The sequence below is a fragment of the Paraburkholderia gardini genome (genome assembly GCF_907164575.1).
GTDB classification, from domain to species: domain Bacteria; phylum Pseudomonadota; class Gammaproteobacteria; order Burkholderiales; family Burkholderiaceae; genus Paraburkholderia; species Paraburkholderia gardini.
The window spans coordinates 1-97703 of record NZ_CAJQYY010000029.1; the positions used below are offsets into that span (position 1 = coordinate 1).

At 62.6% G+C, this 97703-nt stretch carries 98 protein-coding genes and 1 pseudogene; 58 read left to right on the forward strand and 41 right to left on the reverse strand.

Going from position 1 to position 97703, the window contains the following annotated elements:
- The 3 genes from LPA34_RS21665 to LPA34_RS21675 form a co-directional block, all read right to left on the reverse strand.
- Positions 1-1360 (reverse strand): cation:proton antiporter (locus tag LPA34_RS21665; protein WP_228982088.1); only part of this gene is annotated, 1360 nt, incomplete at its 3' end.
- A gap of 102 nt (positions 1361-1462) precedes the next feature.
- Entirely contained in the window at positions 1463-1864 is a 402-nt protein-coding gene (locus LPA34_RS21670) for a DUF3175 domain-containing protein (RefSeq protein WP_228982089.1), read from the reverse strand.
- 25 nt (positions 1865-1889) lie between these two features.
- Entirely contained in the window at positions 1890-2420 is a 531-nt protein-coding gene (locus LPA34_RS21675; RefSeq protein WP_228982090.1) for a PRC-barrel domain-containing protein, read from the reverse strand.
- Between the two features lie 394 nt (positions 2421-2814).
- On the opposite strand from LPA34_RS21675, the gene LPA34_RS21680 reads away from it, so the two are divergent.
- From LPA34_RS21680 to LPA34_RS21690, 3 genes are all read left to right on the forward strand, one after another.
- Positions 2815-3366, forward strand: coding sequence for a DUF4142 domain-containing protein (locus tag LPA34_RS21680; protein ID WP_228982091.1), 552 nt, complete (start codon positions 2815-2817; stop codon positions 3364-3366).
- Positions 3363-3707, forward strand: a complete 345-nt coding sequence (locus LPA34_RS21685) for a DUF1488 family protein (protein WP_228982093.1) — start codon at positions 3363-3365, stop codon at positions 3705-3707. Before LPA34_RS21680 ends, LPA34_RS21685 begins: the two co-directional genes overlap by 4 nt.
- A gap of 62 nt (positions 3708-3769) precedes the next feature.
- Positions 3770-4345 carry a hypothetical protein gene (locus LPA34_RS21690; RefSeq protein ID WP_228982095.1) on the forward strand — a complete coding sequence of 192 codons (576 nt, stop codon included), beginning with the start codon at positions 3770-3772 and terminating at the stop codon, positions 4343-4345.
- A 124-nt stretch (positions 4346-4469) separates the two neighbouring features.
- On the opposite strand, the gene LPA34_RS21695 is transcribed toward LPA34_RS21690, so the two are convergent.
- The gene (locus tag LPA34_RS21695; RefSeq protein ID WP_228982097.1) at positions 4470-4706 is read right to left on the reverse strand and encodes a hypothetical protein; all 237 of its coding nucleotides are present in this window, start codon (positions 4704-4706) and stop codon (positions 4470-4472) included.
- 335 nt (positions 4707-5041) lie between these two features.
- Here LPA34_RS21695 and LPA34_RS21700 point away from each other — a divergent pair, with 335 nt between their 5' ends.
- Positions 5042-5491 carry a ferritin-like domain-containing protein gene (locus LPA34_RS21700; protein ID WP_228982099.1) on the forward strand — a complete coding sequence of 150 codons (450 nt, stop codon included), beginning with the start codon at positions 5042-5044 and terminating at the stop codon, positions 5489-5491.
- Positions 5492-5688: 197 nt separating this feature from the next.
- Here the strand turns inward: LPA34_RS21700 and LPA34_RS21705 are convergent, their stop codons facing one another.
- Positions 5689-6027, reverse strand: coding sequence for a BON domain-containing protein (locus tag LPA34_RS21705; RefSeq protein WP_228982101.1), 339 nt, complete (start codon positions 6025-6027; stop codon positions 5689-5691).
- A 496-nt stretch (positions 6028-6523) separates the two neighbouring features.
- On the opposite strand from LPA34_RS21705, the gene LPA34_RS21710 reads away from it, so the two are divergent.
- Positions 6524-8008 (forward strand): RNA polymerase factor sigma-54, encoded by a 1485-nt coding sequence (locus tag LPA34_RS21710; RefSeq protein WP_228982102.1) that lies wholly within the window; start codon positions 6524-6526, stop codon positions 8006-8008.
- Positions 8009-8247: 239 nt separating this feature from the next.
- Entirely contained in the window at positions 8248-8970 is a 723-nt protein-coding gene (cuyB, locus tag LPA34_RS21715) for a cysteate racemase (protein WP_228982104.1), read from the forward strand.
- Between the two features lie 56 nt (positions 8971-9026).
- Here cuyB and LPA34_RS21720 read toward each other — a convergent pair whose 3' ends face one another.
- A complete protein-coding gene (locus tag LPA34_RS21720) occupies positions 9027-9407 on the reverse strand; it encodes a DUF2917 domain-containing protein (protein ID WP_228982105.1) in 381 nt (126 codons plus the stop codon).
- 275 nt (positions 9408-9682) lie between these two features.
- A complete protein-coding gene (locus tag LPA34_RS21725; RefSeq protein WP_228934886.1) occupies positions 9683-10357 on the reverse strand; it encodes an HAD family hydrolase in 675 nt (224 codons plus the stop codon).
- Positions 10358-11156: 799 nt separating this feature from the next.
- Between LPA34_RS21725 and LPA34_RS21730 the strand changes: the two genes are divergently transcribed.
- The 6 genes from LPA34_RS21730 (at position 11157) to LPA34_RS21755 (ending at position 17618) form a co-directional block, all read left to right on the forward strand.
- The gene (locus LPA34_RS21730) at positions 11157-12065 is read left to right on the forward strand and encodes an STAS domain-containing protein (protein ID WP_228982107.1); all 909 of its coding nucleotides are present in this window, start codon (positions 11157-11159) and stop codon (positions 12063-12065) included.
- 5 nt (positions 12066-12070) lie between these two features.
- Positions 12071-12430, forward strand: coding sequence for an STAS domain-containing protein (locus LPA34_RS21735; RefSeq protein WP_228982109.1), 360 nt, complete (start codon positions 12071-12073; stop codon positions 12428-12430).
- 73 nt (positions 12431-12503) lie between these two features.
- Complete coding sequence (locus tag LPA34_RS21740; protein ID WP_228982255.1) at positions 12504-12935, forward strand: anti-sigma regulatory factor; 432 nt, start codon at positions 12504-12506, stop codon at positions 12933-12935.
- Positions 12920-13987, forward strand: coding sequence for a SpoIIE family protein phosphatase (locus tag LPA34_RS21745; RefSeq protein ID WP_228982111.1), 1068 nt, complete (start codon positions 12920-12922; stop codon positions 13985-13987). The genes LPA34_RS21740 and LPA34_RS21745 overlap by 16 nt, the downstream gene beginning before the upstream one ends.
- Positions 13984-15720, forward strand: a complete 1737-nt coding sequence (locus tag LPA34_RS21750) for an ATP-binding protein (RefSeq protein ID WP_228982113.1) — start codon at positions 13984-13986, stop codon at positions 15718-15720. The genes LPA34_RS21745 and LPA34_RS21750 overlap by 4 nt, the downstream gene beginning before the upstream one ends.
- Entirely contained in the window at positions 15717-17618 is a 1902-nt protein-coding gene (locus tag LPA34_RS21755) for a hybrid sensor histidine kinase/response regulator (protein ID WP_228982115.1), read from the forward strand. Before LPA34_RS21750 ends, LPA34_RS21755 begins: the two co-directional genes overlap by 4 nt.
- 30 nt (positions 17619-17648) lie before the next feature.
- Here the strand turns inward: LPA34_RS21755 and LPA34_RS21760 are convergent, their stop codons facing one another.
- The gene (locus LPA34_RS21760) at positions 17649-17948 is read right to left on the reverse strand and encodes a hypothetical protein (RefSeq protein ID WP_228982117.1); all 300 of its coding nucleotides are present in this window, start codon (positions 17946-17948) and stop codon (positions 17649-17651) included.
- A gap of 373 nt (positions 17949-18321) precedes the next feature.
- Between LPA34_RS21760 and LPA34_RS21765 the strand changes: the two genes are divergently transcribed.
- From LPA34_RS21765 to LPA34_RS21805, 9 genes are all read left to right on the forward strand, one after another.
- Positions 18322-18633 (forward strand): hypothetical protein, encoded by a 312-nt coding sequence (locus tag LPA34_RS21765; RefSeq protein WP_228982118.1) that lies wholly within the window; start codon positions 18322-18324, stop codon positions 18631-18633.
- 147 nt (positions 18634-18780) lie between these two features.
- Positions 18781-20589, forward strand: a complete 1809-nt coding sequence (locus LPA34_RS21770) for an ATP-binding protein (RefSeq protein WP_228982120.1) — start codon at positions 18781-18783, stop codon at positions 20587-20589.
- A 144-nt stretch (positions 20590-20733) separates the two neighbouring features.
- Positions 20734-21822: an acyl-CoA dehydrogenase family protein gene (locus LPA34_RS21775; protein WP_228982122.1), complete on the forward strand. Its 1089-nt coding sequence runs from the start codon at positions 20734-20736 to the stop codon at positions 21820-21822.
- Positions 21823-21854: 32 nt separating this feature from the next.
- Positions 21855-22454: a class I SAM-dependent methyltransferase gene (locus LPA34_RS21780; RefSeq protein ID WP_228982125.1), complete on the forward strand. Its 600-nt coding sequence runs from the start codon at positions 21855-21857 to the stop codon at positions 22452-22454.
- The gene (locus LPA34_RS21785; protein WP_228982127.1) at positions 22451-23104 is read left to right on the forward strand and encodes a glycosyltransferase family 2 protein; all 654 of its coding nucleotides are present in this window, start codon (positions 22451-22453) and stop codon (positions 23102-23104) included. Before LPA34_RS21780 ends, LPA34_RS21785 begins: the two co-directional genes overlap by 4 nt.
- Positions 23105-23363: 259 nt before the next feature.
- The gene (locus tag LPA34_RS21790; RefSeq protein ID WP_228982131.1) at positions 23364-23819 is read left to right on the forward strand and encodes a response regulator; all 456 of its coding nucleotides are present in this window, start codon (positions 23364-23366) and stop codon (positions 23817-23819) included.
- Positions 23820-24139: 320 nt separating this feature from the next.
- On the forward strand, positions 24140-24334 hold the full coding sequence (locus tag LPA34_RS21795) for a hypothetical protein (RefSeq protein ID WP_228982133.1): 195 nt from the start codon (positions 24140-24142) through the stop codon (positions 24332-24334).
- Between the two features lie 20 nt (positions 24335-24354).
- The gene (locus LPA34_RS21800) at positions 24355-24651 is read left to right on the forward strand and encodes a hypothetical protein (protein ID WP_228982134.1); all 297 of its coding nucleotides are present in this window, start codon (positions 24355-24357) and stop codon (positions 24649-24651) included.
- A gap of 119 nt (positions 24652-24770) precedes the next feature.
- Complete coding sequence (locus tag LPA34_RS21805; protein ID WP_267478877.1) at positions 24771-26729, forward strand: PAS domain-containing hybrid sensor histidine kinase/response regulator; 1959 nt, start codon at positions 24771-24773, stop codon at positions 26727-26729.
- A gap of 151 nt (positions 26730-26880) precedes the next feature.
- Here LPA34_RS21805 and LPA34_RS21810 read toward each other — a convergent pair whose 3' ends face one another.
- From LPA34_RS21810 to hmpA, 3 genes are all read right to left on the reverse strand, one after another.
- Entirely contained in the window at positions 26881-27825 is a 945-nt protein-coding gene (locus LPA34_RS21810) for a LysR family transcriptional regulator (protein WP_228982135.1), read from the reverse strand.
- An 84-nt stretch (positions 27826-27909) separates the two neighbouring features.
- The gene (locus tag LPA34_RS21815; RefSeq protein WP_228982136.1) at positions 27910-28296 is read right to left on the reverse strand and encodes a hemerythrin domain-containing protein; all 387 of its coding nucleotides are present in this window, start codon (positions 28294-28296) and stop codon (positions 27910-27912) included.
- 29 nt (positions 28297-28325) lie between these two features.
- Positions 28326-29507 carry an NO-inducible flavohemoprotein gene (hmpA, locus tag LPA34_RS21820; protein WP_228982137.1) on the reverse strand — a complete coding sequence of 394 codons (1182 nt, stop codon included), beginning with the start codon at positions 29505-29507 and terminating at the stop codon, positions 28326-28328.
- 138 nt (positions 29508-29645) lie between these two features.
- On the opposite strand from hmpA, the gene norR reads away from it, so the two are divergent.
- On the forward strand, positions 29646-31235 hold the full coding sequence (gene norR, locus LPA34_RS21825) for a nitric oxide reductase transcriptional regulator NorR (RefSeq protein WP_228982139.1): 1590 nt from the start codon (positions 29646-29648) through the stop codon (positions 31233-31235).
- A 57-nt stretch (positions 31236-31292) separates the two neighbouring features.
- Here norR and LPA34_RS21830 read toward each other — a convergent pair whose 3' ends face one another.
- On the reverse strand, positions 31293-31730 hold the full coding sequence (locus LPA34_RS21830) for a carboxymuconolactone decarboxylase family protein (protein WP_228982140.1): 438 nt from the start codon (positions 31728-31730) through the stop codon (positions 31293-31295).
- Positions 31731-32352: 622 nt separating this feature from the next.
- Here LPA34_RS21830 and LPA34_RS21835 point away from each other — a divergent pair.
- The 6 genes from LPA34_RS21835 (at position 32353) to LPA34_RS21860 (ending at position 37486) form a co-directional block, all read left to right on the forward strand.
- Positions 32353-32964: a c-type cytochrome gene (locus LPA34_RS21835; protein WP_228982260.1), complete on the forward strand. Its 612-nt coding sequence runs from the start codon at positions 32353-32355 to the stop codon at positions 32962-32964.
- Between the two features lie 88 nt (positions 32965-33052).
- On the forward strand, positions 33053-34267 hold the full coding sequence (locus tag LPA34_RS21840; protein WP_228982262.1) for a c-type cytochrome: 1215 nt from the start codon (positions 33053-33055) through the stop codon (positions 34265-34267).
- 38 nt (positions 34268-34305) lie between these two features.
- Positions 34306-34482 (forward strand): hypothetical protein, encoded by a 177-nt coding sequence (locus LPA34_RS21845; RefSeq protein WP_228982143.1) that lies wholly within the window; start codon positions 34306-34308, stop codon positions 34480-34482.
- 16 nt (positions 34483-34498) lie between these two features.
- On the forward strand, positions 34499-35062 hold the full coding sequence (locus LPA34_RS21850) for a cupredoxin domain-containing protein (protein WP_407672483.1): 564 nt from the start codon (positions 34499-34501) through the stop codon (positions 35060-35062).
- Positions 35052-36677, forward strand: a complete 1626-nt coding sequence (locus LPA34_RS21855) for a b(o/a)3-type cytochrome-c oxidase subunit 1 (RefSeq protein WP_228982146.1) — start codon at positions 35052-35054, stop codon at positions 36675-36677. The genes LPA34_RS21850 and LPA34_RS21855 overlap by 11 nt, the downstream gene beginning before the upstream one ends.
- Positions 36674-37486, forward strand: a complete 813-nt coding sequence (locus LPA34_RS21860) for a c-type cytochrome (protein ID WP_228982149.1) — start codon at positions 36674-36676, stop codon at positions 37484-37486. Before LPA34_RS21855 ends, LPA34_RS21860 begins: the two co-directional genes overlap by 4 nt.
- Before the next feature lie 115 nt (positions 37487-37601).
- Here LPA34_RS21860 and LPA34_RS21865 read toward each other — a convergent pair whose 3' ends face one another.
- Together LPA34_RS21865 and LPA34_RS21870 are read right to left on the reverse strand one after the other, a co-directional pair.
- Positions 37602-40067, reverse strand: a complete 2466-nt coding sequence (locus LPA34_RS21865; protein WP_228982151.1) for a mechanosensitive ion channel family protein — start codon at positions 40065-40067, stop codon at positions 37602-37604.
- Between the two features lie 126 nt (positions 40068-40193).
- The gene (locus LPA34_RS21870; RefSeq protein WP_228982152.1) at positions 40194-41063 is read right to left on the reverse strand and encodes a LysR substrate-binding domain-containing protein; all 870 of its coding nucleotides are present in this window, start codon (positions 41061-41063) and stop codon (positions 40194-40196) included.
- Positions 41064-41168: 105 nt separating this feature from the next.
- On the opposite strand from LPA34_RS21870, the gene LPA34_RS21875 reads away from it, so the two are divergent.
- Together LPA34_RS21875 and LPA34_RS21880 are read left to right on the forward strand one after the other, a co-directional pair.
- Complete coding sequence (locus tag LPA34_RS21875; protein ID WP_228982154.1) at positions 41169-41771, forward strand: LysE family translocator; 603 nt, start codon at positions 41169-41171, stop codon at positions 41769-41771.
- A complete protein-coding gene (locus tag LPA34_RS21880; RefSeq protein ID WP_228982156.1) occupies positions 41768-42154 on the forward strand; it encodes a cupin domain-containing protein in 387 nt (128 codons plus the stop codon). The genes LPA34_RS21875 and LPA34_RS21880 overlap by 4 nt, the downstream gene beginning before the upstream one ends.
- 182 nt (positions 42155-42336) lie before the next feature.
- Here LPA34_RS21880 and LPA34_RS21885 read toward each other — a convergent pair whose 3' ends face one another.
- The 4 genes from LPA34_RS21885 to LPA34_RS21900 all read right to left on the reverse strand — a co-directional run bounded on the left by LPA34_RS21885 (position 42337) and on the right by LPA34_RS21900 (position 47011).
- Positions 42337-43695: an LLM class flavin-dependent oxidoreductase gene (locus tag LPA34_RS21885; protein WP_228982158.1), complete on the reverse strand. Its 1359-nt coding sequence runs from the start codon at positions 43693-43695 to the stop codon at positions 42337-42339.
- Between the two features lie 117 nt (positions 43696-43812).
- On the reverse strand, positions 43813-44622 hold the full coding sequence (locus LPA34_RS21890; protein WP_228982161.1) for a class I SAM-dependent methyltransferase: 810 nt from the start codon (positions 44620-44622) through the stop codon (positions 43813-43815).
- 157 nt (positions 44623-44779) lie between these two features.
- On the reverse strand, positions 44780-45121 hold the full coding sequence (locus tag LPA34_RS21895; protein ID WP_228982164.1) for an NIPSNAP family protein: 342 nt from the start codon (positions 45119-45121) through the stop codon (positions 44780-44782).
- A gap of 252 nt (positions 45122-45373) precedes the next feature.
- Positions 45374-47011 (reverse strand): MFS transporter, encoded by a 1638-nt coding sequence (locus LPA34_RS21900; RefSeq protein WP_228982166.1) that lies wholly within the window; start codon positions 47009-47011, stop codon positions 45374-45376.
- Positions 47012-47126: 115 nt separating this feature from the next.
- On the opposite strand from LPA34_RS21900, the gene LPA34_RS21905 reads away from it, so the two are divergent.
- From LPA34_RS21905 to LPA34_RS21920, 4 genes are all read left to right on the forward strand, one after another.
- On the forward strand, positions 47127-48062 hold the full coding sequence (locus tag LPA34_RS21905) for a LysR family transcriptional regulator (protein ID WP_228982167.1): 936 nt from the start codon (positions 47127-47129) through the stop codon (positions 48060-48062).
- Between the two features lie 120 nt (positions 48063-48182).
- Positions 48183-49376, forward strand: a complete 1194-nt coding sequence (locus tag LPA34_RS21910) for a CaiB/BaiF CoA transferase family protein (RefSeq protein WP_228982169.1) — start codon at positions 48183-48185, stop codon at positions 49374-49376.
- Positions 49373-50326: a hydroxymethylglutaryl-CoA lyase gene (locus LPA34_RS21915; protein ID WP_228982170.1), complete on the forward strand. Its 954-nt coding sequence runs from the start codon at positions 49373-49375 to the stop codon at positions 50324-50326. The genes LPA34_RS21910 and LPA34_RS21915 overlap by 4 nt, the downstream gene beginning before the upstream one ends.
- 68 nt (positions 50327-50394) lie before the next feature.
- Positions 50395-51750: an MFS transporter gene (locus tag LPA34_RS21920; RefSeq protein WP_228982171.1), complete on the forward strand. Its 1356-nt coding sequence runs from the start codon at positions 50395-50397 to the stop codon at positions 51748-51750.
- 70 nt (positions 51751-51820) lie between these two features.
- Here LPA34_RS21920 and LPA34_RS21925 read toward each other — a convergent pair whose 3' ends face one another.
- Positions 51821-53515, reverse strand: coding sequence for a methyl-accepting chemotaxis protein (locus LPA34_RS21925; RefSeq protein ID WP_228982172.1), 1695 nt, complete (start codon positions 53513-53515; stop codon positions 51821-51823).
- A gap of 197 nt (positions 53516-53712) precedes the next feature.
- Complete coding sequence (locus LPA34_RS21930; protein ID WP_228982173.1) at positions 53713-54462, reverse strand: SDR family oxidoreductase; 750 nt, start codon at positions 54460-54462, stop codon at positions 53713-53715.
- On the opposite strand from LPA34_RS21930, the gene LPA34_RS21935 reads away from it, so the two are divergent.
- Together LPA34_RS21935 and LPA34_RS21940 are read left to right on the forward strand one after the other, a co-directional pair.
- Complete coding sequence (locus LPA34_RS21935; RefSeq protein WP_228982175.1) at positions 54461-54811, forward strand: hypothetical protein; 351 nt, start codon at positions 54461-54463, stop codon at positions 54809-54811. The two genes, LPA34_RS21930 and LPA34_RS21935, sit on opposite strands and share 2 nt — an antisense overlap.
- Positions 54808-55284: a VOC family protein gene (locus LPA34_RS21940; RefSeq protein WP_228982177.1), complete on the forward strand. Its 477-nt coding sequence runs from the start codon at positions 54808-54810 to the stop codon at positions 55282-55284. Before LPA34_RS21935 ends, LPA34_RS21940 begins: the two co-directional genes overlap by 4 nt.
- Before the next feature lie 23 nt (positions 55285-55307).
- On the opposite strand, the gene LPA34_RS21945 is transcribed toward LPA34_RS21940, so the two are convergent.
- The 3 genes from LPA34_RS21945 to LPA34_RS21955 all read right to left on the reverse strand — a co-directional run bounded on the left by LPA34_RS21945 (position 55308) and on the right by LPA34_RS21955 (position 59443).
- Entirely contained in the window at positions 55308-58130 is a 2823-nt protein-coding gene (locus tag LPA34_RS21945) for a bifunctional diguanylate cyclase/phosphodiesterase (RefSeq protein WP_228982179.1), read from the reverse strand.
- A 340-nt stretch (positions 58131-58470) separates the two neighbouring features.
- Positions 58471-58677 (reverse strand): hypothetical protein, encoded by a 207-nt coding sequence (locus LPA34_RS21950; RefSeq protein WP_228982181.1) that lies wholly within the window; start codon positions 58675-58677, stop codon positions 58471-58473.
- Between the two features lie 199 nt (positions 58678-58876).
- Positions 58877-59443: a YbhB/YbcL family Raf kinase inhibitor-like protein gene (locus tag LPA34_RS21955; RefSeq protein WP_228982183.1), complete on the reverse strand. Its 567-nt coding sequence runs from the start codon at positions 59441-59443 to the stop codon at positions 58877-58879.
- 199 nt (positions 59444-59642) lie between these two features.
- Here LPA34_RS21955 and LPA34_RS21960 point away from each other — a divergent pair, with 199 nt between their 5' ends.
- Complete coding sequence (locus LPA34_RS21960) at positions 59643-60638, forward strand: aldo/keto reductase (RefSeq protein ID WP_228982187.1); 996 nt, start codon at positions 59643-59645, stop codon at positions 60636-60638.
- A gap of 81 nt (positions 60639-60719) precedes the next feature.
- On the opposite strand, the gene LPA34_RS27010 is transcribed toward LPA34_RS21960, so the two are convergent.
- Entirely contained in the window at positions 60720-61130 is a 411-nt protein-coding gene (locus LPA34_RS27010; RefSeq protein WP_228982188.1) for a rubredoxin, read from the reverse strand.
- A 15-nt stretch (positions 61131-61145) separates the two neighbouring features.
- The gene (locus LPA34_RS26900; protein ID WP_267478097.1) at positions 61146-61271 is read right to left on the reverse strand and encodes a hypothetical protein; all 126 of its coding nucleotides are present in this window, start codon (positions 61269-61271) and stop codon (positions 61146-61148) included.
- A 209-nt stretch (positions 61272-61480) separates the two neighbouring features.
- Between LPA34_RS26900 and LPA34_RS21970 the strand changes: the two genes are divergently transcribed.
- From LPA34_RS21970 to LPA34_RS21995, 6 genes are all read left to right on the forward strand, one after another.
- Positions 61481-62536, forward strand: coding sequence for an NAD(P)/FAD-dependent oxidoreductase (locus LPA34_RS21970; RefSeq protein WP_228982189.1), 1056 nt, complete (start codon positions 61481-61483; stop codon positions 62534-62536).
- 99 nt (positions 62537-62635) lie between these two features.
- On the forward strand, positions 62636-63073 hold the full coding sequence (locus LPA34_RS21975) for a MarR family winged helix-turn-helix transcriptional regulator (RefSeq protein WP_228982194.1): 438 nt from the start codon (positions 62636-62638) through the stop codon (positions 63071-63073).
- Positions 63074-63112: 39 nt separating this feature from the next.
- Entirely contained in the window at positions 63113-64648 is a 1536-nt protein-coding gene (locus LPA34_RS21980; protein ID WP_228982196.1) for an efflux transporter outer membrane subunit, read from the forward strand.
- Positions 64649-64693: 45 nt separating this feature from the next.
- Positions 64694-65944, forward strand: coding sequence for an HlyD family secretion protein (locus LPA34_RS21985; RefSeq protein WP_228982198.1), 1251 nt, complete (start codon positions 64694-64696; stop codon positions 65942-65944).
- Between the two features lie 91 nt (positions 65945-66035).
- Positions 66036-67598 (forward strand): DHA2 family efflux MFS transporter permease subunit, encoded by a 1563-nt coding sequence (locus LPA34_RS21990; protein ID WP_228982200.1) that lies wholly within the window; start codon positions 66036-66038, stop codon positions 67596-67598.
- Between the two features lie 132 nt (positions 67599-67730).
- Positions 67731-69335 carry a Fic family protein gene (locus LPA34_RS21995; RefSeq protein ID WP_228982203.1) on the forward strand — a complete coding sequence of 535 codons (1605 nt, stop codon included), beginning with the start codon at positions 67731-67733 and terminating at the stop codon, positions 69333-69335.
- 37 nt (positions 69336-69372) lie between these two features.
- Here LPA34_RS21995 and LPA34_RS22000 read toward each other — a convergent pair whose 3' ends face one another.
- The 3 genes from LPA34_RS22000 to LPA34_RS22010 all read right to left on the reverse strand — a co-directional run bounded on the left by LPA34_RS22000 (position 69373) and on the right by LPA34_RS22010 (position 71186).
- Positions 69373-69723, reverse strand: a complete 351-nt coding sequence (locus tag LPA34_RS22000; protein ID WP_228982204.1) for a hypothetical protein — start codon at positions 69721-69723, stop codon at positions 69373-69375.
- A 415-nt stretch (positions 69724-70138) separates the two neighbouring features.
- Complete coding sequence (locus LPA34_RS22005; RefSeq protein ID WP_228982206.1) at positions 70139-70435, reverse strand: hypothetical protein; 297 nt, start codon at positions 70433-70435, stop codon at positions 70139-70141.
- Between the two features lie 442 nt (positions 70436-70877).
- A complete protein-coding gene (locus tag LPA34_RS22010; protein ID WP_228982267.1) occupies positions 70878-71186 on the reverse strand; it encodes a hypothetical protein in 309 nt (102 codons plus the stop codon).
- A gap of 594 nt (positions 71187-71780) precedes the next feature.
- Between LPA34_RS22010 and LPA34_RS22015 the strand changes: the two genes are divergently transcribed.
- From LPA34_RS22015 to LPA34_RS22035, 6 genes are all read left to right on the forward strand, one after another.
- Positions 71781-72926 carry a porin gene (locus tag LPA34_RS22015; RefSeq protein WP_228982207.1) on the forward strand — a complete coding sequence of 382 codons (1146 nt, stop codon included), beginning with the start codon at positions 71781-71783 and terminating at the stop codon, positions 72924-72926.
- A 178-nt stretch (positions 72927-73104) separates the two neighbouring features.
- Positions 73105-74037, forward strand: a complete 933-nt coding sequence (locus LPA34_RS22020) for a YncE family protein (RefSeq protein WP_228982209.1) — start codon at positions 73105-73107, stop codon at positions 74035-74037.
- Between the two features lie 592 nt (positions 74038-74629).
- Positions 74630-74764, forward strand: coding sequence for a hypothetical protein (locus LPA34_RS26905; RefSeq protein WP_267478878.1), 135 nt, complete (start codon positions 74630-74632; stop codon positions 74762-74764).
- 374 nt (positions 74765-75138) lie between these two features.
- Entirely contained in the window at positions 75139-76020 is an 882-nt protein-coding gene (locus LPA34_RS22025; protein WP_407672481.1) for a MipA/OmpV family protein, read from the forward strand.
- A 187-nt stretch (positions 76021-76207) separates the two neighbouring features.
- The gene (locus tag LPA34_RS22030; RefSeq protein ID WP_228982210.1) at positions 76208-77470 is read left to right on the forward strand and encodes an MFS transporter; all 1263 of its coding nucleotides are present in this window, start codon (positions 76208-76210) and stop codon (positions 77468-77470) included.
- A gap of 129 nt (positions 77471-77599) precedes the next feature.
- Entirely contained in the window at positions 77600-77737 is a 138-nt protein-coding gene (locus tag LPA34_RS22035) for a hypothetical protein (RefSeq protein WP_228982213.1), read from the forward strand.
- A 166-nt stretch (positions 77738-77903) separates the two neighbouring features.
- Here LPA34_RS22035 and LPA34_RS22040 read toward each other — a convergent pair whose 3' ends face one another.
- The 3 genes from LPA34_RS22040 to LPA34_RS22050 all read right to left on the reverse strand — a co-directional run bounded on the left by LPA34_RS22040 (position 77904) and on the right by LPA34_RS22050 (position 80070).
- Entirely contained in the window at positions 77904-78257 is a 354-nt protein-coding gene (locus LPA34_RS22040; RefSeq protein WP_228982215.1) for a thioredoxin family protein, read from the reverse strand.
- Positions 78258-78430: 173 nt separating this feature from the next.
- Positions 78431-79153, reverse strand: a complete 723-nt coding sequence (locus LPA34_RS22045; RefSeq protein ID WP_228982217.1) for a HisA/HisF-related TIM barrel protein — start codon at positions 79151-79153, stop codon at positions 78431-78433.
- On the reverse strand, positions 79150-80070 hold the full coding sequence (locus tag LPA34_RS22050; RefSeq protein WP_228982219.1) for a LysR family transcriptional regulator: 921 nt from the start codon (positions 80068-80070) through the stop codon (positions 79150-79152). The genes LPA34_RS22045 and LPA34_RS22050 overlap by 4 nt, the downstream gene beginning before the upstream one ends.
- Positions 80071-80180: 110 nt before the next feature.
- Here LPA34_RS22050 and LPA34_RS22055 point away from each other — a divergent pair, with 110 nt between their 5' ends.
- The 5 genes from LPA34_RS22055 (at position 80181) to LPA34_RS22075 (ending at position 86412) form a co-directional block, all read left to right on the forward strand.
- A complete protein-coding gene (locus LPA34_RS22055; protein WP_228982221.1) occupies positions 80181-81887 on the forward strand; it encodes an FAD-dependent monooxygenase in 1707 nt (568 codons plus the stop codon).
- A gap of 145 nt (positions 81888-82032) precedes the next feature.
- Positions 82033-83340, forward strand: coding sequence for an MFS transporter (locus LPA34_RS22060; RefSeq protein ID WP_228982223.1), 1308 nt, complete (start codon positions 82033-82035; stop codon positions 83338-83340).
- A gap of 55 nt (positions 83341-83395) precedes the next feature.
- On the forward strand, positions 83396-84238 hold the full coding sequence (locus LPA34_RS22065; RefSeq protein ID WP_228982225.1) for a fumarylacetoacetate hydrolase family protein: 843 nt from the start codon (positions 83396-83398) through the stop codon (positions 84236-84238).
- Positions 84239-84274: 36 nt separating this feature from the next.
- The gene (locus LPA34_RS22070) at positions 84275-85216 is read left to right on the forward strand and encodes a VOC family protein (protein ID WP_228982227.1); all 942 of its coding nucleotides are present in this window, start codon (positions 84275-84277) and stop codon (positions 85214-85216) included.
- 59 nt (positions 85217-85275) lie between these two features.
- On the forward strand, positions 85276-86412 hold the full coding sequence (locus LPA34_RS22075) for a porin (protein WP_228982229.1): 1137 nt from the start codon (positions 85276-85278) through the stop codon (positions 86410-86412).
- A gap of 128 nt (positions 86413-86540) precedes the next feature.
- Here the strand turns inward: LPA34_RS22075 and LPA34_RS22080 are convergent, their stop codons facing one another.
- Positions 86541-87416 (reverse strand): GlxA family transcriptional regulator, encoded by an 876-nt coding sequence (locus tag LPA34_RS22080; protein WP_228982231.1) that lies wholly within the window; start codon positions 87414-87416, stop codon positions 86541-86543.
- Positions 87417-87735: 319 nt separating this feature from the next.
- On the opposite strand from LPA34_RS22080, the gene LPA34_RS22085 reads away from it, so the two are divergent.
- Together LPA34_RS22085 and LPA34_RS22090 are read left to right on the forward strand one after the other, a co-directional pair.
- Positions 87736-88593 carry an alpha/beta fold hydrolase gene (locus tag LPA34_RS22085; protein ID WP_228982233.1) on the forward strand — a complete coding sequence of 286 codons (858 nt, stop codon included), beginning with the start codon at positions 87736-87738 and terminating at the stop codon, positions 88591-88593.
- A gap of 94 nt (positions 88594-88687) precedes the next feature.
- Positions 88688-89389 carry a dienelactone hydrolase family protein gene (locus LPA34_RS22090; protein WP_228982235.1) on the forward strand — a complete coding sequence of 234 codons (702 nt, stop codon included), beginning with the start codon at positions 88688-88690 and terminating at the stop codon, positions 89387-89389.
- Between the two features lie 118 nt (positions 89390-89507).
- On the opposite strand, the gene LPA34_RS22095 is transcribed toward LPA34_RS22090, so the two are convergent.
- Positions 89508-90647, reverse strand: coding sequence for a succinylglutamate desuccinylase/aspartoacylase family protein (locus LPA34_RS22095; protein WP_324251769.1), 1140 nt, complete (start codon positions 90645-90647; stop codon positions 89508-89510).
- 54 nt (positions 90648-90701) lie between these two features.
- Positions 90702-91349, reverse strand: coding sequence for a hypothetical protein (locus tag LPA34_RS22100; RefSeq protein WP_228982239.1), 648 nt, complete (start codon positions 91347-91349; stop codon positions 90702-90704).
- A gap of 366 nt (positions 91350-91715) precedes the next feature.
- Here LPA34_RS22100 and LPA34_RS22105 point away from each other — a divergent pair, with 366 nt between their 5' ends.
- A complete protein-coding gene (locus LPA34_RS22105; RefSeq protein WP_228982242.1) occupies positions 91716-92024 on the forward strand; it encodes a DUF4148 domain-containing protein in 309 nt (102 codons plus the stop codon).
- Positions 92025-92114: 90 nt separating this feature from the next.
- Here LPA34_RS22105 and LPA34_RS22110 read toward each other — a convergent pair.
- The 5 genes and pseudogenes from LPA34_RS22110 to LPA34_RS22130 all read right to left on the reverse strand — a co-directional run.
- Positions 92115-92630 (reverse strand): annotated as a pseudogene (locus LPA34_RS22110) (LysR family transcriptional regulator substrate-binding protein); the annotation flags it as partial.
- Positions 92631-93011, reverse strand: a complete 381-nt coding sequence (locus LPA34_RS22115) for a type II toxin-antitoxin system VapC family toxin (RefSeq protein WP_228982243.1) — start codon at positions 93009-93011, stop codon at positions 92631-92633.
- On the reverse strand, positions 93008-93214 hold the full coding sequence (locus tag LPA34_RS22120) for a type II toxin-antitoxin system VapB family antitoxin (protein ID WP_228982245.1): 207 nt from the start codon (positions 93212-93214) through the stop codon (positions 93008-93010). Before LPA34_RS22120 ends, LPA34_RS22115 begins: the two co-directional genes overlap by 4 nt.
- 250 nt (positions 93215-93464) lie before the next feature.
- Positions 93465-93869 carry a lipocalin-like domain-containing protein gene (locus LPA34_RS22125; RefSeq protein ID WP_228982248.1) on the reverse strand — a complete coding sequence of 135 codons (405 nt, stop codon included), beginning with the start codon at positions 93867-93869 and terminating at the stop codon, positions 93465-93467.
- A gap of 532 nt (positions 93870-94401) precedes the next feature.
- Positions 94402-95220 carry an alpha/beta fold hydrolase gene (locus tag LPA34_RS22130; protein ID WP_228982249.1) on the reverse strand — a complete coding sequence of 273 codons (819 nt, stop codon included), beginning with the start codon at positions 95218-95220 and terminating at the stop codon, positions 94402-94404.
- Between the two features lie 374 nt (positions 95221-95594).
- Here LPA34_RS22130 and LPA34_RS22135 point away from each other — a divergent pair, with 374 nt between their 5' ends.
- Positions 95595-96512, forward strand: coding sequence for a LysR substrate-binding domain-containing protein (locus LPA34_RS22135; RefSeq protein WP_228982251.1), 918 nt, complete (start codon positions 95595-95597; stop codon positions 96510-96512).
- A 236-nt stretch (positions 96513-96748) separates the two neighbouring features.
- Here the strand turns inward: LPA34_RS22135 and LPA34_RS22140 are convergent, their stop codons facing one another.
- The gene (locus LPA34_RS22140; protein ID WP_228982252.1) at positions 96749-97123 is read right to left on the reverse strand and encodes a hypothetical protein; all 375 of its coding nucleotides are present in this window, start codon (positions 97121-97123) and stop codon (positions 96749-96751) included.
- Between the two features lie 14 nt (positions 97124-97137).
- Complete coding sequence (locus LPA34_RS22145; protein ID WP_228982254.1) at positions 97138-97371, reverse strand: hypothetical protein; 234 nt, start codon at positions 97369-97371, stop codon at positions 97138-97140.
- Positions 97372-97703 lie beyond the last annotated feature (332 nt).

The window sequence follows — 97703 nt, forward strand, 5'->3', positions numbered from 1 at the left end:
AAAAAAAATCTGGGGCGTGCGGGGCGGGTTGGGGCGGCGGCTCGCGGGGGGGGCGCGGCGCACGGCGATACCAGCTCATCAGCGGCGTGGCCGACATGCCGTGCACGACCACCGACGCCGTCACGACAGCCAGCGCGAACGGTATGAGCGGCACCACGTCGTTCGCGCGACCTTCCTGCAGCGCCAGGGTCAGGTAATAGAACGAGCCGATGCCGCGAATGCCGAACCAGCTCATCAATCGTCGCTGCGGGTGGGATGCGCCCGATCCCACCAGCGACACTTCGACCGCCAGCGGCCGCACGACCAGGAAGAGCGCCGCGATCAGCGCGGCGCTCTGCCACGTGAAAAGCGGCCCATGCAGCGTCGCGAGGACGTTGCCGATGATCAGCATCATCGCGAGTTCGGCGATACGTTCCAGCTCGATCGTGAAGCCGAGCACGGATTCCGCCATAAACGCATGGGCCTTCTGCGGATCGGCGGCGGTCGCGGTGACATCGCCCGCCTCGACGGCGCCGATGGTTTCCCGTGGCGATTGTCCGCCGCTCGCTCGATGCTCGACGCGACGCATCGAGACGCCCGCTGCAAAAACGGCGAGAAAGCCGAACGTATGTGCCAGTTGCGCGATGCCGTACGACAGCTCGATCAGCCCGAGCGCGAAAAAGGCTTCGAGGCCGAGGGCCTGCGCGTGACGCGTTCTTAACCACGTCACGCCGTGAGTGGTTACCCAGCCCAGCACGCCGCCCGTCGCGATCGCGCCGAAGATACCCCAAAGTGTGCTGCCGATGAACGTCCACGTGAACACGTCGGCGAAATTCGCGTTGTGGTTGGCGCATAACGCAAGGCCGAGCAGCGCGAACGGCAACGCGATGCCGTCGTTGAGGCCGCCTTCGCCCGAGAGCGAAAAACGCATGAGATCGACGTCGGCCGAGTCCTGGACCTGCACGTCGTGGGCGAGAACCGGATCGGTTGGCGCGAGAATCGCCGCGAGCAGCAGCGCCGGTCCCCAGCCGAGATGCAGTGCGTGGACGCCGAATAGCGTCAGGAGCGGCACCGTCACGAGCATGGCGACGAAGCCGAGCCGCAGCGGTATGGCCCACAACGCGTCGAAAAGCGGAACGCGCAGACGCAGGCCGATCGCGAACAGTGAAACCAGCAGCGCGACTTCGGTGATGATGCGCAGCACGCCGGCATCGACGATCACGTCCAGATGCAGCAGGCCGATCCCGGGCGGCCCGAGCCCGAGGCCGATCGCGAGATAGAACATCGCGGCGCTGCACGGCAGACGCTCGAACGTGGCTGCCGCGATGCCCATGAAGGCGAACACACCGCCGACGACAAGAAACCAGATCGTTTCGTGCATGAGGTATCCGGTGAGGCAGCCTGACAACGCTGCCGTGCGGTTTTGCCTGGTGCGGGCCTGGCGGTATGGATCGCCGTATCGCGTGCATCGCGCGCGATGCAGTCAGGGCGCGCGGCCAAATGCCTCGCGTAGTTTGCGCTTTGCCGTCTGAAGCGTTGCGCGACGCGATTTCGGCAGATTACGCCCTGCGCGGTTGATATAGAAATTCAGCATCGACATCGCCGACTGGAACGGTGTGCCTTTGCGTCGTTTGCTACGTGTAGACGAGCGTTTTAGCGAGTCGGCAATCTCCTGCGCGCTGCCGGACCTGAAGATATCGTGCTCGATATCCATGGCGTCACTGGTTTCCATGACGTGATGCGACCAGCGTTTGCCGACCTTGCCATTCCTGTGCGACGCAGCTTGCTTCGCACGATGCGCGGCGTGGGCCTGCGCATGGCGTTGCCTCGGTGGACGGCCCGAGCGGCTGCGTTTTGCCGGATGCCCTTTCTTTCTGGTGACCATGGAATGCCTCGTCGTAGTTTGACGATCAAAGCTTCACGCCACCCGCTTCCGGCGCGTTTGACGAGCCGGCCGGAATGTCGCCCACACCCACATCGTCGCGCGCACCGGGGTCGCCGCTAGCGCCGCGTTCATCGCTCCAGTATGGCGCGCGGCCATAGTACTGGTGAACGCTCGTGGCCCACGTGCGGTCCGCCATCGCGGGCCAGTGGTCCTTGTCGAAGCCCGGCGCATTCCTGACCTGCCCGGATGTGAGATTCAGCACGAAGCATTTGCGGTCGGTATCGAGCGTCAGTGCATTCCATGGAATCGCCAGCAGCTTGTCGCCGACGCCGAGAAAGCCGCCGCTCGACAGTACGGCATAAGCAATGCGTCCTCCCTGCACGTCGAGCATGATGTCCTTGATCTTGCCGACGTCGTCGCCATCGGCGCTGAGCACGGTGTTGCCGTCGAGCGTACCGGCGGCCATTACGTCGGGGCCCGGGCCGTCCGCGGTTTTGCGTCCACTGCCGACGATGCGTGCTCCGGCGCCGGTGCCGGGCTGATTGCGCGTATTCATGAAGCGTCTCCCTGAAAAGCAAAGATTGGATCGCGAGGCGGAACCCCGGTCGAACGGCGCCATGGCCGCATCAATGTTCAGCAAGGGATGTACCCATCAAACACTTTCGACACGCATCGATTGAATTTCCCCATACCTGTGAGGACATTGCGCCGGCCTGAACGTGCTCTCAGGAGCATCGCAACAATTGCATTGCCATGCGCACAAGTTGCAAGCGCTGGACGTGATGCGTCGCCGCAAAGCGTATCCACGCGCTTTTACTTGCCGGGCACACCTTTTGCGGGTTCCGTGCTGAGGCTGCAGGACGATCAGCCGGCATTCGACAAAACGCGGATTGCGCAGTCAAGCCGGCGCACGGCAGCGTGACGGAACGATCTGGAACAGGAGAAATCGCATGACATTCCAGCATTCAATGCGCGCGATGGTGGCGGCAACCGGGATCGCGATGACGATGCCTGCTGGCGTCGTTCACGCGCAGACGAGCGAACCGGCGGCGGCACAGACGAAATTATCGGCGGCCGATCAGCAGTTCGTGCAGGACGCTTCGCAGGCCGGTGCCACGGAAATCGCCGCCAGCAAGCTGGCGTTGAAAAATTCGAACGACCCGCAGGTCAGGAAATTCGCTTCGCAGATGATCGTCGATCACACGAAACTGGCCCGGAACCTTGACATCGTTGCCGAGAAAAAAGGCCTGAAATCGCCACCTTCGGCGGATTCGGCAGTCATAGGGAAGTTGCAGAGGCTCAAGGGAGCCGGTTTCGATCAGGCCTATATCGCCGACGTGGCCGTGGGCGGCCATCAGAAGGCGGTCGAACTGTTCCGGAAGGAAAGCGAAAGCGGCGCCGATCCGCAATTGAAGGCGGCTGCCACGAAGGCGCTGCCGGTGATCCAGCACCATCTTGCGATGGCGCAGCAACTGGGCAATGCGAAGAAGAGCACATCATGAGTGTGATTTTGTCGAGGGCCGCCTGGGAGGACGCGAACATGACCATCACTTTTTCCGATGATCCGCCGGTCTTCGACGGTGCAAACCTCGCGGTGCGCTTTACCGCGGCCGTCGACGGGCAACCCGTTGCGTGCGTTATCACGGCGGAAGCACTTGAAGACCATTTTGGCGCAGACTCTCCTCTGGAAGACTCGCTTTTGAAGGCATTCCAGCGCGGACGCGCGCGGATCCGTTCCGTGTGCGCCGAGGCGCTCGATCAGAACGGCGGCGAAAGCGTCGTTTTGCACAGCGGGCTTTTCCGGGTCGAGGGAATGGAGCCGGATCGCGGGCTGAAGGCATAGCACCCTGTGTGAACCCGCGACGGCAACTGCGCACACCATCTGCAAAGATGAAAGGAGGCGTCATGTCACTCATTGTCGCAGGACGTTTTACGACTTTTCCGGCCGCCGAGGCGGCCGCGCAACGGCTCTTCGCGAACGGCTTCGTCGAGGAGGACGTCACGCTGTTTTTCGTGAACCCGCGCGGGCAGCATGCGCGCTATCCGATTGGCGGCGATCAGGACGATGATCCGGGCGCGCGCGATGCGCCGAAGGGCGCAAGCAAGGGTGTAATGATCGGGGCCGTCGTCGGTGCGATTGTCGGAGCCGGGCTTTTCGCGGTGTTTCATGCGCCGCTGCTTGTCTCCGTGATTGCAGCGGGCGTGGGAGCGTATATCGGTTCGCTCATTGGCGCCATGTCGCATACACGGGAAGGCGACAGGCACGGCCACCAGTCGCATCACGAAGAACGCGATTCCGGCGTGCTGCTGGCGGTGCACGTATCGCCGGATACGCAACTGCAGGCGGCGCGCGTACTGCGCGAATGCGGCGGCAGTACGATCGAACGCGCGACAGGCCGCTGGCAGCAGGGCCGTTGGGCCGACTTCGATCCGACAAGGACGCCAACACCGGTCAGCGAGTTGAACGAGCGGGGCGCGTGAGCATGGATCTAGCCGCTTCGATGCTTAAGCGTAAAGGCGTCAGAAAAGAAACGGCCTGGAAATTTTCCAGGCCGTTTTTCAGGCGCTTTCATCGATAGTCACACACGTTCCTGTCTCGATCCGTCTAGACCCAGAGCGCCGACCCGCGACGCGGTTGCGGCGTAGTCCCTTCCACGCGCTGTTCGTTCTGCGTCGACTCGCACGCAGCGGGCACAATGCCCGATTGCTGGATTGCGTTACAGCTCATCGCCTGCGTGGCGGGTTGCGGGGCGGTGTCGAATGTATTGAGCCGAAGCTCCATGACAGCCGCTGACGTCACGAGCGCGGTGAACACCAGAAACGCCGCACGTTTGCTTCTCATGTTTTTCTCCCTGACCTGTCGATCCTGCATGCCGTTGTTTTTATCGGTTGATGTTCCGTCGTCGATGCAGGACGGAACATGCGGATACGTTGGATTAAGCAAACACCGCGCCATCCGGCTGATTCACGGATGAATGGCGGAAAACGCCCTGTTTACGTGGGTTTTCGCGTTACAGGAAGACATGGACGCGGCCTGAGCGCCGGCTCGTCCGGCAACTTTTACGCGGCTGGATGACGTTCCGCGCCGGTCGCCGGGCGGGTACGCCACATGCGTCTCCATAAGTGACCGCAAGTACATCGCGGCAACTGTTTTCAACCAGACTTAAGGAGCGTTACATGGCTACGAACGTTGTTTCCGAACTGAATGATCTGGTCGAGACTTCGAAGGACGGCGAGAAGGGCTTTCGCAAGGCTGCGGAAGACGCCCACGATTCGCAGCTGAAATCGCTGTTCGCCAGTCGCGCCGATGACTGCGCACGCGGCGCACGCGAATTGCAGGACACGATCCAGCAGCTCGGCGGCAAGCCGGATACTGGCGGTTCGGTGACAGGTGCGCTGCATCGGGGCTGGGTCGATCTGAAGTCGGCGGTAAGCAGCCGTGGCGATCATCAGATTCTGGCCGATTGCGAAAAGGGCGAGGACGCCGCGAAGAAGTCTTACCACGACGCCCTCGAAAAAGATCTGCCGGCTGATGTTCGCGCAATCGTGGAGCGGCAATATCAGGGTGTAGTGCAAAATCACGATCGTATCCGCGATCTGCGCGATCAGTATGCGGCGCGCAAGTAGCCACTTGAAGTGAAGCGGACTAAACGGGGGCGAAGGATGTCGGGTAGCGGGAGCTTTCCTGCTGCCCGATTTAATTTGTGCGGGTGCGTGTTGCATGCGCATGCCCTTCATGCATTGACGAAAACGCCTTGCCGTAAACGCAAGAAGCCGTCCGCGATTTTTCGCGGACGGCTTCTTCGGCCGAACCTCGACGCGGCTTATTCGGCCGCGACCTTCAGATGGTTCTTGACGCCCTTGACGCCGTCGACCTGATTCACGACATCTTCAGCGGCGGTCTTGTCTGCTGCCGAGGGCACCGTTCCCGTCAGCCACACGACGCTCTTTTGCGTCTTCACATGGATGTGGGTCGACTTGACGTTCTTGCTCGCGAGCAGATCCGCCTTGACCTTGGTGGTGATCGTCGTGTCATCGACGTGGGCTCCCATCGATTCCGACACGCCGGCCGGTGCCGACGCAGTCGACTGTGCATTCGCGTTCAGGGCAAATGCGATACAGGCGACGCTGCCTGCGGTCTTGAGGAACTGGATCGTTTTCATGGATTTCTCCTTTCGGGTGGTTGAAGAGTGCTGCGGTCTTGTTGCCTGTGCGGTCGATCGCGGCCATTGCCGTTGATGACACGCCTGGGGAGAGTGGCCGCATGACGGTTCCGTCAGCCCCGTGGTCGACATCGAATGCGCTGCTGGCATCCGTCCACCATCAGGGAAGCGCAAGCCGTGTGCCACACCGCGTCATCCCGCGGCGTGTCGGGCTACAGGCGCGACTGGACGGGGGTGCGACATGAAATGAACCGGGCAGGATGCGTGCTGAAACAGACTTGCCCGCCGGCCCGGATTTTTCCGGCCGCTTGTAAAAATGGCGTGCGAGGGAGTCTGACAACACCCGAAAAACATCGCTCGCGAGGATCAAATCGCTGTAAAAACAGCGCCCTGTGAAATCTGGTACGGCGATTGCTCTATTCAGACCAACGATAGTGCCCGAATGCGATCTGCTTCGGGTATTCGAACCAGAATCTTCAAAAGGGATCGCACTACAATGCCGCCTTCAATCGAGCTACGCACACGACAGTCACTTGCGCTGACCCCTCGCCTTCAGCAGTCGGTCAGGCTCCTGCAACTGTCCTCGCTCGAGTTCCAGCAGGAGTTGCGCACGGCACTCGATACCAATCCGTTCCTTGAATACGACGCATCGCAAACGGAAGATGTCGCGCTTGCCGCAGAAAGCACGGGCGAGGCAACGCAAGCTTCCGGCGAGCCGGTATCGGCCGGCGCGGAAACCGCCGCCGATGCGCCGGTGTCAGGCAGCGCGGATGCGTCATTGCACGACGAGCCGGCGGGTGAGTACAGCGGCGACTACAGCGCCGATTCATTCGGCCGGGGCTCGTCGCGTTACAACGGCGACAGCGAAGGTAGCGATCCCGCCGACTGGGCACGTTCACAGCCCTCGTTGCACGAACAGCTTCACGATGCGCTGCGTCTCTATCCGCTGAACGAACGCGATCGCGAAGTCGCGCGCCTGATCATCGAGTCGCTCGATGACGACGGCTATCTGCGTCAGGATCTCGCCGATCTTGCCGACGTGTTCGATGTCGAACCGGAACTGACCGAGCACGAACTGCTCGTCGCGCTGCGGCTCGTGCAATCGCTGGACCGGCCGGGCGTCGGTGCACGTTCGCTGTCGGAATGTCTGAAGCTGCAACTCGATTGCATGGATAACGACACGCCGGGCCGCGACGCCGCGATTCAGATCGTCGAGCATCATCTTGAGCGGCTCGCGCGCCGTGAGCAGGCCGAGTTGCAAAAGCAGACCGGCTGCAGCGCCGACGAACTGCGCATCGCGTGTGCGCTCGTGCGCAAGCTCGATCCGAAGCCCGGCAACTACTATGGCAACGCGGAAGACAACTACGTCGTACCAGACGTAATCGTGCGTCAGGTTCGCAGCAAGTGGGTCGTGTCGATCAATCCGGCCGTGATGCCGCGCGCGCGGATTCATCGCCGGTACGCGGAGCTCTTTGCACAATCGGCCGGCACGAGCCGCTCGCCGCTCGCGCAGCAGTTGCAGGAAGCGCGCTGGCTGATCCGGAATGCGCAGCAGCGCTTCGATACGATCCAGCGCGTCGCCGAGTGCATCGTGGCCCATCAGCGCGCGTTCTTCCAGTACGGCGAGATTGCGCTCAAGCCGCTCGTCCTGCGCGACGTCGCCGATGAACTCGGTCTGCATGAATCGACGATCTCCCGCGCGACGGGTAACAAATATATGGCGACGCCGCGCGGTATTTTCGAGTTCAAGCACTTCTTCCCGCGCGAACTCGGCACGGAAAGCGGCGGGACCTGTTCGGCCGCGGCAGTACGCGCGCTGCTCAAGGAAATGATCGCCGCGGAAAATACCCACGATCCGCTTTCGGACGTCACGCTCGCGCGGATGCTGGCCGACCAGGGCGTGCTCGTCGCGCGCCGGACGGTGGCGAAATACCGGCATCTGATGAAGCTGCCGCCCGCGGAATTGCGTCGACAGATGTGAGACTGCCGCAAGGCCACGCTGGACGCTGGAAAGGTCTCTTCGCGAGACCTTTTTTCATGGGCCGCGCCGCCTCATGGTTTAGCCTGGCCCCAGCTTCTTCCATGCCCTCCGGCTGTGTTAAACCGACGGTTCTGCGTTATGCTGCGCACGCCTGTCACGCTGCTGTGCGGGCGATGCCGCGGCTGTTCCCGGTTCCTTGCATCTGGGCCGCGTCCATTGAAGTCACTGGAGACTCAGGGATGGCACTCATCGGCGTTCTCGGCGGGATGGGCCCGCTTGCGACGGTCGACTTCATGGAGAAGGTCGTGCGCCTGACGCGCGCCGCCGGCGATCAGGAGCATCTGCCGCTGCTGGTCGCCAGCCTGCCGCACATTCCCGACCGTTCGCTCGCGATTCTCGATGGCGGCGAAGACCCGCTGCCTGCCATGCTCTCGGGTATCGACCTGCTCAACCGCAATGACGTTGGCGTGATCGCGATTCCGTGTAATTCGGCGCACTACTGGTATGCGCAACTGCAGGCGCGCAGCGCCGCGCCGATCCTGCATATCGGCGAAATCTGCGTCAACGCGATTCAGGATCCCGCGCAGCGCGTCGCCATCCTGGGCACAAGCGGCACGATCGCGGCGGGTTTCTATCAGGAAGCGCTCGCCGCTCGCGGAATTACACCGGTTGTCCCGGACGAAGTCGCGCAGGCGCGCCTCGACGCGAGCGTCAGGGCCGCAAAGGCAAACGACATCGATGAAGCCACGGTCCAGCTTTCCGCCGCGCTCGCGATCCTGATTGCGCAGGGCGTGCGTGCAGCCGTCATGGCCTGCACTGAAATTCCGCTGGCCGCGCGCAATCTGTCCGCGCCGCCGGTCACACTGATCGACAGCACACTCGAACTCGCACGGGCCACCGTTGCGTTCGCGGTTGCACGCGGCTGGAATGCGCCCCGGCAGACTGTGCCGGATCGCATTTAAGCGGTGTGCAATCCGCTGGCGAATGCCGCTCCTGAGGCACATCCCCGCGTGCTTCGTCACCAGAGCGCGAACATCGGCTGCCGCGCCCACTTCCAGCGGATGTGCCGGCGCCGGGCGAGATGCATCGTCAGCACCACATCGGCGTCGGGCCGCACGCCGGTCGTTGCGTGCGCATCGATATCGCCGGTCACCCACACGCGCTCGCCGCGCGACAGACGCAAGGTCTCGCCTGGCTTGAGCCAGTAGTCCCACTGGTCGCCGGCACGCGTCACCCACAGCCGTGCGCCAGCCGAAGACACGACCGCATCGCGGCGAATCTTCAACGTCACCGTCTCGCCTGCCGCGACTGCAAACTGAACCACATAGCGGCGCTGCTCCTGCATATCGTCCGTGCCACGCGCTAAAGCGCGCCGTTGCTGGCTGCTCTCGTCCATCATCGTCTCCGTCTGAATGCCGGCGCAACGGGGACGTATACAAAGGAAAAGGCCCCGTCGTTTCCGGCGGGGCCCTGGGGATTCTGCGTGTATCGATGAATCTAGCGCACGCGTCCTGACCAAAGCCCGCCGTTGATGGCGTGAATTGGGTGATTAATCGCGTTTGCGATACACAGGAACATAGGCATGTCGATGAGTGTCTTCGGAGGCGAATGTCCTGTCAAGAAATTATTGAGACGAAGTCATTGAAACGAGATGACGCATGCGGTGCATGCCCCTCACGGACGCGCGGCAACTTCATCCAGATGCAGCAGCAGGTCGCGCGGATCTTCATAGACGCGCAACGCGCCCGAGCGTTCGAGCTCATCGAGCCCGTAGCCGCCTGACAGCAGGCCGACGCCAAGCGCGCGACAGCGACGCGCGGCGAGCATGTCCCAGATGCTGTCGCCGACCACGACGGATTGTTCAACCGGCACGCCCAAGCGCGCGGCTGCCGCGATGAACAGATCGGGATCGGGTTTCGCGTACTTGACGTCGTCGCGCGTGACGACCACTTCCTTTGACGGATCGACGCCCAGCGCTTCGAGATTGACGGCCGCTGTTTCCATGCGGCCGCTTGTGGCGATTGCCCAGCGCGTGCCGGTCTGCGTCAACGTCGCGAGCAGTTCGCGTGCGCCTGGCAGCGGGCAGACCTGGGCGCGTAGCCGCTTGTACGCTTCCGCATGCGTGCGGCGCAGGCGGTCGACACGTTCCTGACTGATATCGCCGCCGGTTTCGCGCAGCAACTGGTTGGTGAATAGGCCGCCGCTCATGCCGATCTTGCGATGGATGCGCCACACCGACAGTTCGATGCCTTCGGCGTCGAGTGCTTCTTTCCACGCAAGGACATGCTGATACACGCTGTCGACCAGTGTGCCGTCGAGGTCGAACAGGAAGGCCGTTTCCATTCGCATGGGGCGTCTCCAGGGGCAGATGGGAAATGCGTTCAACGATGTGCACACGCAGCGCGTCGTTTGACGCGCGGTCCAGTATCGAACGGATTGTGCGGCACGGCAAGAAGCGAAAGACGCCATGTAACGCGCGCCTGCCGTGTGAGGCATGCATCAAGCGGGTAAGCGCCGGACGCGCACGTGGAAGTCTTGCCGGCAACAGGTAAAAGAGACGCGCCCGCGCCAGAAAAATACCCCAGGGAGCCCTGTTTTCCCATGCGCATGAGCGCCGGAACGTCTTGCTACAAGGGACCAGGCAATAAAGGCACATTTCTTGCTGAACGTAGGAGACGGGCTTTCTCCACGATATCGGGGAAGCAAGCCGAAAACAGTAAAGAAGGGAGGAGAGATCATGCCTTACATCCTTGGCTGGTTCCTTGGTGTACCGGTTGTCGTTCTGCTTGTGCTCTATCTGATTTTTCACTAGGCGTTTTTCTTTACTTGCGCATCGACAGTCCTGGCAGCTTTAGCCGGTTGCAGGTTCACTCTGACATAACCACTAGCGGTCGTCCGGGAACCTGAGCGTGCAATCCGGTTTCCGCCCCGATCGTGGCTAACCTGCCGCGCTTGACTTCGTTCGTCACGCGCGGCGATTTCGCGCATGCCCACGCACGCAGGAAAGACTCCGCACAAGCGCTGGCGCATGTTCAATGCAGAACCGCTGTGCTATTGTCGGCGGCAGTGAAGCATGTCAATCAGATCGGGCCCTGCGGTGCGCAAAGGTGCTCATGCATGGTCCATACAAGGACTAAAGGATTGCCTCATGAACACAATCGACGGCTCGCGACTGGCTGGAATTTTCTCCGACAATCACGCCAGGTTGCTGTCGGAGTGGATGAGTCAGCACTATGCGTCGGTGGCGCGCCGTGGGCTTGTTGACGAAGCGCAGTTGCGCAACCAGTTTTCCCGGTTCGTTTCGCTTCTCGCGCCGGCCTTTGCCGCGTCGACGTCCACTGAAATCCAGCAGCCCGCATGGGCCGAAGTCCGCGGTTTCCTCGCCGATTTTTCCGCACAGCGCGCCCGCCAGGGCTTCACACCCGCGGAGACCGCGCGCTTCGTCTTCTCGTTGAAACAGCCGCTTTTCGCGGTGCTGCGCGAGAACCTGATGAGCGAACCCGCTGCGCTGGTCGATCTCACATGGTCGATCAGCACACTGTTCGATGAACTGGGTCTCTATACCACCGAGGTGTTCCAGGCGAGCCGCGAGCAGATCATCGTGCGCCAGCAGCAGGAACTGCTCGAACTGTCGACACCGGTCGTGCAACTGTGGGAAGGCATCGTCGCGCTGCCGCTGATCGGCACGCTCGATTCGGCGCGAACCCAGGTCGTGATGGAAAGTCTCCTGCAGAAAATCGTGGATACCGGCGCGGCCATCGCCATCATCGATATCACCGGTGTGCCGACCGTCGATACGCTCGTTGCGCAGCATCTGCTGCGCACCGTCGCCGCCGCGCGGCTGATGGGGGCGGACTGCATCATCAGTGGCATTCGTCCGCAGATTGCGCAGACCATCGTGCATCTCGGCGTAAACCTCTCCAACGTGGTGACCAAGGCCACGCTCGCCGATGCGTTCGTGATCGCGCTGAAACGTTCGGGCAAGTCGGTGGCGACACCCGCGGACCTCGCTGCCGAACCGTCGAACGGGACGGCCGGCATGCAGTCCCTCCGGTAGCCGCGATGGAGCGCATTCCGATTCTGCGCATGGGTAACAACCTGATCGTGACGATTCAGGTGGACATGCATGACAGCCTTGCGATGACGTTGCAGGACGATCTGATGAACCGCATCGTCAAGGATCGCGCGAGGGGCGTGCTGATCGACATTTCCGGCCTCGACGTGGTCGACTCGTTCATCGGCCGGATGATCAGCAACACCGCGGCGATGGCGAGCGTGCTCGACGCACGCACCGTGGTGGTCGGCATGCAGCCGGCTGTCGCCATTACCCTGGTCGAACTGGGGTTGACGCTCACCGGCGTGCGCACGGCATTGAATGTGGAAAGAGGCATGGCGCTTCTCGCGGACGGGGAGTGGACATGACCATCGGGAACAGTGCGTGCCTACCCTCCACGATGCGGCGTAGCGATTCATGAATCACGTCGACACGGGGGCAATGAGTGGCGACACCGCGCGCGAAGCCAGCGCGCCACAGCAGATCCTGCCGATCACCAACGACGGGCAGATCGTACGTCTGCGTCAGTATGTGCGTGAACGGGCCGTCGAGCAGGGTCTTTCGCTGGTCGACCAGACGAAGCTCGTGACCGCCGCGAGCGAACTCGCACGCAACACGCTGATGCATGGCGGCGGCGGCGAGGCGCAGTGCGATGTGCTCGAACGCAACGGACGCCGTGGTGTGCGCCTCGTGTTCGTCGACCGGGGGCCGGGCATTGCCGACATTTCCCGCGCGCTGACCGATGGCTTTACGTCGGGCAACGGTCTCGGTCTCGGGCTCGGCGGCGCAAGACGACTGTGCGATGAGTTCGATATCCGTTCCACGCCCGGCGAGGGAACGACAGTGACGATCACGAAATGGAAGCCCTGGTGAACGACAGCACGACGGCGCAGCAGCAGTTTCTGGTCGCCGATACCAGCCAGATCGCCCACGTGCGACGCAGCGTGGGCGATCTCGCGCGGGGGCTGGGCTTTGCCGAAACGGCGGCCGGGCGTGTGGCGATTGTGGTCACGGAATGTGCAACGAACATTCTCAAGCATGCGGGTCATGGTGAACTGCTGGTGCGACGCCTCGCGCTCGCTCAACCGCATTCGACGCAGGTTCGCTTCGGCATCGAAATTCTCGCGCTCGACAAAGGTCCCGGCATTCATGATCTGCACGCGTGTTTCGAAGACGGCTACACGACAGCCGGCAGCGCAGGCAGTGGCATGGGCGCGATCCAGCGGCAGTCCGACGAGCTCGATATCTGGAGCCAGCCCGGCCACGGCGTGGCGATGCGCGCCGTACTATGGGGCGACGATGCCCGGTCTGCGCAACCGGCTGGCCTGTTCGAATACGGCGTCGTGAATCTGCCTGTCGCCGGTGAAACGTTGTGCGGCGACGCGTGGGGCGTGGCGTCGACCGACGAAGGTGTGATTATCATGGTGGCCGACGGCCTCGGTCACGGTCCGCAGGCGAATGCGGCTTCGATGGCGGCGGTGCGGACGCTGAACAGCTACGCGCGCCTGCCGGTCGTCGAGATCATGGACCGCGCGCATGACGCGCTTCGGTCCACACGTGGCGCGGCAATCGGCATCGCGCGCTTCGACGGCGTGGGGGGCAAGCTGCATTTCGCGGGCGTCGGCAACGTCTCGGCGATCGTGAAGCAGAACGACGGCACCCAACGGCAGATGATGTCGCACAACGGCATCGTCGGCCACAATATGCGCCGCGCGCAGGAAGTCGACGCGCCGTGGTCCGCGCACTCGCAACTCGTGATGCACTCGGATGGTCTGCTCACGCGGTGGGATATCGATCACTACCCGGGGCTTGCGTTGCACCATCCTTCGCTGATCGCGGGCGTGCTGTATCGCGACTGCACGCGCGGTCGCGACGACGTCACGGTTCTGGTGGCGCGTTCGCGCGCGCGGGCGGCGCTGTCATGACGCTGCCGATCCTCACGCTGCCCGTCGACACCGGACAGGATCTGGTCGCGGTGCGCCGGCGTGCGCACGAGATCAGTTCAGCGCTCGGTTTCGGACAGCAGGACTGCGTGCGTGTCGCAACCGCCGTGCTCGAAATTGCCCGCAATGCGCTCGCGCACGCGAACGGCGGGCGCGTGTCGTTCGAAGTCGAAGGCGACGCGCTTCCGCAACTGTTGACGGTGCGTGTGGTGGATGCCGGGCGGGGTATGCCGGACCCGGCGAGCCAGCCGGCGGGCGAAGGCCTCGTTGCCGCGCGGCGTCTGATGGACCAGTGCGTGGTTGACTCGACACCGGGCGCCGGCACGACCGTGATCCTCAAGAAAACGATGCCGGAGCGCGCACCGGTTGTCACGGTCGAAACAATCAAGGCGCTCACCGCGCGCTTCGGCGAACTCGAAGGCAAGTACACGTACGAAGAATTGCAGCGGCAAAACCGCGAACTGCTCGCAGCGCTTACTGATCTTCATGAGCGTCAGGACGAGCTCACGCGGCTCACGCGCGAACTCGCGGATACGAATCGGGGCGTCGTGGCGCTCTATGCGGAACTCGACGAGCGAGCCGATCACCTGCGTCGCGCGGACAACATGAAGTCGCGCTTCCTCTCGAACATGAGCCATGAGTTTCGTACGCCGCTTTCGTCGATCCGCGCGCTGTCGAAACTGCTGCTCGAGCGTATCGACGGCGAACTGACAATCGAGCAGGAAAAGCAGGTGCGTTTTATCCGCAAGGCCGCGGATGATCTCTCCGAAATCGTCAACGACCTGCTCGATCTCGCGAAGATCGAGTCGGGCAAGATCGAGATTCGCGCCGCGGAATTCGAAATCGACGCGCTGTTTTCCGCGTTGCGCGGCATGATGCGACCGCTTCTCACCGAGGCGCCGGTTGAACTGATCTTCGACCCGTGCCCCGACTTCCCGCCGCTTTACACCGACGAAGCAAAAGTCGCGCAGATCCTGCGCAACTTCATTTCGAACGCGCTGAAATTCACGGAGCAGGGCGAAGTGCGTGTCAGTGCCGTGTATCACGGCGACAGCAAGATGGTCACGTTCTGCGTGGCCGATACCGGCATCGGTGTCGCATCGGAACACCTGCAGCTGATTTTCGAAGAGTTCGGCCAGGTGGAGAACCGTCTGCAATATGCGGTGAAGGGCACGGGCCTGGGTCTGCCGCTATGCGGGAAACTGTGCGCGCTGCTGGGCGGCTCGATCGGCGTCGACAGCACCGAAGGGCGTGGCTCGGTCTTTTCGGCCACCCTGCCAATGTACTTCGGCGGCGCGGCGCAGGACGCCGTCGAACGCGAAACGACGACGATCGAACCGGGCAGGCGGCCGGTGCTCGTTATCGAAGACGAACCGGAAGTGCGTCTTCTGTATGAAAGCTGGCTGCGCAATACGGATTACCAGGCGATCTCCGTGAAGAACCTGCGTGAGGCAGACCAGATGATGAAGGTCGTCACGCCGCACGCGATCGTGCTCGATCTGCTGCTGGGCGAAGACGATACGTGGCACTGGCTCGCGGAACTGAAAGCAGGAGAATACGGGCAGCGTATTCCGATCATCATCGCGACGGCGGTCAACGAGAGCGCGAAAGGCAAGTCGCTTGGCGCCGATGCCTATCTTTTGAAGCCGGTTACGCGTAGCGAACTGGTGTCGTCCATCGACCGCCTTGTCGACCCGCAAGAGGAGGACGTATGAGCGATCCACGCCCGAGCGTCATCCTCAATGTCGATGATAACGAAGGTGCGCGTTACGCGAAAACGCGCATCCTGCAGCGCGCGGGCTTCGCCGTGCTCGAAGCGGCGACGGGTCACGAGGCGCTCAGCAAGGTGCGCGACGCGTCTCCCGAACTCGTGCTGCTTGATGTGAAACTGCCGGACATCAACGGGCTCGAAGTGTGCCGGCGCATCAAGACCGACCCGGAAACGGCGTCGACGCTCGTGCTGCAGACCTCGGCCGCGGCCGTGCACAGCATCGACAAGGTGCGCGCGCTCGATGGCGGTGCCGACAGCTATCTGACGGAACCGATCGAGCCACCCGAACTGATCGCGAACGTGCGCGCGCTGCTACGCGTCAGGCACGCGGAAAACGCACTGCGCGAAAGCGAGGAGCGCTTTCGCCAGATGGCGGAAAACATCGAAGACGTCTTCTGGATGCTCGACCCGATGACCGACGAGCTGCTCTATGTGAGCCCGTCGTATCACCGTGTGTGGGGCCACGACGCGGTGATACCGAAAGCGGGCGCGAAGCACTGGTCCGACGACGTGCATCCAGGCGACGCAGTGCGCATTGCGGCAGCGTACCGCGCGCTTCTCGCCGAAGGCACGTTCGAGGAGGAGTACCGCATCGTGCGTCCCGACGGCGCTGTGTGCTGGGTGAGCGAACGGGGTTTTCCGGTACGCGACGCGCATGGCCGTATCTATCGTCTTGCGGGCATCGCCAGCGACATTTCGGAGCGCAAGCGCAACGAACTGCTGTTGCGCGACGCCGATCAGCGCAAGGACCAGTTCCTCGCGATGCTGGCGCATGAACTGCGCAATCCGCTTGCGCCGATCCGCAACGCGATCGAACTGATGCAGGTCGACCGTCTGCGTTCGGCGGAGACCTTCGACAGTGCACGCGCCATCATTTCGCGTCAGGTGACTCATTTGAGCCGGCTTGTCGACGATCTGCTCGACGTATCGCGTATCACGCAGGGCAAGATCACGCTCAAGCGTGAGCCTGTCGAAATGACGGCGGCCGTTTCGGCGGCGCTCGAAACGGTGCAGCCCGCGATCGCGAAGAAGCAGCACGACATTTCGATCCATCTGCCGGATGCACCGCTTTATGTATCCGGCGATGCCGTGCGGATCTCACAGGTGATTGCCAACGTGCTGTCGAATGCGTGCAAGTACACGCCGGAACACGGCGAACTTTCCTTGACGGTGACGCATGTGGACGGCAACGTGAAGATCACGGTCAGGGACAATGGCGTCGGTATTCTGCCGGACATGCTCTCGCGTGCGTTCGAACTGTTCGTGCAATCCGAAAACTCGCTTGAGCGCTCCGAAGGCGGGCTCGGCATCGGTCTGCCGCTCGCGCGAACACTGGTCGACCTGCATGGCGGCACCATCGAAGCGTTTTCGGCGGGGCTTGGGCAGGGCAGCGAATTCGTCATGATGTTGCCGCTGCTGCCCGCCGATCAGGTCCCCATGGTTTCGGTACCCGCGGAGATCCGTGAGGCGCCGCATGCGCGCCGCCTGCTGCTGGTCGACGACAGCGTCGATGCAGCGGAGGCATTGTCGCTGTTGCTCGGAACGCTTGGGCACGACGTGCGGACCGCGAACGATCCATGGACCGCGCTCGAACTCACCGATACGTTCGATCCGCAGGTGATCATTCTCGATATCGGATTGCCCGGCATGGACGGCTTCGAGCTTGCCCGCACGATGCGCGGCAAGCCCGGGACGGCAGGCGCGCTGCTGATTGCGCTCACGGGTTACGGCCAGGAGCGTGATCGCCAGCTCTCACGCGAGGCCGGTTTCGACCATCACTTCGTGAAGCCCGTGTCGGTCAACGAAATCCAGGAAGTGATCGAGCGTGCGGCTAACAGCTAACAGCGTCTGACCGCTCACCGCGTTCCCGCTTCACAGCAAGATCGACAGCGTGATGGCGAACCAGACGGCCGTCATGCCCGCGACGAACATCTTGCGCGCGACGCGTATTTTCACGTCGCTGGTCTCGGGTTCCACCGGGCTCGTCGCCATCCACGGAACGAGGCCGAGGCACGCGAAACCCGCCAGCGCGAAGCCGACCACGAAGACGTGTGAGACCGCCCAGCGCGAGTCCTCATGGACGCCCCAGTAGCCTAGAAACACGATGCCGATGGAGAACACGGTCGAGGCCGCTGAACTGAGTGCCACGACCGATCCGGTTGGGCTTGGCATGCGCTACCTCCTTCGTCGGGGCATCCGGGTCCAGCGATTCTACGTCATGGACGGCTTCGCGCTTCGCGCTGCCCGACGAAAGACGGGTTGCACGGACGTCGTTCCTGCAACCCGTTGCACTACGAAAAGGCTCTTCGGGATCGCGCGGACCCGCGGGCGTGAACGATCCCGCCCGGAAGCGGGCTCATGATCGAAATGCATGATCTTTTCGGTTCCCGCAATCCGGGCTGGCAAGGCAACCGCCGCTGTTGCATCAGCCCATCAGATTTTTATGTACCGTTTGCGCGAGTGCCTGTATGAATGTACAGTGTTGCGATCCTTTAGCCGGCACCGCATCAGTCAGGGCGCGGCCGGTCCCCGCTGGAGAGCTTTCTTGCGCACATTCATCTTGCCGGTAGCGTTGTTGGGCATCGCGTCGAGCGCGTATGCCGCGGAGCGGTACGTCGAGGTCTGGAACCCGCCTGAAGCGCAGACCGCGCCCGCGAAACCCGGCACGCGGAAAAAGACCGGCCACCGGTCCGCAGCCAGAAAGCCGTCGCCGACCATCGCGAAGAAAGTCACCGATCCGGCCGCGAGCAATGCGGGCGCGGCTTCCGCCGCACCGCGCGTGAAGGTTCGCCCGATCGATCCGAACACGGATATTCCTCGCAAGATCGGGCCCGACGGGCACGTGCTGCGCGTCTGATTTCACGGCAATTCGCGTTGCAAAAAAGCCGGGGCGACAACCGGTTTCACTGGGTAGGTAAAAATGCGGCGGGTCGCGCGACAGGTGTCGGTGCGGCACGGGGATTGCTGAATTCTGGCCACACTTCGTCACCGATCTGGGGCCCGGATGAATCCCGCCAATTCCCTGGTAAATCAGCGCATCGAGCACGCTCGCGTCGCTGGCGTGCTGGCAACCGGCGCGTTCCTGCAACGCCCCGCGCGAGTTGCCGACCATCTCGCCGAAAACAACCTGCTGATCACGCTCATTCGCGCGCTAACTGGCTCGCCGGATGTGTTGCTGCCATCGTTCGCGCAATCCGCGCTCAGGTCGTGCAGGGCTGGCAGCGCCGGCATCAGTCTGCTGGAAGACACGTCCGCACCCGATGCCGCGTTCAGATGGGTCGCGCTCGCCGGTCAGTGCGATGTCCTTGCCGGCAGCCGCACGCGGCGCGACGAATGTCCATGCGGCATCACCCTCGATCTGGATACGCCGCAGCTATTTGTGCGTCCGCAGCATTTCTTCGCGTGCCTGCGCGACGCACAACCGGAAATCGTCGAAATGCTGGTCGTGCCGATTCCGGCCGGTGAGGGTCCGCATGGCGCGATGTGGGTGATCTCTCATGATCCGGGCCGCACATTCGATCCGGAAGATGCGCGTCTGCTCACGGATGTCGCGACGCTCGCGGGCGCGGCGCTGACGCATCTGAACGCACGGCGCGTCGCCGCGGACGAAGCCGCCGAAGCGCAAGCCGCGCGTGCGCAGCTGGAGGAAGCCGAGATGCGGCGCGAAGAATTCATCGCGATGCTCGGACATGAACTGCGCAATCCGATGTCGCCGATCGAAAGCGCCATCGGCGCATCGAAACATTTGTGCGCGAGTAACGATGAAGCGCTGGGCGTGCTGAACGTCGCCCAGCGGCAGATGCGCCACCTGCGCACACTCGTCGACGATCTGCTCGACGCGGCGCGCCTGAAGCACGGCAAGATGGCGATCCGGCACAGCAACACATCGCTCAATGAAATCGTCTTCGATGCGGTGACGGCTGTGAGTCATCACGTCGAGGCACGCAAGCACGTGCTGACGCTACATGGTATGGACGAACCCGTTTATGTCCGCGCGGACCATGTGCGCATAAGCCAGGTACTCGGCAATCTGCTTTCGAACGCGGCGAAATACACGCCGGTGGGCGGCCATATCGAACTCACGGTGGAGCCTTTGCCCGAGGAGCCTTCCCCGGGTGGCGGCGCCAGGCAGGATCAGTACGGCGTCGTGGTGATCACGGTGACGGACGACGGCATCGGCATCAGTCGCGAGATGTTGCCGCATATGTTCGATCTTTTTGCGCAGTCGCCGTCGAGCAGTGCGCGCGCGGAGGGCGGACTTGGCATTGGGCTCGCGGTGGCGAAGCGGATGGTCGAACTGCATGCCGGCACGATCGCGATCAGCAGCACGCGCGGGAAAGGCACGACCGTGACGCTTCGTCTGCCGATCCTCGATCGCACGCGTTCCGCGCTGGAGCCTTCGCGATCCGAAACGACGCCGATGCCGGCACCCGCCCGGCTCCTGCTCGTGGATGACAACCGCGACGCGCTCGAAGCACTGAAAACGCTGCTGGAGGTACAGGGCCACGAAGTGGTCGCGGTCGACAACGGGCAGGAAGCCGTCGAATTGATGCGCTCATGGCGACCGGAAGTAGCGGTGGTCGATGTCGGCATGCCGGGGATGGACGGCTTCGAAGTGGCGCGCGCGATCCGCTCACATGTGGAACTGGCCGGCATCATGATCGTCGCGTTGACAGGCTACGCATCGGAGTCGGACAAATCGCGCGCGCTCGCAGCCGGTTTTCACTACCACCTGACGAAACCGCTGTCGATGGACAAGCTGAATTACCTTCTGTCGCATCGAAGCGGCGGCATGATCCAGGGGCTCGTCTAGTCGGTCTCTTTTACACCCGGAGATCACGACAGGCGCATATCCGGGCGGGCACGCGGTTTGCCTCTCAGGCATGAGCGCCGTTGCGACATCGCTGTCCAGACGTACAGGCGCATTGTCCTAACCGCCCGTTGCCCGGAGAGCGAAATGTCTGATATGCCAGTAGCGCCCGCCGCGCACGACACACTTCACACGGGCCTTCCCGATTTCGAAAACGAGCCAGCTGCCAGATTTGCTTCGCTCGAACGCTTCCTTGCCGATGTCCGGTTCGATGCGGGCTCTGCCACCGACCTCGGCGATGTGTTGTGCGCGATGATCGAGCGCGGACTCGACCGGTTGCCGCTACCCGGGCAAGGTGCGACGCTGATGCGCTGGCGCGCGCTCGCGGCTGTCGCGGCGCGCGATCTCGGACTTGTCAAATTCTACGAAGGGCATACCGACGCGTTCGCGATACTGGCCGAACTGCACGGCCCGGCTGCGCGGTCCCGGAGCCTTTGGGGCACGTGGGCTGCGGAGCCACCCGATGCGAAAGTCGTGGCGAGCGCGGTGAGCGAAGGCGTGCTGCATCTGCATGGCACGAAGGCGTGGTGTTCCGGCGCCGAGGTCGTCAGCCACGCGCTGGTCACGGCGTGGCTCGACGATGCGCCGGTGCTTGCCGCAGTCGATCTGCAGCAACCGTCGATATCGATGTCTTGCGAAAACTGGCATGCCGTGGGCATGCAGGCAAGCGCGAGTGGCGACGTGCGCTTTGAAGGCGCCCGTGCGATGCAGGTGGGCGGCGCACACGACTACGTCGTGCGCCCGGGTTTCTGGCACGGTGGCGGGGGCGTCGCCGCATGCTGGTACGGCGCCGCATGCGGCATTGCCAATGTGCTGGGCGAAGCCGTGATCAGGCGATCCGATCCTCACGCGCTTGCGCATCTCGGCGCGGTCGATGCTTCGCTTGCCGGTGCCGGCGCGGTGCTGCGCGAAACCGCAAACTTCATCGACGCCCATCCCGAAGCGAACGCGATGCGCGTTGTGCTGCGCGCGCGGCTCGCTGTCGAGCGCGCGGCTTCTACCGTGATGACGCATGCCAGTCGCGCCCTCGGTGCGGGGCCGTTGTGTCGCGACGCGCGCCTGGCCCGCCTGATGGCGGACCTTCCTGTCTTCCTGCGCCAGAGTCACGCGGAGCGCGATCTCGCGTCGCTTGGCAATACGTATGTCGACGATCCCGGCCATGCGTGGCTGCTTTGAACCGTTCCCGCAGGGAACATCGGACGGACATCATGGCTTCGCCCGCGACTTACTTCGATGCGTTGTACCTCCACAGCGACGACCCGTGGAGCGTGCGCACGCGCTGGTACGAGCGCCGCAAGCGCCAACTCACGATGGCCTCGCTGCCGCGCGAGCGTTACCGGTGTGCGTTCGAGCCGGGTTGTTCCAACGGCGAGCTGAGCGCGTTGCTTGCCAGACGGTGCGACGCGCTGCTCGTTGTCGATCTCAGCGAATCCGCCATAGAGCTGGCGCGCGCACGGCTTGCCGATATGCCGACCGTACACGTCGAACAACGCAGCGTGCCGCGGGAATGGCCCGATCGTGAGTTCGACCTGATCGTCCTTGGCGAAATCGCTTACTACTTCGATGCAGGCGAACTCGAAACGCTCGCGCGGAAAATCCGCGCGACGTTGTCATCCGACGGAACGTTGATCGCCTGTCACTGGCGGCATCGATATGACGAAGCGCTGCAAACGGCGGAAGCGGCGCACGCATCGCTGCATGCGCTTTGCGCGATGCCACGCATCGTCCATCACGAAGAGCGCGATCTGATCCTCGACGTATGGACGACACACGGACGCTCGGTCGCAGAAGAGGAGGGCATCGCATGATCGGCGTTGTCATTCCCGCGCACAATGAAGAGGCGCTGCTCGCCGCGTGTCTCTCGACTGTCAGGGAAGCGGCCATGCATCCGGGACTCGCGGGGGAAGAGGTCCGCGTCGTGGTCGTGCTCGATGGATGCACCGATTTTTCGGGCGTCATTGCGCATGGTTTCGGCGTCGATACGCTCGCGGTGAACGCGTACAATGTCGGCATCGCGCGCGCGAGTGGCGCGTCGCATCTGCTCGATGCAGGCGCGCGCTGGCTGTCGTTCACCGATGCGGACAGCCGCGTTTCGTCTGCATGGCTCGTCGCGCAGTTGTCGCTGGGCGCGGACGCGGTATGTGGATCGATCAGCGTCGACGACTGGTCCACGCATCCGCCGTGCGTGCGCGAGTATTTTCGCAGTCGCTATATGGATGCCGACGGCCATCGTCACGTGCATGGCGCGAACCTGGGCGTCTCAGCAGACGCGTACCTGCGCGCAGGCGGCTTTCCGCCGCGCAAATGCAGCGAAGACGTGGTGCTCGTGGACCGGTTGATCGCAACGGGCGCCCGCATTGCATGGAGCGCCGCGCCGCGTGTGGTGACAAGCGCACGTATCGAAGCCCGTGCGCGGGGTGGGTTCGGCGACACGCTCACTCAATGGGCTGCGGGTTGAACGCACGTCATCGAAGATATTTTCATCTGACTGTCGTGCCGCAACGGTCTCGCACCGGCCCAACGAAGGGTTTTCCCTGAAGTGCTTTTTTGACACTTTATCGGGGTTCTCCCGATCCCCGTCAATGTTCATCCCTGTTGTGTTCGTTCTTTTGTCGCCTTACGCTGGTTTGAAGGGCTGATCAGCGTATGGGGCGTGGCCGGGTGCGTATCTTGCGCACGCAGCGTCAGCGCATTTTTGGCGTAGAGGGGAGAACAGGATGGTCGATCCGGGCGAGAGCGACGGAGACGATGTGGTGTTGTGGCGATCGTTCACGCGAGCGATGGCCGACCATCGTCGCGTGCTTGTCGTCGACGACTATCACGACGCCGCGGACGCCCTGCAGATGCTGCTCGACGCCGATGGGTTCGAGTGTCGCGCGGTTCACGATTCGCTCGACGTCTGCAGGATCGCGGGCGAATGGCAGCCATTCGCGGTGGTGCTCGATATCGCGATGCCCGGGCTCGACGGTCTCGAACTCGCACGCAGGCTGCGCGGCGACCCGCGGACTTCGCATATGCTGCTGATCGCATGTACCGCGTTTGCATCGACCGAAGACAAGGCACGGGCCCGCGCCGCGGGGTTCGACGCGCATTGCGCGAAGCCGCTCACACCCGGGCGCATCATTCGCGTTCTTGAGACGGCGGCGTCGAGTTTTTCACCAGACAGTCCCTGATGGATCCCCTCTTGCGAGGCACCGCAGGAAAAATTTGCGAGCGGCTTGTAATTTCCTCAGGGAATTTTTTCGTGCGCGACACCGGCATGTTTCGTCATGAATCCGTTGACCGCGTTGGCGCCCCTGGCCCGTACACGCGCTGCGCGCGCTATCGGCAGCCACGTTCGCGCGGTTAGCCCGGTGCCTGAAAACGGCCCGGGAAGGCACGTCCCTTGCTGTACTTCGTGTGTGCCTGCTTCATGTCCTTCAGGAGAAGGTCCGCCGGGCATTTCAGCCGGTCATACGGCACTCCTGCTCCTCAACGAATTCAGGAGAATCACATGAAACCCACTCCGGGAAATGTTTTGATCATCGCATCTCTATTCGCGCTGATGGTCGGTGCAAGCGGCTGCAAGCGTGCCGACACCAGCAGCGATACCGGCGCCACCGGTATGAGCAATTCCGCCAGCACGCCTGCGGCGGCAGGGGCTATGGGTGCGTCGGGGGCATTGGGAGCATCGGGTGCAAGCCAGTAATGCACCGCGCGGAGCAGATTATGGAATCGACCACGAAGGTCCACTACGAGACCAGTGTTTGCGGTGGCGACTTCAAGAACGTTCTCGAATGCTTTAAACGCTGGAAGCGCGAGCCCCTCGTATTTCGTCCCGGCCAGAACATGTTTGAAGGCAAGGAGGAAGTGCGCCGCGTATCGGAACGCGTATTTGGGAACGGCGAACTCGCGCAGAACACGCTCATGGAAATGTGCGATCCGTGCGCGCCCTACGCGCTGGCCGCCGAAATCCGCGACGACGAACGGGATATGTGGCTCGTCATGGCCGCTTACGCGGATTAGCGGCATACTGACACCTGAAGTTTTGCCCAGGGTCCGTCCGGAATTACCCCAGCGCGGGGCGCTATCCGCCGCGTGAGGTATATCCCTTGCCGCGTCAATAAACATACACCTCACGCGCCATGATTTCGTCCAATACGCGGCTCCCTCCCGAAACCATCGCATCCGGCGAGCCGCCAGGCGCCTCCGCTATCGGGCCGTCCGTCCAGGAAGCGAGCTTCCGCGCACTGGTGCAAGGCATCGAGGACTACGCGATGTTCCTGCTTGACCCGACGGGCCATGTCATTACCTGGAACACCGGCGCCGAGCGCATCAAGGGCTACCGGGCAGACGAGATCATCGGCATACATTTTTCGCGTTTTTACACAGAAGAAGCTGTCGCCCGCGGCTGGCCGGACCATGAACTGGTTCAGGCCACGCTTCATGGCCGGTTCGAGGACGCAGGCTGGCGCGTGCGCAAGGACGGCACGCAATTCTGGGCAAACGTCGTGATTACGGCACTGCGCGACGCTCAAGGCCGCTTGAGCGGCTTCGCGAAGATCACCCGCGACCTCACCATCCAGCGCGCCCAGATGGAGGCGCTGCATCAGAGCGAGGAGCGGTTCCGGCTGCTCGTCGAAAACGTCAAGGACCATGCGATCTTCATGCTTGACCCGACCGGGTGCGTGATCAGCTGGAATACGGGTGCGCGCAACCTCAAGGGCTACACCCACGACGAGATCATCGGCCAGCACTTCTCCGTGTTCTATCCGGCAGAAGACATCGCAAACGGCAAGCCCGAGCGTGAACTCGTGACCGCGAAACTGACCGGCCACGTCGAGGACGAAGGCTGGCGAGTGCGCAAGGACGGCACGATGTTCTGGGCCAACGTCACGATCACGGCGGTCTACGACGAATCGAATTTGCTGCACGGCTTCGCCAAGGTGACGCGCGATATGACCGAGCGGCGTCATCGCGAGGAACTCGAACTGTCCAGCGAGCGCATGCAGCGCTTTCTCGCGATCCTCGCGCACGAACTGCGCAATCCGCTCGCACCGCTGCGCAATGCGGTCGGCGTGATGCGGCTCGAAACCGGCTTGAGCCCTTCGCTGGAACATACGCGCGACGTGATCGACCGGCAGGTGACGCACGTCACTCGCCTTGTCGACGATCTGCTGGACGTGGGCCGCATCACATCGGGCAAGATCGAAATCCGGCTTGAGGACGTCGAGCTGGGCGAGATCATGGCGCGCGCGGTCGAGGTGTCGAAACCCTTTACAGAGTCGCGCAACCAGCGGGTCGAGATCGTGACGCCGGATGAACCGGTGCATGTCACCGCCGACCCGACACGTCTCGTGCAGGTATTGCAAAACCTGCTGCACAACGCCTCGAAATTTTCGCCGGAAGCGAGCACGATCACGATCAGCGCGCGGGCAGTGGGCGGTCATGCGTTGCTGGAAGTCCGCGATTCAGGCTGCGGGATCGGCACGGACCTGCTCGAAGCGGTTTTCGATCTGTTCGTGCAGGAGCAGCAGTGGCCGTTGCCGTTGCAAGGTGGCCTCGGCATCGGACTCACGCTGTGCCGCTCGCTGGTCGAACTGCATGGCGGAACGATCACCGCGTCGAGCGAGGGCACGGGCAAGGGCACGACGCTGAGCGTCCGCTTGCCGCTGCGAACGGTGCAGGCTGCCGCGGCATCGCCCGATGCCGCGGACGCGCAGGCGCCCGCCGCCGCGCCGCTGCGCGTGCTGATCGTCGACGACAACCGCGATTCCGCAGACAGCCTCGGCATGCTGTTCGAACTGATGGGCCATGACGTGCGCATCGCGTATGACGGACCCCATGCGCTCGAAATCGCGCGCGACTTCACGGCCCAGGCCGCGCTGATCGATCTGGCGATGCCGAAAATGGATGGCTACGCAGTGCTGGCAGCGCTGCGCGTACTGCCGGGATTCGGCAACACGCTGTACGCGGCGATGACGGGCTTCGGCCACGCGCGCGATTTCGCGCAGACCCGCAGCGCAGGTTTCGAGGCACATCTGGTGAAACCCGTCGAACTAAAGAAGTTCGAGGCGCTGCTGCTGCGCGCGCAGAACCGGTAAGCGCGGCCGCGCCGCGCGCGGGCTCCTGCAAGGATGAATCCGGGTGCGGCGCGCACGCCGCGCATGACTGGAATCGCTCCATGAAACAGGCAAAAAAGCGCCGGCTCCAGAATGGAGGCCGGCTAACGGAGTGACACAAACGCGGCAAGGATCAGGCACGCAACGCGGTCACGGTTGCGACCCTGGAGGCTTCGGCCAGGATGGATTCCTCGCGCCGTGCAGCCCCTTCAAAATGAATCTTCAGATGATCGAGCCATGTGCGCACTTTCGCGTCGAGGAACTGACGCGACGGAAAGAGCGCATACAGTGTGAGCGGCTGCAGGCGGTAGTGCGGCAACACGCGCACGAGACGTCCGGCACCGATCGCTTCGACCGCCACATGCAGCGGCAGCGCGCCGATACCCATGCCGAGTTCGAGTGCCGAAGCGGCCGATTCGAGCGTGTTCACGCAAAACGCCGGTTTCGTCGTCACGATCACGGATGCGTCGTTTGCATCGACGAGCGCGAGATCGACGGATTCCGTGAACGCCGGCGTGAAGCTCACGAACGGATGGGCTTCGAGATCGAACGGCGTCTCGACGGTTGTATCGCGTCGTAGATAACCCGGTGCCGCGCACAGCACGCTGTACGTCTCGCGAAGATTCACGCCGATAAACGACGAGTCGCGCAACGCGGGCATCGCGACGATCGCGGTGTCAAAGCCGTCTTCGAGCAGGTCCATGTTTTCGTCGGATAACGACAATGCAACATGAACGTGCGGATACTGCTGCTGGTATTGCCCGATCGCCGGCACCAGATAATGCCGGCCAATCGAGGGTGACGCATGAACGTGCAGCCGGCCGGCCGGCTGAAGATGCACCGCGCGCGCTTCGGCCTCGGCTTCGTCGACTGAAGCGAGGATCGCGCGGCAGCGGCCCAGATAGCGCCTGCCCGCCTGGGTCAGCGCGATCTGGCGCGTCGTGCGATGCAGCAGACGCGTTTCCAGATGCTGCTCCAGCTCGGTGATGAGCCGTGAAGCAACGCCGATACTCATCGTCAGTGAACGTGCGGCGGACGTGAAGCTCAGGTCCTCCGCGACGCGCACGAACAGTCGCATGTTCCGGTATAGATCCATGGGTTTGAGGGCCGCCAGGGAAAGCGTGCGGGAGCAAAAGTGCGCCCGCACGGTTGCTGCTTGCTACTACTCGCAATAATTCGCGAACGCGGGATAAAGACGTACTTCTTCGCGGGTCATACGCTGGCGGAGCTGGGAAATGGTGCGTCCCAGATGCCGTGCGTAATCGAGGCCGGATCCGCCGTTCGCATAGGCATCGAAGAATCCGTTCACGTCGGCGGTGATGTTTTGCATCTCCGCCGAATACGTCGCGCCGAGTTCGCGCGTCTCCTCATGTCGCTGCATGACGGGGTACAGCTGGGTATCTTCCCGTTTCAGATGCGCCTGTACGAGGGCACGGGCCTGAACCAGTTTCTTTTTGCCTTCTTCGCTGGAAATGCCCAGTTTCTGGCATTCGTCCAGCAGCTTGAAGATTGCTTCGTGATCGTGCCGCAGGGTGTCGGTGAAGGACATGTTTCTTGAACGTTGTGAGTGGACAGGGTTTAGTCGAGTACCGATGCCGGGCCGAAGAATTCGTAACGGCTCTGCGTTTCGGGCACGCCCAGTTCCTTCAGGTGTTTCTTGATCGCCTTCATGAAACTGACGGGGCCGAGGAAGTACGCATCCACGTCACGCGTTTCCGGTAGCCATTCGTTCAGGCGCTCCTGATCGAGCAGCCCGTATGCGTGTGCTTCGGCATCGCCCTGGCGTTGATGCTCGTAGCAGTAGAACGCATTCAGCTGCGGATGGCGCCCGGCGAGATCGTCGATCCAGTCGCGGAACGCATGCACGCCGCCGTGACGCGCCGCGTGAATGAAGTGCACCGGCCGGTCCGTTTCGAGCGCGGCTTCGAGCATGGCGAGCGTCGGCGTAATGCCCACGCCGCCGCTGATCAGCACAAGCGGCTTCTCGTTGTGTTCGAGCCGGAAATCGCCGGAGGGCGCGAACAGTTCGATCGTGTCGCCTTCGTGGACACTGTCGTGCAGATAGTTCGACACGCGGCCGCCCGGCTCGCGCTTCACGCTGATACGGTATTCGTCCGTGCCCGCTGCAGCGGACAGCGAATAGTTGCGGCGCAGTTCCTCGCCGTCGATGAACACCTGCATGCCGATGTACTGACCCGGATGAAACTCGAGCAGCTCGCCGCCGTCGGCCGGGCGGAAATGGAACGACGTGATTTCGTCGCTTTCCTGCACCTTGCGCGCGATGCGGAACGTGCGCGCACCACGCCAGCCGCCACGCGCGTTTTCTTTTTCGGCGTAAATGTTTTCTTCGAGACCGATTAGCAGATCGGCCAGTTGCTGATAGGCTGCTCCCCATGCCTCGATCACAGCGTCGGTTGCGATCTCAGGTCCGAGCACTTCGCGAATCGCGCGCAGCAGGCAGCCGCCAACGATCGGATAATGCTCAGGCAGGATCTGCAGCGCGACATGCTTGTTGATGATCGTGGCGACGAGGCCGCCAAGCTGCTCCAGTTCGTCGATGTGGCGCGCATACATCAGCACGCCGTTCGCCAGCGCGCGGGGCTGCGCGCCGCTTGCCTGGTGAGCCTGGTTGAAGAGCGGGCGCACCGAGGGGTTCTCGTCCAGCAGCGTGTTGTAGAAGTGCGTGATCAGCGCTTCGCCGCCGCTTTCGAGAAGCGGGACGGTTGCCTTGACGATGGCGCGGTGTTCGGTTGAAAGCATCTGCGGATTCCTTTTCATGGCAGTTGGAAGAGGGGAATCGCCTTCAAGGCGGGTTCCTCGTTCGAGGTTTTATATACACGTTTCATGCCAGCTAAAAATTCCTTTAGAATCAGATGCCTTTGAATTGGTGTGGTTGATATGACACGAGTCGAAAAGACTACTGATGTAGTCACTCTGACTGTTCATGCAGTATTGGATGCGCTGATTCCACTCGTCGAGGACCTGTCGCGCGAGCTGCCTCCCGCCGAGCGTTTCCGGCGTCTGCTCGACACCTTGCGCACGCTCTTTCCCGGCGACGCCGCCGCGCTGTTGCGGCTCGAAGGCGACACGCTGGTGCCGCTCGCGATCAACGGTTTGAGCAGCGACACGCTGGGCCGGCGTTTTCGCGTGAGCGACCATCCGCGCTTTGCGCAACTGCTTTCGCAGCGCGAGCCCACCCGCTTTGCCGCCGATTCCGGTCTGCCCGATCCGTACGACGGTCTGGTGCAGGCCATCGAAGGCCATCTGGAAGTACACGACTGCCTCGGTTGCCCGCTGTATATCGACGGACGGCTTTGGGGCCTGCTGACGCTCGACGCGCTCGATCCTTCCCAGTTCGACGCACTCGATCTGCCTTCGCTGCAGGCGTTCCTGAGTCTCGCGGCGGCGACGGTCAGCGTGGTCGATCGCATCGATACGCTCGCGCGCAGCTCGGAGGAAGAGCGGGCGCGTGCCGAGGCATACCGGCTGGCGAGCAGCGCGACGCGTCGCGAGATGATCGGCAGCAGCGCGCAGCATAAGCGCCTGATGGACGAGATCGCCGTGGTCGCCAACAGCGACCTGACGGTGCTGGTGACGGGCGAGACGGGCGTCGGCAAGGAACTCGTCGCGAACGCCATTCACGGGCTGTCGCCGCGGGCCGGCAAGCCGATGATCAGCCTGAACTGCGCGGCGTTGCCCGACACGCTTGTCGAAAGCGAACTGTTCGGCCATGTGCGCGGTGCGTTTTCGGGGGCGTCGGCGGACCGTCGCGGCAAATTCGAACTCGCGGACGGAGGCACGCTCTTTCTCGACGAAGTGGGCGAACTGCCGCTCGGCGTGCAGGCGAAGCTGCTGCGCGTACTGCAGAACGGGCAGATCCAGCGCATCGGGTCGGACAACGAACACAAGGTCGACGTGCGGCTGATCGCCGCGACCAACCGCGATCTTGCCGAGGAAGTGCGCGAAGGCCGCTTTCGCGCGGATTTCTATCATCGTTTGAGCGTGTATCCGTTATGGGCGCCGCCGCTGCGCGAACGCGGGCGCGACGTACTGCTGATCGCCGGTTTCTTTCTCGAAGAGAACCGTTCGCGGCTCGGGCTCTTGAGTCTGCGGCTTTCGAACGAGGCGCAGGCGGCGCTGCTCGCGTACACGTGGCCGGGCAACGTGCGCGAACTGGAGCATCTGATCGGGCGCAGCGCGCTGAAGGCGCTCGCGCGCCACGGACACCGTCCGCGCATTCTCACGCTGACGCAGGACGATCTGGCGCTGTCCGACGCGCGGCGCGCGCTGGCTTCGGCGGCGGGTGCCGCGAACGGCGACGCCGTGGACGCGCCGGCAGACTTCCGCTCGGCCATCGAAGGCTACGAGCGCACGCTCATCAGCGAGGCGCTCGCGCGCAACGATCGCAACTGGGCGTCGGCGGCGCGTGAGCTTGGCATGGATCGCGCGAACCTGAACCGGCTCGCAAAACGTCTCGGATTGAAGTGAAGGGCGTGCGTGGCAGCACCGCTTCGCCGATGACGGCGGGCATCTGCCCGCGCTGCTTCAGGCCGGCATTTTGCGGAATGCGATTGCAAAGCGGTTCCACGTATTGATCGCATTGACGAGCAGCGTCAGGTCGACGATTTCCTCGTCGCTGAAGTGCGGGCGAACCGCTTCCCAGACGGCGTCCGGCACATGATCGTGCGACACGAGCGTGAGCGCTTCGGTCCATTCGAGCGCGGCACGTTCGCGGTCCGTGAAGAACGGCGTTTCGCGCCACACGACGACCGTCGCGAGGCGGCGTTCGGTTTCGCCGCCCTTGCGTGCGTCGGTGACGTGCATGTCGACGCAGAAGGCGCAGCCGTTGATCTGGGACGCGCGCAGCCGGACCAGCTCGGCAAGCGATTTTTCGAGGCCCGATTTGCCGATGCGTTCTTCGAGCGCGAGGACGGCCTTGATGGCATTCGGGTTGGCGGAGTAGAAGTCGAGACGTGAAGTCATGGCAGTTTCCCTGATCGGTTGAGGCGCGCGAAGCAGCGCGACAGGACCAAGATTAGGCGATGATGTGGTTCGTGAAAATTACCAGTTTTTAATTTTTTCAGGTAACCAGTTCACCAGGGCATCGCGGCATGTAACGACGCGGGAAAGACGTCAGTGGTCATGCCGATGCAATAGTTAAGGCCCATACCATATTCAATGGAAAGCGGCTTGCAGGCGACCATGACTGTTGTTTTTTGCCTTACCACTTTTCCCCGTCTCAAAAAAGATACGAAGATTGTTCTTGCTCAAACCGATATGTATTTGAATACGCACGCCTGAAAGCGGTATGGTAATTTCCGCTTCAGTTTTCTATAACTCGTATAGCCGTACAGCAGCCTTAGAATGCGCCGGACCTTGATGATCGCCACGGGCGACACATCTTCCGGAGAAAAAAATTTGCGCATGACGGTATTAAAAGCCTCGCCGGGTTGCCGGCTGCCGTTTGCGCGACAGACCAATGCATCAGCAACCTGAGAGGGTCGAGGTGGTAAAACGGCGGACACTCATTGCGATCGCGCTTCTTGCGTGTTCGAGCCTGACGGCATTCGCCGCGGACCCGGCTTCTGATCAGGCGCCCGACACGATGCATGCCCGGGTGCTCGCCTGCGCGGCCTGTCACGGCCAGCGCGGCGAGGGCACCGATAACGACTACTTCCCGCGTCTGTCCGGCAAGCCCGCCGGGTATCTGTACAACCAGCTGCTCGCGTTCCGTGATGGCCGGCGCAAATATCCGCCGATGAACTATCTGCTCGCGTATCTCCCCGACCCGTACCTGCACAAGATCGCCGATTACTTCGCGGCTGAACGTCCGCCGTTCCCGCCGCCTTCCACGCCCACGGTCGACGCGGCAACGCTCGCGCTTGGGCAGACGCTCGTCACGCATGGAGATGCATCGCGTCAGATTCCTGCCTGCGTGGCGTGCCATGGCGGCGCGCTGACCGGCATGGAGCCGGCCATTCCGGGTCTGCTCGGGCTGCACGCGGATTACCTGAGCGCGCAGCTTGGCGCATGGCGTTACGGCACGCGTGGTACGGCCGCGCCCGATTGCATGAAGGTCGTCGCAACACACCTGAACGAGCGGGACATCACCGCCGTGGCCGCGTGGCTCGCGTCGCAGAAAGCGCCGGCCGATCCGTCTCCGGTCGCCGCCGGTTCGCTCAAGATGCCGCTCGCCTGCGGCAGCGTCCCTCACTAACCGGAGAACTGAATTGCACGCTCTCCGATACGTCAGAACGCTCAAGACTTTCACCCGCCGCGCGGCATGCGCCGTCGCGCTGTCCTCTCTGGCCGTGACGGGTGCGCATGCGCAGACCGCCGCCTCGAAAGACAACGCCAGTGTCGTGGCGCGCGGCGAATATCTCGCTCGCGCGAGCGATTGCATCGCGTGCCACACGATGCCGGCCGGCAAGCTGTTCGCCGGCACGCGCCCGATGGATACGCCGTTCGGCACGCTCTACACGCCGAACATCACGCCCGACAGGGAAACCGGCATCGGCTCATGGAGCGCCGACGATTTCTACCGGATGCTGCACGAAGGCAAGTCGAAGGACGGCACGATCCTCTATCCCGCGATGCCCTACGCGTCGTACACGCGCATGACGCGTGAGGATTCGGACGCGATGTATGCATATCTGATGTCCGTGCCTGCCGTCCATCAGCCGAACCGTCCGCACACGCTGCGTTTTCCGTTCAACAAGCGCGAACTGCTGCTGGGCTGGCGCACGCTGTATTTCCGTCAGGGCGAATACAAGGCCGATCCCACGCAGTCCGTCGAATGGAACCGGGGCGCGTATCTCGTCGAAGGTCCGGGACACTGCGCGATGTGCCACACGGCGATCAATGCGCTCGGCGGCAGCTCGGCATCGAAGGCATTCGAAGGCGGCCTGATTCCGATGCAGAACTGGTATGCGCCGTCGCTCACGTCGAACCGGGAAGCGGGTCTCGGCGACTGGAGCATCGAGGAGATTTCCGATCTGCTGCAGACGGGCGTCTCGAAGCGCGGTGCGGTGTACGGTCCGATGGCCGAAGTCGTTTACGACAGCCTGCAATACATGTCGGACGAAGATATCCGCGCGATGGCTGTCTATCTGAAGAGCCTGCCGGCACGTAGCGGCCAGCGCGCGAGCCCGCCGACGGCGGCCGTCACCGAGGAAAAGAACCGCCTGTATCCGCTCGGCAAGAAGATCTACGACGCGCAGTGCGCGGTCTGTCACGGTATCGACGGCAAGGGCAAGGTGCCGCATTTCCCGCCGCTGGCGCAAAACCAGTCGATTTTGATGACCTCGGCGGTGAACCCGGTTCGCATGGTGCTCAACGGCGGCTATCCGCCGGGCACGACGAAGAATCCGTCGCCGTATGGCATGCCGCCGTTCGCGCATACGCTTTCGGATGAAGAGGTGGCGGCTGTCGTCACGTATATCCGCACCGCGTGGGGCAATCACGGTACGCCGGTCAGCGGCAGGGAAGCGAACGAGTTGCGCACCGCGCCGCTTTATTGAGCGCACCGTCACAGCATTTTGAGCATATCGAGGAAAGCATGAGCGATTCCCCTTCCGGCCACGCGCATAGCGCGGAAGATGAAGCCGTGGACGAAATCGTCAGCCGCGGCCCAGGCGGCGCGATTGCACTCGCGGGCATTGCCACGGCCATCGTCATCGGCCTGTGGTTTGCGTTCTATTTCATCGTGTTCCTGCCTCGCGGCGTGATCCAGTGAGGCACCTTGCATGGCAATGACTCCCGCTCCTCATCATTCGTCATCGGAACAGGTCGCCGCGCGCGTCGAGCGGCGCTGGGCGATGCTCGTGGTCGGCATCGTCACGGTGCTGGTCGCGGTGATGGTCTATACCGGCCTGCACTGGGCGATGATGCCGCCTTCGCGCGTCGAGATAGTCGATCCGCTTTCGCTGCACGTATCTGGCGAATTCATCGAGAGCAATCTCGGTACCGCGAGCGAAAGCGACGGCTCGGTCACGGTGCGCCTCGTCGCGCAGCAGTATTCGTTCACGCCGCAATGTCTCGTGGTGCCGGCAAACACGCCCGTCACGTTCCGCGCCACCAGCGCGGACGTCATACACGGCCTCCTGATCACCCATACCAACATCAACTCGATGCTCGAACCCGGCTACGTCTCGACCTTCAGGACGACATTCGATCAACCTGGCGACCATCTGATGCCGTGTCATGAATACTGCGGCGTCGGCCACCAGGGCATGTGGGCGCACGTCAAGGTCGTGGACAAGGCAACGTTCGCGCAGATGGCGGCCGGTTCGCGGAGGGTCAGCTGTGTTCAATAGCAAACGGCTCGTTCTCGCGCATTTCTGGCTGGCGTTCGCCGCGTTCGGGCTCGCGCTCCTGCTGGGCGCGTGGCAGATGTATGTGCGCAGCCCGCTGCATCCGTGGCTGCAGAATCCAGAGCATTACTACCGTTCGGTGACGGCCCACGGCTCGGCCATGGGTTATGTATTCCCAACGCTGATCGCGATGGGCTTCGGCTATGCCGTCTCCGAACTCGCGCTCAAGCGTCCGCTCATCGGCCTGCGCTGGGCGTGGGCCGGTTTCTGGCTGGTGCTGGCCGGCACCGTCACGGCGATGGTGCCGGTCGCGATGGGCCTCGCTTCGGTGCTGTACACGTTCTATCCGCCGATGATCGGCAACGCGTTCTACTACATCGGCATCGTGCTCGTGGTGGTCGGCTCGTGGATCTGGGTCGCGCTGATGGGCATCAACATGCGCGCGTGGAAACGCGGGAACCCGGGCAAGCCGGTGCCGCTCGCGATGTTCGCCACCGTGGCCGGCGCGTACCTGTGGGGCTGGACCGCGGTGGGTGCCGCGCTCGAACTGCTGTTCCAGATCCTGCCGGTCGCACTCGGCTTCAAGCACACGATCGACGCGGGTCTCGCGCGCGTGTTTTTCTCGTGGACGCTGCACGCGATCGTCTACTTCTGGCTGATGCCGGCCTATATCGCGTACTACACGATCATCCCGCGCGCGATCGGCGGGCGGCTCTACAGCGACTCGATGGCGCGCATCTCGTTCATCCTGTTCCTCGTGGTGTCGATGCCGATCGGCATTCACCATCTGTTCGCCGATCCGGAAGTCGGCTCGGGCTTCAAGTTCCTGCACTCGGTGTTTACGGCGCTCGTAGCCGTGCCGACGCTGCTCACGGTCTTCACGATCAGCGCATCGGTCGAGATCGCGGCGCGGCTGCGCGGCGGCAAGGGCGCACTCGGCTGGCTGAAGGCGCTGCCGTGGGAGAACCCGATGATGCTCGCGGTGGCGTTCTCGTTCGTGATGCTCGGCTTCGGCGGGGCGGGCGGCATCATCAACATGAGCTACCAGATGGATTCGACGATCCACAACACGCAGTGGGTCACCGGCCACTTCCACCTGATTTTCGCGGGTGCGATCGTCATCATGTATTTCGTGATCGCCTACGATCTGTGGCCGCAACTCACGGGCCGCGCGGTGACGAGTCTCAAGTTGATGCGCCTGCAACTGTGGCTGTGGTTCATCGGCATGATCGTGCTGACGTTCCCGTGGCATTACGTCGGTATTCTCGGCATGCCGCGCCGCATGGCGTTCTACGATTACACGAATCCGGAAATCGCCGCGCAGGCGATCTGGGTGACGATGTCGGCGATTGGCGGATTCATTCTCGTGATCTCGGCGATCCTGTTCTTCGCGATTCTGTACCGGACGCAGCGCGGTCCCCGCGTCACGCCGCCGGAATACCGCTTCAGCACCGCGGTGCATGAGCCGGTGAAACTGCCGGTTGCCCTGAACAGCTTTAGTCTGTGGGTCACGTTGATGGTCGTACTGACCGTGACCAACTACGGCTACCCGATCGGGCAGTTACTGTCGCAGCCGCAGACATCCGTGCCGGCCGTGCCGGTTGGAGGACAGCGATGAACGACACAGGAAACGAGCGCCTGTTCTCGCTGGCCAATCCGTGGTTCAGGACGAGCGTCGGCGCGATGGTTGTTCTTATCGTGTCCGGAGTGCTGATCGGGTTCGTGTGGCTGCCGTCCGCGCAGAAAGACGCGCAGTTCCAGGGTATCTGGAACGCGATCTGCAGCGCGGCGGGTGTGCCGCAGAAATGGCTCGCGGGCGGTGAGCCCGTCGAGTCGAAAGTACGGACCAGTACTGCCGAAATCACCCCGCAACTGCTCGCGCATTCGAGTGCGTCCTCGATTGGCCGCGGTGCGACGCTCGCGATGCGCTGCACGATGTGTCACGGCGAGCGCGGCATGAGCGAAGCCAACTCGCCGAATCTCGCCGGGCAATATGCTGTTGTGATCTACAAGCAGTTGCTCGATTTTCAGTCGGGTGCGCGGACCAGTGCGGTGATGTCGCCGATGGCCGGCAATCTGGGCGATCAGGAAATGCGCGATCTGGCGGCGTACTACGCTTCGCTGCCGCGCCCCGTGCTCGCGGGCACGAAGCCGAATCCGCCGATGCCGGAGATCGTCGCGAACGGCTCGCCGATGCGTAACATCGTGTCGTGCACGGCGTGTCATGGCGATGTCGACAACAAGGCGGGAGCCCCGTGGCTCGAAGGCATGCCGGCTGCGTATGTGAAGGCGCAGTTGCAGGCGTTTGCATCGGGTGCGCGTCACAACGACATCAGCGAGCAGATGCGCAACGTCGCGCGCCAGATGACACCGGCAGAAATGGACGCGGCTGCGACGTACTACGCCGGGGCAAGCCCGGTGCATTGAGTTGAAGCATCGTCGCGCGTGAAGTGGACGGGAGGCACACGACACGAACGCGCGACGATCGCGCCCGTGCCTGCGGGGTCGCCAGTCGGCACGACCCGTTCGATTCCCGGTTTCATTACGCGTCTTTATTGCCGCTGGCGGTTTTCGCGCCCTGCGCGCCCTTTGCTTCCTGAGTATTTCCCGCCGTTTTTGCGTCCCCGGCATCGGGCTCGCGTGCCGTCGTGCCGTCCATCTGCACGAGCAGATTGCGGTTCGGATTCGCGATCTGGATGTCGCGCGCCTGGAACGTCGCGGCGATGCGCCGGTTGAATTCGCGCTGCACCGACCAGCGCGCCGTATCACGACACTGCATCTGGCCGGCCAGCGTGATAGCCGCGCCGTCGACCGCATCGACGCCCCAGAAGCTGAAGTCGGACAGGATGCCGCCCTTGAACGCATCGTCGTTGCGCAACGTAGTGCCGATCTCCTTGAGCGTTTCGATCGCGCGATCGACGTCCTGTCCGTACGCGATACTGACCCGCACCGCCGCGTTGCCGAGCCCGCGATTCGTGTTGTTGACGGTCGACACCGAACTGAACGGCACGGTATACAGCGAACCGTCGCCGCCGCGCAAACGCACCGTGCGGATCGACAGATATTCGACCGTGCCGGACACGCCCGCGAGCGTGACCCAGTCACCCACCTGCATCGCGTTTTCCATCAGCAGGAAAATACCGGTGATGAAATCCTGCACGAGCTTTTGCGAGCCGAAGCCGAGCGCCACGCCGAAGATGCTCGCACTCGCCAGCAGCGGCGCCGTGTTGACGCCAAGCTCGCTTAGCCCGGTCAGCACGACGACGAGCGCGATCACGACGAAGAGCGCCGAGCGCAGCATCGGCAGCAACGTGCGCAGACGCGCGGCGCGAATGAGATCGCCGCTGGTCTTCCACTGGTCGAGCCGCCTTTCGATCGCCACGTTCACCCATTCCCACACGACGAGCGCGACAAACGCCGCAATCGAGATCGTCACGACGGCGGAGGCGAGGCGATGGCCGACCGTGCCGTGCGAGAAAAACTGCGCGACGTTGAAACCCCACACCTGCAGCAGCACCAGCGCGGTGACCACGATCAGCAACGTCGACACCGTGCGCCGTGCGAGCGGGTAATAGCGTGAAGCGTGCTGTTGCGCGATCGACGCCTGCGCGTCCTCGTCGATATTGAACGCGCGCCCGAGCGCGCCGATGATCATGATCGATACGACGCGGGCAGCCACCAGCACGGCGAGCGAGATCACGCCGAGATGCAGCAACGCCTGATAGCCGTTATGCACGTCGAGCGCCCAGACGAACCACAGCGCCATCACGGCGAACACCGCAACGTAGGCCCAGCCGTCGGCGATCCAGTCGCCAACGATTTCCATCGACGGCATGTGGGCGACGCGCGCGCGAATCCGTGCGGCGACCGGCTGGCGGCATTGCAGGATCAGGATCGACACCATCACGTGCGCGATCAGCGCGACGAATTTCATCAACGCGAGGTGCGCGTCTTCGTTCATGCCGAGTTGCGACGCGGTTTCAGCAAGACCCGCGCCGACGCCGACCACGCTGGCAATCGCGATCACCCACCGGTGCACGAGCGCGGCCCACCGGTTGCCCATGCGCCACAGGCGCAGCGTGGGCGCGTCGGGCTGCAGGAAAAAACCGCTGATGATCACCGCGCCGCGGCTCGATACGTAGAGATCGATCAGCGCGTCGAGCACGCGACCGTCGGGGGTGTTGTCGTCGGTGAGGGTCGACATCAGCACGGTCGCGACAATCATGAAGACGACGACCGGTAGCGCCTTGAACAGCGTGTGGAGCAGGGCGCCCGGCAGGCGGCGCAGCAACGACCAGTGATGCGCCGCGCTGCGCTTTCGCTGGCTTGCGTCGGCGGCTGCGGATGTGTCCGGCAGCGGTGCGACGGATGGCATGAGCGCGGCGTCCTGCGGTTCGTGGTCCGGTCCATCCTGTTGCGCCGCGCTGGCGCGTTTTGCGTGGCGCGCGATGACCACCTCGCGCGGGCGGCGCAGCAGGCGGTGCGCCAGCCATTCGAATGCGAGCGCGGGCAGCAGCGCACTGAGCAACGTCAGCACGACGCGGCCGAGCAGCGCGCGACCGTCCGGGTTCACGAGCGCGTTATGCCACCATGCGCGCACCGACGCCACATCGAGCAAAGCCGCCACCGAATGGCGCAGCGAAGCGCCGCCATGCGCGAGCCAGTGCGCGCCCTGGCGAGCGAGTTGCGAAGCGAGGCCGTTGCGCTCGAACGCCGTGGGTATGTGTGCTGTGGCAGCCCCGGAAGCCGGCGCTGATGGCGATGCAGGCGCCGATGCGGGTATCGCGCTCAGTGCGCCGGCGGCGGCCACGGCGCGCAGCGTGTCTTCGATCTGGCTGCGTTGCTTCGGATCGTTCAGCACGTCGAGCGCCTGACGGGCTTCTTCGGGTGTGAGCCGCAGCGGCGCGGCGCTGCTCGCGCCCGCAGCCGCCGCGGCGGAGGGTGCCGACGCAGCGAGCGCGGAGAGCGCGAACATGAACAGAAGACAGGCGAGAAGGATTTTGCGCATAGGGGTCCGGTGGACAGTAAAGACGGCAGCAGTCACGGCAGCAGTTTACGGGCCAGTACACCGCCGCCCTTCAAACCGACAGCGACGCGCGTCCACAAGTTCCGCGTCGGGCCGGTCGATGTCTGCTCACGCGGCTTCGCGCTGCCGCATCAGTTCGGCTCGCAGGAAGCGCGCGAATTCGAGTGCGGCCGCATCGCCGCCGTGTGCCGGCAAATGAAGGTTGATCGCGAAGTTGGGCAGCGGGGGCAAGGCGGCGTCGGCGCCGAGAATCTCGAGATCGGCGGGCACCGTCGATGCGAGCCACGCGGTAATCGCCAGATCGGTGCGAACGGTGGCGGTCGTCGCTTCGATGTTGCCGTTCTCGAACACGGTTCGCCATTCGACGCCCTGACCGCGCAACGCGTCGAGTACGACGGGACGAAACGCGCAGGTATCGGTGACCATCGAAACGGGCAGCGGCCGCTTCGTACGCGCGACGCCGCCGCGCGCACCCACCCACACGAGCGGCTCGACCCGCAGACACTCGCCGCTCGCCACGCCCACGGGCGCTTCGACGATCGCGAGATCGACGACGCCATCGGCGAGCGCATCCACGAGTTCGGGCGACGAACCGCATACAAGCGATATCTCGACCTGCGGCCAGGCTTCAGTGTAGGCCTTGAACACGGGGGCCAGTGTGCTGCCGACCAGGTCGTACGGCACGCCAAGCCGCACGCGGCCCTGCGGCGCGCTCGCGGTCATCTCGCGCCAGATTTCGTCGTTCATGCCGAGTAGCCGCCGTGCCTTGCCCAACATGCGTTCGCCAGCAGGCGTCAGGCGCAGGCCCCGGCGTTCGCGTTCGAAGAGTGGTACGCCGAGTGCTTCCTCGAGACGGCGGATCTGCTGGCTCACCGCGCCCTGCGTCAGATGCAGGCTGTTTGCGGCGACCGTCATGCTGGCGCTGTCCGCCGCCGCGACGAAGGTGCGTACGAGCGTGATATCGAGGTTTCGGGTCATCAGCCATTATATTTGCTAATGCCGCGCATCTGTAAACATGCCTTCACTAATGCCGATGATGGCCCTACAGTCTGGCTCATTCCGATCCATACTGCTTGCATCGCCATGATCCTTGCCGGTTCCGTTGCGCCCTTGCTGCTGTTCGCGGCTGTTGCCACCGTCACGCCGGGCGGCGCCACGACGCTCGCTACCGCGTCGGGCGCGCAGTTCGGTTTTCGCCGCTCGATTCCGTTGATGACGGGCATCGCGTTCGGGCTTGCATCGCTCGCTTCGGTAGCTGCGGCGGGACTGGCCAGCCTGCTGCTGGCCGCGCCCGCGCTCGAACTCGCCATGAAGCTTGCCGGCAGTGCGTATCTGCTGTGGCTCGCGGTGAAGATCGGACGTAGCGGGCCACCCGGGCTCGACATGCAGCTCGCCTCGCCGACGAGTTTCACCGGCGGCGCATGTCTGCTGTGGCTCAACCCGAAAGGCTGGGCGATGACGCTCGGCGCGGCGGCTTCGTTTTCCGTGCTGGCAGCGGGACCGCTGCGGCTCGCCGCGCTGCTTGGCACGGCGTTCGGTATCGCGGCGCTGGTTTCGCTTTCGTTATGGTGTGCCGCCGGCATGGTGCTCGCGCGGCTACTGAAAACGCCGTGGCAGTGGCGCGTGCTCAACGTTGCGTTGGGTATGCTGCTGGCCGCTTCGATAGTTCCAATGTGGAGAGAATGATGCGTGCGTTTGCTGAAACGGTCGACCTTGCAACGGCCTTCGATGCGGTCCATGAACACTGGTCGCCGAACGTCGTCGCGCAGGTCAACGACCAGTACGTGAAAGTCGCGAAGGTGCAGGGCGAGTTTGCGTGGCACAGCCATGCGGAAGAGGACGAACTTTTTTACGTCGTGCGCGGCAACCTCGACATCGAATATGAAAACGGCCGCACGGTGAGCCTGGCTCCAGGATCGCTGCACGTCGTGCCGCGCGGTGTGCTGCACAAACCGGTGGCCGAAGAGGAGTGCTGGATCGTGCTCATCGAAACGGTGAGCACGAAGCACACAGGCGATGTCGAAACGCCGTTCACGAAGACACTCGCGCAGCAGCTCGGCGAGACGTGATCCGCCTTGAAGTTCGCGCTACCTCTCGACGAACCAGCGCATCAATGCAGTGACCGCCATCGCAAGGCTCACGATCACGACGGCGCTGAACGCGATCCCGAACAGATGCGCGGTCAGTGCCGCGCGTTCGTCGAGGCGGTGATGCGCTTCCTGAAGCGCACGCTTCGCGCAGCACCTGTCGCTCAGCCCGCGGCCTCCTGACGCTGCTGTTGCACGTGCCGGTTTTGCGGACGCGGCAGGCCCAGATTTTCACGCAACGTATGCCCTTCGTATTCGGTACGAAAGAGGCCACGCCGCTGCAGTTCCGGCACCACGAGTTCGGCGAAATCGGACAGCCCGCCCGGCAGCCACGGCGACATGATGTTGAAGCCGTCCGCGCCTTCTTCCTCGAACCATTGCTGCAACTGGTCCGCGATACCTTCGGGCGTGCCGACGACCTGCTGGTGTCCGCGCGCGCCCGCGATACGCAGATACAGGTCGCGGATCGTCAGGTTCTCGCGACGTGCAAGGTCGAACAGGAGGCGTTGCCGGCTTTTGCCGCCGTTGGTTTCCGGCAACTCCGGCAACGGGCCATCGACTGGATATGACGACAGGTCCACTTCCCCCGACATGGTCGACAGCAGCGAAAGACCGACGCTCGGATGGATGAGGTCCTGCAGCGCGTCGAATTTGCGGCGTGCTTCTTCCTGCGTGCGGCCGACGACGGGAAAGATGCCCGGCATGATCTTCAGGTGGTCGGCGTGCCGGCCGTATTTCGGCAGCCGGCCCTTGATGTCGCGATAGAACGTCTGCGCTTCTTCGAGCGTCTGATGGGCGACGAAGATCACCTCCGCCGTTTGCGCCGCGAGTTCCCGGCCCGCGTCCGACGCGCCCGCCTGCACGACGACCGGCCAGCCCTGCGGTGAACGCGCGACGTTCAGCGGTCCGCGTACCTGGAAATGCTTGCCGCGATGATTCAGCACGTGCAGTTTTTCCGGATCGAAATAGACGCCGCTTTCCTTGTCGCGCAGGAACGCGTCGTCTTCCCAGCTATCCCAGAGGCCCGCGACGACGTCGTAGAACTCGCGCGCGCGTTCATAGCGCAGCGCGTGGTCGGGATGCTTTTCGAAGCTGAAGTTGAGCGCTTCCGATTCGGTGCTCGACGTGACGAGATTCCAGCCGGATCGTCCGCCGCTCAGATGATCGAGCGACGCGAACTTGCGCGCAAGGTTGTACGGCTCGTTGAAGGTCGTCGAGACGGTCGCGATCAGGCCGATGTTTTGTGTGACCACCGACAGCGCGGAGAGCAGTGTCAATGGTTCAAAATGATCGGCGCGCGCGGTGCGGGAGAGCGAAGCGAGGTTCGTATCGCGTACGCTGACGCTGTCGGCGAAGAAGATCGTATCGAACTTCGCCCGTTCGGCTATTTTCGCTACTTCCGCGTAGTGCGCGAAATCGAGTCCGCCACCGGCGTGTGCGTCCGGGTGCCGCCACGCCGCGATGTGATGGCCTGTTTCCATCAGGAACGCGCCGAGTTTGATCTGCCGTTTGTTATTGCTCATCGTGTGCCTTGTATTGTTCGTTAGCGTGACGGGCGCAGCGCCGCCGACGAGCTTGCCGCATCGAGGTTGCGCGCGAAACAGAAGGAGTCGTCCGGTAATTGCGCGGACATTCCATGGTTACTGCGCGGCCGGCTTGCGTCCGGTTGCGAACGTCATGCGTCGCTTCAACGCGATCCCGCGCGGTCCGCGTTTCGCTTCGAGCGCATCGCCCAGCAGTTGCCGCACGCGCGCGCCTTCGGCTTCGTCAAGCGCGGAGAGGAAGTTGCCGAACGAACTGGCGCGGCTGAACGCGATCACCTCGTCGACGGTGTCGAACGCGTCGTCGAACTCGCGGATTTCGTTGTGCGTCACGTTAAAGCCGGCCGCGGCCAGCAGCAATGCGGCGCGCTCCTGCGTGAGCTGATGGGGCGCGCCGACACGCGCGGCCTGCCAGTGCGGCTCGCGGGCCAGCAACGCGCGCAGTACCCGATGCAGATCGTGAGGCGCTTCCTGCGACATCGTCGTGAAGCCGGCGCGGCCGCCCGGCTTCAAGACGCGAAACGCGTGCTGAAGCGCGGCCAGTTGGTCGGGCACCCAGTGAATGACGCTGTTGAAGTAGACGACGTCGTAGTGCGCATCCGGCACGTCGTGCAGCGCTTCGGCACGGCCGACGCGTGCATCGAAGCGCCCCTGTGCGCGTTTTCGCGCGAGTTCGACGCGCAGCGCGAGCGGATCGATGCCCAGCACTTCGCCGTCCGGGCCAGTGCGTTCCGCCACGGCCTCTGTCAGCAGACCGGTGCCGCAACCGATGTCGAGCACCTTCTCGCCGCTTTGCACCGCGAGCACGTCGATCAGTTCGAGACCATGATGAAACTGGCGTGTACCGAGCCGGTCGTATTGTTCGGCGAGCGTGACCGAATCGAGTTCAAGGCTGAGCGGAGTCGACATAGCGGTTCCATGTGGTGACGATTGCACATGGTAGAGGCCACCCCGGCGCAACTGAAACGAGAAATCCTGCTATCGATCTGACGTCGAAGCGCATGCGTCGCTATAGCATCGAATACGCGTGAATCACGCCGAAGGGGCGATTGAACGCGTTCTATCATTACAAGGTAACGTGCTGCGGTGGAATGCAGAACGTGCCGTCCACGACTTCGGCAAACGCGCGTTCTTCACGCAGGATAAAGCGCTTCGTTTGCGCCATGCGAAAGTTGGCGACGGATTCCGGATCGGTCTTCAGGCGCGCTCGATACGTTTCGTAAGCGGCGAGGCTTGCGAAGGCGATCAATCCCCACGCGATGTCGCTGGTTCCTTCATGCGGCAGAAAATAGCCGACGAGATGACCGCCGCAACGCGGAATGATGCGTCCCCATCCCTCGGCGTATTCCTTGAAGGCATCGCGCTGGAACGGGTCGATCTGATAGCGGATGAAGCAGGTGAGTGTCATGCGATGCGCTCCTGCGGGAACGTCCGGACGATGTCCGGTGCGTGTTCACAGTATGCGCAGCGCAGGGGCTGCGACGTTTCAGGCTGGATTGAAACGTGGTTGCCGGGCGCGGCTTTCGCCGGATATGGTGTCATGTCGAAATCGGGAAAGCCGGGGACCGGACGCGCCATCTGTTGTTCGAACGCGACGCCGCGCGGTAACCCAGGCCGCTCCAGCGAAGTTGCAATCACCACGCCGGAAATCGCGCGGCGATCACATGTCCGCATCGGGGCGCCTGGGGCGCGTGCGGATCATGACCGCCGAGCAGGCCGCCCCCGCGAACGCGCAGAGCGCCGACACCAGCGCGACGGCGCGTAACGCGTCGTCGATGGCGTCGTCCTGCGCGTCGGCGAGCGCCGTGTGCGGGGGAATGCGAACCAGGTTCGCGGCCGCGGACGCGTCGGATTCCGGCTCGAGCAGCTGTTCGTTTCGATGGATGCCGGCGGGAATATTCAGCGCCTTGAGGTGGACCCCGAGCGCGGCGTCGTGCGACCACACGAACACGATGCCGAGCACCGCGATGGCGAGCAGTCCGGCCACGCGTGCCACCGCGTTATTGATGCCGGAAGCGACACCCGTACGCCCGCTCGATACCGCGCTCATCACCGTGGTCGTCAACGGCGCGACGGTGACGGTCATGCCCAGTCCGATCACGACCATCGCCGGAAAGAAGCCGCTCCAGTAGCTGCCGTGTACGAACGTCAGGCCGAGCATCGCGAAGCCCAGTCCCGCGATGACGGGACCGGCCGTAAGCAGCACGCGCGGACCGAAGCGATCGGTCAATCCACCGGTGAGACGCGACAGCACACCGATGATGACCGGCACCGGCAGGATCGCCGCGCCGGCTTCGGTGGCGGTGAAATCGTGCGCGCGGATCAGCGTGAACGGCAAAAAGAAGAAGATGCCGCTCAAGCCGAAATACAGCAGCAACGTAACGACGTTCGCGCCCGCGAAATCGCGCGAGTGGAACACGTCGAGCGGCATCATCGGATTGCGGCTCTTCATTTCGATTGCAACGAACGCGATCAGCAGAACGATGCCGGCGCTCACCGAGCCCAGCACGGACGCGCTCGACAACCCGCGCGACGACGCCACGGTCAGGCCCCACGTCAGCGCGGCGAGACCGGCTGCGACGGTGATCGCGCCGGCCCAGTCGAGTTCGCGCGGAGCATCGGACTTGTGGCTATTGGGTACGGCGACGATTGCCAGCGTCATCGTGAGACAGGCAAGCGGCACGTTGAGAAAGAAGATCGCGCGCCACGAAAACACATCGACGAGCCAGCCGCCCGCAACCGGTCCCACTGCCGACGTGATCGCGCCGACGCCCGCCCACGTGCCGATCGCGCGGCCGCGTTCGTGGTCGTCGAACACCGCGCCGATGATCGCGAGACTGCTGGGGACGAGCAGCGCCGCGCCGATGCCCTGCACGGCGCGTGCGGCGATCAGCGTGCCAGACCCGGGGGCAATCCCGCAGGCAATCGAGGCCAGCGTGAAAAGCCCGATGCCCGCGATGAAAACGGTGCGCCGGCCGAGCCGGTCGCCCATCGAACCGCCCACCAGCACGAGCGAGCCGAGAAACAGCAGATACGCGTTGACGACCCATTGAATGGCCGCGACGCTCGCGCCGAATTCGCTCTGGATCGACGGCAACGCGACGTTGACGACCGAGCCGTCGATAAACGCCATGCTTGAGCCGAGTATCGTCGCGGCGAGCGCGAGACGTTTGCGCCGGCATGGACGGTCGGCAACGGAAGGCTGCGCGCGGATGACGAGTTCATCGCACGGGCTCGCCTGCGCGGCGACGACATGCACGGCCCTCGCGGGCTCGCTGGAACGCTTATGGACAGCCAAATCGACTCCTGTGCGGTCGGTCGAAGTTCCAGCATAGCAATGCGAACCCGCGAGCGACAGACGATCGTCGCCGATTCAGGTCAAAATGCGGTTTTCCGCGTTACGACCGCTGGTCATGGCCCTGACAAATCTCCTGAGAAAGCTCGATCTCACGTCGCTGCAACTGTTCCTGGCCGTGTACGAGGAGCGCACGCTCACGCGCGCGGCCGAACGCGAAGCGATTGCGGTGTCGGCCGCGAGCAAGCGTCTGCTCGAACTCGAACATGCGGTGGGTTCCGCCCTCTTCGTGAGAAAGGCGCGCGGCATGGAACTGACCGCAGCCGGTGAGACGTTGCTGCATCACGCACGGCGCGTGCTGCGCGATATCGAGAACATCGGCCTGGAACTCGCCGAGCACGCGAGCGGGGTGATCGGCTATGTGCGGATGATGGCGAACCTCTCGGCGATCGTCGAATTCCTGCCGGAAGATCTGCGCGCGTTTCTCGCGGGCAACGAGCGCGTGCGCATCGAACTCGAGGAGCGCCCGAGCGGCGGTGTGATCAGCGGCGTGGCCGACAGCCTCGTCGATCTCGGCATCTGTTCGGGCGACGCCGATACGCGCGGCCTGCACGTCACGCACTATCGACACGACCGGCTCGTGATCGTGATGCGCGACGATCATCCGCTCGCCACGCGCGAAAGCGTGGTGTTCGCCGATACGCTCGACAGCGACCACGTCGGCCTGCATGCCGCGAGTTCGATCAACATGCGCACGCATCTCGCCGCGCGCCAGGCAGGCAAGCCGTTGCGGCTGCGCATTCACGTGCCCGGTTTCGATGCCGTATGCCGGATGGTGCAGGCGGGCATGGGTGTCGGCGTGCTGCCGCTGCACGTGTACAACGCGATCGGCCGCTCGCTCGGGCTCACCGCCGTGACGCTCGATGAACCGTGGGCCGCGCGCAGCCTGCTGATCGTCGTGCGCGATCCCGACGCGCTGTCGCCCGTGAGCCGCCTGCTGTTCGATCATCTGGGCACCGTCGAAGCCCGCATGGGCGTGGCGCCCGGCACCTGAGCCGCGCTGCTTGCGAGCGTTCGCGTTTGGCGAACGCTCGTTGCCGGATTGCGGTTGGACGCCGCATCCACGTCGCCCATAACCTGTCTCCCATACGAAACATGGTCGGGAGACAGCATCATGAGTGGTCCCTTGAAGGGTATTCGGGTCATCGAAATCGGCACCCTGATCGCCGCGCCGTTCGCCGCCAGGATGCTGGCCGAATTCGGTGCGGAAGTCATCAAGATCGAAGCGCCGGACGGCGGCGATCCGCTGCGCAAATGGCGCAAGCTGCACGAAGGCACGTCGCTGTGGTGGTATCTGCAGTCGCGCAACAAGAAATCGATCTGCGTGAACCTGAAGTCCACGGAAGGCGTCTCGGTCGTCAAACGTCTCGCGGCCGACGCCGATATCGTCATCGAAAACCTGCGCCCCGGCGCGCTCGAACGGCTCGGTCTCGGCTGGGACGTGCTGCACGGCATCAACCCCAAACTCACGATGGTGCGCATCTCCGGATACGGTCAGTCCGGCCCGTATCGCGACCGTCCGGGATTTGGTGCGATCGGCGAGGCAATGGGCGGCATCCGCTACACGACAGGCGACGTGGACGGCGCGCCGGCACGCGTCGGCGTGAGTCTGGGCGATTCGCTCGCTTCGCTGCACGGCGTGATCGGCGCGCTGATGTCGGTGTTGCGTGTGAAGACGGGGCAGGGCGACGGCCAGGTTGTCGATGTGTCGCTGGTGGAGAGCGTGTTCAACCTGATGGAAAGCCTCGTGCCCGAATACGATCTGCTCGGACACGTGCGCGAACGCAGCGGCGGCGCGCTGCCGGGCATCGCGCCATCGAACACGTATCGCAGCGAAGATGGCGGCTACGTCGTGATCGCGGGCAACAGCGATCCGATTTTCCGGCGCCTGATGCAATTGATCGGGCGCGACGATCTCGCCGATGACCCGGCGCTTGCGCACAACGACGGCCGTGTCATGCAAAGCACGATGCTCGACGCGGCGATCGCCGCGTGGACCTCGCATCATTCGACCAGCGACATTCTGGCCGCGCTCGAACGGGCCCAGGTGCCGGCCGGGCGCATTTATTCGATCGCCGACATCGTCGCCGATCCGCATTACGCGGCGCGCGAGATGCTGCTGCAGGCGAGCCTGCCGGACGGCACGCCGGTCAGGATGCCGGGCATCGTGCCGAAGCTCTCTGACACACCGGGCGCGGTGCGCTGGCAAGGCCCGGCGCTGGGCGAACACACCGGCCCGGTGCTGGCGGACCTCGGCTTTAGCGCGCTTGAAATCGAGCAGTTGCGCAGCGCGGGAGCAGTGCAATGAACGCCGCGCTCAACCTGTTGCACGACGCGCTGATCGTGCAGGAAGTCGCACCGCGCGACGGGCTGCAAATCGAGCCGACGTGGGTCGAAACCGGCGACAAGGTCGCGTTGATCGACCAGCTCTCAAGCGCCGGATTTTCGCGTATCGAGGCCGGCTCGTTTGTCTCGCCGAAAGCTATCCCGGCACTACGTGACGGCGACGCGGTGTTTCATTGCATCGAGCGGCATCGCGATGTGATCTACGTTGCGCTGGTTCCGAACGTGAAGGGCGCGGAGCGCGCGGTCGCCGCACGCGCCGACGAACTGAATCTCGTGATGTCCGCGAGCCAGACGCACAACCGCGCGAACATGCGCATGAGCTGCGAGCAGTCGCTCGCGGGCTTCGGCGATATCGTGAACCTCGTCAGGGGTTCGCATGTGTCGCTGAACGGCACGGTGGCGACGGCGTTCGGTTGTCCGTTCGAAGGTGCGATCGACGAAGACCGTGTGATGGCGGCCGTCGACACGTATCTCGAACTCGGCCTGCAGGGCGTGACGCTCGCGGACACCACCGGCATGGCGAATCCGCGTCAGGTGACGCGCATCGTCACGCGCGTGCTCGAACGCATCGGCCCTGACGCGCTGACACTGCACTTTCACAACACGCGCGGCCTGGGTCTTGCGAACGTGCTGGCCGCGTATGAAGCAGGCGCACGCCGTTTCGACGCGGCGCTTGGCGGTCTGGGCGGCTGTCCGTTTGCGCCGGGCGCGTCGGGCAACATCTGTACGGAAGATCTCGTCAACCTGTGCGACGAGATGGGCATTCCGACTGGCGTCGATCTCGTGAAGCTGCTCGAGCTGTCGCGTGCGCTGCCCGCGCTGCTCGGTCACGAGGTGCCAGGGCAACTGGCGAAAGCCGGCCGCAATTGCGACGTGCATCCCGTGCCGGACTACGTTCGCAGCATCGTTTAACGCTATTCCCACCTTTCCATTCACATTCGACCGGACCGCGTACGCGCGAGTCCGGCATGGAGACAAACATGAGCGACATAAGCGCCCTCGGCAATCCTCGGGATCACGAAGCCGGGCAGATTCCGGAAACCGGGCAGGAAACCCACTCGATCATCCGCAAGGTTGCCGTGCGACTGATGCCGTTGATCATGATCTGCTATCTGTTCGCGTTCTTCGACCGGATCAACATCAGCTTCGCGAAGTTCCAGTTACAGCACGATCTTGGATTCACCGACACCGCGTACGGTCTCGGCGCCAGTCTCTTCGTGATCGGCTATGTGCTCTTCGAAGTGCCGGGCAACATGCTGCTGTACAAGGTCGGCGCACGGCGCTGGATCGCCCGCATCATGATTTCGTGGGGGCTTGCGACGGCGGCGATGGTGTTCGTCCACACCGAGTGGCAGTTTTACGGGCTGCGCTTTCTCATCGGCGCGATGGAAGCGGGGTTCGCGCCGGGCGTGCTGTATTACCTGACGCTCTGGTTCCCTGCCAGTTATCGCGGCCGCATCACGTCGCTGCTGTTTCTGGCGTCGGCGTTTTCAGGGCTGGTCGGCGCACCGCTGTCGGGGCTCGTGCTTGCACACCTGAGCGGCACGTGGGGTCTGCCGGGCTGGCACTGGCTGTTTCTGCTGGGCGGCCTGCCATGCGTGCTGCTTGGTGTGCTCGTGCTCAAGGTGCTGAAGGACCGTATCGAAGACGCGCCCTGGCTCTCCGGTGCTGAAAAGCAGTACCTGTCCGCACGTGTCGCGCAGCAGCAACCGCACCATACCGGCGGTCATTCGCTCGGCGGCGCTATCAGGACGCCCGGTTTTCTCATGCTGGGTCTGATCTATTTCCTGATCCAGGTCGCGTCGTACGGGCTGAATTTCTGGGCGCCGCATCTGATCCATGCCGCCGGCACGCAGAATCCGACGGTCATCGGTCTGCTGACTGCCGTGCCGTATCTGTGCGGCGCGATCTGCATGGTCGTGGTGGGGCGCATGTCGGATGCGACGGGGGAGCGGCGCAAGTTTGTCTGCGGGCTGCTGGTGATGGCTGCGATCGGGTTCTTCGCGGCCGGCTATTTCGACCGGCAGACAACCTGGTTGATCGTCGCGCTCGGCGTGATGGGGGCGGGCGTGGTGGCGTCGATTCCCGCGTTCTGGGCGCTTCCGCCGAAGCTCCTGACGGGTGCCGGCGCGGCCGGCGGCATCGCGCTCATCAACACGCTCGGGCAACTCGGCGGCATCGTGAGCCCGGTGATGGTGGGACGCATCAGGGACCTGACCGGCAGCACGACGCCGGCGCTGTATGTCATCGGCGCAACGAGCCTCGTGTGTGCGTTGCTCGTGCTCTACGGTGTGCCCGCTACGCTGCGCAGCAAGGACCATCCGGCTTCACGATAGATCCGCGTGTGTCGTCTGTATCGTTCGCCGCGCGCGGCCGACCGGTTTGCCTGTGATCTGCCTGCACCGGTCAGCCGCGCACGCCGCGGCGCATGAGGGCGACGCCTGCGACCTGCACAGGCACCTGCCGGCGCGCGTGATTCTCGCGAAGCGCCGGCTTCGGCGTCGCGCCGGCAGCATGCATGCCGTGCCATCCATCGTTCGTATCGGCGTGTCCGGTGCGAAAACTCACGATCACGGCCTGCAGCTGCCGCGCCTGTTCCTCGAGCGACTCCGCGGCTGCCGCGGCCTCTTCGACGAGCGCGGCGTTTTGCTGTGTCATCGTATCCATCTGCGCGACGGCGGAGTTGACCTGCTCGACACCCGTGCTCTGCTGCGCCGCGGCCGCCGCGATTTCCTGCACGACGTCCGTGACACGCGCAATCGCCGTGCGCGTCTGCTGGATCGTCTCACCTGTGCGTTCGACGAGCGCAGCGCCCGTGCCCACCTTGCCGACCGCGCTCTGGATCAGCGCGCGGATTTCCTTCGCCGCCGTCGCGCTGCGCTGCGCAAGCGTGCGCACTTCGCCCGCGACCACCGCGAAGCCGCGTCCCTCTTCGCCCGCCCGCGCCGCTTCGACGGCGGCATTGAGCGCGAGGATGTTGGTCTGGAACGCGATGCCTTCGATGACACCGACGATGTCTTCCATCTTGCGCGATTCGTCCGAGATATCGCGCATCGCGGTGACGACCTCCATCACCATCGTCTCGCCGCGATCGGCGATCTGCACGGCGCCGCTCGCGAGCTGGCTGGCCGTGCCCGCGTGATCGGCGGTCTGGCGCAGCATCGAGGTGATCTCCTCCATGCTCGAGGCCGCTTCTTCGAGCGATGCGGCCTGGTTTTCGGTGCGTGCGGAAAGATCGGCGTTGCCGGTGGCGATTTCGCGCGAAGCCGTGGCGACCTGGTCGGCGGAATCGCGAATCTGGCCGATCGTGCCGGCCAGCGCATCGCGCATGCCGCGCATCGCCAGCATCAGGCTCGCGGTGTCGTCGCTGCGCGTTTCGATCGCAACCGTGAGATCGCCTGCCGCGATCGAATCGGCGACCCGCGCGGCGCTGGCCGGATCGCCGCCGATCGTGCGCTGGATGCTGCGATTCGTGAACGCGACGAAGGTCGCAAGGAGCGTCGCCAGCACGACGAACACGCCGGCCGCGAACCACAGCGAACGCACCAGCGCGGCGTCGATGTCGTCGACGTAGGCGCCGGTCGCGATGATCCAGTCCCACGGCGCGTAGCGCACGACGTAGCCGATCTTGTCGACCGCTGTTTTGTCTTTCGCATGAGGGCGCGCGAACACATAATCGACAAAGCCGCCTTCGGGCCGCTGCGCGACCGCCGCGAACGCCACGTAGTGGTGACGGCCGTCGGCGTCCGCACTGTTGCGCAGGTCCTTGCCGTTCGTGGCGGGTTTGATCGGATGCATCACCATCCGCGGCGTCGAATCGAGAACGAGGAAGTAACCGTCTTCGCCGTAACGCACGTCACGCAGACGGTCGAGTGCCTGTTTGCGCGCTTCTTCTTCGGTGAGCGCACCGCTTTTCGCGAGCGCCGCGTATTCGGTGACAATGCTCAGACCAATATGCGCGACGTTGACGAGATCGTTCTTGCGCTCCTCGATGCGCGTCTGCCGCGACTGCCACGCGGCGGCCACCGAGACGAGCAGTAGCGCGAGCAGGCTGATGACCAGTGGCAACCAGAGTTTCTTGCGAAAGCTAAGTGTTTGCATTGCGGCAACCTCGTGTGCCCTGTACTGAACGATGGATAAAACAACCATGCCTCCATGTGTTATCGGCAGAAATGCGCCCGACATGTTGTGGATGGAAACCCTGGGGACTGATCGTGTCGTCCTGTGCTATTCGTCAGGGCAGATGGAGTGCCGACGCTGCGTTGCAAGCCGGCCGTGACGGCCGGCCTGCCGCGGGTTTAAAGCTGGCTCATGCCGCCATCGATCACGATTTCGGTACCGACGATAAACGCCGATTCGCTCGACGAGAGATGCAGTACCGTCGCGGCGATTTCCGCCGTCGTACCGAAGCGGCCGAGCGGCACCTGGCTCCTGATCTGTTCCGCCGTGCTGGCGAGCGCTTCGGCGTCGAACCCGAGCTTGCCGTGGAGCGGCGTGGCGATCGGGCCCGGGCTGATCACGTTCACGCGCGCGCCACGCGGCAGCAGTTCGGCCGAAAGCGTTTTCGCGAGCGAAATGATCGCGGCCTTGCTGGCCGCATAGACGGACGAGGCGGGCATGCCGATGTGCGCGTTGATCGAACCGTTCAGCACGATCGAGGCGCCGTGGTTCAGGTACGGCGTGAGCGCCTGAATCTGGAAGAAGGGGCCTTTGACGTTGACGTCGAACGTCTGGTCCCACATCGACTCCGCTACATCCGCGAGCGGCGCGAACCGGGCGATGCCCGCGTTGATGAACACTGCATCCAGCGTGATGTTTTCGGCCTTGATGCGCGCGGCCAGCTCCCGCGCGGCCGCGACCGAACCCGCGTCGTTGCGGATCGCGATTGCACCGGCGCCGAGCGTCGCCTGTGCTGCTTCGAGCGAGGCCGCATCGCGGCCGGTGATGACGACGCGTGCGCCTTCAGCGGCGAATGCCTGTGCGGTCGCGAGGCCCATGCCGCTGTTGCCGCCGGTGACGAGTACGGTCTTGCCTGTGAATCGGGTCATGATGTTTTCCTTGAAAGAGGAGGGTGTGAAGACATTGTTGTCTTCGGCGCCCGATTTGCCATGCGATGGTTTCGACGCAGACGTTCGATTTCTTCGAACGGGTTTAGCGTCGCAGGCCAGCGAGACGTTTTTGCCGGGCAAACCCTGCCGATGCGCAGCGCGCATCGCCGGCGGCACGATGGTGAACGACTGGCGCCACGCGCTGAGGGCGAACGGAACGGGCCGGCGGGCGGTCAAAAAAATTCCCGGGCGGTGTCGATTCGCAGGGCGGCCGCCCGTCGTGGAGAAGGAGGCGCAGCGCTTGTCATGGCCTCCTTACACCAACCCAAGGAAGGAGCCGCAACCATGACCACCCCCGTCAAACCCGTTCCGGAGGGAATGCATTCGATCACGCCGCATCTGATCTGCGCGGGCGCCGCCGACGCCATCGAGTTCTACAGGAAAGCGTTCAATGCCGTCGAGCTGGTGCGACTGCCCGGGCCGGACGGCAAGCTGATGCACGCGACCGTGCGGATCGGCGACGCCGTGCTCATGCTCGTCGATGAAGCACCCGACTATCACATGGTCGGGCCGAAAACGCTGAAAGGCACGCCGGTGACGATCCACCTGTACGTCGAGGACGCGGACGCCGTGATGCAGCAGGCCGCGGCAGCCGGCGCGACGATCACGATGCCCGCGGCCGACATGTTCTGGGGCGACCGCTACGGACAGCTCGAAGACCCGTTCGGGCACCGCTGGTCTGTTGCGACGCACAAGCGCGACGTCACGCCCGAGGAAATAAAAGACGCGATGAGCAGGATGGCGAGCGGTCAGGGCTGCTGAGCACGGGATCGTGTGCCGGGACGCTACTGCTCCACGGTGCGCCTTCCCGGCGCGAGCGGAGAGCGCATCAGATTGTCCAGCGACATCGGCCGCGCGAGGTGATAGCCCTGCACCTGCGATGCGCCGATGCCGCGCAGCACCGCGAGCGTCGCTTCGTCCTCGACACCTTCGGCGACGACGTCCAGTTCCAGCGATTCGGCCATCCGCACGATGGCGCGCACGATCGCGCGGCTACGCGCGCTCGACGTCAGTTCGAGCACGAACGACTTGTCGATTTTCAGGCCGCTGAAGTGGTATTGATGCACGTAGCTCAGCGACGAAAAACCGGTGCCGAAATCGTCCAGCACCACGGACATGCCGTTTTTCGCGAGCTTTTGCATCGTCGTGCGCGCCAGGTCCGGCTCGGCGATCAGCGCGCTCTCGGTCAATTCCAGCGAGATGCGCGACGGATGCACGTCATGACGGCCCAGTAGTTCGAGCACCTCGTCGGCGAATTCGGGGCGCGTGATGCTGTAGCTCGACAGGTTCACATGCACTGGCGGCCAGTCCGCGTGAGCGGCCTCGGCAAGGATCTCCGAGACGCGCGTGAGCATGTACATGTCGAGCCGTCCGAGCAGCTTCAGCCCTTCGACGGCCGGCAGAAAACGTCCCGGCGCCCAGATATCGCCGTTCGGCTGGCGCCAGCGGACCAGCGCTTCGAGCGCGACGAGCCGGCCCGTTTTCACATCGACGATCGGCTGGAAATACGGCAGCAGTTCGTCCTCGCGATTGAGCGCCTGGCGCAGCGCGCCTTCCGTTTCGATCTGGTCCGACAGCTCCCGGCGCAACGCCTGGTTGAACACCGCGAAGCTGTCGCGGCCGCGATTCTTCACACGATACATGGCGGTATCGGCGTCGCGCAGCAGATCGGTGGGCGCCGAATGAAAATTGCTGTCCGCGTCCACGATGCCGACGCTGCACGTCGAAAACACCACGTGTTCGCCGATGTTGAACGGCTCGTCGAACGCGGCGAGGATCCGTTCCGTCATCGCGAGCACCACCTGCAACGGCGCGCCTGGCACCATGACCGCGAATTCGTCGCCGCCGAGGCGCGCAAGCAGGTCGTCGCGGCGCATGCAGTCGCGCAGGCGCGCGGCCACCTGAACCAGCAGCGCGTCGCCGAAATGATGGCCGAGGCTGTCGTTGACGACCTTGAAGCGGTCGAGGTCGATAAACAGCACCGACAACGCCGCGCCTTCCGTGCAGTGCGCATGCCACGCGCTTTCGAGCCGTTGGCGCAGATGCGCGCGGTTCGGCAGGCCGGTCAGCGCGTCGTGAAAGTTTTCGTGCAGAAGCCGCGCGTTGGCGTCGTCGAGCTCGCGCGTGCGCTCATGCACGCGCGCCTCGAGTTCGAGATTCGCGGCCTGCTGCGCGGCGGCTGCGCGGCGGCGCGCGAGCGCCGTATCGATGTGACGCGACACAAATGTCAGCACTTCCTGATCGTGCGCGTCGTAGCGCACGCGCGGTGTATAGCTTTGCACGACGAGCACGCCGCACACCGTGTCGCGGTCGAAGAGCGGAATGCCGAGCCAGGATTGCAGCAGGATGTCTTCGTACTCGATTTCACCGCGCTCGACGAGCCGGATGGCGTCGTCCCGGTGGATCAGGCGGGGCACGGCCTGACGGATCAGATATTCGGTGAAACCGCGCTTGCCGCTGCGCGGCGCGGGCCAGTCGCGCACCTTTTCGTCGACGTAATACGGGAAAGTGACCTCACCGGTAAACGAATCGTAGAGTGCGATGTAGAAGTTGTGCGCGTATAGCAGGCCCCCGACGATCTCATGCAGGCTTCGAAAAAAATCGCCGATTTCGACGGACTGGCTCGACAGCCCGGTGATCTCGAAGAGCGCTGCCTGCAGATGCTCCGCGCGTTTGCGCTCGGCGATCTCGAGGCGCAGCGTGTCGTTCAGCTTCGAGAGTTCGGCGGTACGCACGGCGACCTGCTGTTCGAGATCGACGCGGTGCAGGATACGGTCGAGCGCCATCGCCACGTGGCGTGCGACGACCAGAAACAGCGCGCGGTCTTCGGCGGTATAGATGCGCGAAACGTCGTAGACCTGCATCGCCACCATGCCGATCACCTGGTCCGACGCGTTCTTGAGCGGCGCGCCCATCCAGAATTCCGGACGCCGCCCGACGCAACGAAAGTGGCCGGCGGCCTCGGCCGCGGCGATGCCCTCGGCGCCGATCAGAAGCGGCTGGCCGGTGGTGATCACGCGACCGGTGAGCGAAAGGCGTTCGGGATCGACGCGGTCCATGTGGCCGGGATCGACGGCATCCGTGTCGATCACGTCGACGTAGTACGGATACGTCACCATGCTCGTCGCCGGGTCGTACAGCGCGAGGTAGAAGTTCTCGGCGTCGATCAGCGTGCCGAGGCGCGCGTGAACGGCGTGCAGAAACGCCGTGCGGTCGCTGATCGAACTGGCGAGATAGGCGATGTCGTACAGCACGCGCTGCACGTTCTGCGCGCGCGCGAGCGCTTCGGCCTGCACTTCTTCGCCGATATGGCGGGCGAATTCCGTGAATGCAGGGTCGTCGGCGTGTTCGACACCGGTCAGCAGCCAGCCGAGCACGCCTTCACCCCGGCCGGTCGGTCGCGCGTGCCAGCGATGCGTCGCACAGGCAAGCGCAAGGTCGTCCTCGCCGATAAAGCGTGGCCACGCCTGCGACGTGCCGCCCGCACAGGCAAGGTGCAACTGCTCGCCCGCGCGGTACCAGGCCCACGCGCGGGTAATGCCGTTTTCCCGCGCCGCGCGAAGCAAACTTTCCCCCGACGGCTGCCGCTGGCTGGATGACGGCGACATGTTCCCCATGACTCAGCCCCTCGTCTTCCTGAATGTTTTCCCCGTTATCCTGCTATATCGACCGCGATGAAGGGGAACTTGAGGAAAATGTGTCAGCGAGATGAAGGCAAGCGAGGCGCGCGCGGGCTGGCGCGGGCCTGGCGGGCGGGCGGCGGATGGTTGAGCGAAGCCCGGCGGCGAGCCCGGTTTCGGCGCATCGAGGGGGCGGCTGGCGTGACGGGCATAACTGCGGGCATAACTGCGGGCATAACTGCGGGCATAACTGCGGGCATAACTGCGGGCGCAATCGTGGGTGCAGCCGCGCGTGCGGCTGCCGGCAAAACATTGTTTCCTGCCGCGCTCAATCCCAGATGTTCCGGAACGCGACGGCGGCGATCACCGGCATCGTCACCACGAGCGGGATGGCGAAAACGGGCACTTCGTTGAGGATCAGATAGGCGAGCCCCACGGCCAGCACAGCGAGCCCGACCAGTACGGTGAGGAAATTCAGCATCGCTTTGGAGGGCTGCTTTCTGCGTGGCCGTTCGCTGGTCGAATCGGTTTTCATGGCTCGCTCCATGTCATGCGCGCGTGTTCGCGGTGTCTGCCCTGCATCCGGCGGATTCTGTTTTTCTGGAACACTCACGGCACGTCAATTCGGGTTGGTCATCGATAAATTGTACGCGCTGGGCCTTTTATGGGTAGTGTCTTTTGCGCTAGTGGGGTCAAGACGCGTAAAGCCGCGCGGAGGCCATTTGCAGGCGCCGCTAGCGCCCATAGCGCAGCACGATGCTCGTGGCGGCCAGCACGTGGTCCTTCATCGCGGCGAGGAGCGCGTCGCGCGTGAGGCCGGCGGGCAGGGCATCGGGCGGCAGGTCGAGCGCCCAGACCTGCGCGATGTAGTGATGCGCGATCTCGCCCATCGGCGGGCACGGACCGTAGTAACCGGTGTGTCCCGTCCGGTTCGTGCCGCCGACGCTGACCGCGGGCGGCGTGCCCTCGCTGAGCGACGTCGTCGACGCCGGCATGCCGTACATCAGCCAGTGCACGACACCCAGACCTTTCGCGCCGTCGGGATCGAAAATCCCGACGGCAAAGCTCTTCGTGCCCGCGGGCGCGTTACGCCATTGCAGTGCCGGCGAGACGTTCTTGCCGCCGCAGTTCTGCGCGTCGGCGGCGTGGCTCGAATCGAGCGTCGCGCCGTCCATCGTGCCGGGCGACGACAGTTCGAACGCATTGGCCCATGCGCTCGTCGCCGGGAGCGCGAGCACGGCACAGAGCATGCTCGTGCGCAGCACGCGTCGGAGACTGTTTGAAGGCTTGCTTCGGGTCATGGCTGCCGTCCTGAATGAAAGATGAAAGGCGTGTGACGTTGCACGTGATGCGAACGGTAACAGTGCATGCTTTATTCCCCATCGCAAGGATTTCGTAACGCAGGGGAGGATGCCGCCACGCGCTCGCGGCTTAACGGCTATTCTTTTTCTTTTGCGCATCCGACGCGCCCCGCAACCTGCACATAAGGAGAGCCATGTCATGCAATATTGCAAATTCGGTCGCACAGGCCTGACTGTATCGCGCCTGTGCCTTGGCACGATGACGTTCGGCTTGCAGACCGAAGAAGATGTCGCGCACGGCATTCTCGATACGGCGAGTGAAGCGGGCGTCAATTTCATCGATACCGCCGACGTCTATCCGCTGGGCGGCGGCGAGCAGCAGGCTGGCCGCACGGAGGAAATCGTCGGCCGGTGGCTCAAGGGCCGGCGCGATCGCTACATTCTCGCGACCAAGGCGGTGGGCCAGGTCGGTCCGTCGTCGTGGGACCAGGGCGCCTCGCGCAAGCATCTGCTCGATGCGATCGATGCATCGCTGCGCCGGCTGGGCACGGATTACGTCGACCTGTACCAGCTGCATTCCGACGACGCCGAAACGCCGCTCGACGAAACGCTCGAAGCGCTCGACATCATCGTGCGTTCGGGCAAGGCGCGTTATGTGGGCGTGTCGAATTTTCTCGCGTACCGGCTGGCGCGGGCGCTGGGCCGCGCCGACGTGCTGCGCGTCGCGCGCTTCGTGTCGCTTCAGCCGCGTTACAACCTGCTGTTCCGGCAGATCGAGCGCGAGCTGCTGCCGCTTGCCGGTGAAGAAAATCTCGCGGTGATTCCGTACAACCCGCTCGCGGGCGGACTGCTCACGGGCAAGCATCGGCACGATGCGCCGCCGGCGGCAGGGCGCTTCACGAACACGGTGGGCAAGGCGGGTGCGATGTATCAGGAGCGTTACTGGCACAAGCGCGAATTCGAAACCATCGATACGCTGCGCGACATCGTCGCGCAAACCGGCGAATCGCTGACGAAGACATCGGTGGCCTGGGTGCTCGCGAATCCGCGCATCACGTCGGCGATCATCGGCGCGAGCCGGCCCGATCAACTGACCGACACGCTCGCCGCCGCCGATCTCACGCTCGATGCAACGCTCAAGGCGAAGCTCGACGATGCGACCGTCGAGTATCGCTGGGGTGATGCCGCGCGGTGAGCGGGAAGTGGCTTCTCTCGCGGTCCACGGTCGCGAGTCATGCCTGTGCGCATGCGCGATGTGCACAGGCGCAAATGGGCATCAGAACTCCACCAGCGCAAAGTCTTCCTTGCCCACATCGCAAAGCGGGCAGCGCCAGTCGTCGGGGATATCGGCCCAGCGCGTGCCGGGCGCGATGCCGTCGTCGGGTGCGCCTGCGGCTTCGTCATAGATCCAGCCGCAGATCACGCACACCCATTGCTTGAATTCATCAGCTGATGAAGCCTCGGGCTCCGTGTGCGTCGCCGCGCCCTGAACCGCGGGCGCTTCATCGAGGCTCACGACGAGCGGCGCAGCTGTTCCCGCTTCGCTCACCGCGAGCCGCGTCTGAAGCGCGTGCAGCAACTGCTGCGCTTCCTGTGCTGTCAGGTCGATCCAGTACGGGTCGCCCGCACCATCGTTGAGCCGCTCCGCAGAAAACTGGATTTCGACCGCTACGCCTTTTTTGTACATGGCTGTGGGGTGCGCTTACTGGATCAGCGCATTCGCCAGCAGGGAACCGATGATGCCGACGGCCGCCATGATGCCGAGAATCTGCATGAGCGTGAGGGATTTACGGGAAGTCGAAGTGTTCGAGGAAGAAGGCGAAGTCACGTGCAGGTTCTTTTGAAGGACGAAAGCCCAACATTATCGACGATTTTGGCCGCCCGATTCCCAACTGGCTGTAGATGGTGCAATTCCTGAGCGTCGCTGGCCGCCGCACGGCCTTACCGGGCGTGGTGTCTTGGTTGCCTGTGGCAGGTCGCTTCTGTATGTTGGGCCCATCGGCGCGTGATCCGTGCGCCCGGCTACAGGAGTCCAGAATGAGTGTCGAAGTGAACGGCGCGGTGAGCGGCCCGCTGAGTACCGACGTGCTGATCGTCGGCGCGGGGCCGGTTGGCCTCTTTGCAGCGTTCGAAGCAGGTGTCGTCGGCTTGTCGTGCCACATCGTCGACGGGCTGCCGCGCGTCGGCGGCCAGTGCATCGAGCTGTATCCCGACAAGCCGATCTACGACATTCCGGCGATTCCTTCATGTACGGCGCGCGAGCTGGTCGATCGTCTGATGGAGCAGATCCGTCCGTTCGATGTGCCGGTTCATCTCGACGAACGCGTCGAAACCGTCGAGCAGCGCGAGGACCGGCGCTGGACCGTCACGACGCATCGCGGGCGTGTCTTCGATGTCGCCGCGATCATGCTCGCCGCCGGCAACGGCGCGTTCGTGCCACAGCGCATCGCGCTCGATGAAGCCACGCCGCTCGAAGGGCGTCACGTGCATTACAGCGTGCCGGATATCGCGAAGTTTGCCGGCCGCACCGTGGTCGTCGCCGGCGGCGGCGATTCGGCGCTCGACTGGGCGCTGGCGCTGCGCGGTGTCGCGCGGCGCGTCACGCTGGTTCACCGACGCAACGGCTTCAGCGCGGCTGCATCGAGCGTCGAGCAGATGCAGCGGGCCGTCGAGGCCGGCGAAATGGACTTCATGGTCGGTGCGATCGGTGCGCTGAACGCGCCGGGCGGCACGCTCGAATCGATCGAGGTGAAGCAGATCGGCGGCGCGGCGCAACTGGAGGCCGAACACGTGATCGCACTGTACGGGCTCGTCGCCGACCTCGGGCCGATTGCGAACTGGGGCATCGCGGGCGTGGCGGGAAAGCTGACCGTCGACACGTCGAATTACGAAACGTCGCGCCCCGGTATCTTTGCCGTCGGCGATGTGGCGAACTATCCGAACAAGCAGAAGCTCATTCTGTCGGGCTTTCACGAGGCGTCGCTCGCACTGCGCAAGGCGTACACGTACGCGTATCCGGACAAAAAACGCGTCCACGTCCACTCGAGCTACGACACGAAACTCGCCGAAAAGGTCGCCGCGACGGCCACTTAGGACAGGCGCGCCGCGCCGTCCACCCCCGTTGTTACAATTTTATTTTGACAGTATCTGATTTTGCAGATATTGTTCTTTTCAACAACGGAGGTGGCGGTAATGGATCACTACACGAAAGAGGGTTTTACGCTGACGCATAGCATTGGTTTCGCGATCAACAAGGCGCGTAACCTGCTGGTCAACGAGATGGACGCCGCGTTGAAGGAACTCGACATCACGAGCCAGCAAATGGGTATCCTGCTCGCGATGAAGCGGGGCACCGCCACCACGCCGTTCGAATTATCGAAGCTGCTCGGCATCGATACCGGCTTGATGACACGCATGCTCGACAAGCTGGAAGTGAAGCAGTTTCTGGGACGCTCGCGCAGTCTCGAAGACCGTCGTGTCGTCAATCTGACGCTCACGAAAAAAGGCGAGGCCACTGCTGCGCGAATTCCCGAAATCGCGCCCGCCGTGCTGAACAACCGCCTGAAAGCGTTCACGAAGGCTGAGTTCAAGGAAATGCAGCGTCTGCTGCTGAAATTCATCGCCGACTGAGCGGCATTTTTTTTGTTCATATATCTGACAGGTCAGAAAATGAAAGAACAGCCAAATCGCAACGTAGCCATGACGCGCATCGTGAAGGTCGGCGTGAGCGTGATTTTCGCCGCGGTGCTGTCGGCGTGCGCGAACTACGCGGGCATTCACAGCGACAAGGACATGGCGCAGCCGCAAGCCTTCGCGACCGCGCGAAGCCTGCCGGCTGAAGCGGGACACTGGCCGTCAGCCGGTTGGGCCGACCAGTTCGGCGATGCGCAGCTGAAGATGCTGATTATCGAAGCGCTGAAGGGCAGCCCGACGCTTGAACAGGCGCGTGCCCGCGTCGCGGCGGCTTCGGCGTATAGCGAAACGGCGAAGGCGAACACGCTGCCGCAGGTGGGCGCGACGTATTCGTACACGCGCCAGCAGTATTCGGGGACGGCGCTCGTGCCGCCGCCGGTGGCCGGTTCCTGGCAATCGGAGAACAAGGGCCTGCTGAACGCTTCGTACGATCTGGACCTGTGGGGCAAGAACCGCGAAGCGCTGAAGGCGTCGACCTCCGAAGTGCAGGCAAGCGTTGCCGATGCCGAAGTCGTGCGCCTCACGCTGACCTCATCGATTGCACGCTCGTACAACCAGCTCGCGCGCCTTTATGTGCTGCGCGACATCGCCCAGCAGGAGATCGATCAGCGCACGCAGATCGATCGCATTACGGCAGACCGGATCGCGACGGGCCTCGACACGGAAGTCGAGCGCAAGACGGCGCTGGCGAACCTCGCGACGAGCCGCGCGGCACTGACCGCGATCGACGGCAACATCGTCACGACGCGCTACCAGATCGCCGCACTGCTCGGTGCCGGTCCGGACCGTGGCCTTGCGATTGCCCGCCCGACGCCCGGTGTCGGCGACGACGTGAACCTGCCGGACAACCTGCCGGCCGACCTCGTGAGCCGTCGCCCGGATCTGACCGCCGCCCGCTGGCGCGTCGATGCCATCACGCACGAAGTGAAGTCCGCGAAGGCCGAGTTCTATCCGGACATCAACCTGTCCGCCGCGATCGGCCTCGATGCGTTCGGCTTCGGCCGCTTCCTGACGGCGGCAAGCCGCACCGTGTCGGCGGGCCCGGCGATCCATCTGCCGATCTTCGACGGCGGTCAGCTGCGCGCGCAGTTGAAGGGCCGCTACGCCGACTTCGACTACGCGGTCGCCACCTATAACCAGACGCTCGTCACCGCGCTCTCGGAAGTCGCGACGCAACTCGCCGAAGTCCGCTCGACCGATGCGCAGCTTGTCGATGCGCAGATCGCCCAGGACAACGCGCGCCGCGCCGATCAGCTCGCGCTCACGCAGTACAAGGCCGGGCTCACGAACCAGCTGACGGTGCTCAACGCCGACATGAACGCGCTCGCCGCCGATCAGGCCGTCGCGAACCTCAAGATGAGCCGTCGCGACCAGCAGATCGCACTCGCCGTCGCGCTGGGCGGCGGCTACACCGACACGTCATCCGATGCAGCCAGCGCCGCCAATACAGCCGGCAGCACGACCAGCACGGCATTCGTAGCTCAGGCCACCGTCACTGCCACCGCCCAATAACGGCCACCGCGCGACACGTTCACGAAACCAGTCAGGAGAATCAACATGAGCGACACGATCACAACCGGCCGGAAGACGGCGGAAGACCAACCGGAACAGGCTAGCGTGGAGAGCCCGGGCAAGCGCAAGCTGATGCTCTCGCTGCTCGCCGCCGCGATCGCGGTGTCGGGCGCGGGGTGGGGCGCGTACTACTACACCGTCGGACGCTTTCATGAATCGACGGACGACGCCTACGTCAGCGGCAACCTCGTGCAACTCACGCCGCAGGTTAGCGGCACGGTCGTCGCGGTCAATGCCGACGACACGCAGATCGTGAAGCAGGGCGACCCGGTTGTCACGCTCGACGACGCCGATGCGAAAGTCGCGCTGGGCAACGCGGAAGCCGTGCTCGGCCAGACCGTGCGTCAGGTGAGTGGCCTTTACGTCAACAACGACTTCTATGCCGCAACGGTCGCCCAGCGCGCCGCCGATCTCGCCCGCGCCGAAGACGACCTGAAGCGCCGTCAGGCCGTGGCCGGCACGGGCGCGGTATCCGGTGAAGACATCGCCCATGCCCGCGATGCCGTGAACGCCGCGCAGGCCGCGCTCGACGCCGCCCGCCAGCAGGCCGAAGCGAACCACGCGCTCACCGACCACACGTCGATCGAACAGCATCCGAACGTGCAGGCCGCCGCTTCGAAGGTGCGCGACGCGTACCTCAACTACGCACGCAACACGCTGCCGGCGCCGGTCACGGGCTACGTCGCGCGCCGCTCGGTGCAGGTCGGCCAGCGCGTGGCGCCTGGCACGCCGCTGATGGCAATCGTGCCGCTGAACGGCGTGTGGGTCGACGCGAACTTCAAGGAAGTGCAACTGAAGCACATGCGCATCGGCCAGCCGGTGACGCTGACCGCCGACGCCTACGGTTCGAAGGTGAAGTATCACGGCCGCGTAGTGGGTTTCTCCGCCGGCACGGGCGCCGCGTTCGCCGTGTTGCCCGCGCAGAACGCGACCGGCAACTGGATCAAGGTCGTGCAACGTCTGCCGGCGCGGATCCAGCTCGATCAGGCGGAACTGACCGCGCATCCGCTTCGCATCGGCCTTTCGATGGACGTCGAAGTCGATACGCACGACGAAACCGGCACGCAACTCGGCGCGGCGCAGAACACGTCGTACCGCACGGATGTGTTCGCTGAATACGGCGCACAGGCCGACGCGGAAATCGCCCGGATCATCGCGCGGAACATGCCGGCCGGTCGCGCGGTTGCGGCAGCCGCAACCGTCCCCTCGTCTGCGTCAAAGCGCAAGGCCGGCTAATCTCAGCTACCCATTTTTTTTGCTGCAAATATCTGACAGGTCAGAAGCAATCGCTAATTTCTGACTGACAGGCTCCCAGACTGGTGACGACATGAATCCCTCGACGCATTCCGCCGCGCTCCCGCCCCTGACCGGTGGCAAGCTCGTTCTCGCGACCCTTGCCGTGGCGCTGGCCACGTTCATGAACGTGCTCGATTCATCGATCGCGAATGTGGCGATTCCGACGATCTCCGGCAACCTCGGCGTTTCGGTCGACGAAGGCACGTGGGTCATTACGCTCTTCGCCGCCGCGAATGCGATCGCGATTCCGCTGACCGGCTGGCTCACGCAACGCGTCGGGCAGATCAGGCTGTTCGTGTGGGCGATCCTGCTTTTCGTGATGTCGTCGTGGCTGTGCGGCATCGCGCCGACGCTGCCGGTCCTCCTCGGCGCGCGGATTCTGCAAGGCGCGGTGGCGGGTCCGCTGATTCCGCTGTCGCAGGCGATCCTGCTCGGCTCGTATCCGAAGGAAAAGAGCTCGCACGCGCTCGCCTTGTGGGCGATGACGGCAACCGTCGGCCCGATCGCAGGCCCCGCGCTCGGCGGCTGGATCACGGACAGCTACTCGTGGTCGTGGATTTTCTATATCAACATTCCGGTGGGTATTTTCGCGGCCGGCGTGACGTGGTTCATCTACCGCACCCGCGAAACGCCGACGCGCAAGCTGCCCATCGACAAGGTCGGACTGCTTTCGCTGATCGCATGGGTCGGCTCGCTGCAGATCATGCTCGACAAGGGCAAGGACCTCGACTGGTTCCATTCGCCGGTGATCGTCGCGCTGACGGTGTTTGCCGTCGTCAGCTTCGCGTTCTTCGTGATCTGGGAGTTGACGGAGAAGAATCCGATCGTCGACATCAAGCTCTTCAAGGGGCGTAATTTCCTCGGCGGCACGGTGGCGATTTCGGTGGCGTATGGGGTGTTCTTCTCGAACCTCGTGATCCTGCCGCAATGGATGCAGGGTTATCTGAACTATCGCTCGGTCGACGCAGGTCTCGTGACGGCGCCGCTCGGCATCTTCGCGGTGATTCTCGCGCCGGTGATGGCGAAGATCATGCCGAAGTCCGATGCGCGGGTACTCGCCACGCTGGCGTTTCTCGGCTTCGCCGCGGTGTTCTTCATGCGCTCGCATTACACGACCGGTGTCGATACGTTCACCCTGGTGCTGCCGACGCTGTTGCAGGGCATTCCGACGGCGCTCTTCTTCGTGCCGCTCACCGCGATCATCCTGTCCGGTCTGCCGCAGGACAGGATTCCGGCCGCGGCGGGCCTGTCGAACTTCGTGCGCGTGTTCGCGGGCGCCGTGGGCACTTCGCTGGTGACGACGGGCTGGAACAACCGCACGATCCTGCATCACGCGCAACTGGTCGAACAGACGAGCGTGAACAACCCGAACTTCACGGGCGCAATCGATTCACTGCAAGGCGTACTGGGTGGCAGCAGCGCGCAGACGATGGCGTTCTTCGAGCGTTCGCTGAACACGCAGGCGGCGATGCTGGGGCTGAACGATATCTTCTGGCTGTCCGCGGTGATCTTTATCATCATCGTGCCGCTCATCTGGGTGACGAAGCCCGGCAACGCCGGCGGCGCGGCAGCGGCGGGAGCAGGCGGTCATTGAAACAACGCGGCGCCAGCTGGTGTGCGACAGAATAATAGTGATATTGAATGACAAAAAAATAGTGATATTGAATGTCGAAATTCTAGTGATATCATGAAGCGTAAAAATAGTGAATTTACGTGAGCGAACAAAATGGCGGCACCCAACGAAAAACTGGCGGACTCTCTGAGGGTACTCAAGGCGTTGCAGGACCAGGGCTTCCGGGTCTTCCAACCGTCGGCCATGCCCTCGCTCACTCGCACTCACCGGGAACGACTGGTCAAGGCCGGGTTCCTGAAGCAGGTCATCCAGGGATGGTATCTCGCGAACAATCCAGAGGATGCTGACGGCGATTCGACACACTGGTACGCCAACATGGAGGTCTTTGTCGCGGCGTACGCCAACTCGCGCTTCGATGGCGACTGGCAACTCAGTGCAGAACTATCAGTTCTGAAGCACAGCGGTCATACCAGCATTGCGAAACAGCTACAGCTGCAGTCACCGAAAGCCAACAACCAGCTGCAGGGACTACCACATGGCTGCTCCCTGTTTCTCTACCGTATTTCGGAACCGCAACTCGCCACCTCGCGAGCCCCGGCCGCTAGTGGACTACTACTTATGCCGTTGCCTGACGCGCTGATTCGCGTCAACCCGACGTTTTTTACCCAGCATGAGATGGCCGCCCAGATTGCGATGCGGCAAGTCGACATCTCGCTGCTCATCGCACGCCTGCTCGAGGGCGGGCACAGTCAGGTTGCTGGCCGGCTGGCCGGCGCGCTCAGGGCCGCAGGGCGCGCGGCCGACGCAAACCAGTTGCTCACCACCATGAAGGCCGCTATGTACACGACAACGGAGAACAATCCGTTCGAGCGGCCTCTTGCGCAAATTAGCGGACGACGCAACGAATCTCCCTACGTTCTGCGCATCAATGCGATGTGGTCAACGATGCGCGAGACTGTCCTCAAGCGGTTTGAGAACGTTCCGATGCGGGAATTACCCGATGCGGACAGCCTGCTCGCCGACATCGCCGCCCGCTACGTCGCGGACGCATACCATTCGCTGTCCATCGAAGGTTACCGGGTCAGCGCGGAGCTGATAGAAAAGGCCCGTAATGGCCATTGGAGCCCGCTCACGCATCCGGGAGACCGGCAGACCAGAGACGCCATGGCAGCAAAGGGTTACGCGGAAACGCACAGCCACGTCAAGGCGCTCATCGGCCGCGTGATGAAAGAAGGGCTGAAACCGGCGGGAGCCTTTAGCGCCGACTTCTTTCAATGGTATGTGACGCTTTTTTCGCCCAGTGTGCAGGCCGGTATTCTCAATGCAGGAGACCTGGCCGGTTTTCGCAACAATCAGGTTTTCATCCGTAATGCCCTTCACGTGCCGCCCTCTCCGGAGGCCGTACGGGAATGCATGCCAGCTTTGATGGACCTGCTGGAAAACGAAGACCACCCCGGCGTCAGAGCCGTGCTGGGCCACTTCATTTTCGTTTTCATTCACCCGTACATGGACGGTAACGGGCGGTTGTCACGATTCATCATGAACTTCATGCTGACCACGGGCGGCTACCCATGGACAATCGTGACCGTCCAGTCGCGCAAGGCTTACCTGGACGCGCTCGAACAGGCCAGCACCTTTGGGAATATCGAACCGTTCGCCGACCTGCTTTGCAATCTGATATCAGAGCAGGCAGCGACTCCCGTCGAGCGTATTACCCAGCGTCCGGAAGCGGGCAACTGGACAGCGCCTCCGCTCTGACGACCTCTTCGTATGAAGCGCTTTTCACGTCACGCGTTCAGTGAAGCGCCGCAGGCTGGCCGACCCGCGAAGGCGGGTTGTTCAGCGCGAGGAGGAACGTGCTGAAGTTATGCGACCACGGGTTGTAGCCGGCCAGATCCTGCATCAACGTTTGCAGCAGTTCGGGCGCGACGTCGCGGTCGAATTCTTCCTGCTGCGCGCGCCTGATGCGTGCCACCAGTTCTTCATCGACGATAACCACGAGGTCGCGCGGATAACCGGCAGGACGAGGCCGGTTCGCCGGACGGGCGTGACGGATACAGAACTCGCGTTCCGCGAGGCGTGTGATGGAGCTTTGGGGGACGAGCGTCGAGAGGAGGCCGCACATGCGACTGGCAAAGTCATCCATTTTTATGATCCTTTAGTCCTGTAGACGGATTCGGAAAAATCGCCGGATCAGTTGCGAAAACCTGGCGCTGGATGCGTGGAGGGGGGGCCGCACATCAAAGGTCAAGTCAGACCCTATCGCTTCGGCGTGGTAGATGGAGCAGGATTCGCGCCAACTTGAAGTCGCGTGCCGGATGGCGCTCCGCGCCTTGTCGGGCCTTGCTCAAAAGGATTGACCTGTTTCGAGCAGGCAGGGCGGGGCGCGTGGATCGTGCAAATAATGCTCGAAGCGAGAGCAGGTTTTACGTTGTGTTACGTATCTTGCACGTGGGTTTCTGGGGGAGACGCGCGTAGGCCGCAAATAATGTTGCCAACGTCACGACATTAAAATGTCAGTGAACATGCCATTCTTCTGCGATTCCCCTGGTTGGCGTCATCTACGAGCACAGTACGCGGGGAGCCGTGCCCGGATCCGGATAATGGGTCTGGCTACGGAAAACCTGGCGCAACCCGGCCGTCGCGTCGATTTCCGCTTCGTTTCGCTCGTCAATGGTAAGCGCCGGGTCGCTGGAGAGGGCCGTGGGCAACGGCTGGTTGACCGCGCACACGACATGCTTGCCGTCGTGCAGCTGGACCTCCGTCGTGTAACGGGTGCGTGACGTTGCGAAAGCGGTGGAGACCAGGCAAAGGGTGAGAAGAATAAGGGCCGCCAATTTTCGTTGGACCTGTTGCATGATGAACACTCCTGAAGTCAGCGATGAAATCGCAGTACGCCCATTCTTCTCCAATCAAGCTTAAGCGCCGCTTATTAGTCAGTCTATTTTGGGCATTACTCATTTGCAAAGAGGAGCTTGCGTTCTGACGGTTAGATCGATTGCATCCTTATATCCGACCTGTTCATGGTGCATGCCCCTGGCGTTGATGGAATGCGCCGATGAGGTCCTCATCTGAATATCGGGCTTGAATGTCCGGCCGGACTATCAGGCTTTGCTCACCGAGGTCAGACCTGTATCGCCATCATGCCTGCTTGCCTTGTGCAACCGCCATATCAGGGGAGCTGCGAACAGTTCGATGCGCTCATCCACGTTGCGGCAACTGGCGAGCGATACGCGCGGTTACCTGTGAGCAACGCCCACGCGATGCGCGCATTCTGGTTGACTTGCGCTACGGCCGCTGCTAAAGCCCCGCGCATTGGCGCCGATGTGACCAGCCAGTGCGGTCGCCCGTCGGCACGCGGATGCCGGGAATCCCGGCAAGGCGCTGACTGGCCTCGCTGTGCCGGTGCCATTGGCGGATCTGTACTTCCATCGCATCGATCTTGCGGTCGATTTCCCTGACATCATACGTATGTCCCATCGCCGCCAGCCTGCGTGCCCAGTAATGTGCGCTGCCACAGGCCTCCATGTTGACCAGACAGGCCGGCAGGCCGGTGAAGCGGCGCCATCTGCATCTGGGGCGGTTCATGGTGTTCAGTCTGAAATCCACAACGGTTAACAATAGTCCACAAAACTACAGGAGCTTGCTGCAATTACTAACTCATTATTTTTTATTACAAATCAAATATAAAATTTTCCTTTCCGCATCGCATTCATGCGATCAGGAAATGAGTGACATCAGGGTTTTTTCGTCCGGACATGAATCTGGCGAGGGTCCGAGCATCGGCGAGCGGGCTATTGCAAATCCACGTCTGCAGGCAACATTACATCCTTCATTTGTCCGATCTTTTCCTTTCTTTCGATCTGCCTTCCACTATGCAAATATCCTTTGGTTACCATAAATTTGTTTAATTATCCATATCAAATTATTTGATCGACTCTGCTGTCTCGGCAAGAAAAACCGAAAGAGCTGAAAACAGCCAGTCCATTCAGGAGAAGGGCGATCGGAGGCCGTCGTGTAAGGTCTCGTCCCGGAATTTATGGAGTGGAAAATATATAAAACAATGTTGCCCGGGAAAGGGCGGGCAACGAGTAGTTTGTTCAGAATTTATATTTCAGTGCCAGGCTGCTCCGCGAGAGAAATCTGCATGTCTATAAAGCAGAAAAACAGACAGCCATTATTCTAAATATGACAGGAAGAGACATGAAAAGCAGTAGTTACGGCATTCTTGCCATTACCGTTATTGCAGCATCTTCGAATGCCATGGCGCAGAGCAGCGTCACGCTATATGGAACGATCGATGAGGCTGTGGCGTATTACAACAATACCGGTCAAGGTTCTGTGCTTCAATTGCAAGGAGCGGATCTGGCTTCCAACAAATGGGGGTTAAAGGGCGTAGAAGATCTGGGCGGAGGCCTTAAAACGGTTTTCGACCTCGAAAACGGTTTCGACATCAATACAGGGGTCATGAATCAGGGCGGCCGGGAGTTCGGCCACCAGGCCTATGTCGGTTTTTCGAGCGACCATCTGGGCACACTGACGCTCGGCCGGCAATATGATCCAACGGTCGATCTGGTTCAGGGAATTACGGCAGACGGGTATGGCCCTGCGTTTACGACTCCCGGCGATGCCGACAACAACGACAATTCCATTCGCGTAAGCAACGCGATCAAGTACGCAAGCCCGACCTATGCTGGCTTTCAATATGAGTTGCTCTATGCACTCGGCGGTGTCGCGGGTAACACGAGTTCCGGCCAGACCTGCTCGGCTGCCGCGCTGTATACGAACGGGGGACTGAGTCTTGCCGCGGGTTACCTGTTTGCCAAAAACGACCAGGCCGGCGGGATCGGCACGGCTGATCCGATTCAGAACAATTCGGTGACTCCGCTTTACGACGCTGCAGCATTTGTCGGTTCGAGACAGATAGCCCAGGTGGCGGCGCAGTACGTAATCTCTGCGTTTACTGTCAACGCGCGCTATAGCAATGCCCAATATAAGCCGTACATCGACTTTGGCGCATTTGACCGCACGGAGCACTTCAACATCGGCGCAGCATCTCTAGGTTATCAGGCCACACCCGCTGAACTGCTGGCGATTGGTTATACCTACACGAAGTCGAATGGCGCGTCATCCGCTACATACCATTCCGTCGCGGCCAGTTCTCAATACAGTCTTTCCAAACGCACCACCCTGTATGCCACTGCGGGCTATACGCACGCCAGCGGTACGACCTTTAGCAGCGATGGCACGGAAATCGTACCCGCTGGGGGAGCGGTGGGCGATCTGACCTCGGCGTCGGGCACGCCGAGTCAGGTCGCGGTCATGATCGGTCTGGTTCACAAGTTCTGACGTTCACGTCGACGTTCTCTTTGCCGTATCCCGCCGCACCGGATCGTTGCCGGAAGGTAGCGATTCGCCATATCAAGGTAGTCCGTGAAAATTATATTAATTGACTGGAGACATCATGTCGTCGTTCTTTAAATTTCAGGCTCTCGCCGTCGGCGTTGCCGCAGCCGCGCTCTTTTCCGTGACGGCCGGCGCGCAGACTTCTCAATACCAGTTGGTCAAAACGATCGACTTGCCAGGCGCAACCGGCGGTCATGGCGATTGGGTCACCTATGATCCGGAGACCGAAACAGTCTGGCTTTCGCAGTCTCCCGATCACAATGTCGTGGTCATCGACGCGAAGGCACTTGCCGTCAAGGACACCATATCCGGCGTGGATTCCGGCAATGGCATCGCTCTCGACGGACGCTTTGCTTTCATCACCGACGCAACGTCCGGCAAACTGGTGGTCGTGGACAAGAGAACGCGCAGGAAAGTAGCCAGTGTCGATAGTGGCGGCAAAACGCCGGACGGCGTCAACGTCGACAATCGCACCGGCAAGATTTTTGTTGCAAACGACGACAGCAATAACGAAACGGTCTTCGAGAACAAGTCGCCGTTCAGGATGCTGAACGTATTCAAGCTCAAGCCTGAGGACTCGAAAGACGGTCCCGATGTCGCACTGTATGTTCGTTCCCAGGATCGCCTGTACCAGCCGGTCGGAGGGAACATCGACGTCATCGATCCGAACACGGACAAAATCGTTGCTGTCTGGGACTTCGGAGTCAAGGGCGATGCCAAGGGCGGCATATACGACAGCAAGACTCATCACGTGATTTTCGGCACGAGCGACAAGAAAATGCTGGTTGTGGATCCGGCCAGCGGCAAACTGGTCGCCACCATCCCGGTTGCCGGTTCCGTCGACCAGACGGCGATCGATACGGCAAGACGTCGGGCTTTCGTCGGGGACAAGACGGGCAACATCGAGGTCATCGATCTCGATACCAATCAGGTGGTCGATCACATCGCCACCGAGAAGAACATGCATACGCTTGCCGTCGACACGAAGACTCACCGGATTTTTGTCTATCTGAATGCAAGCAACAAGGTAAGCGTGTTCGAGCGACGGTCCTGAGCTGGCAGGCCCGGCGTAAGGAGGAAATCGCCGGCAACGTCCGGCTGGAAGGGGAACAGGTACTGTTCCCCGCTTCACAGGCTGGCTGCCTTCGATCCGTAGTATCGCGGCTGGGGGCCGGACAGCCGCGTGCTGGCGCGCAGTGGCGTGGAAATGCTCTCCCGATTGTTCAGCGGCCTCTTGATATCATCGCTTTGTGCCCGGCAATCCGGCCCTGGCGAACGCACCTTCTAAAAAATCATTCCTCTGTGTCAACTGCCCGATCGTCGCGCGCAACGCCTTGAGGTCAACCGGCGGCCCGCTCAGCGACTGCCCCGCCGAGCCGGACACGTCGGCCGCGCGCTCTGCAATTGCTGGTTTCATTCTGTGATCTGGTTCGGGGAGACATCGAACTGGTGCGCCAATTCGGCCAGCGTCCGCTCGCTCTTCGCCCCGCGAGTCCTCCTTCCGCCTGAACGCCGCTGAGCGCGTCCGTCTCGTTCTCTTTGCCATCTTCAGTTCCCTTTGCCGGCTATTACTGCTGGCTCAACGTCGTTCCACTTCTCTTCTCCAACTGTGCGAATTTGCGTGGCCACCTCTGCATGTTTGTCCCATGCAGATACATGTCGGCGAACGTGTTGTCCTTCTGCAGGCCGGAATTCGCGACGGCGATGTCGACCGTTTTGAAATGGGTGAAAAATACATCGAAGAATGCATCGGCACCGTACAGCGTCGGACCTCTGCCTGAACGGTAACGGCAGCGCCGCCAGCAGTCACGAATCGTTCGCACGCTTGAGTGGAATCGCGTGCGGTGTGCCACGCGAGTCGACCGCATGGCCCCGAAATGTGCTCTGCGACGGGCGGGAACGGGATTTGCGTCGTGGCGAGTACCGCGATGCGTGCGCCATCTGGAACGAAGCCCCGAATGGTCGCGGCAACCGGGTAGCGTGGGCCGCGCGAATCCATCGACGGCTTGAAGGACGCGCTCGCGGGTAGCGAGAAAGTCACGGTAACGGGAAAAATGGCAGCGGGCGGCGCAGCGGCAGCTTGAAAACAGTTGCTCTCGCACCGGTCCGGAAAGAACAACGCAGATTTCCCCCGGGAACGGGGACCGGAGGCTTCATGTTGAACGGCAGCGCGTTACGCGATGAGCAGATGTGCCGCGCACTGAAACTGGCCGCGATGCTGTCGACGGTGATCTCGACCACGATGCCCGTCGCCGCGCTGGCACAGACGCCATCGCCGCTTGCCGAATGGCAATACTCGGTGGGGCTTCCGCTGGAGAAACTCTATAACGCACAGATTCCCGACTGGCAGGCACGCCTGGGCCTCGGCGTGACGGTGCGCCCGCGCTATGACGGCGCCGCGAATTATCACGCGATCGTCGGACCGACTATCGACGTGCGCTACCGCGACCTGTTCTTCCTCTCCACCGGCGAAGGGCTCGGCGTGAATCTCGTGCGCACCACGCACTGGCGCGCGGGTCTCGCGATAACCTACGACCTGGGCCGACGTGCAGAAGACAACTCGGGCCATCTCGACGGCATGGGCAACATCAATCCCGCGCCCGAGGCCAAGCTGTTCGCGGAATACGCCGTGTCGAAAGACTTTCCGCTTGTGATTCGCGCCGATATCCGGCGCAACCTCGGCGGTTCAGACGGCTGGATCGGCGACCTCGGCGCCTATATGCCGTTGCCTGGCAGCTCGGAGAAATTCTTCTGGTTCGCCGGCCCGAACCTGGTCTTCGCCGATTCGCGCTATATGCAGACGTGGTATGGCGTCAGCAGCCTGCAGTCGGTGCGTTCCGGCTATCCGCAATACGATGCGAGCGCGGGGCTTAAATCAGTGGGCTTCGGTGTCAGCGCAATCTGGTTCTTCCAGAAGCACTGGTTCGTGACGGGCGACGCCGGCCTGCAGCAACTGACAGGCGATGCGGCACGCAGCCCGGTGACGCGCAAGGCTACCAACGCAGTGTTCGATTTCTCGTTCAACTATCAGTTCTGAGTGCCGCCGCGTGTGATCGCGGCATCCCGCGATCACACTGCCACGCCGCCGGGCTTTGCCTGGCGTCCTCGCGATTCCCCGAATTGCACTACACTCTCCGACTTTTGGCGTGCGACGTTACGCGCGCCCGCGCGGGCTTTCGTCCTGATTTCCCGTATCAAACCGCGATCCTCGAACCGACCGTTTCATGACACCCGAGCCCCCGACCCAGCCGCCCGTCGATACAACCATCAGTCTGGCACGCCATGTCAGTTTTCAGCGGTTCTGGGGCGCGCGGGTCCTGTCGTCGATCTCGTTTCAGATGCTTGCAGTCGCGATCGGCTGGCACATCTACGCAATCACGCACAGCGCGTTCGCGCTTGGGCTCGTCGGGCTCGCACAGTTTCTGCCGATGTTCGCGCTCACGCTGGTTGTCGGTCACGTTGCCGACCGTTACGACAGGCGACGTATCGCGGCAGTCTGCCAGACGCTCGAAGCGCTCGCCGCAGCCGTGTTCCTGACCGGCACGCTCGGCGGCTGGCTGTCGGCACCTGTTATCTACCTGCTCGCGGCGCTCGTTGGCGCGATGCGTGCGTTCGAGTCGCCTTCGATTTCCTCGCTGCTGCCTTCCGTCGTGCCGCGCTCCGAGTTGCCGCGCGCGACAGCGTGGTCCACTTCAGCGGGGCAGGCCGCCCAGATTCTTGGGCCCGCGGCCGGCGGTCTGCTGTACGGCGTCGGCCCGGCTGCGGTGTATCTGGCGAGCGCCGTCGCGTTCATCGCGGCCGCGACGCTCGTCTGGTCGATCCCGCTGCGGACGAAGCCGGCCGCGCGCGCGCCGGTCACGCTCGAATCGGTGTTCTCGGGCATCGCGTTCATCCGGCGCCAGCCGGTGATTCTCGGCGCGCTTTCACTGGACCTGTTCGCGGTGCTGTTCGGCGGCGCGACGGCGCTCTTGCCGATCTTTGCGCGCGACGTCCTGCAGACTGGCCCGCTGGGGTTGGGCCTGCTGCGCTCGGCGCCGGCAGTGGGCGCGCTCGCCGGCACGATCTGGCTCGCGCATTTTCCGCTGCGCAACCGTCCGGGTGCGGCGATGTTCGGCGGCGTGATCGCGTTCGGCGCGGCGACGATCGTCTTCGGCCTGTCTCACTCGTTCGTGCTTTCGCTGGTGTCGCTTGCGGTGCTGGGGGCATCGGATGTGATCAGCGTGGTGGTGCGGCTTTCGCTCGTGCAACTGCGCACACCGGATGAGATGCTCGGCCGCGTCAGTGCGGTCAATGCGCTCTTTATCGGCACGTCGAACCAGCTTGGCGAGTTTGAGTCCGGTGTGACAGCGGGCTGGTGGGGTGCGGTGCCGGCCGTTCTGGTGGGCGGTGTGGCGACGATTGCGGTTGCACTGCTCTGGATGCGTCTGTTCCCGGCGCTGGCGCACACGGAAACGCTGGAGGAGCCGAAAGGCATTCGCAAGGCATGATCAGGCACGATTCGCCGAACCGGGCTGCCGCGGGCAACTGATTCTTATTGTTTTGTTGCGCTGCGACATAGGAGGGTTATAATAAGGGTTATTACCTAGGTATTAACCCGTTAACTCCCGGAGCCCACCATGAGCAATGCCACTACCGCCACCGCTACCCTCGGTACCAGCTGGTTCGCACGCCTGCGCGCACTGGCCGTCGAAGCGTGGAACCTGCACCTGCAAACGTGCGCGATCATCGCTGAATCGCATCGCCGCCCTCTGTGAGAGCGGGCAGGCAGAGGCGCGGGGTGCGTTCCGCGCTTTCTGTCTGATCTTCTTTTCGTCTGTTTGCAGTTGTTCAGCTGCATTTCCCGCCTTGCCATCGCGCTACGTTTCGCAGCGTGATCCGGTCATTTCCGCTCAAGCCGTGACACCGGCCGCTCATCGTCGATCAAGCCGTTCTTTCGTTTTTCCCCGTTTGATCGAGCAGTGTCGATAAACCTTCGCTGATTTCAGCGACGTTTTGCGGCCGCACGACACGCGCAACTTCAACGCCGTCACGCAGAAAAACCAGCGTCGGCCAGAGCTTGACCCTGAATGAGCGACCGAGCGCACGCCCGGGGCCGTCCTCGATTTTCAGATGACGTACACCGCCATGTGGCTCCAGCGCCTGGCCGATAGCTGACTGCGCGCCCTGGCAGTAGCCGCACCAGTCGGTGCCGAACTCAAGGACGGCTGCGCCGCTCAATGCGTCGACTTCAGCGCGGGTTGGGGCATTCGTTGAGTAAGCGGTGGGTTTTGCCATTGTTGCTCCGGGGATGACTGGATTTCGCGTCAGGTTCAATCTAACGTAAATCCGGGCGCGCTTCAGGCGGCGTGAAAAGCGGCTGCATGGCGATGCTCATTACGCGGCGGTTTCGAGGGGGCGAATACCGCCATGCCCGTTGCACGTGACGCGTCTTCCGCTCTCATCGCCACTTATCGTCGAACAGCGGGAATCCTTCGATCATGAAGTGCGGAGGCGATCAGCCATGCGTGCGCGCCCGCGGCTTCGGCGGCACGCAGATCGTCGACATCACGCATACCGCCCGCGCCGACAATCTGCCGCTCACCCGCACGATTTCGCACATCGGCGATTGCCGCGAGGTCGGGGCCTTCGAACGAACCCACGCGCTCCAGCGACATCACGATGACGCGCGACGGCCACCCCGATGCATCGTGCCAGTGCGACGGGTCACCCAGCGGCGTGTCATGCCGTCGGTCGAGCGAGAGAATCGCGTCGTGAGGAATCGTGTTTTCGTTCGCGCGCGCCGGGTGCATTGATGATCCATCGTTTGCGCCACGCAGCGATTCGCTGCCGAAAACGGGCGTTACGGTCGCGCCCGCTGCGTGAAGCGGTTCGATCAGCGCGCTCGCAGCATCGCGATCCGCGAAACCGGCATCGAGCCACAGTTCGATGCCGGGCATCGCCTGCATGAGACGCATCAACGCAAGTCGCTGCGGCGTGCCGCCCATGATCCCGTCGAGATCCGCCACATAAAGCACTGTTGAATTCGCGTAGTGGAGCAGGGCGCGCGCGACGTCGACGGGATCGCTGCCTTCACAGAGCCGCGAGTCAACCGGTCGATAACGGCTGCGCTCGCCGCGCATCGCATGGACGGCCACGCCGCCAAGCAGATCGAGTACCGGAATGATCTTCATCGTGCGCGCGGCCGGCCGCCCTCCTGACGCAACGTTTCCACAACGAGACCCCTGAACCATCGATGCCCCGCATCGTTGTGATGGCGTGCATGCCAGAACTGCTGCACCGTGAGGTCCGGCAGGTCGACCGGTAGTGGAAACACGTCGACATCGGCGAGACGCGCGAAGAGTTGCGCGAGTTCGTCCGGCACCGCCGCGATGAAATCCGACGTGGCAACGAGACTCGGCACGGCGAGCAGAAACGGCACCTCGACACCCACCTTCAGCCGCGCGCCATGCCGCCGCAATTCCTTTTCCAGCAACTGGTTCGTGAGCGCCAGCGTGCCCGCGACCACGTGCTTTCTCGCGACGAACTCATCGAGCGTCATGCGCACTTTCCTGCGCGTCGCACCGCCCTTGATGATGCCCACCAGCGACCGGTGAAAAAGCGGCTGCTGGTGAAGGTTTTCGCCGACCTTGCCGAGATAGCCGATCGCGAGATCGAGCTCGCCGTCCTGAAGCGCGCCCGCGAGTTCCGTCGACGGAAGCTGGATCGGTTTGAGCGATGCCAGTGGCGCACGCTCGCGCAGCGCGGCAAGCAGTTGCGGAAGGATCACGATCACGCCCATGTCGCTCAGGCAGACGGAAAACGTGCGCGTCGTGGTCCCGGCATCGAACGATTTCGCGCTCCAGATTTCCTGCTGCACGAGCGCCAGCACGTTCGCGACCCCTTCGACGAGACGCTCTCCAACGGGCGTCGGCGCCATCACCGGACCCGCGCGCACGAACAGATCGTCCTGAAACAGCGTCCGTAGTTTCCCCAGTGCATGACTGACAGCGGGTTGCGTCAGGCCGAGACGGTCGGCGGCGCGAGAGACGCTCCGCTCATCGTTGAGCGCCTGCAGGACATATAGAAAGTTCAGGTCGGGCGGCTGCATTTATGCACCAGATTCATTATGGGTATGAAAGTCATTGTATAGATTTATACGCGTCCAGCGATTAACTTCGCAACCACAGTTGAAAAAGAACGGTTCAGGAGACAGCAGTGGTGGATTGCGACGTAATCATCGTGGGTGGTGGGCCGGTTGGATTGTTCCTCGCGGCCGAGTTGGGCCAGCGCGGCATCAGCGCGGAAGTGTTCGACGCGAAGGCCGGCACGAGCACGCACCCGGCGGCGAACGCAAACAGCGCCCGCACGATGGAACATTTTCGCCGTATCGGCATTGCTTCGACGGTGCGTGCGCTGGGTCTGCCCGCCGGTTACGCGACTGACGTTGCGTACTTCACGTCGATTGCGGGCCACGAACTCGCGCGCCTGCATCAGCCCGCTTCACGGGATGCCGTCGAATGGGCAAAGGCCCATGCGTTCACGTGGGCCACGCCCGAGCCGCCGCATCGCTGCTCGCAACTGTACGTCGAACCCGTTCTGCTCGAAGCGGCGCGCAGCCACGCACAGTGTCACGTGCATTTCAACGCACGGGTGGTCGCGTTCTCGCAAGGCGAGGAGTCGGTCAGCGCGACGGTCGAATTCGACGCGACCGCGGATCGTCCCGGGGAAACACGCACCGTGACCGCGCGCTATCTGATCGGCTGCGATGGGCCGCGCAGCTTCGTGCGCAAATCGCTCGGCCTGCGCTACGCGGGTGTCTCCGGCGAGAAGCGCGAATTCATGGGCGGACAGATGGACGCCGTCTACTTCTACGCGCCCGATATCTATCGTGTGAGTCCGCATGCGCCTGCATGGCAATACTGGACGTTCAGCGCGAAACAGCGCGCGCTGATCATCGCCGTCGACGGCAAGGGGCATTTCATCATGAACGTGCAGATGCGCGACGATGAACGGCCCGACGACGACAGCGTCCGGCATCGCATCGCCGAAGCGATTGGCGCTGATATTCCGTTCGAACTGAAGAGCAGTTCGACGTGGACCGCGGGCTTCACGCTCGTCGCTGACCGCTTTGCGTCGGGGCGCGTGTTTCTTGCCGGCGACGCCGCACATCTATTCACGCCCACGGGCGGGCTCGGCTACAACACCGGCATCGAAGACGCCGCGAATCTCGCGTGGAAGCTCGAAGCGATGGTGAAGGGCCTCGCGGGTCCCGCGCTGGGCGCCAGTTATGAAGCGGAGCGCAAGCCTGCCGCGCTGCGCAACACCGCGTTCGCGCGGGGCTTTGCCGACAGCATTGGCCACGTCCAGGTGCCGCCTGAAGCGCACATACCGGGCCCGGCAGGCGATGCCGCGCGTGAAGCCGTCGGCGACTATCTGGCGTTTCATGCGACGGCCGAATTCGTGATTCCGGGCGTCCATCTCGGCACGCGTTACGAGCAGTCGCCGCTCATCGAAACGGAAGCCGGCGCCGCCGCGCCCGACAGCGCCAACCTGTATGTGCCGTGCGCGCGCGCGGGTCATCGCGCGCCGCATGCATGGCTCGAAGACGGCCGCTCGCTTTACGACCGCTTCGGCCCGGGTTTCACGCTGCTGTGCACGGATCACGAAGGCATCGCGACGTGCCATGACGCGGCGTTGCATCGCGCGGCCTCGGTGTTGCCGCAACTGGCGGTCGTGCACGTCGACGAACCGGCGGTCGCGGCGCTGTACAAGGCGGCGTTCGTGCTGATCCGTCCGGACCAGCACGTCGCCTGGCGCGGCGACGCGCTGGACGACGCATTCGAATCCGCCGCGCGGCGCGCGATGGGTCACGCGAATGCCGACATCGATTCCCGTCCGGAACCCGTATCTCCGGCGCCGGCATGAATGCAGTGTTGAACCGTTCGCCGATGTGAACGATATCGAGGCCGGCAACGGCCTTCCACAATAAAACCAGATCAGTTTCGCGACAAAGCGAACCATCCTCCGGAGACAGGACATGCACGCGCAAGCCATTACGCAGGAAGCTGCCATGGATGAGAGAAAGACCTCGTCCCTGCAGATACTCACCTTGATCATCTGCTTCTTCGTTGTCGCCGCCGACGGCTTCGACGTCGCATCGGTCGGTTACGTCGCGCCGTTGCTGAAGAAAGCGTGGACGCTCAGTCCGGCGCAACTCGGTCCGATCTTCGGCGCGGGCCTTTTTGGTCTCACGGTCGGCAGCTTCCTGTTCGGGCCGCTCGCCGACCGCATCGGCCGCAAGCGGGTCATCACGATCTCGCTGATCCTCTTTGGTCTCGGCAGTCTGGCGTGCGCTTATGCGCCTTCGCCGTTCTGGCTGATCGTGCTTCGCTTTGCCACCGGCGCCGGTCTCGGCGGCGCGATGCCCAACGCGATCACGCTTTCGTCCGAATTCAGCCCGGCGCGCAGCCGCGCGCTGATGGTCACGTTGATGTTCTGCGGCTTCACGCTCGGGCTCGCGTTTGGCGGCGCGGTGGCCGCGGTGTTGATTCCGGGCTTCGGCTGGCAGGGCGTCTTCATTTTCGGCGGCGTGTTCCCGCTCGTGCTGACACCCATCGTTTGGATCTGGATGCCGGAATCGCTGCGTTTCATGGCAGGCAAGCCGCGCTATCAACGCGAAACGCGCCAGGTACTCAAGCGCCTGACCGGCGACGCAAGCACGCCGATCGAACAGGTGATTCCCGAAGACGCGAAAACGAATGCCGTGCGCGAGAGCGCCCTTGGCACGCTGTTCAACCGCCGCTACCGGACGGGCACGCTGCTCCTGTGGATCGCGTTCTTCTGCACGCTGTGGGTGTACTACCAGATCACCAGCTGGCTGCCGACCGTCATTACCGGCGCGGGTATCGACCCGTCGCATGCAGCCCGCGTCGGCGCGATGCTGCCGCTCGGCGGCACGATCGGCTCGCTCATCAACGCGCGTCTCATGGACCGGATGAATCCGTTCTTCGTGCTGGCCGGCTCGTATGCCGTGGCCGCGGTGTCGATTGCGCTGATCGGCTTCTCGATCAACGAAGCCATGTGGGTCTATGTCGCGTGCTTCATGGCGGGGTTCGGGCTGTCGGGTGCGCAGACGGGCGCCAACGTACTCGTCGCGGGCTTCTATACGACCGCGGCGCGTGCAACCGGCGTGAGCTGGGCACTGGGCGTCGGGCGGATCGGCTCGATCATCGGTTCGATGACAGGCGGCATCCTGCTGGTCGCGTTCCATACAGCCGACATCGCGTTTGTCGCGTTCGCCGCACCGGTCGTGATCGCGGGCGTCGCGATGCTCGCGAACGGCTGGCTATATCGCGGTCGGGGCACAACGCAGGCGTGAGTCACAACGGTTTCGTTTCATGGCGGCCGAAGGTCGCCACCATCAGGAGAGATACATGCGGTACGTGAGCTTTGAAAAGGACGGCAAGGCGCTCTTGGGCGTGCGTGAGAACGGCGCGATCCGGACACTCGGTGAAGTCACGCTCGAGGCGCTGCTCGCGCGCGGCGTCGATCTGCGCACGTGGGCGAGCCGGCAGGAGGGCGGTCGCATCGAGGCGGAAGAAGGCCTGACGTTTTTGCCGCCGCTAAGCCGCCCGCCCAAGATTCTGTGCGTCGGCCTGAATTTCAGGGATCACTCGAAGGAAAGCAATTTCGAGCAGCCCGATTATCCGACGATGTTCCTGCGCCTGCATACGAGCCTCGTCGCGCATAACGCGCCGATCGTGCGCCCGCGTATCTCCGACAGTCTCGATTACGAAGGCGAGATCGCGGTCGTGCTCGGCCGCGGCGGCCGTCATATCCGCAAGGCCGATGCGCTCTCGCACGTTGCGGGCTATGCGCTCTTTAACGACGCGTCGGTGCGCGAATATCAGTTCAAAACGCCGCAATGGACGATGGGAAAGAACTTCGATGGCACCGGCGCGTTTGGCCCTGACTTCGTGACCGCCGACGAGCTTCCGCCTGGCGCGAAGGGCCTGCGCCTCGAGACGCGCCTGAACGGCGAAGTGGTGCAGTCCGCCAATACCGACGACATGGTGTTCGACGTCGAAACGCTGATCGCGATGCTAAGCGAAGCCGTGACGCTGGAAGCGGGCGACGTGATCGTCTCCGGCACGCCTTCAGGTGTGGGCTGGGCGCGCAATCCGAAGCTGCTGATGCGCCACGGCGACGTGAGCGAAGTATCGGTGGAAGGACTCGGCACGCTGCGCAACGCGATCGTCGACGAAGCCGCTGGCTAAAAAAGTTTCACCGGATCAGGACGTCAGGGAGACATCATGTCCGCAACTCGCGATTCGCAGATCACCGCGGTGCATTCAATCGATCACTTCGCGCTGAACGTGCCCTCGATTGACGACGCCGAGCGGTTTTACAGCACGTTCGGGCTCGACGTCACGCGCACGTCGACAGGACTCGATGTGCGCGCGGCGGACGGGCATCGCTGGGCGCGCATCCTGTCTTCGAGTCACAAGTCGCTCGCGCATCTGACGTTCAACTGTTTCGAGGGCGACCTCGCCGCGCTCGCGCGGCAGGTGGAAGCCGCTGGCGCCCGCGCTGATTTTGCGGTTCGCGTTGCGGACGATGCAGGCCATAGCGAAGGATTCTGGTTCAACGATCCGGACGGCAACCTGATTCAGGTTCGCGTCGGACCAAAGACTTCGCCGGATGCCAGGGCGCCGTTCACGCACGACGCCGCGCCCGCGAACGCGCGCGGTGCGTGCGTGCGCTCCGAAGTCGCGCCGGTGCGCCCGCGCCGCATGTCGCACGTGCTGCTCTTCACGCCGGATGTACTGCGCGCCCTCGCGTTCTACAGGGACGCGCTCGGCTTGCGTCTGTCAGACCGTTCCGCCGACATCATCGCGTTCACGCATGCGCCGCACGGCAGCGATCACCACCTGGTCGCGTTCGCAAGGAGTTCGGCCAAAGGCTGGCATCACGTAGCGTGGGATGTCGCGAGCATCGACGAAGTGGGCAACGGCGCATCGCAGATGGCGGCGGCCGGCTTCAAGGAAGGGTGGGGCACAGGCAGGCACGTGCTGGGCTCGAACTATTTTCACTACGTGCGCGATCCGTGGGGCTCGTTCTGCGAGTACTCGGCGGATATCGATTTCGTGTCGGCCGGTGTCGAGTGGCCCGCGGGCGACTTTGCACCGGAAGACTCGCTGTACCAGTGGGGCCCGGACGTCCCGCCTTATTTCATCCACAACACCGAGGCATGACGACGACTCACGCCATGTGAAGCGCAAATTTAAACAAAACCTCGCTCAGGACTGGAGACATGAAATACAAAACCATTGCGGCAGCCGCCGCGCTCGCCGCCAGCGGCACCGCCTTCGCGCAAAGCAGCGTCACGCTTTACGGCGTGCTCGACACCGGAATCGAACTCGTCACGCACGCCGATGCGGCGGGCGACAAGCTCATCCGCATGCCTGGCATCACGGGCTCGATGCCGTCGCGCTGGGGTGTGCGCGGCAAGGAAGATCTGGGCGGCGGTCTTGCCGCTGTCTTCACACTGGAGAACGGTTTCAACACGCGTGCCGGCGATGTAAACCAGGGCGGGCGCCTGTTCGGTCGCCAGGCATGGGTCGGACTGTCGAATCCATATGGCGCGCTGACATTTGGCCGTCAGTACACGATGACGTTCTGGGCGATCACCGATGCCGACGCGCTCGGACCGGACATCTACGGCGGCGTGGGTTCACTCGACGCCTATATACCGAACGCGCGCAGCGACAACACGGTGGCCTATAAGGGCACCTTCGGCGGCTTTACGGCGGGCGCGACATATTCGTTCGGACGCGACTCGACCGGTACCGGCAATTCGCCGGGGCAGGGCACGTGCGCCGGTTCGATTCCGGGTAACGCACAGGCGTGCCGTCAGTGGTCGGCGCTGCTGCGCTATGACGCGGCGTCGTTCGGCGTTGCGGCATCTTATGACGAGCAGCATGGCGGTCCGGGTGCCGCGGCGAATTTCTTCAACGGCGCCGCGCCGATTCCGCTGACGAACAGCGGCGACAAGGACAGCCGCACGCAGCTGAACGGTTATTTCAAGGTTGGGCCGTTCAAGTTCGGCGGCGGCTGGCTGGGACGGTTTGTCGATACATCGTCGCCCGCGGTGCCTGACGTGCATTCGAATATCTATTATCTGACGGGTACGTATTTCGCCACGCCGTATGTGGTGGTGGACGGCGGCGTGTATCGCACGATCGACAGCCGGCAGGACACGCGTGGCACGCTTGCGGCGCTGCGCGGAACGTATCTGCTGTCGAAGCAGACGAGCGTCTATTTGCAGAGCGGTTATCTCTTCAACAGCGCGAAGGCACATTACACGCTGAGCCAGGGCGGCCCCGGCACGACACCCGCCGCCGGTGTCGGCCAACTCGGCGTGATGGCGGGTATCCGGCATATGTTCTGATGTCGTGACGCTGGCCGTGGGCGTTTGTTAGCGCTGCGTCGCGATATGGGCGGGGTCCTGTCTGGGCGCCGCCCAATCGTGTTCTTCATGCTCTGCGCTCAAGGATAGGACTGCCACTCCTTCCGGCTTTAATCCGGGACCAGGCTCCTGGCCAGGTCAGGAGCATTCCCAGCACCAGCCGAGAAGCGGCGCCGATAGTCAGACGGCGTCAGACCGACAAATTTTCGGAACACGCGCCGGAAGCTACCGACGTCCTCATATCCAATGCCGGACGCGATTTCATCAACGTTCAACCGGCTAAAGACCAGCATTTCGCGCGCCCTGCAGACACGCAATCGCTGCTGGTATTCCAGCGGAGCCATATCAGTCGCCTTGACGAAGCGGCGCAGGAACGTCCTCGGTTCCAGGCAGGCGTGCCTCGCGAGTTCCGCAACGGAAACGGTACATTCTCTTTGGCTTATCAGCCACTGTTGAGCTTTCACAATGGCGCTGTCGCCGTGCTTTAGACGCGGATCAAAATCGCTGTAGAACCGTTGTTCGCGCCCCGGCGGATCGACATTCATGTAGTGCGCCGTTTCCAGCATCACGGCGAGCCCGAGCAGCCGTTCGACCAGGCGCAATCCGAGATCGGCCCAGGCCAGAACGCCACCTGCGGTCAGCACGTCTCCGTAGTCGATCACCATGTAATCCGTCTCGACACGCACGCGGGGAAATTCCCGTGCGAACTGATCGTGGAGCGCCCAATGCGTTGTCGCCTGCCGGCCTTCCAGAAGACCGGTTCTTGCCAGGATGAAAACGCCGCCGCAAACGGCCGCAATAATGACGCCTCTCGCATGCATCTGGCGCAACCAGGTCGTGAGCACTTTATCTCGGGCGGTATCCACCGTCGCCTGAAGATTACCTGGCAGTATCAGTACAGCAGGCTCGTACGCGCTACCTGGAGTGCTGTCGTAGGTGCAAGCGACTTCTTTCTGTGTCCTTTGCCAGTGGGTAATCCGCATCATTGCACGAGCGTTGCGTTTATCACGTCTGGCTGCGAAGTCTCCCGCGTATCGAAACAACTCTGTCAGACCATGTAAGCCAGTGAGAGAGGTGCCAGCGTCGCATACGATGCCCACCTCGTTCCGCGGTGTACTCGCCATGGCCGATTCACCTGCGCTTTTTGTCGCGTTCGCCCGTTGTTGGGCTGATTCCCGAGGCATATGCTGGATTCCAGAGTTGAGATAGCAGATCAACGGTGTAGTCAGGAGTAGCCGCATGCCAGGGCTTCGCGTTGTGCCGCCGAGGTTAAGGCCCATTTCAATCGCAAAGGAGAAAGATTCAATGACTCAGCACCGCACCAAGGAAGCGAATGCAGGAAGCGCCTATATTACCGTTGGCGACGGAACTGAAATCTATTACAAGGACTGGGGCTCAGGGCAACCGCTGGTTTTTCATCACGGGTGGCCTCTATCGTCGGACGATTGGGATGCGCAACTGATGTTCTTCCTTGCGCGCGGCTATCGCGTTATTGCTCATGACCGGCGCGGACATGGGAGATCGACACAAACAGTCAGCGGCAACGACATGGACACCTACGCATCCGATGTTGCCGAACTCGTAACCGCCCTGGATCTGAAGGATGCCGTGCATATTGGTCATTCCACTGGCGGCGGGGAAGTAATACGGTATGTGGCCCGTCATGCCAATGGAAGGGCGGTGAAGGCCGTCATTATTTCCGCGATTCCGCCGACGTTGATGAAATCGGACAGGAACCCCGACGGCGTGCCGAGGGAAGCGATCGACGGCATCCGCGACGGCACCGCTAATCATCGATCGCAGTTCTATCAAGACATCACCATGCCGTTTTACGGATACAACAGACCGGGCGCGGTCGTTTCTCAAGGGATTCGCGACAACTGGTGGCGGCAAGGGATGATGGGTGGCATTAAAGCCCACTACGACTGCATCCAGGTCTTTTCCGAAACCGAGTTCTACGACGATCTCGAGATGATCGATATTCCTGTCCTTGTCATGCATGGAGAGGACGACCAGATTGCGCCTTTCGCGACCACCGGGGCGAAGTCGGTGAAACTGCTTCGCAGAGGTGAATTGAAATCCTATCCGGGCCTCCCCCACGGAATGCCAACCACTCACGCGGAAATCATCAACGCGGACATCCTGGCATTTCTCAAGGGTTAGTCACTCAACAGTCGACGGTATTGGCCGAATCCAGAACAGGTGACCCGGCTCGGCCCCTGCCGCGCGAATGCATGATCTACGAGGAGACGCTTTCATGGGTGAATACAGACAGCTGGATGCGGTCGGAAGTGCTTTTGGGGTTTTTATCGAATGGCCCAGGACAATGCCTGCTCCCGTCGTGGTGGTGTTGCACGAAGTGTTTGGCGTAAACGAAGACATGCGGCAATCATGCCGTGAATTTGCCGAGCAGGGGTTTATCGCCCTCTGTCCCGATCTCTTCTGGAGGCAGGAGCCTGGGCTCGATCTCAATCACTGGTCGGACGAAGAGTGGAAGAAGGGGCTGGCACTTTATGAAGCATACGATTTCGATCAGGGCGTGCTGGATGTAGCAGCCGTGGTTGCAATGGGACGTTCGCTGCCGGAGGGCAACGGAAAGGTCGGTGTAATGGGCTACTGCCTTGGCGGCCTGATGGCATTCCTGACAGCGGCGCGTTCACGTGTGGACGCCGCCGTGGCGTATTACGGGGGTGGCACGCAAAACTACCTCGGCGACGCACACACTCTTCAGTCGCCTATGATCATGCATCTCGGCACCCAGGACGAGTTCATATCGCCGGAAGCACAGGATGCGATCAAGACAGCATTGAAGGATAGAGACAATGTGACGATCTACGGGTATCCCGGTTGCAGTCATGCGTTCGCAAGACATACAGGTACGCACTATGATGCGTCGGCTGCGGAGCTCGCCAATAGGCGCACCTATGAGTTTTTGCGAAGACAACTAATGGCGAATTAACCTCGAATGCCGAGCGCGAAGGTATGTCGTCGATCGGCAGTCGGGTATCACCGGGGTAGACCATCTGCCGACAGCGATCCTGCCGCCGGACGAATATCGTTTTCGGTCTCAATCAAGGCTAAGGCTCGAGTAACGCTCCGGATCGAAGCGATACACGTCCCACGATCTTCGCGACGATTTCCCCGCGCGGCACGAAGCGGATCAGCGTTCGGGAAGCGACGATTCCGTCGGTTCTGGTGCGAATTGCCATTGCCGATCCGAGCGGGTCGTCCGCGCCCGGATCGACGATTTCCGCGATGACGGTGCCGCGCGACACATATGCACCGAGCGGCACCTTGTAGTTGACGATTCCGCCTCGCGGCGCGATGAGAAGGTCGGTCGCAGCGAGGCTTGTGGCCTCGCATAATGATTCCGGAAGTGGCCCGGGATCGCCGGCGACCGCGCCGCGGCGCCTCAGGAATTTGAGCAGGGCATCTGCGTCACCCGACGCGAACGCCTCACCGACGTCACCTTGTCCGCGCAATTCCAGCGTCACGGAGTGGCAACCGATCGGGATTGGAAACAGATGACCCAGTTCTTTTCGCACGCGCTCCCACGTGCCGGTAAACAGATCGGTAGACGTGCCTGCGTCTTGCGTACCGTCCTCAAGGAGAACCGCTTCGCATCCAGTTTGCGCACAGAGATCGGAGACATCCGGCCATATCGATTCATACGTATAGGCATGCATGATCGCGTCGCGGTCGCAGTGGATGTCGATGGCCACGTCGGCATCGAAAGACAGCTGAAGCGCTGTTTTCTTGATCTTCTGAACTTCGCTTCCTTCGGGCAGTTCATCGGCATGCTCGCCGATGATGCGCCGCAGCGCATGCAGGTTTGCTATTTCGTCGGCCCCCAGTGCGAGTCGCGCATCCGCTGCCACGCTTTTTCCGATCGAGGGCCAGTGGCGATTGAAGTTGCCTTCACCACCCAGATCATTTCTGCCCACGAGTACGCCGTTGATCCAGCCGGCCGCGCCAACAGGATTGACGAACGGAACCAGCACGACTTCGCCGCGAATTTCGCCGCGCGCGTCACATTCATCAAGGCGCCTTGCCAGGTGCGAAAGCGCGAGCATGCCGGGTATTTCCTCGGCATGGAGACCCGCCTGCAGGTAAATCTTCGGCCGGGCGCCACGGGTCCCGTATCGATGTACGGTAATGTGGCGGCTGGTTGAAGGAAAACCAGCCTCGAGATCGATTCGTTCTATTTCTTTCGTCATCGGGTTAGCGCGTCGATTGCATCGACCTTCGACAGTCAACTGTACGGCGCGTCTTTACGCGTAGAACTCGTAGAATGCCTCGACCGGTGCCGGGACGGCAAGCGGCTGCAGCGGAAAACATCGTGCAAGGTCGTCAACATGGGTCTGATCGCAAACCCGTCGCGCGAACAACATCGCGGCGTCTTTTCTGACCCCACCGTGGCGATTCAAAAACTGTCCCCACAGTGGCATGTTGCGAAACCTGTTTGTGGCCACTGTCGCTGCGCTAATGTATGACTCGGGAAACAGTCGTCTGTAGGCAGTCAGGTTGTAGAGCCACGAGACGCCAGCTATCTGCCTGACATCTCCCTGCTGCGCGCGGACGTGCTGCACGAGCGAAGTGAGCTCAGATAGCCGTGACGACACGCGTTCGTCGCTCAAGGGTCCATGCCAGTGCCGGTTCGCGTTATGGAAATGAAGCCTGATCTGACCGGGCTCACCCAACGCATACGAGAAACAGCCGAACGTCGCGATAACCGATGCCGGCTGGACACGATGCGGTCGGTGGCGGTAAAAATGATAAGTCCAATCGCCAGGATCAATGTTGTCTCTCAGCCCGGCAAGGTATGCCGACCAAACCGGATTGTCGCGATCGAATTCCCGATCGGCAACGAACCGCACATAGAGATTCGTGTAGTCGAGGAGGGCTTCGTTCAGCGGCATGCTCCTCAACTCCGCGGCTCTTCGCGCGAAAAGAAGCTGAAGATCAAAAAATTCCCTCGCGTAGGTCATGTTAATAGCGTTCCGTCAGACGTCTCTTGTGGTTCCGGGCGTGACGATTGTCGCCAATCCGCGGGCGGCCGTCGAATGTCAGAAACTGCCGCACTGAGTCCGACGGTGACCGGTTTAGTCCGACTCGCTCTGCCGCCCGGACTGGTGCTACCGCAACAGCTGCTTAAGGTGCAACAATCATCGTGGGGTTCCGGCGGGTGGGTCGGGAGGTTTCGGCTCCGTATTCCGTAGCGGGCCCCGAATCTGGATCAAATTGCTGCCGCTGTGCTGCGGCGCCTGAATGGACGGAGACGTCATATGAAGAACTCACCATGGATGTGGCCGATGCTTCCCACGCTGGTTTTATTGCTCGCTGGCTGCGCGGCGGGCAGCATGTCGCAAAACGTGACGCACTTGAGCGCATTGCAATGTCGCGATCTGGCTGAGCTCAGGAACAACGCACCTCCGACGCCGGAGCGAAATCGCAGCGAACTGGCGGCTTTACGGAAAGCGGGCTACGACCCATCAATACGGTTCGACCCGTACTACCCCGAGGATCTGCAGGCGGCACAGCGCCAGGTCGACCGCTGGTTCCAGGCGGAATGCCAGCAGGCGCCGCCCGCCTGAAGTCAGACTCGTTTGAGCTTGAGCTTTCTTTGGTCGACCTGTTGAAGCGAAAAAGTCTGGAAAACGAATCGAAGCGGCAAACGGCAACGCCTATGCCAGCTGCAGATCCCACAACACATCGAGTACGTGTTGCGTGGAACGTTCAACGTACCCCGCACGATGTGCAATGCCTAGCCTGCGCCACAACGCCGGGCGTAGCGGACGCATGACGATGCGCCTGTCGGGTAACGGCGTAGTGGCCTCATGGGGCAACAGCGCTGCGCCGTAACCTGCCGCTACCAGACTCTTGATCGCGTCGTTGTAGTTGAGCTGAATGCGCGGCGCGGGATGGCGCCCCGCGGTCGCGAACCACTCCGCGGTCAGACGCGAGAGACGCGTGGTCGCGTCATTGAGAATGAGAGGTTGGGCGGCGAGCCATTCGGGCGTGACACGGGCCGGACAACGCCAGTGCGCCGGCACAAAGGCCATGACGGGGTCGCGGCGCCAGGGCTTGATCACGAGTCCAGCCACCGGGGGCTGAGGTAGTGCGACCAGCCCGACATCCAGCGTTCCATCCGCCAGTCGGGACAGCGTTTCGTGCGAAGTGAGTACTGCAATCTGAATGTCCTAATGCAGCGTCGGCCGATGCGCGATGCCAAATCTCCCAGCCAGGTCCGCGAGTCGCCTATCAAGCGTCCACAGCTCAGCGCCTGGCGTGATGAGCGTAGACGCCAGTAACGACATGTCCACCAACCCACACCCAAGCCCATACAGCTTTTCACGCTCAATGAACTCCATTACCTCGCTCAGACTCGCCTGATTGCACGGCTGCAAAAGACCGATGCTGGCCAGCGTCTGGATGCGCGGCGCTGGGGGTGTTCCGCACGCGATTTCGCCTATGACCATCGGGTGAGTAAGGGCGAGGTCCAGCTCGATCAGGTCAACCAGCGCGTCATTGCCGTTTCGGAAGTGGTCTACCCATACCGATGTGTCGATGAGCACACTCATTGCGAACCTGGCTCCGAGCGGCGACGTGACACGTCCTGCATGTCAGGCATGGTGCCGCCGAGCGCTGCCAGGCGTTTGGCGGCCTGCACCCGCACGAAGGTCTTGATGGCTTCGCGAAAAATGTCCGACTTATCCATGTCGGGGTCCGCCACTTCCAGGGCCTTTTCGTAAAGGGCGTCGTCAATGGTGACAGTTGTGCGCATAAGAAAGTCCTCGCATCAATAATGACATCATTATGCTTCAATATGTGCATCTCAACAAGCGGCGTCGTGTTGCAAAACTCCTAAGTTTTGCAACATTCCGCCCCGGCCGCCGCAGTCGCGCTTTGATCGCTCTGCTTACTCTCAAAAAAGTGAAGGGCAATCCACGACCCGAAGCGGGCGTTCGATACACGACCGGCTCATTGTCTCTTGCTGAAGGTATACCGCTCGCCCCGAGCGGTATCGGCGATCTTTACGGTTTAACCCGATGATCCGTGAATTCATAGTCGGCCATGCAATCGGCCGAAGGGTCTCGCTCAACAGCGGAAACATGAACGGTATCGTTGTCTATGAAAGTGTAGGTGTAGAGATCGGAGGTAGGAACTCCCTCAGTGATGAGTGAAATCTTGTCGCCCTTTGTTTCCCACTGTCCCCGCTCCTCATTCAAAAGCTGAGTCTTTTCGGGATTTTTATAGAATGAAATTTCGAACTTTCCGTCCGATGATCTTTTCATAGTCCACGCCATATAGGAACATTTTCCATCCTTATCTCTCTCACCCTGCCAGTTGCCAACCATACGATCATCGAGGGCCGAAGCGAGATTAGATACAGAGAGAAGAACCGCAATGAGCAAGAAATTTCGAATCGTGAGTTTCATAGTAGCGATTTTCAATAATGGATAAGAGCTATACCGCCTGAATCGAGCTGCGCCGCAAGCGGATCGAATCACTGTCGCCGCCGATTCCGTTTCGATCGGGATGCCGAGATCCTTTTGAGAGCCGACGGCTCCACGACCTAATCCTGAAATTCCGAGCGATTGCGACCTCGATGCGCCGGATCGCCGCTTCTAACGTTGCAGCTTTTCCCGGATACGTTGGACGCCCCGTCCGTACCTCGAACATGGGGCGATAACACCGGTTCTACGGCAACTAGGCGTGAAACTTGAGGGGGCGAACGACCGGTCTCGGACGGGCCTCTGCCGTCTGACTGTCCTGTCGACACTTCTGGCGAACGACGCCTTATGGCCGGACAGAGCCCGACGGCGGCCGGCTCAGGACGACCCTTTGCTGCCGGTCGTCCAAGTACGGGGATATGGCAGGTTGTGGACCCTAAGCAGACGCCTAGGCCGAGTGGCACACCGGTGGAGCGCGCCACTCGAATTGCCTGGATCTGGTTCGGGCTAGCGTCCGTCAGGATTTGATGAACTCAAGAAGGTCGGGGTTTAGCACGTCCGCGTGGGTGGTCAGCATGCCGTGCGGGAAGCCAGGGTATTTCTTCAGAGCACCATTCGCGAGCAGGTCGACCGCGCGGGGCACCGAACTGGCGAACGGGACGATCTGGTCGTCTTCGCCATGCATGACCAGTACCGGCACAGTGATCTTCTTCAGATCTTCGGTGTAGTCCTCCAGCCAGGAGGATACGGTCTCATAGTGGGCCTGGGCGCTGCCGGCCATGCCCTGCCGCCACCAGTTCGCGATCACCGCCTCAGACGGCTTGGCGCCCGCACGGTTGAATCCATAGAACGGACCCTCCGGGACTGCCCGGTAAAACTCCGACCGGTTGCCAAGCACGCCTGACTTAACCGCGTCGAACCACTCCCGCGGCTGACCTCCAGGATTTGCGTCGGTTTTCACCATGTTCGGCGTCAACGAGGCCACTAGCACTGCCTTGGCGACCCGCTCCTGGTGGCGAGCGACGTAGCGGGCCACCTCGCCGCCGCCGGTGGAGTGCCCGATGTGGATCGCGTCGCGGACGCCGAGGTGTTCGGTCAGTGCAGCGAGGTCGGCGACCCAGTGGTCCATGTCGTTGCCGGTGCCGACTTGCTCGGACCGACCGTGCCCGCGTCGGTCATGTGCGATCACCCGGTAGCCGTGGTGAAGGAAAAACATCATCTGGGCGTCCCAATCGTCGGCCGACAGGGGCCAGCCATGGCTGAAGACGATCGGCTGACCGGACCCCCAGTCCTTGTAGAAGATTTTTACGCCGTCCGGAGTGGTGATCGTAGGCATCGCTGATACCTCCTATAAGAGATTGATTGAAGTGTTGGTTCTCCCCGAGACATCGAGAATGCTGCCAGCGGCTTCTTTCGAAGTCTTATTTCATGCGCATCTGAAAACGCGCGAGCGGAGCGCACTCCGACAACGCGGCGATGGATATCTAAATGTCCCTCGGCGCCACGCCCTTGCTTCTGGCACTTGAACGCATCGAGTACAAGAATCGGCCTGCGATTGAGCACTCGGAATGCGATGACCGCGCCAGTGAGAACTCCAACTGGCCGCTTGGCTCGTCGCTACGACAGCCGTTCCAATATAGGTATCCCTTGCCGCGATGACAAAGACTTTCTATGATTTGACCTATGCCTCAGAGGCATACGGGAGAGCCAATGGAACTTCGACATCTGCGATATTTCATTGCGGTTGCGGAGGAAGGAAGTCTGTTGACAGCCGCCCAACGGCGGCTGCACACGTCGCAGCCGTCACTGAGCCGGCAGATCCGCGATCTTGAATTCGAAGTGGGTGTGAAATTACTGGAGCGCCAGGCACGCGGCGTGGCGCTTACCTCTGCCGGAAAAATTTTTCTCGATCACGCGCGTCTGGCGCTGCTTCAAGTCGAAGCTGGCATCGACGGCGCACGGCGTGCGGAACAGCCTGGAAAATCCGTCCTGGCCATGGGCTTCCTGGCGGGGCAGGAAGTCGTCTGGTTACCGCACGCGCTGCGCATTCTCCGCGAGGAGGCACCGGATGCGGAGATCACATTGTGCAGCCAGTCTTCTCCTGAACTCGCTCTCGGGCTGATGCGAGGAAGGCTAGACGTCGCTTTCCTTCGTCCCGAGAGACAGACCGTTGGCCTGTCATTCAAAGTCGTGGCGAAGGAGCCACTGATCGCCGTACTGCCGGCAGACCATCGGCTGACGTCACGCAAGAAAATCCGGCCGCAAGATCTGGCCGGCCAGATTTACGTCAGCTCGTCCAGGACTTCTCCCGTACTGGAATCCGTGATTCAGCACTACGCATTGAGTGTCGGAATAACGCTCAAGGCGGGATACGAGGGCGAAAACCTCCCGTCCGCAATGTCGCTTGTTACGTCAACGGGTGGCGTTACGCTTATCCCGCTGTATGCGCAAAATATGCTGACACCCAACGTTGTTGCAAGGGCGCTAGACGGCATACCTCCGACGATTGATCTCGTCTTGGGATACAGCGATGCAAATACAAACCCGTTACTTCTTCGACTGTTATCTCGTGCGGACGAGTTAGTCGCTAATGTTCAAGATCAAAGCATTATTCGCTATGCCGTCTAGGTTATGGGCGCCGCCTCGGTCACTTCGAAATCGAGTGGCCGTTTTACCGGACAGGCCGTCGCCTGAATGTCAGAGTCGCACGAAGCACGAATGACACTTCCTGGCCGACTGCTGTCTCATGCAACCGGCATGGAAGTGCGCGAGTCTCAAACTGCCGCGATCGGCAGCACGCGACCCGAAGCAGTCTGTCGCAACTCTCCGGAGCGGACGCTCAATTGACCTTCGTCGGGTATAAATCAAACGGCAATAACCGGCACAATTCCTTGTGAGGTATGGAGGACATACGACTCAAGGCCATCCAGGTCGGGAACGATTCGAACGATCAAGTCACTCTCCAAGGTCAGCGTCAGCACTTTCTGTTCGTCGAAATTGGCGTCGACGACAAGTTGATTCAAGCAGCGCTGCAGACTGCTACTGGACTGCGGGGAACTCGCGTCGCCGATGATTTCGCCTTCCGAGTGTTCTAAAGAAAAGCCGCATTGGATCAAAATCCATCCGCTTCCACTATAACGGTATCCGCGGCCAAACTCCATCGAAACTGACGCTGGATTAATGCCGACCCCCGTAATCTCACTTCCGATAATCTCTGCGAGATCGCGTTTGCTAATCATAAGTAACTGTACGTTTAGTCGCTCTGGATAATGTGCGCATCACGAGAGAATTCGTGCGCCTTCAGAATCGGACCGACCGTTTTGACCAGCAGTGCGACATGTCGTGCGGTCATGTAAATCGAGGCCCGGCTACCGTCCAACGCCACCTCGTCTCCGTCAAGTTGACCCGCCTCCGCAGCCTTCGCGGCGGCATCCAGTTCGTCCTCAAGATCATGCAGTCGCGTCAAGTCGCGGTTGCCGTAGTTCACGACAATCTCAACCTGGCTCCCCTTGACGACATTGTCCGCCCAGCTTCGAGTCGTAGAAAGGGAAAACGAGAGAGACACGACAATTGGAATCAGCGAAACACGTCTCATACGTTGGCGGCTTGTTCGATTGCAGCTCTTATCAATTCGCGTTCGAGATGTACGGAGCGGAGCGTTTATTGTCATCGATCTTGGTGTGGATGTCGAACGTCCCTTCCTGGCCGGCTATTGCCCGATTCGGTCGGCCGAAACCCCCCGGCGTCAGACTACTTGTCGTGTTATCTGATTCTTATAGACATGGTCCGGGGGCGGTAAAATCAGGGTGAATGAAAGCC

What these genes read in the sequence shown, in the direction of transcription:
- LPA34_RS21670 (WP_228982089.1), bottom strand. Translation starts at nt 1,864, where the DNA reads ATGGTCACCAGAAAGAAAGGGCATCCGGCAAAACGCAGCCGCTCGGGC.
- LPA34_RS21675 (WP_228982090.1), bottom strand. Translation starts at nt 2,420, where the DNA reads ATGAATACGCGCAATCAGCCCGGCACCGGCGCCGGAGCACGCATCGTC.
- LPA34_RS21680 (WP_228982091.1), top strand. Translation starts at nt 2,815, where the DNA reads ATGACATTCCAGCATTCAATGCGCGCGATGGTGGCGGCAACCGGGATC.
- LPA34_RS21685 (WP_228982093.1), top strand. Translation starts at nt 3,363, where the DNA reads ATGAGTGTGATTTTGTCGAGGGCCGCCTGGGAGGACGCGAACATGACC.
- LPA34_RS21690 (WP_228982095.1), top strand. Translation starts at nt 3,770, where the DNA reads ATGTCACTCATTGTCGCAGGACGTTTTACGACTTTTCCGGCCGCCGAG.
- LPA34_RS21695 (WP_228982097.1), bottom strand. Translation starts at nt 4,706, where the DNA reads ATGAGAAGCAAACGTGCGGCGTTTCTGGTGTTCACCGCGCTCGTGACG.
- LPA34_RS21700 (WP_228982099.1), top strand. Translation starts at nt 5,042, where the DNA reads ATGGCTACGAACGTTGTTTCCGAACTGAATGATCTGGTCGAGACTTCG.
- LPA34_RS21705 (WP_228982101.1), bottom strand. Translation starts at nt 6,027, where the DNA reads ATGAAAACGATCCAGTTCCTCAAGACCGCAGGCAGCGTCGCCTGTATC.
- LPA34_RS21710 (WP_228982102.1), top strand. Translation starts at nt 6,524, where the DNA reads ATGCCGCCTTCAATCGAGCTACGCACACGACAGTCACTTGCGCTGACC.
- cuyB (WP_228982104.1), top strand. Translation starts at nt 8,248, where the DNA reads ATGGCACTCATCGGCGTTCTCGGCGGGATGGGCCCGCTTGCGACGGTC.
- LPA34_RS21720 (WP_228982105.1), bottom strand. Translation starts at nt 9,407, where the DNA reads ATGATGGACGAGAGCAGCCAGCAACGGCGCGCTTTAGCGCGTGGCACG.
- LPA34_RS21725 (WP_228934886.1), bottom strand. Translation starts at nt 10,357, where the DNA reads ATGCGAATGGAAACGGCCTTCCTGTTCGACCTCGACGGCACACTGGTC.
- LPA34_RS21730 (WP_228982107.1), top strand. Translation starts at nt 11,157, where the DNA reads ATGAACACAATCGACGGCTCGCGACTGGCTGGAATTTTCTCCGACAAT.
- LPA34_RS21735 (WP_228982109.1), top strand. Translation starts at nt 12,071, where the DNA reads ATGGAGCGCATTCCGATTCTGCGCATGGGTAACAACCTGATCGTGACG.
- LPA34_RS21740 (WP_228982255.1), top strand. Translation starts at nt 12,504, where the DNA reads ATGAGTGGCGACACCGCGCGCGAAGCCAGCGCGCCACAGCAGATCCTG.
- LPA34_RS21745 (WP_228982111.1), top strand. Translation starts at nt 12,920, where the DNA reads ATGGAAGCCCTGGTGAACGACAGCACGACGGCGCAGCAGCAGTTTCTG.
- LPA34_RS21750 (WP_228982113.1), top strand. Translation starts at nt 13,984, where the DNA reads ATGACGCTGCCGATCCTCACGCTGCCCGTCGACACCGGACAGGATCTG.
- LPA34_RS21755 (WP_228982115.1), top strand. Translation starts at nt 15,717, where the DNA reads ATGAGCGATCCACGCCCGAGCGTCATCCTCAATGTCGATGATAACGAA.
- LPA34_RS21760 (WP_228982117.1), bottom strand. Translation starts at nt 17,948, where the DNA reads ATGCCAAGCCCAACCGGATCGGTCGTGGCACTCAGTTCAGCGGCCTCG.
- LPA34_RS21770 (WP_228982120.1), top strand. Translation starts at nt 18,781, where the DNA reads ATGAATCCCGCCAATTCCCTGGTAAATCAGCGCATCGAGCACGCTCGC.
- LPA34_RS21775 (WP_228982122.1), top strand. Translation starts at nt 20,734, where the DNA reads ATGTCTGATATGCCAGTAGCGCCCGCCGCGCACGACACACTTCACACG.
- LPA34_RS21780 (WP_228982125.1), top strand. Translation starts at nt 21,855, where the DNA reads ATGGCTTCGCCCGCGACTTACTTCGATGCGTTGTACCTCCACAGCGAC.
- LPA34_RS21785 (WP_228982127.1), top strand. Translation starts at nt 22,451, where the DNA reads ATGATCGGCGTTGTCATTCCCGCGCACAATGAAGAGGCGCTGCTCGCC.
- LPA34_RS21790 (WP_228982131.1), top strand. Translation starts at nt 23,364, where the DNA reads ATGGTCGATCCGGGCGAGAGCGACGGAGACGATGTGGTGTTGTGGCGA.
- LPA34_RS21795 (WP_228982133.1), top strand. Translation starts at nt 24,140, where the DNA reads ATGAAACCCACTCCGGGAAATGTTTTGATCATCGCATCTCTATTCGCG.
- LPA34_RS21800 (WP_228982134.1), top strand. Translation starts at nt 24,355, where the DNA reads ATGGAATCGACCACGAAGGTCCACTACGAGACCAGTGTTTGCGGTGGC.
- LPA34_RS21805 (WP_267478877.1), top strand. Translation starts at nt 24,771, where the DNA reads ATGATTTCGTCCAATACGCGGCTCCCTCCCGAAACCATCGCATCCGGC.
- LPA34_RS21810 (WP_228982135.1), bottom strand. Translation starts at nt 27,825, where the DNA reads ATGCGACTGTTCGTGCGCGTCGCGGAGGACCTGAGCTTCACGTCCGCC.
- LPA34_RS21815 (WP_228982136.1), bottom strand. Translation starts at nt 28,296, where the DNA reads ATGTCCTTCACCGACACCCTGCGGCACGATCACGAAGCAATCTTCAAG.
- hmpA (WP_228982137.1), bottom strand. Translation starts at nt 29,507, where the DNA reads ATGCTTTCAACCGAACACCGCGCCATCGTCAAGGCAACCGTCCCGCTT.
- norR (WP_228982139.1), top strand. Translation starts at nt 29,646, where the DNA reads ATGACACGAGTCGAAAAGACTACTGATGTAGTCACTCTGACTGTTCAT.
- LPA34_RS21830 (WP_228982140.1), bottom strand. Translation starts at nt 31,730, where the DNA reads ATGACTTCACGTCTCGACTTCTACTCCGCCAACCCGAATGCCATCAAG.
- LPA34_RS21835 (WP_228982260.1), top strand. Translation starts at nt 32,353, where the DNA reads ATGCATGCCCGGGTGCTCGCCTGCGCGGCCTGTCACGGCCAGCGCGGC.
- LPA34_RS21845 (WP_228982143.1), top strand. Translation starts at nt 34,306, where the DNA reads ATGAGCGATTCCCCTTCCGGCCACGCGCATAGCGCGGAAGATGAAGCC.
- LPA34_RS21850 (WP_407672483.1), top strand. Translation starts at nt 34,499, where the DNA reads ATGACTCCCGCTCCTCATCATTCGTCATCGGAACAGGTCGCCGCGCGC.
- LPA34_RS21860 (WP_228982149.1), top strand. Translation starts at nt 36,674, where the DNA reads ATGAACGACACAGGAAACGAGCGCCTGTTCTCGCTGGCCAATCCGTGG.
- LPA34_RS21865 (WP_228982151.1), bottom strand. Translation starts at nt 40,067, where the DNA reads ATGCGCAAAATCCTTCTCGCCTGTCTTCTGTTCATGTTCGCGCTCTCC.
- LPA34_RS21870 (WP_228982152.1), bottom strand. Translation starts at nt 41,063, where the DNA reads ATGACCCGAAACCTCGATATCACGCTCGTACGCACCTTCGTCGCGGCG.
- LPA34_RS21875 (WP_228982154.1), top strand. Translation starts at nt 41,169, where the DNA reads ATGATCCTTGCCGGTTCCGTTGCGCCCTTGCTGCTGTTCGCGGCTGTT.
- LPA34_RS21880 (WP_228982156.1), top strand. Translation starts at nt 41,768, where the DNA reads ATGATGCGTGCGTTTGCTGAAACGGTCGACCTTGCAACGGCCTTCGAT.
- LPA34_RS21885 (WP_228982158.1), bottom strand. Translation starts at nt 43,695, where the DNA reads ATGAGCAATAACAAACGGCAGATCAAACTCGGCGCGTTCCTGATGGAA.
- LPA34_RS21890 (WP_228982161.1), bottom strand. Translation starts at nt 44,622, where the DNA reads ATGTCGACTCCGCTCAGCCTTGAACTCGATTCGGTCACGCTCGCCGAA.
- LPA34_RS21895 (WP_228982164.1), bottom strand. Translation starts at nt 45,121, where the DNA reads ATGACACTCACCTGCTTCATCCGCTATCAGATCGACCCGTTCCAGCGC.
- LPA34_RS21905 (WP_228982167.1), top strand. Translation starts at nt 47,127, where the DNA reads ATGGCCCTGACAAATCTCCTGAGAAAGCTCGATCTCACGTCGCTGCAA.
- LPA34_RS21910 (WP_228982169.1), top strand. Translation starts at nt 48,183, where the DNA reads ATGAGTGGTCCCTTGAAGGGTATTCGGGTCATCGAAATCGGCACCCTG.
- LPA34_RS21915 (WP_228982170.1), top strand. Translation starts at nt 49,373, where the DNA reads ATGAACGCCGCGCTCAACCTGTTGCACGACGCGCTGATCGTGCAGGAA.
- LPA34_RS21920 (WP_228982171.1), top strand. Translation starts at nt 50,395, where the DNA reads ATGAGCGACATAAGCGCCCTCGGCAATCCTCGGGATCACGAAGCCGGG.
- LPA34_RS21925 (WP_228982172.1), bottom strand. Translation starts at nt 53,515, where the DNA reads ATGCAAACACTTAGCTTTCGCAAGAAACTCTGGTTGCCACTGGTCATC.
- LPA34_RS21935 (WP_228982175.1), top strand. Translation starts at nt 54,461, where the DNA reads ATGATGTTTTCCTTGAAAGAGGAGGGTGTGAAGACATTGTTGTCTTCG.
- LPA34_RS21930 (WP_228982173.1), bottom strand. Translation starts at nt 54,462, where the DNA reads ATGACCCGATTCACAGGCAAGACCGTACTCGTCACCGGCGGCAACAGC.
- LPA34_RS21940 (WP_228982177.1), top strand. Translation starts at nt 54,808, where the DNA reads ATGACCACCCCCGTCAAACCCGTTCCGGAGGGAATGCATTCGATCACG.
- LPA34_RS21945 (WP_228982179.1), bottom strand. Translation starts at nt 58,130, where the DNA reads ATGTCGCCGTCATCCAGCCAGCGGCAGCCGTCGGGGGAAAGTTTGCTT.
- LPA34_RS21950 (WP_228982181.1), bottom strand. Translation starts at nt 58,677, where the DNA reads ATGAAAACCGATTCGACCAGCGAACGGCCACGCAGAAAGCAGCCCTCC.
- LPA34_RS21955 (WP_228982183.1), bottom strand. Translation starts at nt 59,443, where the DNA reads ATGACCCGAAGCAAGCCTTCAAACAGTCTCCGACGCGTGCTGCGCACG.
- LPA34_RS21960 (WP_228982187.1), top strand. Translation starts at nt 59,643, where the DNA reads ATGCAATATTGCAAATTCGGTCGCACAGGCCTGACTGTATCGCGCCTG.
- LPA34_RS27010 (WP_228982188.1), bottom strand. Translation starts at nt 61,130, where the DNA reads ATGTACAAAAAAGGCGTAGCGGTCGAAATCCAGTTTTCTGCGGAGCGG.
- LPA34_RS21970 (WP_228982189.1), top strand. Translation starts at nt 61,481, where the DNA reads ATGAGTGTCGAAGTGAACGGCGCGGTGAGCGGCCCGCTGAGTACCGAC.
- LPA34_RS21975 (WP_228982194.1), top strand. Translation starts at nt 62,636, where the DNA reads ATGGATCACTACACGAAAGAGGGTTTTACGCTGACGCATAGCATTGGT.
- LPA34_RS21980 (WP_228982196.1), top strand. Translation starts at nt 63,113, where the DNA reads ATGAAAGAACAGCCAAATCGCAACGTAGCCATGACGCGCATCGTGAAG.
- LPA34_RS21985 (WP_228982198.1), top strand. Translation starts at nt 64,694, where the DNA reads ATGAGCGACACGATCACAACCGGCCGGAAGACGGCGGAAGACCAACCG.
- LPA34_RS21990 (WP_228982200.1), top strand. Translation starts at nt 66,036, where the DNA reads ATGAATCCCTCGACGCATTCCGCCGCGCTCCCGCCCCTGACCGGTGGC.
- LPA34_RS21995 (WP_228982203.1), top strand. Translation starts at nt 67,731, where the DNA reads ATGGCGGCACCCAACGAAAAACTGGCGGACTCTCTGAGGGTACTCAAG.
- LPA34_RS22000 (WP_228982204.1), bottom strand. Translation starts at nt 69,723, where the DNA reads ATGGATGACTTTGCCAGTCGCATGTGCGGCCTCCTCTCGACGCTCGTC.
- LPA34_RS22005 (WP_228982206.1), bottom strand. Translation starts at nt 70,435, where the DNA reads ATGCAACAGGTCCAACGAAAATTGGCGGCCCTTATTCTTCTCACCCTT.
- LPA34_RS22015 (WP_228982207.1), top strand. Translation starts at nt 71,781, where the DNA reads ATGAAAAGCAGTAGTTACGGCATTCTTGCCATTACCGTTATTGCAGCA.
- LPA34_RS26905 (WP_267478878.1), top strand. Translation starts at nt 74,630, where the DNA reads ATGCAGATACATGTCGGCGAACGTGTTGTCCTTCTGCAGGCCGGAATT.
- LPA34_RS22025 (WP_407672481.1), top strand. Translation starts at nt 75,139, where the DNA reads ATGTTGAACGGCAGCGCGTTACGCGATGAGCAGATGTGCCGCGCACTG.
- LPA34_RS22030 (WP_228982210.1), top strand. Translation starts at nt 76,208, where the DNA reads ATGACACCCGAGCCCCCGACCCAGCCGCCCGTCGATACAACCATCAGT.
- LPA34_RS22035 (WP_228982213.1), top strand. Translation starts at nt 77,600, where the DNA reads ATGAGCAATGCCACTACCGCCACCGCTACCCTCGGTACCAGCTGGTTC.
- LPA34_RS22040 (WP_228982215.1), bottom strand. Translation starts at nt 78,257, where the DNA reads ATGGCAAAACCCACCGCTTACTCAACGAATGCCCCAACCCGCGCTGAA.
- LPA34_RS22045 (WP_228982217.1), bottom strand. Translation starts at nt 79,153, where the DNA reads ATGAAGATCATTCCGGTACTCGATCTGCTTGGCGGCGTGGCCGTCCAT.
- LPA34_RS22050 (WP_228982219.1), bottom strand. Translation starts at nt 80,070, where the DNA reads ATGCAGCCGCCCGACCTGAACTTTCTATATGTCCTGCAGGCGCTCAAC.
- LPA34_RS22060 (WP_228982223.1), top strand. Translation starts at nt 82,033, where the DNA reads ATGGATGAGAGAAAGACCTCGTCCCTGCAGATACTCACCTTGATCATC.
- LPA34_RS22065 (WP_228982225.1), top strand. Translation starts at nt 83,396, where the DNA reads ATGCGGTACGTGAGCTTTGAAAAGGACGGCAAGGCGCTCTTGGGCGTG.
- LPA34_RS22070 (WP_228982227.1), top strand. Translation starts at nt 84,275, where the DNA reads ATGTCCGCAACTCGCGATTCGCAGATCACCGCGGTGCATTCAATCGAT.
- LPA34_RS22075 (WP_228982229.1), top strand. Translation starts at nt 85,276, where the DNA reads ATGAAATACAAAACCATTGCGGCAGCCGCCGCGCTCGCCGCCAGCGGC.
- LPA34_RS22080 (WP_228982231.1), bottom strand. Translation starts at nt 87,416, where the DNA reads ATGATGCGGATTACCCACTGGCAAAGGACACAGAAAGAAGTCGCTTGC.
- LPA34_RS22085 (WP_228982233.1), top strand. Translation starts at nt 87,736, where the DNA reads ATGACTCAGCACCGCACCAAGGAAGCGAATGCAGGAAGCGCCTATATT.
- LPA34_RS22090 (WP_228982235.1), top strand. Translation starts at nt 88,688, where the DNA reads ATGGGTGAATACAGACAGCTGGATGCGGTCGGAAGTGCTTTTGGGGTT.
- LPA34_RS22095 (WP_324251769.1), bottom strand. Translation starts at nt 90,647, where the DNA reads ATGACGAAAGAAATAGAACGAATCGATCTCGAGGCTGGTTTTCCTTCA.
- LPA34_RS22100 (WP_228982239.1), bottom strand. Translation starts at nt 91,349, where the DNA reads ATGCCGCTGAACGAAGCCCTCCTCGACTACACGAATCTCTATGTGCGG.
- LPA34_RS22105 (WP_228982242.1), top strand. Translation starts at nt 91,716, where the DNA reads ATGAAGAACTCACCATGGATGTGGCCGATGCTTCCCACGCTGGTTTTA.
- LPA34_RS22115 (WP_228982243.1), bottom strand. Translation starts at nt 93,011, where the DNA reads ATGAGTGTGCTCATCGACACATCGGTATGGGTAGACCACTTCCGAAAC.
- LPA34_RS22120 (WP_228982245.1), bottom strand. Translation starts at nt 93,214, where the DNA reads ATGCGCACAACTGTCACCATTGACGACGCCCTTTACGAAAAGGCCCTG.
- LPA34_RS22125 (WP_228982248.1), bottom strand. Translation starts at nt 93,869, where the DNA reads ATGAAACTCACGATTCGAAATTTCTTGCTCATTGCGGTTCTTCTCTCT.
- LPA34_RS22130 (WP_228982249.1), bottom strand. Translation starts at nt 95,220, where the DNA reads ATGCCTACGATCACCACTCCGGACGGCGTAAAAATCTTCTACAAGGAC.
- LPA34_RS22135 (WP_228982251.1), top strand. Translation starts at nt 95,595, where the DNA reads ATGGAACTTCGACATCTGCGATATTTCATTGCGGTTGCGGAGGAAGGA.
- LPA34_RS22140 (WP_228982252.1), bottom strand. Translation starts at nt 97,123, where the DNA reads ATGATTAGCAAACGCGATCTCGCAGAGATTATCGGAAGTGAGATTACG.